This is a genomic window from Dictyobacter formicarum (assembly GCF_016587435.1).
Genome location: NZ_BNJJ01000002.1, coordinates 286,201 through 401,543, shown reverse-complemented (window position 1 = coordinate 401,543; position 115,343 = coordinate 286,201). Strand labels below are relative to the sequence as shown.

Sequence of the window (115,343 nt, the reverse complement as noted above, 5' to 3'; positions counted from 1 at the left end):
GGGCGCTGCTGCTCACCGAGGGCACCAAAGAGGTAGGCATGCAATTTGGATAAGGTAACCGCTCCTGTACCTGGATCAACCGCCGGACCACAAAGACCAAGGATCATTTGATGGATAAAAGGGCCCAACCCACGTGCACCGCCTTCAGGGACATTTTCGTTTCCACGACACGAGCACATAAACAATCGATCAGGCTGCGATTGTAGCATAGAAAGCACTGAATTGCCCAATAGCGGTTTGGAATCAAAGGGAGAAGTACGACGCATACTCCAGATCTGCCCCGTCTGGAAACAATCAAAAATACACAAAATTTGTGTGGCTTTGCTCCGGGTCAGAACATGCTGAGAAAAAGAATGAAGGCTCAAGCAGGTACTCGGGTCCTGGTAGCGTGAATTCGTCAGGGCCAGATATCCCTCGCCTGTACGTTCGTCAATAAAGGCGTGGCCAGCAAAATAAAGCAGGATTGAATCCCCTTCCTCTGCTTTATGAAGGCATATTTGTGTAATCAGAGATTCAATAAGTTCCCTGGTGGCATGTTGACCCTGTACGAGCTGCACATCCGGGGGCGACCATTTACCCCCTTTGTTATTAACCAACCATTGAGCAAGTGCCCGGGCATCATTTTCTGCGAATTGTAGTGGATGAAACGTACTATCTTGATACTGATTCACACCGACAATCAGCCCTATATGCCTTGGTGGCTCTTTCTCAGGTGGCGTTTTTGTCAACTCTCCAGAATACATTTTATTCCTTCCAGTAGTGTTGTTAAGGTTACATCGCAAGTATACACTATCAAGCGAAGGGATATTGAAAGAATGAGGACTTTTGTCTTTTTTATTCAGCACTATCTTACTATCAAGCATATCTACGGCCATTTCGTACATGTGTCAGCATTTTTGTTCAGTTATATAGTTGTATAAACGAATGGGACAAGGAAAATAATGTAGAGGCATTGTGGCTTTTGGTACAATTAATGAGATGGTAAATTCTTTTTGTAAGGAAACCAACGTGAAGAATGATGCCATTCGTATAAATTTGTATGCTCTTATTTAGAAGAATTCGTTTATACTATATAATAGAGAGTATCTAAGGGAGGTTAAAAACTTCTATATGCCGTATGTAATAGGGATTACTGGTAATATAGCCTGTGGAAAAACGTCTGTTGGGCAGATGTTGGTGCAATTGGGGGCTGAAAGGTATATTGATGCGGACTTGTTAGTACACCGTTTATATGAACGCGATCAACCTATTGCCATACGGGTAGCAGAATGTTTTGGGCCACAAGTGGTTGCTATAGATGGAAGCATAGATCGTAAAGCATTAGGTGCGATCGTATTCCATGATCCGGAGGCAATGAAACAACTAGAGAGCATCGTTCATCCGGAAGTGCATCAAGCGATACAAAAGGAACTGGAAAAAGTTAGCCCCCACGGAATTGCAGTTTTAGATGCAGTCAAATTGCTGGAAGGCGGCTCCAGCTCTTTTTGTCATGCTAAATGGCTTATCTTATGTCCTGAAGAGCAGCAAATGCAACGCCTTATGCAGAGAAACGCTATCAGTCTGGAGGAGGCTCAAGCACGTATTAAAGCTCAGCCAGATATTACCGCTAAACTGGCCATGGTCGATGAGATAATTCAAAATAGGGGTACTTCTGAAGCTACATACCAGCAAGTTGCAGCGGCATTTAAAAGATTCTGCTCGCAATTTTCCATTGCATAGTTTACAAGTGGAGAGTATAAGATGCATGGACCGTCAATTTTGCGTACATATGCCATAAGTATTTGTATGGTTTTCGTTATTACTATTGCCTGGTGTATTCGCACTGTTTATGTATCTCCGGCGAATAGTGCCGCTAACACTTTAAAACAAGCTACGCAGGTACAGGCCAGAAGCCAGCTATCTGAATCTACGCTACAGGCAGAGATGCATAACACTGGTAACTCCTCCACCTTGAATAGTTCCACAAAATCAGAGTTATTTCAATTGACAGGAGCACTGCGACCAGGCCAAAGCCAGCCAATACCAGATGCAAAAGATGTGCAAGATATACCTGTTTTTGATGTCTCATTTTATAATGAACGAGGCAATCTTATTTCCGGGTGGCTGGCAATCTCTTCTCCGCACGCACCGGTAATTATTTTAACGCATGGAACTCCGGGTGATCGCGTTGATATGGTGAAGAGAGCTGCCTTTCTTTTTAAACATGGATATACAGTGCTATTATTTGACTTCCAAAGTTATGGGAAAAGTCAGGGTGTGATGTCAACGTTAGGAATGGTTGAGTCTGGAGATATTTTAGCTGCTATTGCTTTTCTCCATTCCTATCCCGACACGCTTGATAGCAAGATAGGAGTACTAGGACTATCAATGGGTGCTACCGCAGCGGTCTTAGCGGCGGCGCGCAGTACTGATATCAGCGCGCTGATAGCCGAAAGCTGTCCTGTAGATGCTACCCGTGTGCCAGGCGACGTACCAAACGACCAGGTGCGAAATGCGGATCGTCAGCTTGTAGAAGAGGTTTACGGAGTTGATATTACCCTGGCGCGCCCAATTGATGTTGTTGACAAACTGAGCGGGCGCACAGCCATTTTCTTTATCAATGGAGATATTGACAGCCAGACGCCTCTAGGCGGTATGAATGCTCTATACAATGCGGCTGGTAACCCCAAGCAATCCTGGGTTGTCAACGGAGCCGGGCACGCACAATCTTTTTCTGTTGATCCGGTTGATTATGAAACGCGTGTAGATCAATTTTTTGACGCCTATCTGGGGTGATCAATTTCCGCTTGCCTGGCAGCAGCCAGGCACTAAAAAAGCACTTGTAGCTTGTCTACTGAAGCTGTGTCTCTGTGAACAAGTTACAAGTGCTTTTTTTTACATTTTCTGTGTGCAAATAGTATATAGAAGAGACGATAGCTTTGATTATCGATGCGTTCTGTCAATCCCAATAAAAAATATGTATTGACAGTTAAAAAGACAGTACGTATAATTCCCTCAATCTCTTTTCCTTGTTTAAGAGAGCGACGCTAGTTGTGCATCTGAAGCTTCTTATGACCTCTAAACTGGTAATGCTCGGCCTCAAGTAGGTTTGATAAAGGAGTTTACAAAAGTCGGTGAGATCAGAGTTTCAGGTGACGTATTTATTTTTGTAAGGTATGAACGTCCTTACTATTAGACATCAACCTGTGACCCCTTTTCTGCATTGTTTTTATTAGCTATCTATCTAAAGGTGGAAAGTGCTTCACTGTTGAGGTGAAACACTGGATGAAAGGCAGGCTGACTACATTATGCGACGACCTCCGTCTCGTATTTTAGCCTCTATGATAGGCTTCTCGCTCATTATCAGCATCCTTGCGGCGTGTGGTGCTGGCACCACACAAACAAATACTGGTAATGGCGGCACTACACAAACTATAACCATCAAAATTGGTTCTGAGCTTCCCACAACTTCGGGCGATGCTTCAACCGGTAAACCAGCGGAAGATGGTGTAGCACTGGCTATTAAAGAGGCCAATGACTCCAACCTCTTACCGGGTTACAAATTTGTACAGGTAGCCAAAGATGATGTCGGCGCCAACGGAACCCACGATCCGACCGTTGGACAGAAAAACGTGACCGACCTGATCGGCGATGCTCAAGTGGCTGGCATTGTTGGCCCAATCAATAGTAGCGTGGCCCTGGCTGAGATCCCAACCACAAACAAGGCCCCGATTGCTCTTATCAGTCCTTCAAATACCAATGACTGCCTGACCAAAGAGACTCCAGCATTTGAATGTGGTGGTGCAAATAGTAAAATTGCAGCGCTCCGTCCAACCGGGAAAGTAACCTATTTCCGCACAGCGACCATTGATCAGTATCAGGGTGCTGCACTGGCTGTGTATGGATATAAAAACAAGAATTACCGTACCGCCTATGTGATTGATGATACCGAAGCCTATGGCGTAGGTCTGGCAAAGAACTTTATTACCTACTGGCAGAAGTTGGGTGGTAAAGTTGTTGGTTCTGCCAGCATCAAACAGACAAACTCGTACGAAAATATTCTGACCGAGATTGCGGGTAAGAAGCCAGATGTTATCATGTTTGGTGGTAACGACTCAACAGGTGGTATTACTATTCGTCAGCAGATGAAGAGTGTCGCTGGTTTGTCTAATACTCCATTCCTGGCTGGTGATGGTTCTAAAACATCGGCCCTGGCTAAAGCCGTTAAGCCTCTGGGTGGCGGACCAGTTTTTGCATCCATCCCAGGCATTGATCCGAATCAGTCATCAACCTCAAAAGCCTTCTTTGATGCTTACACCAAGCAGTTTGGTGCAGATGCCATTGGTGCTTATAGCGCTGGTGGTTATGACTGTGCCAAACTTTTGTTGCAGGCCATTAAGACTGCTGTTCAAGATAAAAAGGCCGCAGCACCAAAGGATTCTAATGATGACAGTGGTGCATCGACCTTCCGTCAGGCAGTAATCGATGCTGTACAGAACATCCAATACGACGGAGTCACCGGTCACCATAGCTTCGACAAGAATGGCGACACCTCTAATCACTTCGTCTCACTGTACACCATTGGTGATTTGAATACAGGTGATGGCTGGAAATATCTGGAGCAGATTGATACCAGCACCTTGCAGTAACGAGGTAAAGCAATTCAAACTTTTCATCTTTTAAGATAAAAAGTTTGCAAGGTACCTGGGGAGGTATTAAGCGGATCCTTCTCCGGCTGATACTTCTCCAGGTTTTTCATTTCAATCCTCTCAATGTGTTCCTGATAATCTATCACTACTCGAAGATAAGGAGTAACCAGCCAATGGCTACTTTCTTAAACCTATTAATCGTAGGCCTGGCCACAGGCGCTATTTATGCACTGATTGCGCTGGGTTATACGATGGTTTACGGTATTATCGAACTGATTAACTTTGCTCATGGAGACATCTTCACGCTGGGGACATTTGTCACCATTGCTATCCTTAGTGCTCTAGGTGTGACCGCAGCCAACCCGCCTTCTGTAATGAACTGGGTCCTGGTTAGTGAATTGGCTCTTGCTTGTATTGGTTCATTTCTCTTCTGCGCTATATTAGGTGTACTCATTGAGCGCATCGCCTATCGTCCTTTGCGCAACGCACCGCGTCTGGCTCCCCTCATTTCTGCGATTGGCGTTTCCCTCGTTCTCCAGGATGTTGGTAAGCTCTGGTTTGGCAATACAGACGTATCTTTCGTCTCTTTGCCAATTGGTGTTGTTCATGCTGGTCCCATCGATATCGATGTAATCAACATCTTCGTGTTAATAGTTGCAATTGCGCTTATGATCGCTCTGCATCTGCTGGTTACGCGCACACGTATTGGGCGCGCGATGAGGGCTGTGGCCCAGGATCGCGACGCAGCGGCTCTGATGGGCGTGAACGTTAACCTGGTGATTGGCATCACTTTCTTCATTGGTGCCGGATTGGCTGGTGCCGCTGCATTCATTTACAGCCTCAAGTTTCCTAACACCTATTTCTACCTGGGTTTTGAGCAAGGTTTGATAGCTTTTACCGCCGCTGTACTGGGTGGCATCGGAAACTTGGTCGGTGCTATGTTTGGAGGGTTGCTGATCGGTTTAATTTATTCGCTGGTGACTCTGATTCCTCCAACTGTTTTGCCGCACGGTGGAAATGCCTGGAACAAGGCAGTAATCTTTGCCATCTTGATTTTGATCCTTGTTTTTCGTCCGTCTGGACTTTTTGGACAGAACACACCCGAGAAAGTGTAAGAGAGCACTTTACACAAAACTCAAAACAAATCAAGTGTAAAAGTGAGGTGATAAAACGTGGCTGTATCAGAAAGCCCCCGGAAGCTACTTCCAACGACCGAGACGCGCAAGCTCTTAATAAAATGGCTTGTAGCCTTGCTTGTGCCCATCTCTGTCTTCACCTTTGTCTGGTTGGGTGAACAAATTATCAACCAGATATGGCTAGGTATTCTCTATCCCCAGAACCCCTTGTATGACCATGACCTCTGGTCCCTGAGTCTGCAAGCTATTTTTATGCTGATCGTTTACCTATCAACAATCGTGTTAGCTGGATATCTGGTGGCCGCAGATAGCGGACGTCGTAGCACTATAGAAGTCTGGTGCGACGTCGTATTTGCTGCGGTTATTCCCCTGATTTTGCTGGCCAGCACAGCGAATTTACTGATCGGTTTAGGTCTTGGGGTTGTGATCTGGGGAATCTATCTCTTTGTCCGCAATCGTGTTCGCCTGGCTATGGGTTATACGCCGCCACCGCCATTGGAGAGCCTGCATGTGATTGATGAGCAAGGGAGAGCTGCGCTGGTCAGACTGGCTCAACAGGCTGGTTTCTGGTTCGCCACTATCTTTGCCGTCATTTCTTTGATTGCCGACCTGGTTTTTTACGCGTCAGGTCAATTGCCCGATTTACTGTTGATCTGGGTTGTTGCGCGCACTATCCTGCTGCCAGTAGTTGGCTATTTTCTTGGTCGCCTGGGTGGCGTTATTGCCTTACGTTACGTAATCAGACCAGACGCAGGTGTTGAAGAGAGTAAGAACGACCAGGCTGAAAAAGGACGCACGGGTTGGAGAAGTAATGCCCGTAAAGTAAGCCGGGAACAACAACTGCATAGTTTGTCTGCGAGCCGCGCTAAAGAGGAAGCAAAAGATGTTATCCCTAATGACAGGCCTCTACAGAGTAAAGGCGCGACCCGTATTTACCTGCTTATACTGATGGCATTTGTCGTGCTGTATCCTATTCTGGACCCGATTTTGTTTGGATCTGGCTCAAAGGGTCGGATCACCAGTTATGGAGATCTGGGCTTTTATGTGATCCTGGCTCTGGGACTGAATATTGTCGTTGGTTTTGCTGGTCTGCTCGACCTGGGTTATGTTGCCTTCTTCGTGATTGGCACCTATGCCTGGTCTATGGTAGGTTCATCCCAATTTTACAAATTGACCGGCATCATTGCTAATCCCAGCACCTTCTCCTGGTTTTTCTGGCCAATGATCATTATTGCGGCAGTGATTACAGCGCTGTGGGGGATCTTGCTAGGCGCACCAACGCTCCGCCTGCGTGGTGACTACCTGGCTATTGTGACCCTGGGCTTCGGTGAAATTATTCCCATTGTTTTTACGCAGATGGACAAATACACCAATGGCACTGATGGTATCGCTGGCGTTTATTCACCAGCCACCCCATGTATTGGATCATTCTGCATAAACTGGTCCAATAGCCCAACGCCATACTACTATCTCATCTTGATAATAATAGGAGCCTGCATCTTTGCCAATGTCAGATTGCGTGACTCCAAACTGGGACGAGCCTGGATCGCGATTCGTGAAGATGAGATAGCTGCATCCTCGTCAGGTATTAATCTGGTGAATACCAAATTGTTCGCCTTTGCAGCCGGTGCTTTCTTTGCCGGTATTGCTGGTGTGTATCACGCAGCCAAGTTGGGTACGGTTGCTCCTGGCGATTTTAACTCAACTGACTCTATTATCTATTTGGCAATGGTTGTTATCGGTGGCCTGGGTAGTATTCCGGGTGTACTGGTGGGAGCGGTCGTGGTTTATGCGATCAACCTGCTCATTCTCAACCAATTAGACACCTATGCGACAGACCCGAACAACATCCTGCACATCTTGCCCCAACTTTTGCCAAACTTCACCTTTGACAATATCCGTAACCTGTTGTTTGGCATCATTTTGGTTGCCATCATGATCTTCCGACCGGAAGGCTTGATTCCAAGTGCGAGACGCCAGCGTGAGCTTCGTCATACTAAGAATGAGGACGAAGAAGTAGAGGCTTCTGCCCTTGATCAACCACCTGGAACCCCCGAGTTCGAAGCAGAAATGCATGTAGAGTAGTAGCAACGAAGGAGAAAAAAGATGAGTTCTGAACAGGTAAAGCTGAATGGCCAGTCTGCTTCTGCTCTAGCTACAACTGACGCATTGCTAGAACTCAAAGCGGTCACCAAAACTTTTGGTGGACTGACAGCTGTGTCTGGAGTAGATTTGATTGTGAGGCCGCGTGAAATCGTCAGTATCATTGGCCCTAACGGAGCTGGTAAAACCACGGTCTTTAACCTGATTACAGGTATTTATCAGCCTACAACCGGTGAAATTATACTTGATGGCAAATCTATTGTTAGATTATCACCAGATAAGATTGTAGTACAGGGAATTACACGTACGTTTCAAAATATTCGCCTGTTCAACAACATGACGGTATTAGAAAACGTGTTAGTGGGCCAGCATACTCGACTTAAAGCAGGCATTTTGGGCTCGCTTTTCCGACCACGCCATGTAGTCGAAGAGGAGCAACGAGCCCGCGAGCGAGCTTTAGAATTGCTTGGCTTCTTTGGAACGGCGCTGGTGGCACGACAAGATGAGTATGTAATGAATCTCTCTTATGCTGATCGTCGGCGTGTAGAGATTGCGCGCGCCCTGGCGGCTGATCCCAAGCTGCTTTTGCTTGACGAGCCAACGGCAGGCATGAACGAAGCTGAAACGTTAGAGGCTGTGAAATATATTCGGCGCTTACGCGATGAGCTCGGTCTCACGATTCTCTTAATTGAGCATAAGCTAGCGGTAACTATGGGAATGTCCGATCATATTGCTGTGTTAGATTATGGGCAAAAGATTGCGGACGGATTACCTGCGGAGGTACGCAATGATAAGCGGGTAATCGAAGCATATCTGGGTCGACAATCGGAGACAGAAACCACGTCGGAACCAGAAGCATAAGGTGCAAAAAAACGATAAAGGGGTCTGCGATGTTACGACTCGTTGATGTCAATACATATTATGGTCCAAGCCATGTATTACAGAACATCTCGCTTGAAGTAGAAAAAGGTGAGATTGTCTGCCTGCTCGGTGCTAATGCGGCAGGTAAGACTACCACCATGAAAACAATTTTTGGTTTAGTCCGTTCTAGCAGCGGCTCGATTATCTTTGATGATCAGAACATTGAACGCAAATTGACCGGCGATATTGTCAAGTCGGGTCTGTCGCTGGTGCCAGAAGCGCGACGTATCTTTCCTCGCATGACGGTACGTGAAAACCTGGAAATGGGAGCTTTTACACGTGCCAACAAGAAAGAAATTGCTGAAGACATGGATCATGTCTGCCAGATCTTCCCGCGTTTGCAAGAGCGCTTGAAGCAGATTGCTGGCACCATGTCTGGGGGTGAACAGCAAATGCTCGCTATGGGACGTGCCATGATGTCTCGTCCTAAGATGATTTGTATGGATGAGCCGTCAATGGGACTCTCGCCAAAGCTGGTAGAGACAGTTTTTGATACTATTCTACGTATTCGATCTGAAGGCATGACCATTTTTCTGGTGGAGCAGAACGCATCAATGGCCTTAAGCCTGGCTGATCGTGGATATGTATTACAGACGGGGAAAATTGTCCTGAGTGATACGGCAAAAAACCTGCTTACCAATGACCTGGTACGCCAGGCATACCTGGGAGGCTAGCCCTGTAACAAAAGGAACGATGAAGTGTAGCATAAAGTCTTGCCACTTCATCGTTCCTCTTGTCTGATCGCTGATCTGTCTTAATGTTTATCCAACTGGCGATGCAGCTCCGAAATACGCTCGATAACTTCTGCTAGCGTGGTCACCCCTAGATCCTCCATATCTTCACGTAGTGACTCTAGAAGCTCTAGTTGTTCCATTGCATCATACTCATCTGGCTCATCAAAGTCATCAATTGGCTCCGGATGTTGACCAACCAGATGCAGCCTGGGTTCTTTTTTACTCACGTCTCATCATCCTCATAGTTTATCGTATACATTCGTTGTACAGGACTGTATCACGAAAGATCCTTCCTTACTGTACCTCATTGAGTAGATCGATCGCAACAGCCAGTGAGTCGCGTGACCACTCTGTCAGATCATCAGTACTGCGAGGTATATATTTAGCGAAGACGATCTGGCGAGCCAACTCATCTTCAGGGCCCGAAGAAAGGATACGAGCCTGTCCTATATATGTCAGGGAGCCAAGTTTGACCTGTACCGTCGGCTGCTGGCGTATATTTTTCACCCAATCTGCTTTGTCTCTACCTCCGGAGAGGAGATAGAGCGTTGAGCCTTTCAAAGCGAACCAGATCTCGATAGTATGAGGTTTGCCTGAACGACGACCAGTGGTCGTGAGATAGCAGTACTCCTCATGCGATAAGTGTTGTATTTCTATCGGCATAGAGTCCATCCTTTTTGTCGTTAGCGTTAAAATAACCCTATACAAAGATGAAACACATCGTAATGCTTCTAGTCTTATGATTTTTCATTTTTAAAAAGGCATAAAATATCTCTTTCATTCCCGCCTGCGGCAGGAGGGCCTCGCCGGCCCTCCTGCGCCTCCCTGCATTATACCTACTTTATTTGTTAAAAATCATAAGACTAGAAGCATTGCTCAAGATGAGTGTTTAGAATAGAAAAGATGTATTGGGATCTTGATAGGTCCATCCAGCCTGTGTGATGGTACCGCTAGCAATTTTCTTTGGTTCTCCCTGTGGCTTGCCAGCATCGTTTATCGCAATAGTATAGAGTGCCTTACTATCTAACGCTGAATGCTGTTGCCAGGCTGAGTGGTTATGGCTTACAAAGATAAAATGGCGACTATCCGCTGACCATAGATTATTGGGAATGGGCTGTAATAAACTATTAGTGGCGGGGACTTGTGATGGTGCCACTGTTTTTCCTGTTGTGCCACTCAATAATGGTGTTTGTTGCTTGCTTGATATATTGACAAGAGAAAGGGTTTGAGGACCATCTAACAGCAAGAACTTGCTATCTGGCGACCAGTAAGGAACCGCATTGGCCTCTGCTTTGATAGTAAAAGAAGTATTGTCTGTAACTTTGAGAAATGTTATATCTGTGCCCGTGCTATATAGTATATAGTTGCCATCCGGGGACCAGGAGAACTGTGTACAGGCGCAAGTAGCAATGGTGGTAGCAGGACCCTCCAATGTGTGCCAGACCAGTTTTACTGTGAGCTGAGAGGATGGTTTATCAGCATGGGTTGCTATCGTTTCAACTGCGTATAAGAAGCTTTGATTGCGATGGGCTGGCCGCCATAGAATGCGTTCAAGCGAAGCAGGTAAAGGGTGTCCAGCTAATGGACCAGTCAATTGAGTTTTCTGTGTATTAGCGATGGTCGTTGTGAAGACCCCATTGGCAGCATTGCCTATCAGTAAATAATTTTGCGTATCATAAGATATAGAAGGAATAGAAAAAGTATTAGTAAAAGGTTTAGCCGCAATACCACCTGGCTGATCATTTTGAGCGATCCACCATTGAGCATTAGCAGGGGTAGCTGAAAAATTCCTGGGCGTTTGCCGATAGATCAAACGGGTACCATTACTATTCCATTGAGGATTATTATAACTAAAGTCAGGGCTGGAAAACGCAATAGAAATAGGGGTTCCCCCGTCGACTCCAATGGTGTTCAATGTCCCGGGCAGATCTCTTATCAATGGAGCCTGTGGATATGGAGAGAGCGTTTCAGCGGCCGGTGATTTCGCAAAATCCGCATCTAGTGTACGGAATGTCAGTAATTGATGATTTGGTGACCACGCATAGCCGACCACTGGCGTCGATTGAGAAACCACCGAGAACGCATTAGCACCATCAGGATCACTTGTCCAGAGCTGGCCATCGCGTAGAAAAGCCACAACATCATTGCCTGTGTGACCGGGAGTGCAGGCTACAAGTAGCTGACACAGTATAAGGATCAAAAGTATAATAGAGTATTTTTTCATATGCTGAGTATAATATTTAAAAATATGCCTGGTCAAGAGACTGGACATAAAAGAATGTCTCCTTTTTTTTCTACATTTTGTGTGATATCCTCTCATCGGGAGATGTAAGAATGTAACAATATCTATCCTAAAATGGTAGAGAGAGATAAGCAGATGCCATGAAAAAAATTCAGCAAGTGCTTTTTTTAGGTGATACAGAGGAACACCATACTCAAAGGTTTGCTACCGATGCCTGTCTTGCTCTCCTTCTAACGCTGCTTGTTACTGGCATAATCTATATTGCGAGGCTTTATCCGGCTATTCCAAATATATCTTTCTTATATTTATTAATAGTACTGGGTCTGGCTACCATGCGCGGATTATATGCGGCCGTAATTGCGTCGTTAAGCGCTTTTTTCTCCTTTGACTTCTTCCTGGTGCCTCCACTCTTTACTTTTTCAATCCTTAAATATGAAGAATGGCTGGCGCTCTTTATATTTTTAGTTACTGCGATTATTACGGGCGAACTTGCATCCGCGTTGCGGCAGCGAGCCGAACAAGCACTGCAGAGCGAGAAAGAGACCCGCGCCCTCTATGAACTGGTCAATGCAACTACTAGCGAAGAGAACCTGGATCAGCAACTGGATATCGTGGCGCATGCGATTGTCGATAACTTTGTAACGGCTGGTGTGATTGACTGTGCTATTTTATTGCCAGATGAGCATGGAAAGCTGAGCTTACAGTCTGATGCTCTACAGGATATAGCACGAATGCAAATCACATCTGACGAAATCAGAACAGCAGAATCAGTAATGCTAGAAGGAAGAATCTTTGATTTCTATACTGATACGGATAAAGCGCTACCATTCCGCTTCAGGCGTGTAATTCAAGCAACGCATCCAAAGCATAACTATGTGCGCCTGGTGCCTATGCACCAGGGACAGAAAGTAGTAGGCGTTGCGCGTCTGCTGATGGCTGACGGTTTGCGTCGTTTTCCGATGGAACGAGCATTGATTGATGAAAAAAAAGACTTAAACCATCAGAATGCTTTTTTCTGGACCTTCATCGATCAGGCTACTGCCATGATTGAGCGAGCCAGGCTCCATCGCGAGGCATTACAGATCGAATTGCTCCGTCGCACAGATGCTTTGCGTTCCGCACTCCTTTCATCGGTCTCTCACGACCTGCGTACACCGCTCTCGTCTATCAAAGCGGCCGCTAGTAGTCTGCTGCAAGAAGATGTAGAATGGGATGAAGAAGCGAAAAAAAGTTTTGCGCAGGCAATTGAAAAAGAGACAGATCGGCTCAATCGACTAGTCGGCAATATATTGGATATGTCTCGTATTGAAGGAGGGGCCCTCAAAGCCGAAAAAGAGTGGTATCCTATTGGCGAGCTTATCCACGACGTAAGTGGACATATGCAAGGAGTATTGCAGGATAGAAACCTTATCATACATATTCCTGACGATTTGCCGCCGGTACAACTGGATTATTTGCAGATAGACCAGGTAATTACTAATTTGTTAGAAAATGCCGTACGCTATACACCTCCAGACTCTCCGCTAGAGATTACTGTAGAGTCTAACGATCACGAGATCATAGTAAGTGTTGCGGATCGTGGACCAGGCATTCCTCAATCCGATCTAGAACGTATTTTTGATAAATTTTATAGAGTTTCAGGAGCCAGGCGGAGAGCAACAAGTATTATGGGGACCGGCTTAGGGTTAGCGGTATGCAGAGGATTAATTGAGGCCCATGGTGGCCGTATCTGGGTAGAAAATCGGCCTGGCGGTGGTGCTATCTTCCGATTTACCTTGCCTCTTGAACATATAGAAGGACATATTCATGAGTAAAAGTGGTGCTCGTATTCTTATTGTTGACGATGAAATTGAAATTTTGCGTGCATTACAGCGCAGCCTGACGGCTCATGGCTACGAGGTATTTACCGCTGAAAGCGGCGAAGGGGCGCTGGAAGAGGTAGGACAGCACCGACCAGATCTCATGCTGTTGGACCTTGGGCTACCTGGCGTCAGCGGCCTGGAAGTCTGCCGACGTGTGCGCGAGCAATCAAATCTGCCAATCATTGTCTTATCTGTAAAAGACACCGAGCGCGACAAAGTACTGGCGCTTGATCTGGGAGCGGACGACTATGTTTCCAAGCCATTTGGCATAGATGAAGTGCTTGCGCGTGTCAGAGTCGCCCTGCGGCATACAGCCCAGATACAATCTGGAACTGAGCCCATCTTTACGGCCGGTCCACTCAGCGTAGACTTCGCGCAACGCAGCGTGCATGTTAATGGGAAGGAGGTCAAGCTCACACCTACAGAATATGACTTATTAAAAGCATTGATCAAAAACCGAGGAAAAATCATGACGCGCCAGATGTTGCTGGCCCAGGTATGGGGAACGGGATATGGGACCGAAGCTCATTATCTGCACGTCTATGTTGGCCAGTTGCGGCGCAAAATTGAGCCCGATCCCGCCCACCCCAGGTTTATTTTAACCGTATCAGGAGTTGGCTATCGCTTCAACACCGAAGATTAATCTGCATCCCCTACTGGCTGGCGCGCCTGTGCCCGCACCCTTTTTAATTGTTTTGAGCACCGAAAGTGCGAATCGTCAGGGGCTGTAGGCGCTACGCCCCCAGACAGATTTGCCAGTTTATCTCCTTAAGAGTTTTTACCACCGCTTAAGGAGATGGGCTACTTTACCTTCCGGTGTCAACTCGTAGCGAATACGATCCGGATTGATATCTTTAAATTGGCTGGCGTTTTCAATAGCAACCAGAGTATCTCGAGGATGGATTGACTGCCAGATCTGTGTAGCTAATTCAGGTTCCTCCTGGAGATATATATAAGTTCGGTTAGGAATTTTGGCCTTAATTGCTAAAGCCTCAGCCTTACTAAAGGTATCTTTAGCCTCCTGATCATCCAGGTAAGGATCAATGATTTCCATCATTCGTGGCGCGGCTGGACGTGGCCGCTTACCAGCCAGGTAAAGGAACAGGATCGGTGTTTCTGCGCTGGCATTATTAATAGCGGCACGGATCACTGCGCTATTGTGTGGATTGTGTGGAGTAAGGATGGCCAGAATGGTCTGCGGATATGTACCCTGGAGCCGTGTAACCACAACTGGCACAGGAACCTTGCCCTCTTTCTGATGGCGATTGTGATTATAGTAAGCAAGCCCCATTCCAAGTATCGTTACGCCGCCACCAAAGGCTGTGGCCAGTGGTTTGGTAACCAGATTTGTTCCCCAGGCCACTACTACCAGCACTGTCGTCAGGATACCTAAGCCAAAGTTAATCTTAAACCACAGTTTTGTGGCTTCATAGGTCTCACTAACCTGTCTGCCTAGTCCGCCTGATACATTGGCGTGCTCATCCCCAGTAGTTGCAGCGGGTTGGACATTCGACTTCATCAAATCATGGACTTCGACAGCCCTGTGTGTTTCTTTTTCTTGCGTACTGGCCTGCGCTATTGCTGCCTGTTTCAGTGCCTGAGCTTGCTTTAAATCCCGTGCGCGTACAACATCGAGACCCAGGCAGGTGAGCGAGAAGGCTCCCAACAGACCAAAGGCATACATATCACCAAGGAGATTAATGTTTCCCCACACCATCAGGAGCACAATGATCGGAATGCCTGTTGCCAGGGCAATCGAGAGGTGAGGAGTACCACGTAGTTTGTTACGCTTCAGTATAAATTCTGGCAGAAACTCCATACGCGAAAGGGCAATAAAGACGTGGTAAGCGCCAATGATCGCGGTATTACTGGCAAAGACAAGTAAGGCACTGGCACTGATAGCCACCTCTGTTTGCAGTACCGGGCCGCCCCATTTGCCTGCCAGTAGAGAAATAATTTGAGCCGACTGCGTCTCGTTCTGCGCTGCCGCAGGTAGCAATAACGTCGAAAGCATCGTTAGCAACGGACTGGTCAAACCAACTGTCAGGACGACCAGAGTCAAAGCTATACCGGCAACTTTCTTATGCGGTTTTTTCATAACCGGTGAGAGCTGTGAGATGCTCTCAAGGCCTGAGAAAGCAAGGAATGAACCGGCGAAACCAGCCAGAAGTGAAAAAGGCGTCAGATTATGGCTGGAAAACATTTTGGTGATCAAGTGGAAGAAATCGCCCAGTGAAAGATGGGTAAAGACTGTAACGAGAATGGCAATGTCGCTAGCGAATGCGATTACAGCTCCTACCAGGCTCACTTTAGCACTTTCACTGATACCCACCCAGTTCAAGATACCTAGCAGTATCAAAACGCCGATAGTAATAAAGAGTGGAGTTGGTGCACCGCCGATGGCAGGGAACACCACGCTAAAATAAAGAATGCCTGACAGGCTACTGATAGCAGCAGTAAGGAAGTAGTCTACCAGAATAAACATCCCGCCCAGGGCCCCGAACCAGGGATTAATGGCCTGAGCTGCCACCGTTACCACACCACCACCCTGTGGGAAGCGATGTGTAACTTCTGCATACTTCAAGGCGAGTAAGATAAAGACGGACATCGTCAGGAACACGAAGAAGCCGGCCAACCCCTGTACAGTCTGATAGAGAATGCCGGGGGTGTAATAGACAGAGGTTCCTATGTCCGCAAAGACAACTGCCCAGCAGAGAAGAGGGCCAAGCAAATTTTTGCCCGACGAATGTTCGTCCTCTTGATGTTGCACGATGGTTTGTGTGTTTTGAGTCACAGATTCCTGTGCCATACTATTTAATCGTCCTTTGAAAGGGGAAATTATTCATGTTCCTACAACGTGTGGACTACCCTTACCACACTTATGAATAGCCCTGTGACAATATACGTAGTCGAAACAATGTATGCTCCATAGTGTAGCACAGCAAGATAGGACAAGTAAAACCCTTTAAGGGTAAATTTTGACATAATTTTTAGTCTCTGGCTAGTTTTATTGACCTATTTTTAATAATTATGACTTTTTTTCTTATCTATTCTTTAGAAAGATGCATATCCATGCCCTGTTCGTGTTTTTATAGACTTCTACGCAATAAAATACTTTTTGGAATTTCCAGGCACTTATCTACCGATTAATCGAACTACTAGAAAGTAACCGATTGCCAGGTGGGCATTATAGATTGACACGTTGTACCGATACTACGAGAGACATCCAAGAGCAGGCTTATTCATCTGACAGTGTATGGTCGCGCTTGTATTGTGTTCCCGAGATATCTTGAGTGATTCTTGAGGATTGTTGTTTTTCTCTTTACCGCGCATTGAGAAAATACGAGGTATATTTGATCTCGTAGCAGGCGCGAGGAAGAATTGATGGCACCGCAATAGAAAGAGTTAGAGATATGGCAGGAGCACGAATTCTACTGGTCGAAGATGATGACGTCTTACGCAACGTGGTAGAGCGCAATCTGCTGGCACGCGGACACGAAGTAAGCAGTGCCACTGACGTTCAAAGTGCTCTTCATTACCTGCGTATTAAACCAATTGATCTTATATTGTTAGACATCAATTTACCAGATCAGACCGGATGGGACGTGTTGAGGGCCATTCAATGTGAAGATAGTTCCTTCGGCAAGGCCGATGACATGCTGCAGGGAAAATTGCCGGTAGTTGTACTTTCAGCTGTCAGAGTTAGTCCGCATCGTCTGGCAGAATTTCATCCTCTTGCCTACCTGCCGAAACCATTTCCCATGGAAGCCGTCTTGCGCCTGGCCGCTGAGGCTGCTGAACGGCGTGAACGCTGTGCCAGAGCGAAAGTTAATGAGGAGGGATTTCATGCTTGATATCCTAATCATTCTTATAAGTATCGTCTTTTTCCTATGTTGTATCGGCTTCACCGTCGGTTGTGAGCGTTTATAGGAGGTGAGCACAATGAACACACCGCTGGAGTACCTGCTGGTTGGTATTGTGACACTAGCCATTGCTGTATATCTGTTTATTGCCTTGCTGGCCCCTGAAAAGTTCTAAGAGATTGAATATTGAGGAAGAAAAGATGCTTATAACGCCCAATAGCGTCATACAAGTTCTTATCTACCTGGTGATTCTTTTATTAATTACCAAGCCGTTGGGTCTCTATATGACAAAGGTCTTTACGGGTGAGCGAACCTGGTTGGCTCCTGTTCTGGCTCCTGTGGAGCGCGTTTTTTATCGTCTCTCTGGTGTTAACGCTGAAGAAGAGCAGAAATGGACCGCTTATACCATTTCTATGCTGTTATTCAGTGTGGCTGGCATGCTGTTGCTCTATCTGTTCGAGCGCACCCAGCAGTGGGATGGCTCATTCTTTAATCCACAGGGATTTGGAGCAGTCGAGCCCCAGTTGGCCTTTAATACTGCCGCCAGCTTTACTACCAACACTAACTGGCAGGCCTATGTCGGTGAGCAGACTATGTCTTATCTCACCCAGATGGCGGGCCTGGCCTTTCATAACTTCGTATCGGCCGCCACAGGCATCGCCCTGGCCGTAGCCTTTGTACGTGGTTTAACCAGGCGTAGCGCGCAACACCTGGGAAATTTCTGGGTAGATATTACTCGCTGTATTCTATATATCCTGTTGCCAATCTCGATTATTGGCGCGCTGGTCCTGGTGTCGCAAGGAGTTGTGCAGAACTTTAATGCCTATACCCAGGTTGTAACTCTGGAAGGTGTCAAGCAGGTGATCGCGCAAGGGCCGGTAGCATCGCAAGAATTTATTAAAGAGTTCGGCACCAATGGTGGTGGCTTCTTTAACGCCAACTCAGCGCATCCCTTTGAAAATCCCAATGTTATTACCAATATGATAGAGATGCTGGCTATCTTTGCTATCCCAGCAGGTCTGACCTATCTCTTTGGTAAGATGGCTGGCAATACCAAACAGGGATGGGCGATCCTGGCAGCTATGACCATCCTCTTCTTAATCGGATTGTTCATTATTCTGCCAGCCGAGCAGTCTGGCAATCCACTTCTGACTCATGCCGGTGCCAACCAGGCGGTTACCGCTTACCAGGCCGGTGGCAACATGGAGGGTAAAGAGGTACGCTTTGGGATCACCCAGACAGCGTTGTTTACAACGATCACCACGGATGCCTCGTGCGGCGCCGTTAACGGCTTTATCGATAGCTTTACGCCCCTGGGTGGTATGATCCCGATGCTCAACATTGCATTAGGAGAAATCATTTTTGGTGGTGTCGGTTCTGGACTGTATGGCATGCTCATCTTCGCCGTCCTGGCCGTGTTCATAGCCGGTTTGATGGTTGGAAGAACGCCTGAGTACCTGGGCAAAAAGATCGAGCAAAAAGAGATGAAGATGGCTGCCCTGGCGATCCTGATCTTGCCGGCTTCTATCCTTGGTTTCACGGCGATCGCCACGGTCCTATCAGTAGGAACGAGCTCGATTTTAAATCCGGGTCCACATGGCTTATCAGAAATTCTGTATGCCTACACATCCGGTACAGGTAACAACGGCTCAGCATTTGCTGGCTTAAGCGCCAACACACCATTCTATAACTGGACGATTGGCTTTGCGACATTAATTGGACGTTTTGCCTTCGTCGTACCTGTAATGGCTCTGGCAGGTGCGATTGTGAAGAAAAAGGTAGTACCGGCCAATGCGGGCACATTCCCAACGACCGGACCCCTGTTTGTGATCCTGCTGGTCGGGGTCATTTTGATTGTAGGTGCTCTAACCTACTTCCCCGCATACGCGCTGGGTCCAGTAGTTGAACATTTACTAATGCTGGCAGGAAAGAGATTTTAAAGAGATGAGCACTGATTCACTAGAAGCAAAGCAATGGAAGACGCGCCGCAAAAGTGGCAGTTCCATCTTTAACGGGTCGATTATGCGCCGTGCTTTGGTGGGCTCGCTTAAAAAGCTTGATCCACGCTGGCAGCTCAAAAACCCGGTCATGTTTGTGGTTGAAGTAGGCAGCGTTATCACAACCATCGAATTTTTCCGTTTCCTGGTTGCTGGTCCTGCCAGCGAAACCTTTTTTGTGCTGGGTGTCACGATCTGGCTCTGGTTCACCGTCATTTTTGCCAATTTCGCTGAAGCTATGGCGGAAGGAAGAGGAAAAGCGCAGGCAGACACTCTGCGCAAAACCCGCATCACCACGATGGCGAAGCGCCTCAAACAGGGTAAGCGGCAGTCTGACTATCAAGAAGTTGCCGCGCCAGACCTGCGCAAGGGCGACTTTGTGTTGGTAGAAGCTGGTGACGTAATCCCGGGCGATGGAGATGTCATAGAAGGCGTTGCATCGGTTGATGAGTCAGCGATTACTGGCGAGTCTGCGCCAGTAATCCGTGAAAGTGGTGGCGACCGCAGCGCTGTCACCGGCGGCACCCGTGTCCTTTCAGACTGGATTGTTGTACAGATCAGCGCTAACCCTGGCGAAACCTTTCTGGACCGTATGATTGCCCTGGTTGAAGGTGCAGCGCGGCAAAAAACACCAAATGAAATTGCTCTGAACATCCTGCTCGCCAGCCTGACCATCATTTTCTTACTGGCTGTCGTAACATTGGAACCCTTTGCCATCTACTCACACAGTCCAGTATCGATCACCACGCTGGTGGCCTTGCTGGTTTGTTTGATCCCGACTACTATTGGTGGCCTGCTGTCCGCCATTGGTATTGCCGGTATGGATCGCATGGTACAGCGTAACGTATTGGCCATGAGCGGACGTGCAGTAGAGGCCGCCGGTGATGTAGATGTGCTATTGTTGGATAAGACCGGCACCATTACGTTAGGTAATCGCATGGCCAGTCGCTTCGTGCCTCTGAAAGGGGTAGAAGAGAAAGAACTGGCGCACGCAGCGCTACTTTCCAGCCTGGCGGACGAAACGCCTGAGGGACGCTCAATTGTCGCGCTGGCCAATGATCGTTATGGTCTGCACGAAGATGCGGACAACAATGCAACGTTTGTTCCTTTCTCAGCCCAGACCCGTATGAGTGGCGTCGATCTCAATGGTCATGTCGATGGATCGATCCACTCTGTGCGTAAAGGCGCGGCCGAGTCAGTCTTGCACTATGTCAAAGAACTGGGCGGTTCGGCAAACAGCGAACTGGAGCAACTGGTCAATTCAATTGCACGTGGTGGTAGTACTCCATTAGTCGTAGCGGAGTCCCAGAGCAACTGTTCAAATGGCGCGACGAAAAAAGACGCCAGGGTTCTGGGCGTTATCGAGCTGAAAGATATCGTCAAAGGCGGCATGCGTGAACGCTTTGACCAGCTGCGTCGCATGGGTATCCGCACTATTATGATCACTGGCGACAATCCACTGACGGCTTCCGCCATTGCGAAAGAAGCAGGTGTAGATGACTTCCTGGCGCAAGCCACGCCGGAAACCAAAATGCAGTTGATCAGAGAGCAGCAGGCCGGTGGACGGCTGATAGCCATGACTGGTGATGGCACTAATGACGCTCCCGCGCTGGCCCAGGCTGATGTCGGCGTAGCCATGAATACCGGTACCCAGGCAGCCAAAGAGGCCGCAAACATGGTTGATCTCGACTCGAATCCAACCAAGTTGATTGAAGTCGTTGAAGTGGGCAAGCAACTGCTCATGACTAGAGGTGCGCTAACCACTTTCAGTATTGCCAACGACGTAGCGAAATACTTTGCTATCATTCCGGCCATGTTTACGGTCGCATTTCCCGAGCTGGGAACCTTAAATATCATGCACCTGGCCACACCGCATAGTGCCATTTTATCAGCCGTCATTTTCAATGCCTTGATCATCATCGCATTGGTACCATTAGCACTGCGCGGTGTAACCTATCGTCCACTGGGAGCAGGTCCACTCTTGCGGCGCAACTTGTTGATTTATGGGCTGGGCGGACTAATCGTTCCATTTGTGGGTATTAAACTTATTGACCTCCTGCTAGTGTTATTGCATCTAGCCTAGCAAGGGTTGGGGAAGCAAAATGAAGACTATCAAAAAAAATATCCGGCCGGCGATTGTTTTAACGCTACTATTCACAGTCGTAACAGGTTTTCTGTATCCGGGGATTGTCACAGGTTTATCCCAATTGATCTTTCCCTATCAGGCCAATGGAAGTATCCACACGACCTCAGATGGTAAGCAAATTGGCTCCGACATTATTGGACAATATTGGACATCGGCCCGTTACTTTCACGGCCGACCATCGGCAACTCTCTCGGAGACAGACTCAACCAAGAGCGTCCCATATAACGCTCAGAACTCCTCGGCTTCCAACCTGGGGCCGACCAACAACACATTGATCAAGAACGTTCAGCAGAACGTCCAGGCGCTACAGAAGGAAAATCCTGGTACGCCTGTACCCGTTGACCTGGTCACATCTTCTGGATCGGGCCTGGATCCAGACATCTCGGTGGCGGGAGCCCTCTTCCAGATACCCCGTATCGCCAGGGAGCGCGGCCTGAGCCAGGATGTCGTGAAAACGCTGGTTATGAACCATGTGCAAGGTCGTTTCTTAGGCATCCTGGGTGAGGAACACATTAATGTATTGGATCTCAATCTGGCACTTGACGCCTTGAAAAAATAAGGAAGCAGCACAGACCGCGGCACTATACCTATGGCTGCCGCGGCTTTGTGGTATGGTAAATAGGGGGCTGAAAAGGATACCAGAGCTATTTATAATGGGGAAATGGGCAGGTAAATATGAGTACACAACCTCCAGACAAACGCCTACAAGATGATGGTCGTCCAGATCCAGAAGCTCTATTGGAGCGCTATCACTTACGCGATAGCGATACCAGTCATCAGGTCATTGATTTGGCGCTGGCTGAGCAAGGAGGCAAGCGCCGCGGGCGTTTACGTGTCTATCTTGGTTCCGCCGCGGGTGTAGGAAAAACATATGCTATGCTCAACGAAGGGCGTCGCCGCAAAGAGCGCGGATCCGATGTGGTGATTGGGTATGTTGAAACACATAAACGTGTCCAGACCCAGGCGCAGATAGGAGACCTTGAGATTGTCCCTTGCCAGACCATTGAATATAGAGGGGTGTTACTCAAAGAGATGGATACCGCAGCAATCATTGCGCGTCATCCACAGATTGCTTTGATAGATGAGATGGCTCATACCAACGTTGCAGGTTCCAGGCACCACAAACGTTATCAAGACGTGATGGATATTCTCGATGCTGGTATTGATGTCGTAACAACACTCAATGTGCAACATTTAGAGAGTTTAAATGACCTGGTGACCAGCATCACAGGTATTCGCGTGCGTGAAACGCTGCCTGACCGTATCCTGGACCAGGCTGACGAAGTTGAATTGATTGATATTGCTCCCTATGCCTTGCGCCAGCGCATGAAGCACGGCAATATTTATCCGGCGGAGCGTATTGAGCCAGCGCTAAACAACTTCTTCCGCGAAGGAAACCTGACCGCACTGCGCGAGTTAGCCCTGCGTTTGACGGCTAACAAAGCAGAATCACAACTGCAAAAGTACATGACCGAGCACGATATCAAAACGCAATGGTCAACTACTGAGCGCGTGCTGGTTGGTTTTGATCACCGGCCACAGAGCAGGGTTATTATTCGCGACGCCTGGCGGCTGGCCCATGGACTGCATGCAGACCTGATTGCCGTGTCGATCCAATTGACCGGCTATCCGGCATTTATACGTAAAGTTATCGCATGCTTTAAATATGGTAGCGATATGCAAAAGCGATACGCGGAAATGCAAAAGAAAGTGGACGAGCATGCCTTGCTGGCAGAGGATCTGGGAGCCGAAGTTATCAGGCGTACCAGCACCGATATCGCAGGTACGATTGCGGACCTGGTGAAGCAGAGGCATGTCACCCAGATTGTGCTGGGGCAACCCGCGCATAGCTCTTGGGAAGTTCTGCTTTATGGATCTGTTACAAATCGTATTTTGCGCCTTACTTCTGATGCTGATATCCACCTTGTTCCTTTAAAACAGAGAACCGGGCACGACGAATAAGGATGGGAATGGAGGGTGGGGTATAGACTGTTCTTTGTTATTGAACAAATACAATTGATGATTTGTATTTTTGAAACTGTGATATAGCGAAACCAAAAGTTGCTAGAGTGGGAGACGTTCTCGATGAGACGCTTGTTGCTTCCTTTTACGCATGGTATTGATGGTACCGCTTTGGAGTATGCGTTTGTATTTGCGCGCCAGGTACAGTCGACCCTGGTGGTAGGTTCGTGGCTTACGCGCCCTACGGCTGGAAAATCGGGTCGTCTATTATTGGGTCATATAGAGCAATCGCAAGATTTTCTGGCCCTGACAGGCTACAAAGCGCAGCGTTTTCAGGTACCAGTCGAGCCGATAGAACTCTATAGCATTGATATTGCTAAAAGTATGCGGGCCCTGGCCAGTGAAATGGGCTGCGATGCAATTTTATTATTTATGCGCTACGGAAAAATACTGTTGATTAGCAAAGAAGAAATGCAGCAATTACTACACGACAGTCATATTCCTGTACTTATTATCAGATTGCCGGATAGATATCCAACCTGGCAGAAATTGAAAGACTGGTCTATTTTCTGCTTATTGCGCATACACAAATCGGCAAAAAAGAAGCCGGTGCTGATACCACAGACTTAATCACCCATCTGATATTGGCATGAATTCTTGAGCAATTCTGTAGCAACATAGCTGTACCGTAAGTGAAATATTGAGAGATTTGGTGCTTTTCTTTAGGGTTTATTGAGATCCTATGCCATATAATGCATCAGTTATGTAAAGTTGAGCACACCTCCAGGAGCTCTGTGGAAAAATACCCTTTTTATCCTCAGTCGCCGCTGGATTGGTTAACTAAATTCTCGATGCTGTGGCACTATAGGAGAGCACAAGCGATGGATCAAAAGGAAACGTGGATCCTCAATACTACCGACAAGAATGTACAAGATATGCTGGAGGCTGGAGGTTTCATCGATGAAGATGATCCTGCTCGTATTGCTCGCACAGAAATTATTAAAGGAAAGTATCCCAGTCACGAACGAATTCGGACAGTTCGGCCCAGTAAAAGGGCCCTGGAACGGGTAAGTCCGGGACTACTTAAAGCCACCGATGAAATGCTGGCTCCGCCCCAGGGTGGAAGCCGCATCTTTTATTATATTAAGAGAACATTGATCGGCGCGCCACTGGCCAACTCGCAGGCAGAACATGAACGGCTGACCAAAGTCAAAGCGCTGGCGGTCTTATCATCAGACGCTATCTCCTCAGTCGCCTATGCAACAGAGGCCTGTATGGGGGTTCTCATCTTCGCAGGATTAACCTCGTTACACCTGATTCTTCCCATCAGTATTGCAATCATCATCCTGTTAGCGATTGTTGCGTTATCATATAGCCAGACCATTCCTGCTTATCCCAACGGTGGTGGTTCCTACATTGTGGCTAAAGACAATCTGGGAGTGCAGGCGGGCCTGATCGCAGCCGCCTCGCTACTGATCGATTATGTCTTAACTGTCTCGGTAAGCGTGGCCTCAGGTGTGCAAAATCTAGCCTCGATTCCTTTTTTCCATTTTTTTAATGCACCCCATCTGGAAGCGCTGGTGGATGTGGCGCTGGTTGTTTTAATCACAGTCGTAAACCTACGTGGTGTACGTGAATCAGGCTCAATTTTTGCCATTCCTACCTACTTTTTTGTCTTCAGCGCCGCCTTTATGATCATCGTGGGTATTTTTGATGCTTTTGTTATCCATCACCAGCCGCCGATTGCTACGTTCCATACAGTAAATAATCAGGCCGTCAAAGTAACTGAATCCATTTCGCTATTCCTTGTGCTAAGAGCATTTGCCTCAGGTTGTTCGGCCATGACAGGTGTAGAAGCCATCTCCAATGGCGTGCCAGCCTTTAAAAAACCAGAAGCCAAAAATGCCAGAATTACATTGATGTGGATGGCAATTATTCTCGGTTTCTTATTCGGCGGCATTACCCTTCTTACCCTCACCAATGGCATCGCACCGGACCCCAGTGGCAACCAGACCGTGATCGCGCAACTTGCTTCACATATCTTCAGTGGACCGTTGGCATTCATGTTTCCCGTCTTCCAGCTAGGTATCTTGCTTATCCTGACGCTAGCGGCCAATACCAGCTATGCGGATTTCCCGCGCCTGGCATCCCTGCTGGCGCGTGACAACTTCTTGCCCCACCAGTTTGCTTTCCGTGGAGATCGGCTGGCCTTCTCAATTGGCATTGTCTGCCTGGCGATTATGGCCAGCACCTTGTTGCTGGTATTTGATGGCAGCGTCGACCATCTGATCGATCTCTATGCTGTAGGCGTATTCATGTCCTTCACGCTCTCTCAGAGTGGTATGGTATTGCACTGGTGGAGGCTGCGAGCTCAGCAAAAGAGCTGGATGCGCAGCGCTATGATCAACGGAGCAGGTGCTGTGACGACAGCCCTGGTGGCCCTGGTGATTGCTTATACCAAATTCTTATCAGGCGCCTGGATTGTTGTCGTGTTAATCCCCTTACTGGTCTTGATGTTTATGGGCATTCATGCTCACTATAAGCGGGTTGAGCAAGAGCGCACCACTAATATTCCAGCCAGGCCGGCTGATATCAAGCACCTATTCATCGTACCGATTGCTGGCATGGACCGAGTTTCCATCCAGAGCCTCTCCTATGCCCGTTCGATCTCCGACAACGTAATCGCGGTCCATGTTGCTATTGATGCTGAAGACGAGCACCGTGTACGTGAAGCCTGGAAACAATGGCGACCCAACATCGGAGCCAGCGAAAAGACCGAACTGGTAGTCATCGAATCGCCATATCGTTCGCTGACACGGCCCTTACTGGCGTATATTGACACCGTTCACGAACTCTATTCAGACTATACCCTGACCGTATTGTTGCCAGAGTTTATTGTGACCCACCTATGGGAGCACATTTTGCATAACCAGACGGCCCTGACCCTTAAGGCCGCCCTGCTCTTCCGTCCGGGTATCGTCGTCACCAGCGTACCACAACACTTGCCCACGCGCATGGCAAAAACTATCTAGCGCAGAGGATAACAACAAGCTCAGTCGCAAAAACCGCAAGGATAAACCATCAAAAAGCGTAGAAGGGCAGCCGTAGCAGACGCTTACTCATGGTTTACCCTTGCGTTTTCTCAATGCAGGCTGTAGAATCAAGTATGGTTCCACATGTTTTTTGGTCCCGTAGGAACATGCCGGATCGGTTACTCGCCCTCAATCCAAGACATGTATCACACGAGCCAACCCCCAAGAAAGGTAGCATAAAACTGAATGACTATCACTACTCGACCGCGCACTATTGGTGAATTGCGTGATAGTGGATATAAGGTACTTTCCGTTAAAGCAGAAATGCGGAAAAATCTTATCCAGAAGATTCGTGACGGAGAAGAGCTATTCCCAGGGATCATTGGCTACGAGGACACCGTGATTCCTCAGATAGAGAATGCTATCCTCTCAGGGCAAGATATTATCTTCCTTGGTGAACGAGGACAGGCCAAGACCCGTATCGCACGGAGTCTGGTCAACTTATTAGATGAATATATTCCGATTATTGCTGGCAGTGAAATCAATGATGATCCATTTGCACCGATAAGTAAAGCTGGCCGTGATAAAATTGCAGAATTTGGGGATCGAACTGAAATCGAGTGGATATCGAGAGATCGTCGTTATGGCGAAAAGCTAGCGACTCCCGATATTACCATCTCTGACCTCGTGGGCGAGGTTGATCCAGTCCGCGTGGCTGAAGGCCGGTACCTCTCGGATGAGCTAACTATCCATTACGGCATGATCCCACGTACGAATCGTGGCATTTTTTGTATTAACGAGCTACCAGACCTGGCTGAGCGTATTCAGGTTGGTTTGCTCAATATTATGGAAGAGCGCGACGTTCAGATTCGTGGATATAAGATTCGCCTGCCACTGGACGTGTATGTGGTTGCCAGTGCGAACCCAGAAGATTATACCAATCGTGGTCGTATTATTACACCACTGAAAGACCGTGTGGGCTCAGAAATTCGTACTCACTATCCTTACACCATTGATCATGAAATTACGATCATGGAGGAGGAGAGCAGTCGTTTCCTCACCGATGGCTTAGATGTGGCTGTTCCGCAATTTATGAAAGAAGTGATCGCGGAAATCACCCACCTGGCCCGGCGCAGCAACGACATCAGCCAGCGTTCTGGCGTCAGTGTACGTGTCACCGTCTCCAACTACGAAAATGTGCTCAGTAATGCTAGCCGCCGAGCGCTACGTTTAAAGGAGCGGCAGGTTGTACCACGCGTCAGCGACTTAGAGGCCATTATGGCTTCCACCTGTGGAAAAATCGAACTCGATGCTGTTGGTGATGTTAAAGAAGAGCGTGTAGTTCAAAAATTGATTAATAGCGCTATTCTAAGCGTGTTTGGCGAGTACTTCGAGCAACGTGAGTTTGAGCAGTTAGTAGCAGGTTTTGAGCGTGGACTCAATGTCCAGGTAGGGGATGACATGCCTTCAATGGAATATGTCAACCAGCTCTCAAAAGTCGGCGGCTTGAGTAAAGCAATCGACAAACTGCATGGCCGGGGTAATCCAGCCTTAATTGCATCTAGCATTGAATTTATCCTCGAAGGGCTCCATCTGAACCGACGTCTTAATAAGGATGAAGTAGGTGGTAAAACGCGCTATCGACGCTAGAGGATGCGAGCATGTTTAACCGATTTTACCGAAATCGTTATGGTTATACCCGTTGGGATGGAACGCAAAAGATAGAAGGCATTGATGCGGATGATATACTCAACGCACTTGCCGATGATTATATGGAGGATGGCAACCTGCAGCAGGCGCTAAAGCGTCTGATGCAGGAAGGCATCAAGGGACAGGACGGCCAGCGTGCCATGGGCTTACGTGAGATGATGGAGCGCATGCGCAATACGCGTAGAGAGCAACTCAATCGTTACAACATGGCATCGGGTGTAATGGATGATCTGCGAGAAAAGTTGGAAGAGATCAAAAAGCTTGAACGAGACGGCATTCAACAGCGCCTGAACGGTCAGAAGCCAGAGTCCCACTCAAATCCTTCTGAGCAGAGTGGTAAGCCAGGCGAGCAGGGGCAGCAATCTCAGAGGGAAGAGCAAAGACAGCAAGGGCAAGCGGGTCAACAATCTCAGGTGGGAAGTCAGGGTCAGCAGAGCCAGGGCCAGACCGGCCAACAAAGCCAATCAGACCAGAGTGGCACAGAGGGAGATGGACTGACTCCTGAACAGAAGCAGCGCATGTTGGAAATGATTGCGAAGCGTAAGCAAGATTTTCTCGATGGGCTGCCCAAAGATATTCCTGGCCAGATTAAAGGCTTATCTGACTATGACTTTATGGATGAGCAGGCACGCGAAAAATTCAATGAATTGTTGCAAAGCTTGCAGCAGCAAATGATGCAGCAATTTTTCCAGGGCATGCAACAATCATTGCAGAATATGTCGCCGGAAGATATCTCCAACCTGCGTGAAATGATCCGCGACCTTAATAAGATGCTGCGCGAGCGACAGCAGGGTCTCGAACCTGACTTCGACGCATTTATGCAGAAGCACGGCCAGTATTTTCCAGGAGTCAACTCGCTGGACGACCTGATCGAGCAGATGCAGCAGCAATCTGCAGCTATGCAGGGTATTATGGACAATCTCTCACCGGAACAACGTCAGGAATTACAGGACCTGATGGAACAACTGATGGGAGACGATCGTATTCGCGTAGACCTGATGGAACTGGTGCAGAATCTAGAGGCAGTGGCTCCTTCAGATCAGATGCGTACACGTTTTCCCTTCCGTGGCGACGAATCGCTGCCATTGAACGAAGCTATGCGTGTCATGGGCCGCATGCAACAAATGGATGGGCTGGAAGAACAATTCCAGGAAGCCCGGCGATTAGAAAACATGGAAGCCATCGATAGCCAGAAAGTGAAAGACTTATTGGGCGATGAAGAGTACCAATCAGTCGAGCAGCTAAAAGCGTTGATGAAGACCCTGGAAGAAGCTGGCTACATCCAGAAAAAAGGCAATCGCTGGGAGTTAACGTCCCGTGGCATTCGCAAAATTGGACAGAAAGCGCTGCAGGATATCTTTAACAAGATGAAGCGAGATGGTTTTGGCCGGCATGTCAGCCCCTTCCGTGGCGTAGGTGGTGAGCGTACCGACGAAAGCAAGGCCTATCAATTTGGAGATCCATTCCTGCTGGATCTGGAAAAGACATTGATGAATGCTGTTCACCGGCGCGGTACCGGTACTCCCGTCAACCTGGCCAAGGAAGATTTCGAGGTCTATCGCACCGAATTTACGACTCAATCATCGACAGTATTAATGATCGATATGAGTCTAAGTATGATCTATAACGGTTGCCAGCAAGCTGCCAAGAAAGTAGCAGTTGCCCTGGAAAGCCTGATTCGTTCGCAGTTTCCGCGTGACAACCTGTATATTGTCGGCTTCTCCTACATGGCCCGGGAATACAAGCCCAACGAGCTATTGGAACTCAGCCGTTATGATAACGAGCGCGGCACCAATATGGCTCATGGTCTGATGCTGGCTCGTCAACTGCTTGCTAAACAACGAGGGACCAATAAGCAGATCATTATGATTACCGATGGCGGGCCGACCGTCTGGCACGAGGAAGAATATGGCTGGCAATTCGCCTACCCAAGTCCTTTTGCTGAGCAGCAGACCCTGCTAGAGGTACAGCGTTGCACGCGTGAGAACATTACCATTAACACATTCATGCTCTATGACGATCATTGGATGGTAGCGTTCGTCAACCAGCTGGCTCAGATTAACCATGGCCGTACTTTTTATGCGGACAAAGACAACCTGGGAGAATATCTCCTGGTTGATTACCTGAATAGTAAGCGGAAGTTAGTATCGTAAAATGTCTGAAGATCTCTTATCCGTATTCCAAGCAGGATTAGAGCAACTGGGTCTTCCTCAACAACTTGAGGAGGCCTTTTTGCTCTATCGCCAGGAGCTACTGGATTGGAATACGCGGTTTAATTTGACAGCAATCAAAGATCCAGGGGAAGTGTTGATAAAACACTTCCTCGATTCATTATCTTTGCTGCAAGCATACGATCAACAAAAGGATATACGTCTACTCGATATTGGTACAGGGCCCGGATTTCCCGGCCTGCCATTAAAAATCGTGCGACCCGAGTGGAGAGTCACCTTGATTGAAGCTACGGGCAAGAAGATCACGTTCTTGCAGCATATAGTTGACATTTTGCAGTTAAAGAACGTGAAGATCATCCATGGAAGAGCTGAGGATATCGCCCATCAGCGCAACTATCGTGGGGCCTTTGACCTGGTGACTGCGCGGGCTGTCTCCTCATTATCAGCCTTACTTGAATGTAGCGCGCCTTTTTGTCGCGTAGGGGGAGCTATTGTTCTGCCAAAGAAAGGGGAGATGGGAGAGGAACTGGCACAGGGGAAGCAAGCTGCCAGCCTGCTTGGGACACGCCTGACAGCCGACGTTCCAGTAACGCTGAAAGGGCTGGACGATGGCCGGCGACTGTTATGCTGGGAACAGTACAAGGTCTGTCCCCTACAATATCCTCGTTCCTGGGCCGTACTCACCAGGAATCCCCTGGCATAAACTTATCAATACATTACAGAAGGGGATACACGAAGCTATGCGTGTATCCCCTTCTGTAATGTATGAACCAGCTTATTTAATAGCATTTCTCGGATAATGATTATCATAAGTTGGCTCGGCCAACACATCCTGAATCTGAAGCGTTTTTCCGCGCTGTGGGCTCAACGAAACCATAACGATCGGTGTTTCCAGAACCTCTTCCAGGCGTTTCAAATAATTCTTTGCAGCAGCAGGCAGTTCATCATAAGTGCTGATGCCACTGGTACTGCTTTGCCAGCCTTCAATCTCCTCATAGATAGGTTCACAGGCGGCCAGATCATTTGGAGCGGCAGGAAGGTTATGGATCGTTTGTCCACGCAGATTATAGGCGGTACAAATTTTGATTGTAGGTAGCGTATCCAGCACATCCAGTTTCGTGATGACAGCAGCATCCAGTCCATTAATTTGCGCGATAAAGCGTCCCGCCACGCCATCAAACCAACCGCAGCGACGTTCGCGGCCATTATGAATCTTGTATTCATGGCCACGCTCACGTAGTATATCAGCTGTAGCAGCATCAAAGATTTCAGTAGGCATTGGGCCGCTACCGATGCGTGTCGTATAGGCCTTATAGATGCCGACGACGCGATCGATGCAGCGCGGAGGAAGTCCAGCTCCCACGGCCGCATTGGCTGCCATCGTAGAGGAAGATGTTACATACGGATAGGTGCCAAAATCTATATCCAGCAGTGCCCCTTGCGCACCTTCTAACAGAATAGTCTTATGTTCCGAGAGTGCATCCAACAACATTTTTTGTGTATCAGCGACATGTGAATATAATTGCTGACCATATTTAAAATACTCGCCATGAATTTCTTCTAACGAAAGAGCGGGTTGTCCATAAATCTGGGTGATCATACGATTCTTTTGTTGAAGAATCATCGACAATTTGGCGCGAAATGCATCAACATCGAGTAGCTCTGCCATTCTGATCCCTGTGCGCGCATGTTTATCCACATAGGCAGGAGCGATACCACGAGGAGTGCCTTCTAATTTTTCTCCTATGCGCGACTCTTCCTCCAGACGATCCAGCACAAAATGATATGGCATAACGACATGCGCCCGCTCACTAATATAGAGCCGTGAAACATCGATGCCCTGTGCCTGTAGTAATTCTAACTCATCAAGGAGAGCTTTAGGATCGACAACAACTCCATTGCCAATGATGCAAGTAGTATTGGGGAAAAGAATACCCGAAGGAACGAGATGAAAGGAAAACTCGCCCCCATCATGTACCACACGATGGCCAGCATTGTTGCCACCTTGATAACGCACCACATAATCGGCGCGCATAGATAGCTCATCAACAACCTTGCCTTTTCCCTCATCTCCCCACTGTGCACCAATAACTGCTACTACCGCCATGATCGTATATCCTCTCAGCTTTCTAGGTTCGTCTACCCATGCCTGATGGAGAACCCTTATCCCATTACAACAAATTTGCTTTGCTGCTGTCAATATTCAGGGTTGCAAAATGTAGTTAAGCAACAACTGATCAGTAATCTGCTCAATTGGTGCTTTGTCATCGGTAAAGACTATTCCTCCGTCTGTGCGACCACGTGTAGCCACGGGCAGAACTTCACTAGCAAGTTGTCCCAGCGTTGTATCGACCGGGAACTGAGAAAGATTCGTACGGAACGTTTCAAGCGAGGTTGGTTGCATGGTGGCCATAATTTCAGTATTAATGGTACCCGGCACATTGAAAACATAGACATTTGGAAAAACCGTACTCAACGTATTGACAAAGGCCTGCACCAGACGATAGTCATGCGCAGTATGGCCAGTATTAAGGGCGACCACACCTGTGGGTGAAAGATGGTCACGAACCTGCGTAAAAAACTCACGAGTTGTAAATTGAAAAGGAATATAGGGTTGCTGGAACGCATCAATGGCCACTACATCGTAGGTATGATGGGACGAAGCCAGAAATGTTCGTCCATCCTGAGTATACACATGAAGGTTGGGTTCATTCATATTGAAATAGCGTCGTCCAACGTCAACAATCGCGGGATCGATTTCAGCCCCATCAATTTGAACCTGCGGATAGACCTGAGAAAACTGACGCGCCACCGTGCCTCCAGCCAGCCCGATAATACCAACACGCTTCAATTGATCAGGTTTAAAGCCCTGATTAAAATAAGGAGCGGCTAAAAAGTAGTCCCAGTACCAACCAGTAAGTTGTGCCGTACTATCTGGATTATAAACCGAGTGAATCGCCTGCCCCTCATTCAGAATGAGTTGGCGTGTACCATCGGACTCTTTCGTCACCTGGATGTAGTTATAAAAAGACTCCTGCTCGTAAATCAAATGGGGAATCTCTTTCAATGGACCCAATTGCACCATCTGGACCGCAATCAGCAGTACAGCCACTGCTGGTAAAGGTAATAACGAGGTAACGCGACGCCAGCGAGGGAAAATACCCCATAGAGAGGCCGCGAATAGAACAACTCCAAAGATAAGAAGTGTGCGCCGTACGCCAACGGTAGGAATCAGCCAGAGCACTGGTAAAAAAGCTCCCAGAATGCTACCAACTGTAGAAATGGCATAGAGCGAGCCACTGATACGGCCACTCTTTTTCACATCACGTGTAATCAGTCGAATTGCAAATGGTGAAACGAGTCCAAGCAGAATAACTGGAATAGCAAACAGCAACATCGTGCCAACCAGCGAACCAAGAAAAATGCCGACGGAGACTTGTTCGAGCCCAGTGACAGACCAGGTAAGAATGCTTTGACATACGAAGGGAATAATTATGATGGAAAGAGCGGCTGCCGCAGTAATCACACACAACACATGTGTATGAGGATAGCGATCAGCAACGCGCCCTCCCAAAAAGTAACCCACCATCAGGTAAAGCAGAATCAGACCGATGAGATTGCCCCAAATAAAAAGCGAGGTACCAAAATAGGCCCCCAGGAGACGTGATGCGCACATCTCAAGAGCTAAACTTGTCATGCCACTTACGAACACCAGTCCGCTCAGAAAGTATTTCAACTTTTCCTCCGATTATGGTGTCCCGGTTTGTGTAAATTGGAACTTACCAATCATGATATTGTAATACGCAGTACTTACTTGTGCAAATTGAGCATCCGGTGCCTGAAATTCCAACACAAATGTTTTCCCTTGATGAACAGTCACACAGATAATAACATGTTCCTTTGTTTGATTATCGTTCATATAGGCAATAGCCGCAGTTGACCAGGTTTCGCCTCCAATGGTTGCCGCCTGACCAGTAGGTGGCTGAGGAGCCTCATAGCCAGGTTTACTGGCATACATAGTTTGAATTTCAGCGGCCAATAGCTGATCTGCAGCCGCCGTTGGATTATCCAAGCGCTTGAAAGCAGCAATTTGATCAGGTTGTTGTGGATTGACAAATTGAGCGCCAGTAACATTGGGAAGGGCGCTAGCCTGCCAGCCCACCGGAAACTGATCTATAAAGCCATCTGGAGCACACTGGCTACCGCACCATGTAAAGCCAGCCTCTGGTACTGTTGTTGGAACAGATAGTGGCGTAGCTGTTGCCCCTCCTGCCGGGGATACCGGAGCAGTGGTAGAGGTAGGTACTGCTAATGTAGTTTTATGCGTTGGAAGGGACTTCTGTGTTGCTCTTTGCCGATTATTCTGGCTGGTCACATAAATTGTAGAAAGGCCAACAGCACCTATAACGACCAGCACCAGACAAATACATGCAATAAGAATTGCTGAATGCGAAGGTCCTCTGCGCGATTTTGGTGCAGAGAACTGACTGCTGGAGGGAGCTACATAGCTTGAATGTTGAAATGATTCATAAATGGGTGTTTGTGGATAGGGGCCGCGTGGATTAGAAAGTCCCTGGCTATTTCTGGAAGGGAGGATGATAGCTTCAGTTGCCTCGTGATGGAAACTACTGGGAACACTATTTGCCGCATAAGCTGGATCAAACGCTGGCGTTGCTGGAAGCGCCGGAACTGGTCCAGCAAAATTTCCCTGTGTTGGCATACTGAACTGGGGAGGTCGGGATTGGGAAGAAGGATAGATTACGTGAGCATGCTGTAATGACTGATCATTTTTTGACGACGAGGAATACATATTAGACGTCGTTGGATTGTTCAGAGGACCGAATAGGGTTCCACAACGTTCACAGACCTTCCCAGTGGATTGTAACTCATTCCCACAGCCTGGACATTTCATTTTTTTCTATCGTGCAGATACCCCTGCCTTGAGGCATAGGGAGGAAGCACGCCTCCTTCTGTGTGCTCTTTCGTGTCGTATCCCGCGCGGGAGGCCGGCTTTGATGGGAACTGCCAACTTCCACCGCTTGTGCAGATGATGTGTGCTGTGGAGATAGTCCATCTCGTGCACACTCTTCGGATCCTGATTATAACGTATTTATGAAGGTGTGGCTAGACTTATAACCAATTCGCTAACAATTACAGCATGCTTTAAAAAGCCTTTGGAAAGGCCGTTTGAGCGCGGCTCGTTGCGTCGCCAGAGCTCTTCCGTTGGAATTGCTCAATTTCCAGGAAAGATGATAGCTTCCCAGGCGGCTACGCTCATCCAAATGAATGGCATCGCGTTTTTAACATTCTGCTTAATGCATTAAGACGTTTGAATGGCGATAGGAATAATGTTTAGTCCGTTATTCTCAAAATGGTGATAGGCAATCAGGGATGTGGGAGAGACCTCTCCATTCATTGCATGGAGCGAGGCCTCATCAAAAGGACCTTTAATAATGATCCATGCCCATGGGATATGTTGGTCCTGATTAACACGTTGCATATTCTCGCAATCTGTAGCGCTGGCCATGGGGAAGCCAGTTGGATGGCTATGATAGACACCAATAATTTGATCCGGATAGAGAAGTTCCGTCTGAAGCAGTTCATCTGGAGCGAACTCAAAGTACACAGGTGAAGCCGCTGTATTCTGCAACGGATAGGTTCGATCGACATGCCAATTGCCATCCGCATCGATCTCACCTAAAAGCACCCCACATGCTTCTATATTGGGGCGCTGTGAAATATCCTCGAAAAGAGTAGAAAGCGTTTCTTTTTTTAGCGCCAGGTACAGAGAGGAATATTTATCCATATACGCTCCTTAAACGTGGTAGCGGATACTCTAAATATAGAGATAATAGATGCTTTTCTTTTGCAGTTACTATAGCATGGCTGGCAAGAAAGCACTGCAGTACATAGCGCTAGATATATTGAATTAATATATAAAAGGGATAAGGACAGCTGATGATGCGTAATCAAGCTGGCTTATCCCTACCATTTTAGTGCATTATAACACCAGAGATAAAATCATAACACCAGAGATAAAATCGCGCTCTAGTGTGAAGTTTTCCCCTGGCCCCAGAACTGTTCTACCGGCACGTTTTTGAGATCAGCAATATGCTCAACGACAATGTCGGGAACATAATTGTCCGGGAAAGCTTCTTTTGCATACTTCCCCTGTTTTACAAAGACCGTGGTAATGTGGTCTTTCATAACTTGCTGAACATCAAACAAAATTTTGGGTTTATCATCAATGATAACATAGTGATCGCCGGGGTAGCGCTGTTTAATCTCCTCAATGTGCTCCTGTTTATGCACAAAGAGCAGGACACGACCATTGACCGCCTCGGCCAGAGCACTATTAAAAATTTTGTCGGCCTGATAATCGAGGTCTCCATCAGAGACGATCACGACGGTGCCGATACTATTTAAATACTGTAAAGTTTCAAAGACCTCAGGAAATAAAGCCTTTTGAAAAGGAAAATTCTCAAACATGGAAGCCACATGCTGGAAAGTTTGCCCATCTAACTCAGCTTGAGAAGAACGTTCACGGAAACGCTGCAGTGTCAAAGGAATATCTACGACACCACGTTCTTTTCGTACCTCTTCATAGAGGTTCCAATAGCGCTCCGTCAAGGATGGTCCCAGTTCCACCAGCAGAACTTGATTCTGCTCTTCTTTAATGCTATCGTTATCAAGCAAAGTATTATCGACATCAATCCAGAACACAAGTGTTGACATGAATTCTCTCTCTTATCTATGGTAAATAAGCATAAATCGATTGGAACGTAGATATATACAGAAACCAGATATCATTCATAGCTTCTGTATGTCTGTATACGTTTAATGATACGTTCCTTTTTTTTATTTTGTTTCGATTTTCGTAGATATATCAGAAATTAGTTTGTTTAACAATTGGGTATTGGTGGAAGAACTATGCTGATATATTGAGAGAGTTGTATACTACAGGATGGTCTGCCAGCGTGCGTGATCAGGTGATAAAGTGATGTTCAAGAGGAGCAAAAATGAAAGTTATTTTTAAAAGCAAAGATTTCGCCAGCGTTGAAGGTTCAGGTTTTGGCTTTAATAATCGGCGGCCAATGGCCAATGCATGGCAATATCAGGGCAGGGTACAGCACCGCCAATGGAATGGCACATATGAATGCGAATGGGAACAGAGTGAGAACAAGGCCAGGCAGCCAGAGCTACTGTGGGTGGTACGTGGAGACTCACGGCTCTTTGGCCTGGCAGCTGGCCTCAAATCCAAGGGATTTACCGTCGATGTCGAACCATAACTGCTTTAACCTTTTCCTCGTCCTTCCTCATGGGCTTCGCGGAAGGTCAGGCAGGCCACCATCTTGCTAGAGCAACATAATGGCTATGTCCACCTGCAAATCCACGACAACGGCAAGGGCTTCAATCCTGATCAACTCTTTCCAGGACATCTCGGAGTCCTCTCCATGCAAGAACGCGTCAAAAAATGGCTGGCATCCTCCACATCGACAGCCATCACCAGCAAGGCACCACCATTGACGTACGCTTACCCTCAGTACAAAAGGCAGACACACAACTATAATCCCAGCCGTTGATGTTTCTGCTTTGTTTGTCAGATAAAGCGACCTGGCTTACATCCATTAGCTATGTACTCCATGAGCGCTGGCTACACATAACGTCAGCTCAGCCTGTCTACACGGCCTTTCAGTTAACTGAGTAGCAGGGCGCGAGCGAGATTTTGAATGCCGTGGTGGATCTCTTGCTGGTTGTAGGCGGCATAGCCGAGGAGGAGGGCGTTGAGAGGAGGATATTGGATGTAGTATTTTGAGATAGGGGTGACGGCGACCCCATAATAAGCAGCCTGTTGGGCGACGGTCGTATCCTGAAGATCTTTGGGCAGGTGGGCGAGCAGGTTCATGCCAGCGGAGGCGGCTTTGATGGATATTCGGCCTTCAAGCTCTTTGTGGGCGACTTCAAGCAGGATGGCCTGGCGTTCCTCATAAAGGGAGCGCATGCGACGCAGATGGCGGGCAAAATGTTCTTGAGCCATGAAGTCAGTCAGCACCATCTGATCGAGCATATGGGCGTGGCGGTCGGCGGCGGCGCGGGCGGCCCTGAAGGCATCAATGAGTTCGGGTGGGGATACCAGATAGCCGAGGCGCAGGGCAGGGAAGAGGACTTTGCTGAATGTGCCGATATAGATAACGCGGCCTGCCTGGTCAAGCCCCTGTAAGGAGGCCAGGGGATGTCCAGCATAGCGATATTCACTATCATAATCGTCTTCGAGAATCCAGCTTGTGGTCTGAGATGCCCAGCGCAATAAGGCCAGGCGACGCGACAGACTCATCACCGTCCCAACAGGGAACTGGTGCGAAGGTGTCACATAGGCCATGCGTGCCCGAGGACTCCTGGCGATCCCCTGTGTCACATCCAGTCCCTCGTCATCAATTGGGACCGGTATCAATTGTGCCCCACCGCTCACTAAGGCTCCTCGTGCTCCCATGTAGCATGGATCTTCAATCCACACCTCATCTCCTGTATCAATCAAGAGCTGTACAGCCAGATGCAGAGCCTGTTGTGAGCCAGCCATAATAATGATCTGTTCTTCAGTACAGTGAACCCCACGAGCCACCTGTAGATATCTGGCAATCTCTTGCCGCAATGGACGATAGCCAGCAGGATCGCTATAGCCAAAGTCGGCGGGCTGGATATTCTTCCATCTTCTGGTCGCTAGCTGTGACCAGAGCTTAAAAGGAAACTCATGCAAAGCCGGTATCCCAGGGCGAAATGCCTGGTGTTGTACCACTTGATCCCATTTCTGAAATGGTGCCACCGCCGAAGTAGCAATCATCTTGCCACGCTCAGAAAGTGGATCAGGGGGTGGAAGTATTTCATTTGTCTTTTTGCCGCGTGTTTGCTTGTCTGGTAGGCGTAGCAACTCATCTGGCAGTACCTGTTCAACATAGGTGCCGCTACCCACCTTGCCATAGATATAGCCCTCGGACAACAATTGATCAAAAGCCTGGATAACCGTAGCTCGCGAAATACCTAGTGTTTGTGCCAGTGTACGTGTCGAGGGCAACTTAACACCCCCTGGTAACGTACCTGCCAATATCGCCTGCCGCATTGTCTCATATAGCTGCCGATACAACGCAACTCCGGACTCTGGATCTAGCATCGGCGAAAGCAGTGAAGCCTTCAGTACATTATTATCCATCAATCTGCGTTCAGCCCTTCTATGCGTCTGAAGTGGTATGGCTATTATAAAAGAAAATGGTTCTGTTCACAAGTCCATTTTTGTTTTATCATTGCCTCACCTATGAATGCAGGTTTCAGCATTGTTAAAGCAAGGGATTCTAGCAGGAGAAGGAGTAAGTATCACATGGATTTTGCGCTTGATAAGCAGATTGTTTCCCAGGCCGCTGCTATTCGCTCATTAGTGGCACGTATTAGCTCGCCCACGTTGGATAGCGAGCGACCATTTATTTTTTCGGGTATTGGTACTTCTTTGCATGCCTGCCGCGTGGCCGCTTATTGGTTGTATGAACTCAGTGCAGGGCGCATACGTGCCAGTGTACTCAACGCCCATGAACTGGCTCTTTCCGCGCCAATCTCAAGCCAGGATCAAGTTATCGTAGTCAGTCATCGCGGCACAAAACGTTTTCCCCGAGAGGCCCTCACGCGCGCACGCCAGGCAGGAGCTCTAACCATCGCCATTACCGGCTTAGATGCACCTGTTCAAGATGCTGACTTCACTATCCAAACATGTCCTGGTGAATTGTCGGGAACACATACAGTTTCATATACAACCGCATTGACCGCATTGGCGCACCTGGTTGCCAGCGTCACAGGAGAAGCGGGACGTCATTTTCTATCAGCTATCCATAGTGTCCCCGACGCTATCGAGAGTACGCTAGCGCAGCCTGCCCCTCGTGCTATTGCAGAGAATCTGGTAAATCGAGAGCCGATCCTATTAGCAGGTATGGGCATAGATGCTATTACAGCAGTCGAGGCAGCCCTTAAGATTAAAGAAGGAACCTATCAATGGGCTGAAGGTATAGAGACAGAAAACGCCTTGCATGGACCGCCAGCGGCCATACGTGCAGGTATGGGAGCCGTGGTTATCACTCCTACCTGGGAAGATGGAGGGCGCACCCAGGTTTTACTAACGAGCCTGAAAGATCTAGGGGCAAAGGTCTATACCTGTGGAAGCGGACAAGAAGATTTGAGCTTTACCGCTGTTGAACGCCTGGCACGACCGCTGGTAGCTATTATCCCCCTACAGCGTTTGACCGCCGAAATCGCCAGGATCAAACACAGCAATCCAGACGAGATCCATCGTGATGTGGAACCCTGGAATATAGTAATGGGCAATATCATACTATAGTATCGAAGTGATGTCTCACATCAGTTAGGAGTTGAATATGTCAAACTCAGAGAATATATATGAATTGCCAAAAAATCTTCCTGTGCCGGTTGATGATGGAGCATGTAATCACCTTACTGGGCTCCAACTTCCTTCGGTATCTTTACAGTCAACTGTCGGTTCTCTAGTCGAGCTTGCATCATTGCCAGGGAGAACAGTACTCTATTGTTATCCTCGCACCGGACGGCCAGATCAGGACTTGCCAGATAACTGGGATCTAATCCCGGGAGCAAGAGGATGTACTCCACAATCATGTGCCTTTCGCGACCACTATCAAGAGCTTCAGCAGGCCAGGGCTACGCAGGTGTTTGGAATAAGCACCCAGGCCAGCTCCTATCAGCAAGAAGCTGTACAACGCCTTCATCTGCCCTTTGCCTTGTTAAGTGATGCCGCATTGGCTTTCACAAACGCATTATCCTTACCAACGTTCGAAATTGCGGGTATGACCCTGATGAAACGTCTGACACTCATTAGCGATCATGGGCGTATCGTAAAAGTCTTCTATCCAGTATTTCCTCCTGACAAAAATGCCACGGAGGTTCTTTCATGGCTCTCAGAACATCCTCTGGATGACTGATTTCAATGAATAGCGCCAGCAGCTTGTGCTACCTTACAACAACCAGTTGTTGTAAGGTAGTTTTTAATGGGTGAAAAGAGCATATGGGATACCTTGAATATGTAGAATATGGAGAGGGCCGCTTGCGTAATAATTTCCGAGAATATTGAGAATTGTAATGGCGAAGAAGGTGATCAGGGTGAGGATCACAACCAGTTGATCAATGCGGCGAAAGCGCAACTCTGTCAACCAACTACGTTTACCACTGCCGAAGCAGCGTAACTCCATGGCATTGATAATATCTTCCGCCCCCACAATAGAGCCAATCACCAGAGGCACTATCAAGGGAGCAAGCCGAGCAATTTTACCAAATACGCCGCCGCGAAGCTTATCGATTTCAAAGCCGCGGGCCCGCTGAGCATCCATTGTCGTACTGAAATCGCGCCCAACGGTCGGCAAAAAACGAAAGGTTAGATCGACCGCATAGGAAATATTATCAGGCACACCAAGCCCTTTAATAGCGCGCGCAATGTGGCTGGGATTGGTTGTATATGGGAGGGAGATAGCCAGAAATGCGATGCCGAAGTTACGCATAGCCTGCGTCGCGAGAAACGTGAGATTTTCGATGCTAATAGGCAAAGCAGTGATGCCAATAAACGGTGAAGAGGATGTAAAGCCTATAAATGGCAACTGATAGAATACGTGGGGAGTTACAACATCAGTACCACGAATGATAACGCCTCCCGAGACAAAAAAATTGGAGAGGACAATCATAATATTCAGCGCGATAACAAAATACCAGGTTCGCCTGGTTTCCGACCACTTCAAGTAAGTTTGCCGATAGTACAGCATAGCTCCAATCAAAGCAGCGAGTATAACCCAGAAATTAGATGTTTGAGCAACAGCAAAGCTGAATGCGAAGAGTAAAAGCAACTTTGCCCGCGCATCCAGGCGATGGACAGGTGAGTCACGCTGAATATAAGGAAAATTGATCAGCATACTAGAATCCCTCAGAGTGCCTCGCGGCCTAGGGAACGCAGGCGTCCCCACGTTTTTTTCAGTGTTGGTGCAACAGGTGCGCATCCGCGCACCTGTTGCACCAACACTGAAATGACTCCTGAGCACCGCAGGTGCGAAAGCTCAGGAAGGCTGCAGGCGATGATCTTGCGAATCAGACACTTTCTCAATTGCGATAGCAAAAGGCGCGAAAGAGGCACACAGATAACTCTGCATGGCTCTTTCGCACGCTTTGTGTTGGGAGCTTATCTTATGAGCGTCCGCTCCTGCGTACCGCAGCATTATAGGCCACGAGTAGAATGGGAAGCAAAATCAAACCATTAACCAGATCTGTCAATCCGGCTGGCAGAAAGTTGACGGTTGTAGCTGCCTGGACCGTCATTTTAGATACCCAGATATCTGTATAAGAAGCAAAAGCAATACCAATGATAACCCCCACAGCGCTAAAAATTTCGGCGATCACAATGTTGCGCGTCTTATAGTAGCGACCCAGCGTATAAATAATAGCCAGACCGGCAATGAAGCCAATCAGGCCATTACCGAGATCCCAATTCCAATAGACACCGCCACCAGAGATCCAATCCGCTACCAGATTGCCGACGCCACCCGCGAAAAGGCCAACCCATGGCCCAAAGAGGACTGCGAATAAAAGTGGAATGACAATAGCTGGACGCAACGAGACGTTACCTCCGCCGATTTGTAGCGCATTGGTAAGCAAGCTCAAGCCAGCATATAGAGCTGCCCCCAGGGCAGCATAGACAATACGGCTAACGCTTAATTTCCAGGGATTGTTCTGGGCAGATGTTTGTGTCTGTTCGGTAACCGCCATGGATGTTCATCCTTTCTGCATATCTGTTAAATAAAAAATCCGAGATGAAGAAAAAATCAACAAAGAGTCCTGGCCGTGAAATATTAAGTTTTAATCTTTGACGCCTTGCCTGGAAGCTATATAGCTCAACAACGACGTAGGACGTAGATTACAGCGTTCCAACAGTTCAGGGTTATTAAGTACCTGTAGTGGTGGCCCATCTGCTACAATATTGCCCTCCTGCAAAAGAATGACACGCTGCGTAAAGCGCAAGGCGAGATCCAGATCATGGGTAATAAATAAGAGAGCATCCAGAGAGGGCAACTGACGCATATATTCCATAAAGGCGATATACGCTTTATAGTCCTGACCGGCTGTTGGTTCATCAAGCAATAAAATTTTACCCTGCATTGCCAGAACCGAGGCGATCGCCACACGTTTTTGTTGTCCAAAACTCAAGGCAAAAGGAGACCGCTCCTCAAACTCTTCAATGTTAAGGGCCGTCATCGCTGTTTGCACTGCTTTATCCATACGCTCAGGCTCGAAGCGCAAATTTTCGGGGCCAAAGCGAACTTCCTTACGGACACTTGGGGCAAAGAGCATCGAACCAGGACTCTGGAAGACATACCCAATTTGTGAAGTAAGTTGAGCGACACTCAGTTTGCGCGTCTCTTCGCCGTAAAGCAGTACTCGCCCCTTTGTGGGTCGGAGTAGTCCTAGTGCTTGTTTCACAAGTGTTGTTTTGCCAGAACCGTTTGGTCCGAGCAATGCGATCGTCTCTCCTGGATGTACTTCAAAAGAAACGCCATGTAAAATTTCCGGCGAAAAGGTACTATAGCGATAATACACCTGTTCAAACTGCAAAATAGGTTGATCTGTTATGGTCTTTTTTTGAGTAACAATGGGCCGAATCAAAAGCTCTTGAGCTTTATCTGGCTGATGTAATGTACGCAAGGTTGCGTCAATAGGTAGCTTGACCTGTTGAGGATCAGCAACCTGTAAAAATGCATTCGTGGGGCCAAAGAAAACCTGGCGACCGTGCTGCATTAATAACACCTTATCAGGCTGCAAGCGCAGCGCCTCTTCTACTCGATGCTCGACAATAATAATAGTATGACCCTTGGCGCGCAAATCCAGAACAAGGCGTTCTAGCTCATCAACTACACGTGAATCCAGATTAGCAAAAGGTTCATCAAATAAGAAAACAGATGGTCGCATTACCAGGATACCCGCGGCGGCCACCTGCTGTCGTTGTCCGCCAGACAATGCAAATGTAGCCCGCCCCAGAACATGCTCCAGGTGGAGTTGCTCTAATACCGCATGGATACGCTGGCGCATCTCTTTCCGTGGAGTAGCTAGATTCTCCATTCCAAAGGCAATCTCTTGTTCAACCGTGCTCCCAATAATCTGTTTGTCTGGATCTTGCAACATCGTGCCTACATAGCGTGCCAGTTCAGATAACTTCAGTTTGCTTGTGTTGTGGGCTAGAACTTGAATAGTACCAGTTAATATACCTTTATAGCTATGGGGGATAAGTCCATTCAAGCATTTAAGCAGTGTGCTTTTCCCACAGCCACTGGGGCCGGCAATCAGCAAAAGTTCGCCAGCAGGCAACTCGAAAGAAATATCTCGTAATGCTGGGGGAATCTCGTTAGAGATGGATGAAGTAGATGATTCTTCATCCTCATAGCGATAACGGAAATTCAGTCCATGTACCACAATGGCAGGAGATATGGTTGAATTCAGAGTATAATCCTGTTGCTTACCCATTGTAATTCGATCCTGCTTCTCCCGATTCTATGATGATGTGCCACAAACCAGCCTGTTATCTTTTATTGCTAGCAGGTTACTTTTAATAGTACAGGATAAAACGGCTTACTGTCAATTTTGACTGTGGTGATCAAATAAGTAATATTACCTGATTATGCGCATTAATTTATATTAAATATGCCAGATTCGTTAATGCAAAACAGTTGTGGGATCTAACTCTTGAAGTGAACACTAGGACTAAAAGCCAGCATCCAATGTATATAAAGCACATTATGGATGTTCAGGTGATGTACGCCAGGGCCATTTAATTTCTGTAAGCAATGTTCCTCCTAGAATTAGCAGGCAACCAGTAAATGAGCGTAAACTGAGTGTTGTGCCATGCCAGAGGTAGTCGACCAGGGCCGCAAATACGGGTTCGGTCGCAAAGATCAGGGCCACTCTGGCAGGCGTTGTATATTTTTGAATGTGTGTCTGGGCCAGATAAGCCAGCGCAGTCGCAAAAACAGAGGTCACGACCAGTGCTATAATCACGGCCGGCTGTAACAGGATCGCGCGTTGAAAAACTGATTGCCAGGGTTCAAAGATAAACACAGCGACTGCGCTAAGTACTGCTACAGTAGAGAGTTGAATGAACGCCAAAGAGTGGGCAGAAGCAAGTCCTGAAAACTTACCAGTATAAACAACCTGCAAGCCAAAGGCGATCGCACACAGAAACGCCAGCACATCTCCAGGATTAATAGTACTTATATCGATAAATGCCAATAAATAAAGTCCAAAGGTGGCCACTCCGACTCCGGCCAGAGTCAGGACTGCCGGACGTGACCTTAAAATCAGCCATGCCAGCAACGGAACCAACGCCACTGACAGCCCAGTTAGAAAGCCTGATTTGCCAGACGTTGTATAGAGCAGGCTAAAAGTTTGCAAGACATAGCCAAGGAAGAGGAAAAATCCCAGCAAGCCTCCACTTATCAAGGTACGCGAACGTGAAAGCGCCGCAGGTGACATTGAGTTTTGAGTTTTCCTGGCGAGGAATGGAAGAAGGAACAAGGCAGCCCAGCCAAAGCGTATAGCCACAAACAAAAATGGAGGTATCGTTGCGATCGCATCCTGTACCAACACAAATGTCAATCCCCAGATTGCAGCAATGAGCAGCAGGGTGCCATCAGAAAGCCATCTTGTTTTTTGCATCATGTATGATTCCCTCATGTCCGGTAGGAATTATAGCTATAAGTATAGAAGCGTCAATAAACATACAGTCACTTATCATAGAAGAAATGATCTCACCTGACAAGCAACATTTTATTCTTATAGTCATAGGAGCGCTGCGACATTAAGACGAAGGAGCGCCCATGTGCTATACTATGAGCTAGATTATATGCTCATATAGATTAGACCTGATGAGTAGATACGATATTTCTCAGGCATAGAGATATAGGGCGTCCTTGGCATTGGAGCCTGTCGAAGGACCGCACTGGACCAGGGCGTCTGGTTTGTGCGGTTCGTTTTTTGCTCATCAGGAATTCACCTCAAAGAGGCAAAGATACGTGAAAGAAACAACAGAACCTGCGATGGGAGAGATGCATTATTTCCCAACAGTACTCGACGCGATCGGGAATACCCCACTCGTACGTCTCAATCGGATTGCCAGCGATGTTCCACCGCTTGTACTTGTCAAAATGGAAATGATGAATCCGGGCGGTAGTGTAAAGGATCGCATTGGTCCAAATTTGATTGAGTACTGCGAAAAACAAGGTTTATTACGACCTGGTGGTACTATCGTTGAGCCAACAAGTGGTAATACGGGGCATGGCCTGGCAATTGCAGCCGCAATTAAAGGCTACCACTGTATTTTTGTAATGACGGACAAAGCAAGTGAGGAGAAACGTAGCCTGCTACGTGCTTACGGGGCCGAGGTGGTGATCTGTCCAAGTAGTGCAACCCACGACTCACCTGATTACTACAAAAACGTCGCACACCGACTCGCCGAAGAGATACCAGGCGCCTGTTGTCCGGATCAATACTCGAACCCAGCCAATCCAGCCACGCACTATGCTTCAACTGGACCAGAGATCTGGCGTGATACAGCGGGCCGTGTCACTGCATTTGTAGCAGGTATTGGCACAGGTGGAACTATTTCGGGTACGGGTCGCTATTTGAAAGAAGTCAATCCGCAGATCAAAATTATCGGCGCAGACCCTCCCGGATCGGTCTATTCTGGCGACACGCCGAAGCCATATAAAGTGGAAGGCATCGGAATGGACATGTTCCCCCGCAACTACGATTCTTCCCTGGTAGACGAAGTGATCCGCGTTGACGACCGTACATCTTTCCACTGGGCGCAACGACTTGCCCGTGAGGAAGGTATTCTAACCGGCGGCTCAGCCGGCACGGCCCTGGCCGCTGGCCTGACCTATGCCAAAAGGTTGACCGAGAATGATGTTGTGGTCATCCTGTTGCCCGATACAGGTCGAGGCTATCTAAGCAAACAATTTAACGAAACCTGGATGCGCGAAAACGATCTGCTGGTGCAGGCCGAGAGTGACCAGCCGACTCTATATGACGTTCTAACGTACCGCCGCACGCATTCACGCAGTATGCCATTGGTCGTCAGTGTACACCCCGACGACTCTGTTGCAGATGCCGTCGAGCTTTTGCGCCGTTATGGCATCAGCCAGACACCCGTTATCAAAGATGGCCGCATGATTGGTAGCCTGACTGAAGACCTGCTCCTGCGCAGATTAGCCAGTGGAGAGCCACTGAATACCTGTGCGGTTGGTGAGATTCAAGGCAATGCCTTCCCCACCCTTGAAGCGAACACACCAACCAAAGATGCTTATCCGGTTTTCAGTGATTGCACATCGGCGGTAGCCGTTATGCATGGAGATGTGCTTGAAGGTATTGTAACCAAGAGCGACCTGCTTGAATTCTGGGCGCACCAGACCCACGCCTAATAAAGACTAAAGTCCAATAAAAACACAGCGGGCAAGAGGTGACTACTTTTCAGTCACCTCTTGCCCGCTGTGTTTTTATCACACTGAGATCCATAGGGTTCGCGCCTTCGGCTCCTGACGCTACGCGCCTTCGGCGCTCAAAGGGTTTTTATTCGTTGGTGCAGTATGAGCGCTTTGCGCTCATACTGCACCAACGAATAAAAAGGGCTCGGGTGTGTATGTACCCGCCTGTACGGGGGGCACCTGGTTTCCCATGGTGATGGACTTCAGAATTCTGAGAGATGATAAATATACAAGAAGAATGATACAATATTATGTCCTACAACGAAATAGTCTGGAAAAGAAGGGGCTAGAGCAGAAAGAATTCTGAAGCCATGAAAAGATATATGTTTCATGACAGTATATTGTGGAATTGTTTTGGTCTGAGCAAGCGTAGAAGGAATGCCAGATGCAAGTAGAAGCTCCGGTATATGTCATGGGCGACATCCATGGACACCTGCCTGCCTTGCATAGAATCTTGCAGGAAGCGCATCTGATCAATAAGGATCATCATTGGACGGGCGGCGAAGCGTCCTTATGGTTTATGGGGGATCTGGTTGACCGAGGACCAGACAGCATCGGCGTATTAGACTTTGTGATTCAATTACAGCAAGAAGCGCAGGAAATGAGCGGCCATGTTGATTGCCTGCTTGGGAATCACGAACTGTTGCTGCTGGCTGCCTATTACTTTGGCTGGCGTTCAACAGAATTGAGCAACAGCTTTATTACGAAATGGCGTCACAATGGAGGAAAGAAATCCGACCTGATAGGGCTCACACAGGTCCATCTCACATGGCTCACAGATCGTCCAGCTATGGCCCTGGTCGGAAATATCCTGCTGATTCATGCAGACGCAACCTTCTATACACGTTATGGCCATTCAATTGCAGAAGTCAACGAAACCTTCAAAAAATTAATGAAAAGCAGCAATACCCTGGCCTGGGAAGAACTGATTGAAGCATTTGCTATGCGCGAAGTTTTCAGCTATCCTCACACAGGGAAAGAATTTGCCGAGCGTTTCTTATCGATTTTCGGGGGAAAGCAGATTATACACGGACATACCCCTATCCAGATGATGTCGGGCGGCCCAGCCAGGAATGTGACGCAACCTTTTGTGTATGCCAACGGGCAATGTGTTAATGTGGATGGCGGTATATATATGGGTGGGAGTGGTTTTATCTACCAGTTAACCAATTTTTAGAGAAAAAGGTAATTGCAACATAAATTGATCCTTTACTGTATTGACAAATAACAAATAATTGATTACTATGAAATGAAGATGTTAATACTTCAATAAGAAAGGAAGGGTAATTATGCGGCCAGATCATTTTAGCTATCAAAGCAGCACATACCAACTGCCGTGTAACGCGCGTAATGCCCGGGCAGCACGATAGTGATGCGAAAGCCTTATGAAGTATTCGAACATACCGCAGATATTGGCATACACGCCTTTGGTAAAACCATCGAAGAACTTTTTTGTCACGCCGCACAGGGGATGGAAAGTTTGATGGTCGCACCAGAACAAATACGTGTTATGACCAGTCGCCAGATCAGCGTTGAAGGGCACGACCCCATCTCGCTTCTCATCGCCTGGCTCAACGAACTGATTTTTTTATTCGATACTGAATATCTCCTCTTTCGCCACTTCGAAATAGAAGCCATCACAGAAACACAAGTGATAGGCCGAGCTGATGGAGAGCCCTATGATCGTCAGCGCCACGATTTGAGCAGCGCAATCAAAGCCGTGACTTGGCATGAAGCCTCCATCATCCGCACCAACGACGGATACCAGGCCCGAGTCATCTTTGATTTATAGGTTCAAAGAGTTTCTTTCATTTCTTCCCTATGGCTGCATCGGGCTTTTATGCATGTCGCGCATTTTTATCGACACACTATGCGTTGTGAAAGGCATGTGATGACCTTATGCCATTTTAGTGGAGCAACGCTGTGCCTGAAATTATAGGGATTTTGATGTTCCTATGCATAAAAAAAGCTCTTGAGATTCCTAATCAACTTATGCTGCAGAATATTAGAGAGAGGTGCGCCTATGAGCACACTTATTGTGCCAGTTGCTGTAATTGAAAAGATAACCCCGCATAGTAATGCTGACGCATTAGAACTGGCTTACGACCACTGGTTGAACGGACCAATCCTAAAATTGGCCGGGTTGTTCTAAAATATGTAAGCGATACCTACCTGTTTGGCGAAAAGACCGACTACACAGATCAGTAAAGCGGACAAACACAGCTGCGGTGGTACGTTGCCCTCACCTTCAGGCATCTTAAAGCAGGATGCTACCGCACTGTTTCTATAGTAAAGAGGAAAACGAATGGGCGAGAAAATTCCATTGGAGCGTATTGATGATAACCGCTGGCGCATCCCCAGGCGTTATAGTGAAGCAATGAATGTATCAGGGATAGTCTATGCGGACAACGAACTGATAGAAATGATTCTTAACGACAACGCCCTGCAGCAGGTCGCCAATGTGGCAACGCTCCCAGGAATAGTTGGGCATTCTCTGGGTATGCCCGACATCCACTGGGGTTATGGATTCCCTGTCGGTGGGGTAGCAGCCACCGATGCCGAGAGCGGCGTCGTCTCTCCAGGTGGTATCGGCTTCGATATCAACTGTGGGGTGCGCCTGCTGGCCACCGACCTGCTACGTGATCAAATTAAAGGTAGCGTTGACCGACTTGCCGATGAACTTTATCGCAATCTGCCATCGGGAGTAGGTGGAGACGGCATGCGCCTGCTAAATGAAGCAGAAATGCGCAAAGTAATGACGCATGGTGCGAGGTGGGCAATAGAAGAAGGGTATGGTGTTGCAGCTGATCTCGAAGTCACTGAAGAGAATGGTTGCCTGCATGGTGCCAGGCCCGAAGCGGTTAGTCGCCAGGCAATCTTGCGTGGTATGAAGCAGCTAGGCAGTTTGGGTTCAGGGAACCATTTCTGTGAAGTGCAGGTCGTGGATCATATCTATGATGAAAAAGCTGCTACAGCACTCGGACTTGCTCAGAAGGGCCAGATTGTAGTGACCATACACTGTGGTTCACGAGGATTCGGACATCAAATTGCGGAAGACTATATCAAGCTGGCGGAGTCAAAGCAGCAGAAATATGGTTTTCATCTGGTCGATCGGCAACTGGCATGCCTGCCCCTGCAATCTGAGGAGGGTCAGGCCTATCTGGGAGCTATGGCCTGTGGAGCCAACTTTGCCTGGGCCAATCGTCAACTGCTCATGCATGGTGTACGCCAGGCCTTCGCCAGTGTCTTTGGCCGCAAAGCGCGCACCAAAGATATGCCGCTGGTTTATGACGTCTGCCATAACATTGCCAAGATGGAGGAGTACGAGATCGATGGTGAAATGAAGAGAGTTTGCGTGCATCGCAAAGGTGCCACACGCGCCTTTCCGGCAGGACATCCAGCGGTGCCAGAAAAGTACCGAGCAGTGGGCCAACCGGTCCTCATCCCTGGCGATATGGGGCGCTATTCATTTATGTTGGTTGGCGCACCCGGTTCGATGGAGCAGAGCTTTGGCTCCTGCTGCCATGGCGCAGGCCGCCGCTTGAGCCGTACAGCCGCAAAGAAGGCGGTGGGGAGTAAACAGTTGATCGAAATGCTGGAGAAGAAAGGTGTCACCGTGCGGGTGCACAGCAAGAACCTGCTGGCTGAAGAGGCCCCACAGGCCTATAAGGACGCACAGCAAGTCGTCAATGTTGTGCACAACGCTGGCCTCGCCAGCCTCGTCGTACGTTTGAAGCCAATCATCGTCGTGAAAGGGTAGAAAACTAGATGGCGATGGATTAGAGGTAAGACAAAAATCCATCGCCGGGTATGTACTACTTTGACACGATGAAAGACATTGCTCTCTCTGACTTTGATGGTTAATAAACTTGTTTGTCATCTGCACAGCATCTTTGTCAATAAATGCTTGAGCGTGCAGATCTCATGGTGCTTCTGTGCAATGAGACATTGCTGCACAGAAGCACAGAAGTTGCAGAAGATACACAAAATCATGGACAGAATCAAAATGCCAATTATGCTGGACGACGAGCAAAACTAATGGCACGCCCTTGCAGATGATCAAAGTACACTGCCAGAATGATTAGTAAGCCGATAGCAATTTGTAGGTAGAATGGATCGATAGCAAGCAGGTTACCTCCATTTGCTAGCATACCCATAATAAGGGCACCTATTACGGCTCCACTCACCCGGCCTTTCGCGCCTGAGAGGCTCGCTCCACCGATGACAGCACCGGCAATAGCCTGCAATTCATATCCAGTTCCGGCAGTTGGAATACCTGCCCCAAGACGTGAGCTCATAAGAACGCCAGCCAATCCAGCCAGTAAACCACTAATACAATACACCACAATAAGCACAGTATTTACTGGCACACCGGAAAGGCGTGCAGATTCAGCATTAGAACCAACAGCATAAACATAGCGCCCGAAAACCGTTCGTTCAAGTACGAATGCGGATACGAGGGCAGCCAGGAGGAGAATCCAGAATAGACTGGGTAAACCAAGGAAAAAGCCATTCGCAATAGCATTGAAGCGATCAGGAAGGGGAGCAACGGTTTTGGCTCCAGTTAAGAGGAGCACCAGTCCTCGTGCAACGCCAAGCATACCCAGGGTAGCGATAAATGGAGGAAGTTTCAGACGTGCTACGAGCAAACCATTGATCAAGCCCGCAACCAATCCGACAGCTAATCCTGCCAGGATAGCCAGCGGAATGGGTACTTTAGCAACGAGAAGGAGTGCTGTCACACCTCCGCTTAAACCAAGAACAGAACCCACTGACAGATCAATACCACCAGTCAGGATAACAAATAGCTGACCAATTGAAAGAATCGCGAATACTGCTACTTGTCGAACCAGGTTATCGAGATTGGTAAGGGTGAGAAACGTGCTTGTTGTCAGAATAAGCGCCGCAATGAAGATCAGCAGGACCAGGATGCCACCGCTTTCCCTTCCCAGACTGATGGGGGTTCGCTGTTCTGCCGCCTGTGGCTGTTGCTTTGTCGTTATAGGTTGTTGCGAGGCGGGAGGAATACCAGGAGCTGCCATAAATTGTCTCCTTTCTGCTATGCACTTGTAGAAGTGGGAGCGCTACTTGCCAGGTGTAACACTGCTTCCTCTGTCGCGTTTTCTATCAGTATTTCTCCAGTTACTCCAAAGTCATGTAGAACTACAGCCCGATCGCAGATTCCGAGCAATTCGGGCAAATACGACGAGACTACAACAATTCCCAGGCCTTGTGAGGCCAGACCACCAATAATTTGATAGATATCTGCCTTGGCTCCAACATCAACGCCCTTCGTTGGCTCGTCCAGTAGCAGGACCTTCACCCTGGTTGCCAGCCAGCGACTGAACAATATCTTCTGTTGATTTCCACCAGAGAGCGATGAGACGGTCTGCTCACTTGAGTGGTATCGTAAGCGTAAGCGAGGCACCAGTTGTTGAAACAAGGAAACCTCTTTTTTGCGTGAGATGACGCCAAGCTTAGAAACAGCCGCCAGATTCGCGATGGTTACATTTTCTCTGAGTGAGAGGTCCGCCAGGATGCCTAACACTTTACGATCTTCAGTAAGCAAGCCAAGTCCGGCGTTCACTGCCTGAGCAGGAGACCCTGGGCGAAGGAGAGTTCCATCAACGTACACCTTTCCAGCGTCAATAGGATCAGCACCAAAAATCGCGCGTACTGTTTCAGTACGACCCGCACCTACCAGCCCTCCCAATCCAACAATCTCTCCGGCATGAACATCAAAACTAATAGGATAAGGGCTATCCTGTAAACGGAGACCCTGAACCGATAATAACGTTTTCCCAAATTGCTTATGCTCTCTTTGTGGGTAAAGCGCCTCGATCTGGCGTCCTACCATTGAGCTAATCAATGTATCATGCGTAAATTGGCTTGTGGAGCCTGCCGTAATGAATTGTCCGTCACGCAATACAGTGATACGATCACCAATTTCAAAGATCTCTTCAAGGCGATGCGTTACGTAGAGAATGGCAACCCCTTCCTCGGTCTTGATGTAGTGAATGAGTCGCAAAAGGTGCTGTGCATCCTCATCGGAAAGCGCTGTTGTTGGCTCGTCAAAAATGACGATACGTGCATTGGCACCCAGCACTTTGGCAATCTCTACCATCTGACGCGTAGCAAGGGGGAGATTGGAGATGTATGCAGCAGGATCAACCCTGTTTAATCCAACACGCTCAAGCATACTGACCGCACGTGCACGCAGCTCCTTTCTGTTAACGATCCCATTGAAAGTCGGTAGGTGTCCCATCAGCAGATTTTCCTCAACGGAAACTTCGGGCAGTAAACTCAATTCTTGATAGACAACACCAACTCCAAGTTCCCTGGCCTGGGCAGGTGTTGGCGAACCAATATTCTGCCCATCAATGAGGTATTCACCACTATCACGCGAGATAGCCCCTGTCATGATTTTAATCAGTGTCGATTTGCCCGCCCCATTTTCTCCTGCCAGACAAAGAACCTCTCCTCGATGCATGTCAAGAGAAACATCTTTGAGCACTTGAACGGGTCCAAAGGACTTAGAAACATGTTGTAGTTGCACAAGCGGTGATGACGTTGCTATGGCCATATTCCTATTTCCCCTTCGTGGCAGGAGGCTTCAACAACTTTTGAACCTCAGGAGTATTCATATTGCTCAAATCTACCAGGACTGCTCCCGGATCCAAACTGGGTGGAGCATACCTTCCTTGAGCGCTCATAGCAGCAGTGACAACCCCATGATACCCAAAGTAATAAGGGTTTTGAACCACAATAGCCTTCAATGCGCCATTTTTAACTGCATCTATCTCTTGAGGATCAGAATCAAAGCCAACCGCTACGATACGATCCTTGGCTTTATTCTCCTGGAGGGACTGCGCGACACCATTAGCAGAAACGTTGTTATCAGCAAAGATTCCAACGAGGCGAGAATTGACGGAAAGCACATCGTTTGTCTGGGAGAGCGCTGTCGCTGTATCATTGTTATTATAACGATGAGCAGTAACTTTCAGATCCGGGAAACGCGCTTTCAATTGATTCTGGAACCCATTATCGCGATCAGTAAGTGATTGAACACCCGCGACTGACGACTCGATGAGTATTTCACCAGAGTTTATACCTTTCTTCTGGAGAAGTTCACCAAGTCTATCTGCAGCCTGAGTACCCGCTTTCACATTATCGGTGCCGATAAAACCATCGCTAGGAACAGTTGCTCGTGTATCAACTGTAATAACTTTAATATTCTTGCTGCGCGCCCGCGAAATTGCTCCGTTAAGCGCATATGAAGAGGACGGAGCAAGCACGATGGCATCAACATTACGCGAAATCGAGTTTTCAATCAAGCGTGCCTGATCAGAGACATCAGCTTCGGAAGTAGCCCCGAAGAGGCCAACCTGAAGCCCCCAATCCTTTCCTGCTGTCTGAGAACCTGCTAGCATAGCCTGCCAGAACTGGGAGTCGGTCGCCTTAACAATAACGTCTACATGCTTGCTAGAAGCGGGAGCATTCGCAGCACTCGCTTGTAATGTAGTCGAAACGAACAGACGAGAGATCAAAATACCGATGATGAAGGCCACCAGAGAAATAGCAGCCACGGTAGAAAGTGTAAAGGGGGTCTTAAAAAACCTGGACATACATTGCTCCTTTGCTGTAGTCAAGACTATCTGTATTCACTCTATGTTTGCCAAATCACAGCTACATACAAGGAGAATCGTTATGAAAAATAATCCCTACGAAGAGCAGTGCGCGCAACGAGTAGTGCAGATAAACAGGCAACCCTCGCTGCTGCTCTGATCACATGATACACATTACCCCTGGTCGCCCAATTGTATTGAAGCCATCACACTGCGAACTTCATGCATGTAAGGGAACGATGAGATGCCACCATATCGGGTACAGCTAAGCCCCGCTACGTGATTCGCAAGTGTGCCTAGATTACGGATATCACGCTCTGAAAGCGTGAGCAGTTCAGCCGGTGTGCTCATACCTTGCTGAACAAGCTGGTACAAAATCGTACCCATAAACGCATCACCTGCTCCTGTGGTATCTACCGGACGAACCAGCATCGCAGGTACCTCTATCTGGTGTTTATGGGTGAGCAACAAAGCACCACGAGGACCACGTGTGATGATGACAAAGCGAGGCCCTTTCTCCAGGAGCGCATCTCCTAATCTCTTCAGTTCGCTTGGCTCTAATGTATCTGTTGCAAAATGCTCTTTCTCCTCTATGAGAAATTCAGCCTCTTCTATACTCAGTTTGAGGATATCGACCTGCTCAACAACTTTTGTCATAATGTTGTGTATCGTGGAGGGAGAATCCCAAAGTGCTGGACGAATGTTGGCATCAAATGACACGATAGACCCAGCCTGATGTGTATGCTCAATTGCAGCAAGAGTTGCTGATCGTCCTGGCTCGGTAGAAAGTAAGACACCACCCACATGACAAACTGCGACATCGTTCCAGGCATCCCAATTGAGATCCTCCACACGTAACTGACTATCGGCAGTCTGCTCACGAAAGAAGGTGAAATGTCTTTGCCCATCAGGATGTAAAGTCACCAGTGCTACAGTCGTGAGCGTGGTTCTGGCTAAATGAGTATAGCGGACATCAACATTATTATCGATGAGTGCCTGCATCAATAGTTGGCCGAACTGATCTTCAGAAAACGCCCCTATAAATCTCACAGATCCACCCAGACGTGCAATAGCGACTGCGACATTAGCTGTTGCGCCTCCGGCATGAGGAGCATAACAAGCCTCACCCAGTCGTACTTGTTTTATTGGGATGAGATCGATGAGAAGTTCACCCAAACTAAGAATATGTTTCATAGCTGCACCGCATCAACTGAGAGCGCTATATTCATGGGTATGTTCTACGTGAATTAGTCTAGCTAGTAATCACACGTTCTTGCTTGCTAAGAAGCTTCATTTTGTACAACCGTTGTCATCTGGAGTCTCTGTAAGGTATGCAACAACCTACTCTATCCTTTGGTAAAGTGGGGGACATAGTGGTGCTATCTATGATTTATTCTGGTCATCCGATGGTCGTTATCTAACCTCAGTATCCGATGACAAGACCGCTATAGTCTGGAAGGTTGATGGCTCTGCGTAAGGAGAAGATTGATGCTGGTGTTTAGCCGCCCAGGGGTAAGAATTTTTTTGATTTAGGATACGGTCAGCTATGTCGTCTGTCACCAAATGTTTGCGCAGGTTGTTGCTTCCGTACGCGGAGCCATCCGGACCGATAACTTAAGGCATAGAGCCCGAAAGCGCAGAGCAACCAGATGACCAAAGCCAGAAAGAGTGCCAGCATACCTGGTAGCACCTGAAGGGTCAGGCTAAGTACGATCGCAGTTATAACAAAGGCCAGAGCGCCAATGATTGCTCCCTTTGCATCCTCTTCAGCTTTGTGTTTCCCATCCTCTCGATTGATAATGGTCAGGCTTGCTAGTAGAATGGCTGGAAAGGCCATAAATATGCCCCCGATGCGACCATTTGTTAGCAGTGCAATAAGCGCAGCAATGACAGAGATGGCACCACCAAAGAAGAAGCGCAGAATATAGTCTTTTATCTTAATTTGCTTTAGCTGTGAAAGGTCCAGTTGCCATAATTTCATTGCTCATGCATACCTTTCTATAGAGGGCATTTTGATCTACCGATGTATGTCGCGAAGAATGTTGGTAGTAGTTACCTACCATTTTAGCGATACGCTCAACAACACAAAAGCGCACAGCGAACCCAGGCACCAGATAAACAATGAGAGGAGCGATCCTCGCAACGCCTTATAGCGCCGTATGGCCGGAGTCGCCACAATGCAATACAGGACCATACCGATGGCACCAGCAATGGCTCCTTCTGCGGATAATGTTGCCTTATCTGCCCCCTGCATAATAAGGGTGATTGCCAACCCTGCTAGCAGGACTGAAGGAACAGACGAAAAGATACCAGCAAACTGTTTCGGCATGCAGATTTGAGAGATCAAAGCAAACACACAGACAAGCAGCCCTCCGGCAATAAATTTCGCGAGATATTCAAGAAGCATGGGTGGTCCTCCTATCCAAAAGGATTATCGTGTGGAACACGACGAGTCCTATCTCAAAGCCGTGCTTTTTTCCTGATCAAAGTTTTTATTCTATTCTTTATGGATAGGCACGGTAACCACAGAAAAAAGTATCGCAAAGTGCAGACTTCTGTGATACTTCTAGTACGAAGCGAGTAATTGAGCGGATGCAGCGAGAATAGAAGCCGATCCAATTGCGTCCATTCTCGTTGCATACTAAAAGCATTTGAAAGATAAAATATTATTTTGCTTCGTTATGCTTGTTTTTCTCCTGCCATTCAAGCTGATTATAGTTGTGCGTAGCCTGAGGATCGTCCGCTGATTTGCGACCAGCATCAATCCAGACGTAACGCAAGATGAGGCCGCCAACAAGGATGAGCAGAGAGGCGAGGATATTGACCTCGCGTGGTGTGGATTTGCGCCCTATTTTCCATCCCAACCGCAGCAGCAACGGTGTGTGATGAGTCCAGAACCGACGGTGCCACCGAGCAAGAGCATGCCATTACGCTGGCTAAAAAGAGGTTTGCCAAGCGAGCCAAGTGTGGGAGCCAGTGCGGAGATGAGGCCCAGTTCTGTCGTAGCAGCGATGATTTCGGCGTTTTCTAAGCGTTGCAGTGCATTTCTATGCTGTTTACTTCGACCTAGCGAAAGGATAAATGAGATCGCAGCCAGAGCAGTGGAGAGTCCAGAGGTGAAGAAGAAAGGACTTTGCCGTCCTTCACATAAACCAGTTGACCGCATCCGACTGCGCAGTAAGGACAGACGCTGCGAAAGACCTGCGCATCCTGGATACGCAGCTCCAGATGTTTGCTGCGCTCACTGAGAGGGTTAGGTACCATCCCTATGTGCGATCCCAGTATGCCACTGATATCAACATTGTCTCTGAGTTGGACCTGTGCATCTTTATCGGCAGATATCCGTTGAGCAAGTTTGCCAAATAATGTCGCGAAGACAGCCATTACGAGATTCCTTTCATACCAATTGATAGTTACTACTGCCCACTACTACTTAGCATAAATCTATCACGGGGGCTGTTGAGTGAGGGTTTCAGGGGTCTCCTAATTACCAGACTTATGACCCAGGGAACACAGATAAATTTGGTTGCTGTCTCCTTGAGAAAAAAGCTATAGAAAACAGGCAGGGTTAAGGTTAGAGGATAAAGTGAAATAGGCTACTGTAGAAAGCCTATTCATACAGGCAATGAGATACACCTTTAAAAGACAAATCGTTCTTTTTTATCTAATGTTGAGTATCCGTTTTTTTTGTGTATTCGTATACCATAGAGCGGTTACATGTGAAACCGACATGATCGTTTGACAAACGTTACGTATGTCATAGAAGGAGGAATCATATGGCATCTGAACACGAAAAAAGAAGCGCTGCTGGACATAAAGGTGGAGAGGCTGTAAGTCATGAACAGCATCAAAAAGCTGGACACGCTGCCCATGGAAGTGGGAACGCCCACGAGTTTAACAGCCGCGAAGCTCATGAAGCTGGAAGTAAAGGTGGGCATGCTGCTCATGAAAGTGAGAACGCCCACGAATTTAACAGCCGCGAAGCTCGCGAGGCTGGAAGTAAAGGTGGGCACTCCACACATCATAAATAGTATATAACCAAGCTATGACGTTTGTGGCGCATGGAGCGAGACAATATCTCCTCCATGCGCTCTTTATTATATTGCAGAATCTATGATCACATACGGCAGCGTCCCATGTGTCTCAGTGTGATGGTTTTCCATACTGTTGTGTGAGCTGGGCTAAGACATTTACAGGCAAAGATTGATTTTGTGGCACGAGAATATGGATATATTCGTATCAATGCTAGTGAACAGTTTATAAAACAAGCCATCGATAATAATTAGATGTTTTTTTGAACTGGTGGAAATGTAAGAGTATTTGTGTTGAGCCAGCTGGATAACTACCTCTATTGTCGCCGAATATACTATGTCGCCGGGTTGTGTCGCAGGTGGCTACTAAATAGGGAGAATGAAGAAGATCATGTGGTCATTTTTGCGCACCCATAGCGTCTCCTCGCTTTTAATTTCTCTTTGGCTCTATGAGCATTCACTTTTCCTGGCTTATTTACTGTTGTTTATAGGTTCCTTTATTGGTCATGCTCTGGTAGGTCTCCAGTCCTATAACTCAACTGAGCTAGAACATGCTCAACCTGCGGTTTCGCTGACAAGCTATGTGAGCAGCCCTCTCTTCTGGCTTCAATCGGTGCGTAACTGGCAGGCAGGTTTTCTCTCCACTGGATTGTTGGCTGCTTTCTCCATCTTCTTTCGTGAACGCGGCTCTCCAGTTTCGAAGGGTTTGGAGCAGTCGAACGAAGAGACTGGTGAAGAGGGAAAAGAGTAGATTCGTATACCACAAATGAGGAAGTTTTGAAGCTTTCTTGAGTTTTTCTGAATAGTTTATATGATTATTTTCTGTATAATGCTCAGGATACAGATTGACTAATGTAAGATTGCGTATTTCGCATCTCAAGTAGATAAATAGAATCGGTATTTAGTGAGGAATAATTAGTTATGTCATATGATCCAAATTTTCCATTCAATAATGGAGTGCCGCAGAATAATCCCGAGCCAGATGATGATCACCGCACAGTGCCCATGCAGACAAACTTTGAAGCACCACCTGCAGGGTTTCCACCCTCTGACTATGATACGCCCACAATTGCTTACGGACAGCCAGTGCTACCTGCTGTCCCCCCGTCTCAAGGTGTTGTTCAGCCAGGAACGGGCTTTAAAGGGAATATGCCACCTGCTACGACTGGGGGATCCAGGAAACGACCGAATAACAAAACATTACTGATTGGAGGCATAAGTGTCCTCGTCTTGCTACTCCTTGTGATTGGCGTTTTGTTCATCTTACCGAATCTGACAGCAAGTGCTTCTAATCAGGCTACCGATCCTACATCGGTTGCTGTTACAACTCCTGATGCTAATGCTACCAGGCCAGCTAACAAAAATATCTATGCACCCTACCTGGCACGTTATCGAAGCACTATTCGAAGTCAGATTGCTCAGGGTTTGCACATGCCCGTCGATCAGCTTGTGTCTCGGCTAAAGGGAGGAGATACATTAAGCAGTATCGCCTCCGCTCAGGGAATCTCCAGCAGCCAGTTGCAAACAATCGTTAAAACTGCTTTTCAGCAAGGATTTCAGCCGGCGATTGACAGCAGTAATCTGACTCAAAAGCAAGTAAGTACTTTAATTAATCGAATGTTAAAGCAGCCTCAAACCCTTGATCGTTATCTGAATGTACAAGGCAGAAACAGCGCCAGACCTAAAGGAAGTGCAACCCCTACGGCTTAAAAAAGCAGAAGGGTCGGTTGCCCTTCTGCTTTTTGTTTTTTGATCTAGAGCAATGCTTAAAAGACGCGGAAATATGCTTCGAAAAAGCGTTCAGGATGAACATCCAGAGCAACTTCATGTCGTGGAGAGGTCTGGTTGGCCGTCCAATATGTTTTTCCTGCTAATTCTTTGTTATCCAGTTCTACCTCTACAGTACCTGGCGTAAAGGCACAGATGGAGGAATCAAAGATCGTCGTGGCAGCCAGAGGATCGTGAAAAGTAACCTGATCGCGCTCTTTAAACCAGACATTGGCAAAATCCAAGACCGGCCGCAAGAGCGGCGTGACACATTTCTCACGAAACTGATCAGCATTCATCGTTACCCGGGTAGTGACATCCAGACCGAGCGAACGATGACGGCGCACTGGTGCCTGATAGACGATATGTGTTGCATGTGGATCGTTAAGCGCGTTCCATTCGCGCTCAGGATGTCCTGCCACTTTATCGGTAAACACACCACACATCAAGACTAACTCTTTTAAGAGTCCAGGAATTTCAGGATCAACACTGAAAAGTAAGCCCAGATTTGTCAGGGGACCAATACCTAACAGGACCACCTCGCCAGGATGAGAGCGGATAGTCTGGCGCAAAAATTCAATTGCCTCACCCTGGGGAAATACCGTATCGTGTTCCCATTTATCCAATGCTGCCGCCTGGGGAGCCTTTGGCTGCTGAGCTTTGATTAACAATGGATTTTCTACGCCTGGCAAGATGGGAATATTTTTGCTCGCGATTTTACATAACGCACTGGCCATCATGGCACGTTTATTCGCCTCACCCGAAACCGTTGTTATACCCAGCAAATCGCATTCTGGCTGGGCGAGCAAATAGGCAAGGCAGATTGCGTCATCGATGTCGCTACCGATATCTGTATCTAATATAACTTTTGTTGACATAAATCCTCCTCAATGAAAAGGTAACATGTTACTGTATAGCTCTTCTTTTATACAGTTATGTCGTTATGCATAATTATAGCTACTTTACTGACCATCAACAATTAGTAAATAGCTTATATACAACGAGATAGTATTATTACCACTTCTTGCAACTTAAAAAAGAAGCATCTTTATAAGAACGAAAAAAGCTTTATACGCTTGCCGGATAAAGGATGAAAGGATGAATACTATTCTGGATCAGGTGAATAACATTGATGATGAAGAGCTTGCCCTGCAACTCTTAGATTCGCTGCAGAGTATTGACACTTCGGCAGAAATTTCGTCTTATGTGACATGTGGTGGAAAGATGTACTATGAGTGGTGGATTGCAAACCAGCATGGTATAAATGCAACAATTGTTGAGGCGGTACAGAGCATGTTTTTGGGTAAACTGCAAAGTATTCTATGTTAGCCTCCCTTTCAATGAAAGCTTTCAAGCACACAATAAATTACAATTGAGGATTTGAAATAGATACTGATGGTCCAACACCCATGACGGTTGGACCATCAGAAAGTATGCGACATTGATATCGCTATGGCAAGATCAGATGGAGATCACCAAACTCATGCCAGAGATAACCTTGTTGAAGCGCTGCTTGATAGGTCAACTGCAGATGATGCCGATTAGCAAGTGTTTCTAGCATAGCAAGATGGGTTGCCTGTGGTTCATGAAAACCTGTAAGCAAAGCATTTATGCTACGTATGCCACGTTCCGGCGTGACAATAGTACGCGTCCAGCCTTCCCCCGGATGCGTGATGCCATCGGCCGTGGTAACGGTCTCCAGGGCACGCACAACGGTCGTGCCCACAGCAATCAAGCGTCTGCCCTCATGTCGGGCAACATTTATCAGCCCGGCTGTCGTAGCAGGGACTCGATAAAACTCCTCATAGGGGAGCTCATGGCTCTCCAGACTGGCGACTCCAGTATGCAGCAGCAACGGCACGATTTGTATACCCCTGGCGATCAAGCTGGTCAACAAAGTTGGCGTAAAGGCCCGTCCAGCTGATGGCATTTCTGAACTACCGACTTCATTCGCATAAGTAGTTTGATAGTAAGCGATAGGCCACTCATCCCTGACATAGCTATAGCGAATGGGGCTTCCATAATTATTGAGATAGTCCTCTAGCGTTGTTGTAGCGGGAAGCTTCAGCGTAGCGATCCACAGACGAGGGGATTGCTGACTGTTGCTATCAGAGTTGCGATAGTGCTGATCATGAGGCGTATGCAATGTTATAGTTGCATCATTTTGCAGGTATAGGGTTTCGCCCGGCTTGATATGGAAGAAAGGTCGTGTGGTTTTCCCTTCATATTGACGAATTTCAACGACCCACAGGTCAGCTGGAAGTCGAGTGGAGAGATGCACTACTAAAGGGGTACCATCAACGCGTCTGGCTTGTAGAGCTGCCCGCATCGTAGCACTGGTATTGATGATCACCACATCGCCGGCTTGTAAAAAGTCGCCAATATGTTGGAACCGGGTATGAACAATGTGATCATTTGAACGATAGGACACCATGAGTCGAACCGCATCACGTGTAAGTCCACGCGCCTCAGGAGGCATTGTGGCTTCTAATTCAGGTGGCAGAATAAAATCCATCGCCTGTATCGCGGCAACAGGCGAGTCGTCAGAGTAGAATGGGTCAGCGTTGACATACATCATAATTATTGGTTCCTTGCTGGTAGTGCGCGGGCGAGATAGCGTCCGCTGGGGTAGCGCTGAGCAATGAGTTGTAGAATACCAGGGACGCTTTCTTCAGGCAGTAGACGGTCACTAATATCTTCTCCTGGAAACGCCGCCTGATGCATGTCGGTTCTCATATCGCCCGGGTCGACCCAATAAACGGATAGGTCTGATCGCTCAACTGCCAGGATTGCGGAGAGATGTTCCAGCGCTGCTTTACTGGAGCCATAGCCACCCCAACCTGCATACACCTCCTGTCCGGCATCACTGGTGATATTAATGATGCAAGCGTTGGATTTAAGTTGTGGTTCAAGGGTCTGGATCAGCGCCAGAGGAGCAATTACGTTGGTACGATAGACTTGTTCAAGGATGTCTAGTGGAAAAGAGAGCAAATCAGGTTGCGGACTGGGCCCAAGCATGCTGGCATTATTGATCAGCACATCGATGCCGCCCAGCGTTTGCGCTGCCTCCAGCAACTCCTGGCGGTGAAAGGCATCTCCTACATCGCCAGAACGCGTTTGTACATGAGTAAGCGTCTGTAATTCTGCTCTGACAGCCTCAAGCGGCGCGGGATGGCGGGCATCCAGCAGTAAGTTCCAGCCCTGTCGTGCGAGCTCGCGTGCCAGTGCACGGCCAAGTCCACGTGATGCTCCTGTAATCAGTGCTGTATGTGATAGTGTCTCAGTCATATCCTGTACTTCCTTTCGTGGTGAGAGAAGTGGTGATTGTTGTTCTCTGCTCATACTTTAGGCGATGGGGGCGGATATGACATCGAACGAGAGGACAGTGTTTAACTGTCCTTTTGGGCATGGCCTTGTTTTATATCCTATCGATTTTTATGAAAACAGGGAAATCATCCAATAGAATCACCTGATCGGAGGAGTTCGTCGTATGACTAAATTGATACACTTTTAGCAGGCACCTTATTTCTAGCGTAAAAAGGAAGCAGAATATGAGCGATGAGGTCTCTCAAATGGGCTCAATGCGTGGCATTACTGTATCCCGTGAGTATGGTAGTGGAGGTGGGGAGATTGCGCGTATGTTGGCTGACCATCTGGGATGGACGTTGATGGATGCGCAGATCATTCAACTGGTAGCGCAGAAGCTAGGTATCAGTAGGGCTATTGCCCAGTCACATGATGAGCAGGTAGAAGGATTTGCGCAACGTCTGTTTGAATCGACACAATATTTTATGCCGCCGGTTGCCCTGAGCGAAGTTATCGGGCCCTCAATTAATGACCTGGCCTATGGCCATGCACTGGGCCAGGTTTTGCGAGCCGCTGTTGATATGGGTCATGTTGTTATTGTCGGTCGTGCCGCGCAAGTAGTCCTGGCTACCGATAGAAGTGTGCTCCATGTCCGGATTGTCGCTCCACTGGCGCAGCGTATTGTTTATGTCATGCGGCGTGAAAGCTTAGATGCAAAAGCAGCGGCAGAACGAATCAAGCAGAAAGAACATCAGATGCATCAGAGCATCAAAGAGCAGTATGGGCGGGATAATAATGATGCTCATCTTTATGACATTATTATCAACACTGGCGTGTTAGATTTGCATGCTGCCGTAGAGCTAGTTTGCCTGGCTCTGGCCAGAAAAGCCCAGAAGCTCATGATACCAGCAGATCAACTGGGGCCAGCCTCTGGCTTGAAGCCCTATCCGAGTCGTCCCGATGAAATTCACTGACCTTCTTCAACCTGACAATGAGAAAAGTATGTTGCTCTAAAAATTCTTGTCCCCTGGTTTTGGGCGATGGCTTGGCACTTTGATCAGTGAGGATAGCTTAGTATGCCTCACCGATCAAAGAGTGGGAGTATAGGTGTTGCTTGGCATGAAGCCAGGTCATAACGAAGGTACCTGATGTACAGGATGTTCGGCTATAGAAGTGGCAGCGTTTTCTGTAGAGAACGAAGGCAATTGGAATGCTGAGGCCAGCAATTCAAAGGCTTTACTACGATTTTTGTGCCCATACACCATAGCTGAAATCATCAACTCATCGGCACCTGTTTGCTGTACCAGATTAAGCAGTTGCTCGCGCACCACTTCAGGACGACCAACTATTTGTTTACGCCGCGTCTCACTTACCACTGCCTGTTCTGCCATCGTATAGTGATAGGTCCGAGCCTCTTCTGGAGATGGCAGAGGACCTGCATGGCCTGTGCGCAACCGTAACCATGCCAGCGCCATAGCCGCTGCTAACTCTTGTGCTTGCTCATCGGTTTCAGCGCAGATAACACCAGTTGTCAAAATGACCCTGGAAGTCTGCATCTGTTTAGACGGAACGAACTGATCGCGATACATCTGAATCGCTGGGAGTGCAAACTCAGGATTGATATGATGAGCAAAAGCAAATCCTACCCCCAGAGCCGCTGCTGCTTGCGCACTAAAATCGCTAGAACCTAATAGCCAGATAGGGGGCAGAGAAATGTTAGTTGGAATTGCTTTCACTGACTTAAAGGGATGCCCGGCTGGGAACGTTTCATCTGCGTTTGAGAAGGCCAGCAGTTCGGCTAATTGTTCTGGAAAGTCGTCGGCATTCAATGTCTCGCGGGAGCGGCGTAAGGCCAGAGCAGTTCTGGGATCGGTCCCCGGGGCGCGTCCAATGCCCAGATCAATGCGTCCCGGATGCAATGCTTCTAATACCTGAAAATTTTCCGCAACCTTTAATGGAGAATGATTGGGTAGCATAACGCCCCCCGAACCAACGCGGATGCGACTGGTTGCCTGGGCGACATGACCAATCATAATTTCTGGCGCTGGACTGGCTGTCATACTGGTATTATGATGTTCAGCCAACCAATAACGTGTATAGCCCAGTTGATCAGCCAGGCGGGCTAGCTCAATTGTATTATGTAATGCCTCTGCGCTGGTTGAACCTGAGTCAACCGGCGAGAGATCGAGAATAGAAAGAGGAAGTGACATAGTAATTTCCTTTTAGTAGAGTAACCCAAAAATTAAGTATACAAATCTTTTCTTGTTTATATAACACTGAATATGGCAGAAATTATCCCTGACCAACGGACAGGATCTGTCGCTCTTGTGCACTCTTCGGTTGTGATCAATATTAACAGGCTCTGTAGCCCGATAGGGGGATTTCTTGACAAGAAAAGTGCTTTTCTATATACTTAATATAGTTGATCGATTTAGTCGACAATAGAAAGATTGATAAATGGAGAAAAGTTATGGGAGGAAGTGGGATGTCGTCTCCATTGAAATTAATGTGCATTTTAGCGCATCCAGATGACGAATCATTAGCCCTTGGAGGTACACTGGCGAAATATGCCTCAGAGGGAGTTGATACTTCCCTGGTGGTTGCAACCCGAGGTGAGCGAGGCTGGTTTAGTGATTGGAGCAGTTATCCTGGAGAAAAGGCGCTTGGAGAGATACGAGAGCAAGAATTGCGTCGAGCCTGCCAGGCTCTAGGGGTTAAACATCTGGACTTCTTAAATTATATAGACGGAGATCTCGACCAAGTAGAGGAAAGCGAAGCCATCTACAAAATCGTTTCCTTGTTGAGGCAGGTACGTCCTCAGGTTGTCGTTACCTTTGGTCCAGAGGGTCTTTACGGACATCCAGACCATATTGCTATCTCACAGTTAACAACATCTGCAGTGATGTGTGCAGCTTCTCCCAATTATCCCTATGCTAAAGAAGCAGGAACACACAGCGTCTCAAAACTCTATTATCGCGTATCACCTGAGGCATGGTTCAGCCAATACATGCCCATTTTTGGTAATCTCATCATGACTATCGACGGCCAGGAGAGGCGAGCTACTTCCTGGGTTAATTGGTCCATCACAACCAGAGTAGACGCCACACAGTACTGGAAACTTGTCTGGCAAGCCATACAATGTCATCAAACCCAGATACCTGCCAAGGCCATCCTGCACAATATATCAGAGCAAGAGCATCAACAATTATGGGGTCTGCAGGAATACTACAGGGTCTTCAGTCTGGTAAATGGGGGGCGTAAAGAGGAGCACGATCTTTTCGAAGGACTGCATTTTTCCTCTCAGGATAGCAAGGAGAAGTCTTTTAGTTTGATTATTTCTCCACTTCAACAAGTTTATTAATGTAGTTTATTGTTATAATCTTCAAACTGATTGTGAGCTCCATCTCCCTCTGAAAAATAATGCCAGGGGGGATGGAGCTCATGTTTTGTGCGGCCAATATTGAATAGTATGTTTCTACGCTAATATTGCATGCGTTGAAAGCAATTGAATATGTACCTATAATTGCTACTGCAGGGAGACTTTGCGTAAGTGCAATAGATTGTTCTGTGTGCTATTTTATATCTATATATCACTGCTATAAGTACAAAATATGAAGCTGAAACGACTCCTAATACTTTATCCGTAACTAAATCAGGAGAATGTGTAGATGACAGATATTACGAATCAGCCTGCAGCAATTGAACGTGTATCCAGTGGAATTGAAGGGTTTGACCAGATTTTACATGGTGGTTTGATAAGGGGAGAGACATATCTTCTTATGGGACCGCCGGGAGCTGGTAAAACTATTTTCGGCAATCAACTCTGTTTTCATCATATTGCCACTGGTGGACGTGCGATATATTTGACCTTATTAGCGGAGATGCATAGTCGAATGTTGGCCCATATGCAATCCTTCGATTTTTTCTCTACAGATCCGCTTGCTGACAAACTTACCTATCTCAGTGGCTATGCTACTCTAGAGCAACAGGGTCTGGATGCATTGACAAAACTCATCCGAAAGGAAGTCCGCAAGCAACGAGCCACTATTTTAGTTATAGACGGAGTGTTGACCATCGAGCAAAATGCATCCTCTTTGCGAGACCGCAAAGAATTTTTGCATGCTTTAAGTGTAATCACAGAAACCGTTGGTTGTACGACGCTTTTATTAGCACAATATAACAAAGAGATCTATGATCAGCCAGAGCACACCATGGTTGATGGCCTTTTTCATCTCTCCTCTCATCTTCATGATTCGCGATCGCTTCGAGAAATACAGGTACACAAATTTCGTGGCAGTAGTTTTCATGAAGGTCGCCACTCATATATTATTGGCAGCCAGGGAATAGAAATTTATCCACGCACAGAAGCGCTTCTGAAGACCAGGCAAATTTCACTGCCATCTTCACTTATGTCGGTTCAGCCAACAAAAAGGATGGCTTTTGATTTGCCCCGTTTCGACGAAATGATCGACGGAGGTCTTCCAACGGGATCAATGACCGCGGTACTTGGCGTGCCCGGCACTGGAAAAACGCTGCTGGGCCTACATTTTTTATGTGCCGGTGTCGGGCAACGAGAAAACGGTCTTTACTTCGGCTTTCATGAATCCCCGGCCCAGTTAAGACGGCGTATGACAGATTTAGGATTGTGCACTGATGACAAAGTGGTAAACCAGCACCTTGAATTTCTGTCGCAATCACCGACTGAAGACATCATTGATGTTTTAGGCGAGCAAATTCTCGCGGTTGTTCATGAAAAGAAAGTCAAAAGGCTTTTTATTGATGGATTATCAGGTTTTCAAAACGCCGTCGTATCGCAGGAGCGCCTGGATCTTTTCTTGACCTCCTTATTTACCACGCTCCGGAATCTGGACGTCACGACCATCTGGGCCATCGAACTGGCGGACCTGCTTAATCCAACTATTGTTATGCCTGCATCGATCAGTAAAATGGCCGCGCTGGTCGAAAATATTGTGCTTTTACGGCACGTAGAGCTTTACTCGCAGTTATACCGACTTATTTCTATTATGAAAATGAGGCAAAGCAAATATGATCCATCAGTGCGCGAATTTCGCATAAGTAATAGTGGTTTAGAAGTTGCTCCTACTTTTACCAGTGCTGAGGCCATTTTATCGGGCATTGCGCATTCCAGTGAGAGTACTGGCAAGCAGGCACCAATGGATAATTCTCTAATTCTACGGAAGGAGCAACGATGAGCACTATTCTAGTTGTCGATGATGAAGTATCAATTATCGAAGTGTTGCAAGATGTGCTTGCGGATGAAGGATATAAGGTCATGACTGCTAGCAATGGACAAGAAGGGCTAGCCTGTTTAGAAGAAATACGCCCTGATCTCGTATTATGCGATGTGATGATGCCAGTGCTAGATGGTAGAGAATTATGCCGAAGGATGGCTGCTAATCCACACTATCACTCGATTCCACTTATCTTTATGACGGCAGTACATAAAGCATTTAGCCAGATCGACTGTAACTACGTTGCTGTGATCGCCAAGCCTTTTGATATAAACGAATTACTGGATATGGTGGCTAGATTTATTTAAGCTGGTTACTCGTTCTAACGAGCATAAAATACCCCTCCCGGATAACCGGGAGGGGTATTTTATGCTCAGCATGACATAGAACTGGATCTACCTATGTTTTTGTGTATATAGATCACCACGATTTTTAGCATAACCTACAGAAGTGAAAATGCCTCATCAATAGAATGGTTTGATACACTCGATGTTTTGGTGTCATAGATATGAATTTGCTCAGGATTTTGTGGGTTAAGAGAAATGGTTAGTCCTTTTAGAGTGAAGCAGATAAAGAAGAATGAATAAGCATGCATGAAAGACAGAAATCAGGAAAGACGCCTCTGTTCTCTCTGGAGATCTATATCAGGAAGAAAAGGTCTCCAGAGAGAACAAAGGAAGCTAGACTCAAGCTTCGTGCAGGGATCGGTTAAGGCCGCTCAACACAGCTTTAATCGAAGCGATTTCGATATTGGAATCCATGGCAGCGCCAAAAAAGGTACCAGATGCTGTTTGCAGTTGAATGTATGTGACAGCCTGGGTTTCAGCTCCCTGACCAATAGCATGTTCAGTATAGGTAAGCAATTTAAAGGAAGCCAGATTTTGATCATTCAAGGCACGCACAAACGCATCAATTGGACCGTTGCCCTGGGCGCGAATTTCCTTTGCGACACCATTAACTTCGACACAGGCCACACACTCTATCGCCTTTGACCCATCATTATGTACCACGGCCCGACTTTCAAACGCCTGCAAGGCAAAAGGTATGGTACGTATCAAATACTCATTTTCGAAGGCAGCAAAAAGTTCGGTCGAGAGAATTTCAGAGCCCCGCATATCAGCCAGGCGCTTAATAACCTTACCAAACTCAATATGCATAGCCTTTGGTAATTGCAGGCCAAACTCACTTTCCATCAAATAGGCAACCCCACCTTTACCGGATTGAGAATTGATACGAATAATCGCTTCGTAGGAGCGGCCAATATCTTTGGGATCTATGGGTAAGTAAGGAACATCCCACAGGTCACTGGATGAAGTTTCCTGTGCATTCATGCCCTTATTAATGGCATCCTGATGAGAACCTGAGAAAGCGGTAAAGACCAGTTCACCTGCGTATGGTTGGCGTATAGGTACAGGCAGGCGGGTACATTTCTCATATACTTGCTGAATCGCCTGAATATCGCTGAAATCGAGGCCAGGATCTACCCCCTGCGTATACATATTAAGTGCCAGCGTCACAATATCAACGTTCCCGGTACGTTCACCATTGCCAAAGAGCGTACCTTCAACACGTTCAGCACCTGCAAGAAGACCAAGCTCACTGGAAGCTACACCAGTACCACGATCATTATGGGTATGCAAACTAATTATAGCCGTCTCGCGATTGCGTAAGTGGCGACAGAACCACTCAATCTGATCGGCATGGATATTGGGTGTTGAAACTTCTACCGTAGTAGGAAGGTTCAAAATGATTTTCTTTTCCGGCGTTGGTTGCCACACATCCACTACAGCCTCACAGATCTCAAGGGCAAAATCAATCTCAGTCAGCGAGAAACTTTCAGGAGAATATTCCAGAACGATATCAGTTTCTGGGAGAGTGGCAGCCAATTCTTTCACCAAACGGACACCACGCACAGCGATCGCCACAATATCTGGCTTATCCAGACCAAAAACGATACGCCGCTGCTGGGCCGAAGTAGAATTATAGATATGTAAGATCGCTTTTTTGGCACCGCGGAGAGATTCAAATGTACGATAGATCAAATCCTCTTTTGCCTGTACCAATACCTGAATAGTTACATCATCAGGGATACGATTTTCCTCTATTAAGCGGCGCATAAAATCGTATTCCGTCTGTGAAGCGGAAGGAAAGCCCACCTCAATTTCCTTAAAACCGATTTTAACCAGGAGATCGAACATCTCCAGCTTCTCTTCCACACTCATCGGGATCGGTAGAGCTTGATTCCCATCACGCAAATCTACGCTACACCAGGTAGGTGCAGTCGTAATCATCTTAGACGGCCACTGCCGATCTGGCAGGTCGATAGGAGCAAAAGGACGATATTTTGTCACAATCCCTTTTTGCATGTTAACACGTGTTCGAGTACTCATTTGTATTGGCGTCTCCTTACTACACATTTATAAAGAGAGGGGGTCATAAGATCTATGGCTAACAAGCGAGTGTTGTTTTACCAGTGCTTTAGTGTATGTGCTATCATACCATATGCTTCCTAGAACTGTCGAAGGCCGAGCGATAATTAAAAACAAAAAAGAGAAAATCCCTCACTTTTCTACCTCACTTATTCATAGCTGATCCACGAAGGGCAATATCCTTGCAATGCAAATATAGGCTTATAAAGTGCTGTTAACATAATGTGCAAATAAACGTAATAGCGGTAATGGTTGTGTAGGATAGCAAATATTGTTATACTGAGTTTATTGTTTTGCATGTAAAAATATAAATAAGTATAGAGTTAGCAATGGGATGTGAGGTTGGTTTGTGAAAGTACTAGTAACTGGAGCCACAGGTTTTTTAGGCAAGCGTTTAGTGGAACTATTAGTGGAACGTGGTGATGAAGTACGAGCGCTGGCGCTACCGCAAGAAGACATCTCCAATATGGAGCAGAAGCAAAGGATTGAAATCGTAGAGGGGGATATAACTGATCCAGCAACTGTAGCAAGAGCGACAAAAGGAGTGCAACGCATCTATCACCTGGCAGCCAGGACTGGTCCCTGGGGAGCAGCAGAAGAAGTGTATCGCTCCATCAATGTCGCTGGCCTGGCAAACATCCTCCATGCGAGTCACACTCATAATATCGAACGACTCATTCATGTCAGCTCAACAACTGTTTACGGTCACCACCTGCAAGGTCTCATTACAGAAGAACACTGCTATCGAGCCGAAGACAATCCTTATAGCCGCAGCAAAATTGCTGGAGAGCGCCTGCTCGCGGACCTTAGCAAAGACTTACAGGTACCAGTAGTAACGATACGCCCGGGATGGATTTACGGCCCTGGTGATAGTGCCAGTTTTGGACGATTGGTAGCTCAGATAGAAACAAGGCGAGCCTTTCTATTTGGTTCGGGCCAGAATATCGTCCCTATTGTCTATGTTGATGACGTTGCCCAGAGCCTTATTCTTGCTGGAGACGCAGGAAAACATGCTATTGGTCAGAGCTATACTATTGTGAATGATCAGCGTGTTACCCAATTTGAATATCTCAACACAATCGCCCAGGCGTTGCAGGTTCCATCCATCAGTCAGAAAGTTCCGTTGACCCTGTTAATGATCCTGGGCCGAAGTTCCGAAAAACTCTGGAAACTGGCCGGTAGACAAACCACCAGCCCACCCCCTATAACCACCTACGGTATTACCCTATTGGGATGCGACCAACGCTTCTCCATTGAAAAAGCCCGACGAGAGCTTGGATATCAACCAGCATTTGATGTGCAACGAGGCGTGGCAGCAGGAATGCAGTGGTATCTCGCTAGCAAATACAAACATGTCTATAGGCTGAGCAAGCGAACTAGATGAACCATCGATATACCGGAGCCAAAAATCACCCCTGTTGCCTGCTCTACTTCATGTATCTGCAGCCTGTATACAATTTGATGTGTGCTAGATGTTGTATCCTATACACGTAGCAAGTAGTGGTACTGAAAATGATTTGTAAAGCAGAAGAAAAGGAGAAAGTATTTATGTGCTATGACGACAACGCCCGCCCGCCGTTACCACCAATTGAGGGTGGTAGCGCCCATGGTGAAGATATAGTATTGACCGCTGCTGATGGCAATCGTTTTGCCGCCTATAGTGCTTATCCTGACAAGTCGCTGGGTGCTCAGGTCATTATCTATCCAGATGTACGTGGATTACATCAATTTTATAAAGAGCTAGCACTGCGTTTTGCAGAAACGGGTATTCGGGCAGTCGCGATAGACTATTTCGGACGCACTGCTGGTCTCACCTCGCGTGACGACTCATTTGACTTCTGGCCACATGTTCAACAACTGCATCTTGCATCATTTTTCTCTGATGTAAAAGCAGCACAGGACCATCTACACAGCAGTCAGGGAAGCAACTTACCTACATTCCCAGTAGGATTTTGCCTGGGCGGCACGCTAGCATTACTTAGTGGTACCCAGGATTTTGGATTTGCAGGCTTAATCGGTTTCTATGCAGGCATGAGTCGTAACATTGACGGAGAAGGAACAGCACTTGACCGTGCCGAGGAAATCAAATATCCAGTACTTGGCCTTTTTGGTGGAGCCGATCAAGGAATACCCACCGACCAGGTGCAGACTCTGGAGCAGAAGCTAGAAGGTGCTGGAATAGAGCACGAAATAGTTACGTATCCAGGTGCCCCCCACAGCTTCTTTGATCGCCGTGCTACCGATTTCGCAGAAGCCTCAATAGACGCGTGGAATCGAGTGCTGCGTTTTATCTCTGCCCACACAAGCCGATAACTACTGCTTGTTTTGCAGACATCATCGCTATACTTAATGGCATAATGGTGTGCTCTTCTGCTAAAAAGATGAAGAGCGCACCATCATTAGATATATACTTCTGCATCAATACGCACCATCCACGCGAAGCAAGACAACAACCTCAAGCTATAGGGCATTATTTTTCCATAGGCGGCGGTAAAGGAACTGATACCGATGGCGGTGCTATTGTAGGATTTACTGGTGCAATAATCTGTTCTTCTCGTGTGCGAAACCAATTAAAAAGATATGCCAGCGTCAGGATTGTAAGCAAAACGTTGCGGATGGCAGCTACCTCAAAGAATCCCACCGGCATATGGATATGTGCGGAATCCAAAATTTGTGAGTAAAAAACCACATAGATCAATGTCGTCAAAAGGGAAACCGAGCCCCAAAGGATGGTCCAGGGCTTATTAAAAGCACCAGCATAAGCTAAAAGAGGAATAAGCCAGATCAAATATTGAGGGCTAAAAACTTTGCCTGTAGTAATAAATGCCAGCGTAAGAGCAATGACTGTCTGGGGCAGCGTTATACGCAACTGCCACTGCAGCCAGAAAATGTAGGCGACACTTAGCGCAAACACCAGGGTCAAGAGCGGTGAAACAAGCCCATTGAGCGAAGTATACATATTGATCGAACCAAAATCATAGACGATGCGCCAGTGCAGGCCACCCAGATGAGCCAACCATAAAAAGCTTCCCCCCATGGACTCAACCTGAATCGGACGTTGCAAGAAATATGAGAATTGACTGATAACGGCATTATGAACATCTAGCAGCGCAAAAAAGCCAGTAACAGCAACCAGAAGCGCAAAGAAAAGCAGACAATTGAGCCATCGCCAGCGCACGCATCCCATCAAAGTGCGATAGAGTTGGGACGGTAAACTGCTCAGTGCACTATTTTTTTGTACATAGAAACGTTCATTACTTTGTTGTTCAGCAATAAAAAAAGCAGGAAAGAGCAGGATTGGATAGATTTTTAGCAGTACCGCAATCGCTAATATTACATAGGCAATACGCCAACGTTTCTGTTGAGCCATAATCAGGCTGAGCAATGTACAGACAGCCGGCAACAAATCGTAGCGCATAGGGGCTAGCGCACAGGCGCCGATAACCAGGAAAATAAGAAAAGCGATTGCCCCTCCCTGAGGTCCATAGCGCAGCAAAAGCCAATAGACAAATAAAATAATAAGTGACATAAAAAAGGCAAAAGCCACCTGATAATAGGCCAGGGGAACAAGGAGAGGGAGAGAAAATGGCAGCAATGTAAGCGGGGGGTATTCACGTGGCAGCATATGAAATGCCGACTGGGTGCCAGATAGATTCAGAAAAGAACATTGTATTGACGGAAGCAGGTGGGTTGCGTTACTGCCGAGCCAGAACGTAAGGGCATAGCACTGGTAGCGAGCAGGATCGGTCTCCGGCCAAAAACTTTGTGCAGCTGCGCCAATAAACATTAGCAAAGTGATAACAAGGATAGGAATAGCACCTACCAGACCTCCACGACCAGATAACTTCTGCTGTATGTTTACATAAAAAAGTTCGGCTTTATCATCTATCTCATGCATAGTTTTTTTGTGTAACAAAAGTCCGTAAACCCTCTCTTTACGTAGATTTGACAGTATTTGGTGGCAATGCTACAATCGCGAGCAGCGTGTTCAAGAATATTATCTTTCATCGTAACTATAACTACAAGACGCATAGTTGGCCCTGTTTGAAACAGGGATATTTTTAGTGGAAGGATTTTCTTATGGACAGTAGAAACCGTACCGAAACGAAAACCCTGAAAGTGGGGGATAAGGCACCGGATTTTACATTGAAGACCGCAAAAAATGAGCAATGGCACCTCAAGGATTTCCGCGGCAAGAAAAACGTCGTCCTGGCCTTTGTTCCGTTTGCATTCAGTAGTGTTTGTTCCGCGCAACTGCCCTCATACGAGGCTGAGCTTGAGCGTTTTCATGACTTTGATACTGAAGTAGTGAGCATCAGCATGGATAGTACTTATGCACTCAATGCCTGGTCACAATCCATGCATACAACATTTCCACATCTATCAGATTTCTATCCTCAGGGTTCGGTGGTTGATCTGTATGGCGTGCGTCATGCGGCAGGCATGCCTGAGCGTGCCCTCTTCGTTATTGATAAAGAAGGCGTCATCCGCTATATTGAAGTACAGCACGCGCCTGGAGAAATGCCTGATAACGAAGATCTCTTTGAAGCTTTACGCAGACTGTAAACTCAAAAACACATGCGAGCAACAAACAACCAGGCCGGGCGGCAAATATTTGCAGTTCGGCCTGGTTGTTTGTTGCTCGCAGAGAAATTTAATGTGTAATGGTCCAGACAGCCTGAGTATGTAGAGAAGGAGGAGGCTCGGGATGGTGTGTGTCAGCTGGATCGACATAAACAGGTAGCACCACGCTGAAAACGCTCCCTTGTCCAAGCACTGTTTGTACCTCAATATGTCCACCATGGCGCTCCACAATTTTGCGAGCAATAAACAGGCCAAGTCCAAGGCCCGCGCGATTACCTGACTGAATCTCAACTCCCGGCACACGATAGAACTGCTCAAAGATATGAGGAAGATACTCCTCTGCTATACCAGCGCCCATATCCTGAACCGAAACAATGACTTCATAGCCACTCTGCTGGAGTGTAATAGTGATAGGTGTACCTTTCTTAGAAAATTTGCGCGCATTGGAGAATAAATTAATAAGGACCTGTGAAAAACGATCCTTATCAACTTCCACCTCAATAGGATCGCCCAATAATTCGCAATTGAGTGAAAGTACGGCGCGTGTAGTATAAGCATCAAGCAATTGACGACACAAATCTACCAGATTATAGCGCTGGCGATGCAAAACAAACAGATTTGTCTCCATTAACGAGGTATCAAGCAGATCCTGGACTAGCACCTCTGTACGTGTAATAGAACGCTCCATATCAACCAGGCCCTGATGCACTGCTGTTGTCGCATCCCCTCGTTCTAATTGATGGAGCATCAACTGAGTCATGCCTTTCAAATTGGAAAGCGGAGATTTCAATTCTTGAGAAACGATATCAAGGAATTTATCCTTAGTAGCGTTGGCGGTAACCAGTTCTCTGGTGCGTTTTTCCACCAGGCGTTCGAGCGATTTAGCATGAAGGGATAATGCCAACTGCTGTTCAGTAACCTTACGTCGCAATTGCCGTGTCTGGATAGCACGCTGCAACGCATTAACAAAGGCATCGCGATCAATAGGCTTTAGAATATAATCATAAGCACCGCCTCTGATCGCTTTAATAGCCAGACCATGATCACCATGGCCCGTAATCAGCAGCACCGGAGTATCGGGGCGCAGCTCGCGAATATGTGATAGCAGCTCAATGCCATCCATTCCTGGCATCTTTATATCACTAATAACCGCATCAAAATCATACTCTTTAATGCGCTCAAGTGCATGTTGAGCTGAATCTGTTGTCTCCACCTGAACATTTTTCATACGCAGATCTACGACCTGGGGAAGAGCCTGTAACAGAGCCGCATCATCGTCTACAATAAGGATTGGCGAGTTGTTGATTTCTTCATCCATAATGTCTAGACCTATTTCTACCTGTTTTTTATATAATACGAAGGACGAGGTTAAATTGTTTCGTCAAATGTTTTTTCCTGAGAAATGTGTTTGGAAGGGGCAATGCATTCAACGAAGACATTGGAATTTGCAAGCCAAAGCCGTCATACAAAGCCAGATGCTGTAAGCTCTGGATGGATTGGCGATACCAATACCTGTTAGCTTAGCTCTCCTGGAGGTAGATAGGTTGCCAATCGCTGCTGTCATACTCAGGATACGCAATATCCCAGATATGACCAGGTTCCTCACGGGCCTCCCAGCGCTTTAACGCATCCAATAGCACCTGTTGTTGGAGATTAATCTGGTGGGGGCCACCCAGGCTATGACCAAGTTTAAAGTGCCGGGGAGCAATAGCCCGTGGAGGTCCGGCCTGTCTAGATTGCTCAGGTGCAACTGTAATAAGAACCGTTGGAATGCCAACCATTTCCACCTCGCGTGCGATAGCGCAAACCACACGATGGCATAGAGGACAGCCAGCAGTCAAGATTACGCCATCTGTTTTCGAGCGCAGAATCACTTTTGCCATTTCCGGGGCTGTTTTTTCATATAGCTCTCGGAAATTTTGTGTAAAGCCCATGAAGCCCAGATGTTTATCGCTGACTCCGCCAATGATACCTTGCGCTGCCAGATCGCGTAATCGATCGAGAGGAAAGACGCAATTGATATCTTGATCCGCATCATGATGATCATAATGGCTATGGGTAATTATCAACTGATTACTCTTGCTTTCGCCAGGGATGAGACGCCAGCTATTGTCACCATCAACGTTATAAGGTTCTTGTTCACGTAAATGGACGCCCGCGGTACTGATAAGCGCAAAAACAGTATCTTTTAACTCTCGATTGCGAGGAGTATAGGGAATACAGCGTTTTGACATTGGCATTATATCTGGTCCCTCCTTTTAAGTCAGCGATCCTGGCAAATATATATCGTGACAAGATGACACATGATCAAAGAGCCATGAGCTGACTGGTGAGTGGTTCTATCGTATAGAGATCTGTGCTATCACGTAGCGTACCATGAGAATGTCTTATTGACTATAATAATGGCACAAATAGAAGTATTGTGCCTGAAAACGTACTTCTGGTAACTAAAGACCAGGGTACTCTTTTCTCTATCAAGGGGGGAGTATGCAACTAGCAAGTTAAGCTCCTGGGAGCATGAACGTGGTAGGAGCGGAAATGAGCATTGTTGCTGTTTGGATAGGAGCGGAAATGAGTATTGTTGTTCAGGTGGCGATGGTGGTAATGTCGGATAAAGGTCTGACGATACACTTTCTTATTGCGCCTGGGCTTATTGAGGTCATTGAAAGTGTAGCGCCTGGACTTATTGAGGTCATTGAAAGCGTAGTGTCGCCTCTGCAACGGCGCATGAGATGACAATGGTTTGTTTGCATGGGACAGCGTAACTGGCTGGAATGCTTCACTCTGAACCAATGCCGTCAGTAGCCGAAAGGCGACCGGAGAACCCAGTCCTGTAGCTGGATCCCAACCTTGTTTGGCGTTATATCCAGGAAAGGTTACCGTTGATTTCAGGACTTGGACAGTCAACGAATTGCTACCAGTTAGAATATCGTGAAAGATTTCTGAATATAAAGAATTTTTACTAAGTGAGTAAAGCGAAGGATTCAAAAATCCTAACCTTCTGCCAGCCAATTGATTGCCTAATGCAGCTAAGGCGGCCCATTGCGGTGTCCCAGCGCTTGTGCCACCAATGGGAATAAAAGATGGGCCCGTTTTAAGGGTAAAGATAATGGGCACCCCAGTTGTGGGATCTCCAACGTAAGCCACATCAGGTACGCCACGGGTACGGCTAGCGCCAACAAAACCATCCTGATAAGAGGGGCGTAGAAAGCGCCGGCTAAAGCCACCCCCGGTCGAGCCAAGCCTGTTACTCCAGACCTCTTCATGTTGATATATACCCGAAGGTAATAAAGATAAATTCGTCCCTCCCACGCTGGTTACTAACGGATCACTGGCAGGATATTGCACACCAGGGCCGAACGCAATAATCTTAGACAAATCATCACTAAATATAGGCTCCAGCGGTCCACGATCTCCGGAAGAAGCAAAAACCGAGATGCCTCTGGCACGTGCAGTCTCAAACAGCGCATGTTCTTTGCGCAGCGAACTTATAGCAATAGCAGTTTCCGGAAAGCCATAACTTTGAGTGATCACATCACCCAGATTATGCTGAATAGCAAACCGAGTTGTTATATAAAGATCTTCAAAGCCAGCCGATTTGCTCAAAACAAGATTGATTGCCGCCTCTGGTGCGATAGCGTGGGCCCACTCCACATCTAAATTAATCTCCTGTGCAGCGAGTGATTGTTTGGGGTTCTTGCTATCGAAAGGGGTCAATCCTAAAGGAGCAAAAATAGAGAGATGAGGGTCTGGCAACCCAAATAGCTGATCAAAAATGTGCAAATCGGTGTATAGATTAGGGTTATGGAAAAAGCCGATAATGGCAATTGTCTGCCCCTTGCCCGTAATGCCAGCCTCGAGCAGAGGTTGAATATGATAAGCTTGACGAATTTGTTGTGGTGTATAACAACGAGGTGGTGTGAGACGGACTAAGCAGGCGAACTGTTTTTGATTCACCAGAACGGCCTCTTTATCTAGAGGGATATCGTGAGTGATTGGTTGTGCGTCCAGCCACCGGGTCGTGACAGGATCAGTGACAGGATCAATAGAAGCAGAAGCAGAAAACCGCACAGTAAAAAGGGGAACAAAAGCAAGCACAAAGTTCAGAACAACGAGTACAACAACGATGAGTACATGTTTCATAGGATGTCACTCCTCCCACCTTAACATCATCCGGAAGAAGGCTCGTTGCGGCAGCGCAAAGAATGTGCTGGAGGTGAAACACAATAAGTGTGTTAGCAACCCCAATTAATTCAATGATATAATGATTTTTCTTATCAGGAGTATAGAGTGAAACATGGGAGAAAGCATCGACTGAAGGGTTGATTTAAAAATATAGTTTCAGGATGTAAACCTTCACTTGCAGAGTAACTATAGCAACGACTCACCGTTATATATAGCAGAATTACACAGGAAGGGAAAGCAATGTATATTGTTGAAGCAGGTCGCCCACGTCCTTTAGGAGCCACACCAGATGCTAACGGAATAAATTTCTCGATATTTTCGGAACATGCCACGAATATCGAACTATTACTATTTGAGAAAAGCAACGACACTATTCCTATTCAAACTATTCTGCTAGATCAATTAAAAAACCGCACATTTCATTTCTGGCATGTCTATGTAAGAGAATTGAAAGCGGGCGCACATTATGCCTATCGCATCTTTGGAGCAGCACAAACAGAAATTACCGGTGATCGTTTTAACTTCAACAAAGTCTTGATAGATCCATATTGCCGGGGTATTACCACCGACTTATGGCAGCGAGGTGATGCCATTGGTGAGGCCGACAATGTTGAAACCTCTTTAAGAAGTACCGTGGTAGATATCTCCAACTACGACTGGGAAGGGGATCAATGTCTAAACAAACCAATGAGTGAGACTATTATTTATGAGATGCACGTTGGTGGTTTTACTCGTTCACCTTCATCACACAGCGCTCATCCTGGATCATTTGCCGCTCTAATAGAAAAAATTCCATACCTGCAAGAGCTGGGTATTACTGCGGTAGAATTGATGCCTGTCTTTGCATTTGATCCAACCAGCGTGAGCCGTACCAATCCCCTTACGGGAGAGCGGCTCAGCAACTATTGGGGCTATGATCCAATTTGCCATTTTGCTCCACACCCTGGCTATTGCATTGATGCGGAAGGCCTAAATCATATCAATGAATTTCGAGACATGGTCAAAGCCTTACACAAAGCTGGCATCGAAGTCATCCTAGACGTTGTTTTTAACCATACTGGTGAAGGGGACGAGAACGAGCCGACCATCAGTTTCAAAGGCATAGATAATCGTATCTACTATTTTCTAGATCCTCATGACAAGCGAACCTATCTCAACTACTCAGGATGTGGAAACACCTTTAATTGCAACCATCCTATCGTAGCCAAACTAATCACCGAATGCCTGGTTTTCTGGGTTAAAGAAATGCATGTAGATGGTTTTCGTTTTGATGAAGGTTCTATTTTGAGTCGAGGAGTCGACGGCAAGCCAATGGAATATGCACCAGTTCTCTGGACAATTGAGCTATCGGACATTTTAGCTGACACCAAAATCATTGCTGAACCATGGGATGCAGCAGGACTTTACCAGGTCGGAAATTTCCCTGGCTATCGGTGGGCGGTCTGGAATGGACAATATCGAGATACCATTCGTAGCTTTGTCAAAGGGGATAGTGGAATTGTCGGGGCCGTAGCATCACGCATAGCTGGCAGCCAGGATATCTTTAGCGAACCCGGACAGAGACCAATTAATGGTATTAACTTCGTCACCTGCCATGATGGTTTTACGCTCAACGACCTGGTGTCCTATAATGACAAGCACAACGAAATGAATGGAGAGAACAATAGAGATGGCCTCAATTATAACAGCAGCTGGAATCATGGTGTAGAGGGAGAGACGCAGAACGCAGACATACAACAACTACGAAGCAGGCAAATAAAAAACTTTTTGACCATCCTTCTTATTTCTCAGGGAGTACCTATGCTGCTAGCTGGAGACGAAGTACGTCGCACACAGCAAGGGAATAATAACGCCTATTGCCAGGACAACGAAATCACCTGGTTTAACTGGGAATTGCTCGAAGAGAACGCTGAGTTGCTTCAGTTCTTCAAGCGCATGATTGCATTCCGCAAACAGTACTCCAGTGTCAGAAGAGAGCGTTTTTTCAGCGGCATCACAGACAGGCATGGTAAAAAAGACATTGAATGGCATGGTTGTCAACTAGGGAATCCTGGCTGGGATGATCCAGCCTCACGTGTACTGGCTTTTACTATCTGGGCAGGTGAAGAAACACATGACATCCATGTCATGATGAATATGGATTTTGCCAGGCTTGAATTTGAAATCCCACTAGCAGGCAAAGAGAAAGCCTGGAAAAGAGTCATCGACACAGCCCTGGCAAGTCCTAATGATATTGTGCAACAAGAACAAGCCCCATACACTATAGAGAACAAATATGGACTTGAACCTCACAGTATTGTCGTGTTGGTGAGTGCCAAACGCCCATCCACCTACCAGGACCGATAAGCTTTCCCGCGCCACTTGACTTTTTACATCTCTCGAGCTATATTCCTTGCAGGCAATTTTATGACTAAATCAGGTGATTTAGTCATAAAATTGAAATAGTTACAGCAGCTAAAGCGTTACCTGGTCGTAGCTCTTCATGTACACCTTTTGGACCGCCTGCGCTAGTTCTCGAAAAGACCATGGCTTCCTATAGCCTAGAATTGATTAATGTCACCAGAGATATACGATCGCTTTAGAAATATAAGCGCTATAAAAATAGATCTCTTTAGGGAGAAAGAGAGGAGTAGGAGAGATGAGTGTTGAACAGACTCTGCCCTTTGTTGTGGCTCTAGACGCAGCGTCAGCGACCCTGGAGCAGGTGGGAGGAAAAGGGGCGTCCCTGGCACGCATGGCAGCAGCTGGCTTGCCCATACCACATGGATTTCACATCACGACCAATGCTTATCGGCGTTTTGTTGAAGTGAATAAGTTACAAGAAAAAATTCTAGCAGTAACCAGCATAAAAGCAGAGGATGTATCAGCACTCGAAGCCGCCGCCCAGCAAATCGGCCAGCTATTCGAGCAAGGCCATATGCCTGAAGAGATTGCCACCGCGATTCAATTAGCATATATAGAGCTAGGTGGAGACGAATTGTCCGTAGCCGTACGCTCATCGGCCACGGCCGAAGATTTACCTGGAATGTCATTTGCAGGTCAGCAAGAAACGTATCTTAACATCTACGGACAAGCGAGCGTACTGGACGCGGTCAAACGTTGCTGGGCCTCGCTGTGGACGGCGCGAGCCATAAGCTATCGCGCACGCTATAATATTTCCTCACAGGATGTGAGCCTGGCTGTCGTAGTTCAGGAACTAGTTGCAGCTACAGCCGCAGGAGTACTTTTCACCGTAGATCCGTTAAGCGGAGAGCATAACCAAATGATGATCAATGCTACCTGGGGATTAGGAGAGGCGTTGGTGGGAGGTCTGGTCACGCCCGACACCATAATAGTGGAAAAGGCAAGCGGCAGGATTAGCAAGCAGGAAGTGGCCGAGAAAAGGCTAATGACAGTGCGTACTCCTCAAGGCACGCATGAAGTACCTGTCCCACAAGATAAGCGCACGGTCCCCGTACTTACATTCAAGCAAGCGATGGAATTGGCGCATATTGGTATAGAGATAGAGAAATTATACGATCAAGCAATGGACATCGAGTGGGCATTCAAGGATGGGCATTTCTTTATTGTGCAAGCCCGCCCAATTACGACCTTAAGCAGTAAAAATGTAGAGTTTGAAACGTGGAATGACAGTCTGACCAGCAATTGCTTATGGACGAATGCGAACCTGGGTGAAGCTGTACCCGATGTCATGACACCCTGTACCTGGTCATTAATCCAGATTTTTATGTCCGAAGCAACATCACCAATGTTTGCAAAAGGAATTAAAGAGTATATGCCAATAGGTAATATTGGTGGACGTTTTTACATGAACCAGAGCCTGACCACAACCATATCTAGCATATTCGGAGCAGGCAAAAAGCGTCTCATGACCGTAGTGGAAGAAGTTTTTGGGCATATTCCTGATGATATGGAGATCCCTCTCCTACCAGCCTCTCGTTGGAAACTGCTCAAAGCCATAATGGTGATCGCCATACAACTCCAGAGGCGTCTGCGAACCAATCAAAAGAAGCTAGCCGAATTTCTGGTCGAAGCACCAAAGCACAGCGAAGAATTACGGACTCGACTGCAGAACGCGTCTAGCGCAGCAGAGCTGGTCGATATCTGGCAGCGAGACCTGGAGCCTTTTTTTCGCGAGTGTAGCAGCATGTTAGAAGCAGCAGCCAGGCAAGATGGAAATGCTATGATCTGGATCAGCAGTGATCTGCGCCGCTTAATCGGTAATGCTGACGCTAACATATTACTATCCGGGCTGGGTATAGAGACCAACCAGCTGGCAAGCCTGGATCTATTATTGGGATTGAGTCGGTTGGATCGCGGCGAGATCGATCGTGCTACTTTTGTACGATTGTACGGCCACCGCTGTCCGAACGAATTTGAAGTCTCGCTTCCACGTCCGGCAGAAGATGCAGCCTGGATTGATCAACAACTGCGCAGCCTGCACGAAGCACCAGTGAATGTAGATGCACTGCTGGCGCGCCAGAAAGACTTACGGGCGGCCGCATGGGAGCGATTTCAGCAGCGCTATCCACGGAAAGCCGCAAGCATACAAAAACGCCTGAGCAAAGCGGCGCGTATATTTCGCGACCGCGAAACGGCTCGATCTGAAGTTGTGCGGGCCTTCTGGGCGCTGCGCACATTTGTTGTCCGGGCAGGAGAGCTTACCGGTCTGGATGATGGACTATTCTTTCTAACGATTGATGAGATTATCAAATTTCTTAGAGGCAACAAATCAGTTTTAGAACATATCCCAACACGGAAAGCCACCTATGAGCGTTACCGCAAACTACCACCATACCCGGCACTCATTTGTGGGCATTTCGATCCAGTGCAATGGGCGTCAGATCCTCAGCGTCGTAGCGACGTCTTTGATGCACGCCATGATATCCATATTCCTACAGGAGCTGTGATTACCGGTTTTCCAGGCGCTGAAGGTATCATTGAAGGAACGGTACGGGTGATTGCCAACGCTGACGAAGGCAACCGGCTGCAACCAGGAGAGATCATGGTCACTATTGTAACTAATGTAGGCTGGACACCCCTCTTTCCGCGCGCAGCAGCTATTGTGACCGACGTCGGAGCACCACTATCCCATGCTGCTATCGTGGCGCGTGAACTAGGGATACCAGCTGTTGTCGGCTGTGGCAACGCAACAATGCGTCTGCACACAGGAGATCGAGTGCGAGTCAATGGCACCCAGGGCACTGTAGAGATACTCAGTACAGAGCATTCATCTTCAATTGAATAGTTGTTTTGAACCAGGAAACGAAGGGTGTATTAACATCTCATCTCAATACGCCCTTCATTGTCCGGATTTTTCATCTTTCATTAATGTATTATCACCTGATCTCTCTATGCACTAAAGGAAAATTATGAGGGCTCTCACGGGTTTGATAACTGTTGCAGTATATAAGCATTCAGCAAAAAATGCACTATTGCCAGCTAACAGAATACTACCTCCTGGTTGTTACAAATTCCCTAGTTGGAGGAGCTGTATCCCTACTCTTATTTTCATAGCAGGTGCTTTTTGATGAGAGATTGAAGCAATGGAGCGAATAGACGATTCCCTTCAGAAAATTATTACCATTATGTGTATCGCCGCTTAGTAATTTATTTCTGATTTATAGATATACATGTATTTTTTATCGAAAAAGAAAGTAAAAGTAACTCACCAAAAAGTAATAAAAATTACGGATTGTAAGATATATTTGTCTTATGGAATAGGTTGAATGTAAAATAGAGTCAGCGGTTGATGTGATAAATACAGTCCCAAGGAAGGGAGCATTATTTATCTAGAACTCACGGGGATAGAACTCCGAGAGGGCCTATTGAATTGGTCTTATTCAGGAGCCTTGTGCTAACCAAATCATATTTTAATATGTGTTGATTTGTAAAATGTAAGTACGGTTTACACGCAGAAAGCAGGTTCTCTAATGTCTTTCTCTTCTCGATCAAATGAAGTTCCGCCACCACCTTTGGAAAAAATTGGTGATCTGGTCTACTCGCCTGGGACTGATCTGCCGTTTGGAAAACGTATACGCATTGGTTTATCCGAGCAAACTATTTATGAGAGTGCAGTGGAGCATGGTTATCGAACAGGTATTCGTGCCCATTTTACATTTATTGAAGATCATGAATGCCCGAATCCCGTACCTCTAGATGACAAACAATTTACAATGATTATTGAGCATCTGGTACCAACTAACCTGAACGCTTTTGAGCAAGGACTCTGGCGTTCGCATTTCATCGCTGGATGGATGGGAGTATATCTGGGATTGGTTACCGATGAGGACGACATGGATCCAGATATAGATCGATAAGTAGGCACACCCTCTCTATCATTAGAGGAAGCGCAAACGGTTTCTGCCTCAAAGTGGTGTTGAAAACCAGAAATATCAAAAGGCTGAGCCCCTTTAAAGGTTCTTTAGAAGAGCACGACCGGCAAAACAGAGAGTTATTGGTCGTGCTCTTTTTTGCTTGAACAATAGGGCAAATGCCCCTATTGTTCAAGCAAGATATTCACCTATACTGGTCTTAGAGAAACTGCGTTTAAGTAGTATCTTTAAAAGAAAGAGCTGGAAGGCGGAAACATACCATGTCTCACCAGAAAATATCGGGACCCTCTGACAATGATTCTCTTAATGCGCCTCCAAACAAGGAAGACAGGCATAAAGGTGATAAGTCGCTTAAGAAAAGGCATAAAAGCATAAGGATACTGTTAAGTATCCTCTTGGTCGTGGGTGTTTGTTTTTCTGTATTTCCCTGGGGACGATCAATAATACGATCTCTCTTTATTCTCCCTGCGCTTATTTCCGCCACGCAACCCGGAATACTGATCAGCAACGGTGAATCCATCAAGCATACGCAAATGACCATTGCCTCGCAGAGCGGCCCTGTGTACCTGGATATATTTATGCCGACAGGTTCGGGTCCTGTAATCAAAAGTGCACGCGGTGGAGTACTGATTGTTCCAGGAGTAGGAGACAACCGACAAGTGCCGCAGTTAATCAATCTATCGGAAGCGTTCGCCCGCACAGGACTGATAGTAATGGACATGACGACTCCAACCTTGATGGACTACGATATTTCCGTACAAGATACTGATGCGACAGTGCAAGCATTCAAAAAACTGGAGAGTCTGCCAGGAATGGTAGGCAGGCATAGTGGTATGATTGCTTTTAGTGGTGGGGTACCGCTTACCTGTTTTGCCGCCGCAGATCCCCGTATCAAAGACGATGTTGCTTATGTAGCTGCCTTTGGAGGATACTTTGATACAAGGACCCTCTTAGAAACCTTTGGAAGCAGAAGTATGATGATAGATGGCAAGGCCGAAGCCTGGCATCCCATTAACGTTCCGATACAAGTTCTCACAAACATGACGACAAAGAAATTTTCCTATGACGAACAAACCACACTCAGAACTGCGCTAGCCAGCAATGCTCAGCCACTGACTGGTGTACAGCTACAAACATTATCGCCGGGAGCGCAAGCAGTCTACCATTTACTCAAAGGGGATGAACCGCAACAAGTTGCAAATAATATGAAGCTTCTCCCGCCAGATATACAACAGTTGCTGGCAGACCTCTCCCCAAAACGGGTGATCAAAGATATTCGCGCGCCAATTTTTTTGCTACATGATCGCAATGATGGCTCGCTGCCCGTCACAGAAACACGAGAATTTGACGCAGCGTTAACCCGATTGCAGCATAAGCATGAATACGTAGAATTCCACATCTTTGATCATGTCGAAGTACGTTCTGGCCTGAACCTGGGGCAACTAGCAGGTGATGGCTTTCACCTGTTTAGCATACTGGATAATTTGCTCTATGCAGGCTCATAGCCAGAAAAGGAGAGAATTCATGTCATTAGCATCGGTATCTCTGTGGCTCATTATCGGTTTATGTATTGGAATGCTAGCTATCGCAGCGCATCTGCAGCCAAAAGAATGGTCAAAATGGTACTGGCCAGGCATGCTGATAACAGGAGGGTGCGCAGGTTGGTTAGGAGGTTGGCTAGGAATCTGGTTATTTGGTCATCTCTTTGCTCCAATCACGGCGCTCTGGATTGCAATCGCTGGTGTCATCCTTATGCCGCGCTGCATCATCGTATTATGGCAAAACAGACCGACAAAAGTCACGGTTGTATAGAAACCCTGATCAGCATGATTAAGAGGAAAAAGCTCTAGTAGCGTTCACTCATTTCTTCATTTCTGTTACAATGGTACGAGACTGAGAGAAACGAGGGAATGAGCTTATGCGGCCCGATGGCCGTTCTTCAATGCGTGAAAGCATATTAGCTGCTGCTGTCCACCTTTTTGCCCAGTATGGATACCACGCAGCACCATTGAGAGATATCGCTCGTATTGCGGGGATACAAGCTGCGAGTATCTATCATCACTATCCCAACAAACAGGCTCTCCTGATTGAAATAATGGAAACCTATATGCTACGTTTGAATGTAAGCCTGGAACATGTACTAAAAGAGTTTGATGATCCGCTCCAGCGCCTACATGAGGCAATTGCCAATCATATTCGCATGCATACAACGTACAAAGAGGAATTCTTTATTATCGACACAGAGATGAGAGCCTTAGAAGAAGAGCATAAAGCACATATCATCTCATTACGAGATAAATATGAAGCTCTCCTGCAGGAACTATTACAAGATGGTATGGAAAGAGGAGTTTTCCGCCAGAGTGATGTAAAGATCGCCTCATATGCCATAATTGCTATGTGCACAGAAGTCGCGACCTGGTTTCGTCCGAATGGAAGATTAAGTGTGCAGCAAGTAATTACAAGCTATCGCCAATTTATCGTAGAAGGGTTACTATTAACGCCAGGAGTCACGCATATGCCTGACGAGACGGCCCATTTGCTCTAGCATCATTCCTCTCAATGAGAATGCAAGTAGCCATAAAGGTATGAAATCATCCATAGTAGCATACCAGATTTCTGCTTTGAACGTAGATAGTGGAAGGGGGAGATCATTCAATATTGAGCTAATGAAAATAATTCAGGCTATTCCATAAGTGATAGCAGTGATGTAATGAGCAAAAAGTAAGCATAGCAGCAGAAACGTATAGCTATCAGTTACGTTTTTACTATAGATATTGAAACAAGGGAGCAACTCACTGTTATGGGAAGTGAAAAGAAGCGCCAGAAAAGATATATAAGACTTTTCGTCTGGGTTGCTTTACTGCTACTTATACTTATAAGCGGCAGTGTTATTTTTGCTGCAAAAATCAAAGGAAGTGAAGGTGATATTTCCCAGGTAGTGCCAACAGCTACTGCCACCAAAGGAGCAACGACGCCCACGGTTACGCCTGCAGTCACCCCCACCACGACTATTACAGCCACGCCAACCCCAACCACATTATTCCACGAAGATTTTTTAGACAATCGCAACGGATGGGCCGTATCCAGTAGCACAGGATATATACGTTCTATGGCTGACAACAAGCTCACCTTATCTGTGGCGGAACACAAAATCTTAATCGAAAATGTTCCAACTACAGCGCCTTTGAGTAATTTCACCCTCGACATGAGTTATATTTTTGAACAAGCAGACAAGAACGATAAAGTAGGGCTCTATCTAAGAGGAGACAGCAATCTCGATCACGACTATCGTATCGATATTTCTGGGAACAATACCATTACCATCAACAAAGAGTATTTAGATGACAACAAATTGCCACAAAGCACAGTGCTGAGCAGCATTACCAGAATCCCATCTATTAAAAAGATCGGGCAAGAAAACAGGCTTGAGGTATCAATGAATGGCCCTCAAATGATATTGAAAGTAAATGGCGTAGAGATTCAGAAGCTAGAAGATTTTGATTACACAAAAGGGCAAATCGCCTTATTTGTAGATAATGGCTGGTCATCAGATGAAGCAACAGCATCTTTCATCAGCATGGACGTTGAGTCTATTGTAGATCCTCTACCAGGCATGACGCCCACTGCAACTCCAGCGAACGGCAGTCCCACTCCATAAACCCAGGCCGGACCATTTGATCCCCTTACTGTCTTACAAGTTTTTGATGGATATTGTATGCAGCGATGCCTCTATCCATGCCATAGCCATAAAGGAGAAGGAGAAATATGAATACTCAAGGCACCCATACAGAACAAATCGCAGCCTTTCCCAAGTGCTTTATGGATGAACTTTGTGTGAGCAGAAGCCTGACATTATTTCAGTGGATAGAGATGGCCGCGAGCTTAGGTGTAGACGGATTAGAGCTATATCCCGGCTTCTTCACATCATTTGAACGTCCTTATTTAACGGATATACGCTCAGCGTTACAAAGGCATCAATTAGCTATGCCCATGCTCTGTGCTTCTCCGGATTTTACCCAACCAGATCAGGCTCTGCGCAAGGCCGAAATTGAGAAATGCAAGCGCATGATAGAACTGGTAGATTTTTTTGCAGCATCCGCGCCGCGAACTTGCCGCGTGCTATCCGGACAAAGAAGGCCAGACATCTCTGAGGAGCAAGGTATAGAAATGGTGGTAGATAGTATCCAGCAACTTCTGCCTTATGCGCAAGCACATGGTGTCATACTGGCCATAGAGAATCACTACAAAGATAACTACTGGACATATCCAGAATTCGCCCAGCATCTACCCCTATTCTCGCGAATTGTCCATGCCATAGACTCACCCTGGTTTGGTGTTAACTATGATCCATCCAATGCCATGCTGGCAGGAGAAGATCCCTTACTCGTGCTTGATGCAGTGAAAGAGCGTGTTGTCAGTATGCATGCCAGTGATCGGCGTCTCCAGCCCGGATATACGCTAGAAGATCTCCGAGCTGAAGAGGAAGGTCCTGGTTATGCCAGCATACTGTGTCATGGCGAAATAGGTACTGGCCTCAATGATTTTCCCAGCATTTTCCAGACCTTAAAAGCGGTCGGTTTTCATGGTTGGATTTCGATCGAAGACGGTGTCAATGGGCTAGACGAATTGCAACGTTCAGTTCATTTTTTGCGTCAAATACTTGCTACCTTTAACTGAAGAGCAGCGTACTGATCAGGCCATTGTTTGCTGATCGTGTCATTGATTGAATTGAGCAGACTGGAAAAAACGCGCAACATAGCGACCAACGATATCGGTTTCCAGATTAAGCAACATCCCTTCAACGGCCTGCCCCAGATTAGTATGTTCGCGTGTGTAGGGGATGAGGGAAATCGAAAAGCGATCGGCCCAGACATCTACTACAGTTAGACTGACACCATTTAAGGCAACGAAGCCTTTGGGAATAATATAAGAGCGCAGGTCGTGCGGTAAGGCAATCACCACATCCAGACCGATACCATCTTCTCGTGTTGACAGGATAGGCGCACACGCCTCTACATGTCCCTGAACCATATGACCGCCCATACGGCCATTAGCTAACAGAGAACGCTCCAGATTCAGGTGATCGCCTGGATGCAAACTGGCCAAACGTGTACGGCGTATGGTTTCCGGCATAGTATCCACACGAAACCAATCTGTTCCCAGTTCTGTAACTGTCAGACAAATACCATCGACAGCAATGCTATCTTTTTCCGCCACATCCTGCAATATATGCCTGGCTGAGATGAGTAAGCCTGTTTCTATGCATTGTTGAAGTATGCCCTGTTCTTCAACGATTCCCGTAAACATAATTGTCCTCCTGATCAAAACAACACAATTTAGCGTTTTTGCCGTAACAGACGAGCCGTGCAGGCAACATCCACCGCTGCTTGCGCAAATTCTCTGCCTCTTGGGATGCGTTGTTCAGCCTGTTGCTGATTTTCTACACAAAGCACGCCCAGAATAATCGGAACGCCTGTATCAAGGGCGACACGTTGGATACCCTGTGCCGCAGCATCTTCAACGACCACATCATGACGTGTTTCTCCTTTCATCACACAGCCAATACAGATTAATGCATCGTATGCTGCATGCGTTAGCATCGCCTGAGCAATGGTCGGCAGTTCATATGAACCGGGAACATACACAACATGGATCGCCTCTGTTGCTACCCCTAGATTTAATAACTCTTGCCGACTCAATGCCAGCACAGCTCCCGTAACAGACCAGTTATAGCGAGCAACAACGAGACCGATCGTAAGGCCTGCACCGTTCAATGGCGTAGTAGATTCAGCGGCATAAAATTGATCCTGTGTCATAGTTCACACTCTTTCCAGGCAGATGAAAAATCAGCAGTTTGTGGATTGACCAGCATATGTCCCAGGCGCTGGTATTTTGTGTGTAGATAACGAATATTATCGGCCGTCGGTTGTATCTCAAGGGGAACGCGTTCAACCTTAACGCCAGCGGATGCAAGAGCCTGTATTTTTCTAGGGCTATTAGTCATCAAACGAGCGTGAGTAATATGGAGATCCTGTAAAATCTCAACGGCTGTAGTATAGTCGCGAGCATCAACGGGATAGCCCAATTTTTCATTAGCTTCGAGCGTATCATAGCCCTGATCTTGCAAGGCATACGCCTGCAGTTTGGCTGAGAGACCGATACCCCGGCCCTCGTGAGGAAGGTAGAGAAGAACACCACGCCCTTCGACCGCAATAGCATGCAATGCAGCCTGTAATTGCGCCTGACAATCACAGCGCTGTGAGCCAAAGATATCTCCAGTGGCGCAGGCCGAATGAAGGCGTACCAATGGAGGAATTCCCTGGTCGCTTGCGAGCTCGCCGAGTACCAGAGCAACATATTGCTGACCCGAAGTTATTTCACGATAAGCCAGCGTTTTAAACTGTGCTTCTGGCAGGGGCAACTGCGTCTGAGCAATCAGGCTGGCGCGATGATCGCGACGAAAACGCGCAATAGCATCAACAGAGATGATACCGATGCCCCAATCACGTGCCATATCACGTAGCACTGCTCCTCGTGCTGCATTGCCAGTGTGATCCAGAACCTCGCAGATGACAGCGCCAGGAGTCAGACCTGCAATGCGCATCAAATCAACTGCTGCCTCCGTATGTCCTCGGCGTTCGAGCGTGCCACCAGCACGAGCACGCAGTGGAAATACATGTCCTGGCCTGGCGAGATCTTCTGGCCGGGTAGTAAGATCGACCAGCGTGCGAATAGTCTGAGCACGATCATGGGCAGAAATGCCTGTTGTCGTAGAGGCATAAGCATCGACAGACATAGCAAAAGCAGTATCCTGCAAGGGTTTCCCTTCGTTAACGATCAGTGGCAGGCGCAATGCATCCAGGAGCTCTCCAGCCATTGCCACACAAATGAGCCCGCAAGCAGAATGCATAAAGAAATTTATCGCCTCTGTAGTGGCAAATTGGGCTGCCAGGCAAAGATCCGCTTCATTCTCACGGTCTTCATCATCGCAGATCAACAGCATTTTGCCTGTTTGAACTGCATGTACCGCATCAGCTATTGACAGATAAGAAGGTGAAAATTGTTGTTGAGTTTCCATATAAACGCTCCAGTCTTACTGATGTCTACTCATCAGGATATAAGGCAAAAAACAAAACAATCAAATATACTTAACGTCACCTCTAATCAAGACATCATCCCCAAATTGCTGGATAGAGCTATTGCACAATTCCCATGCTTCTGACATCGTACCTTTGCCAGAGCCACCCACCGGAGAAGGTGCAGAAGATCCTCCAATAATTTTAGGCGCAATAAAAGCCATAACATGATCGACGCAGCGGCACTCAAAGGCACTTCCAAGGATATGAGAACCTCCTTCCATCAGCACATGCATATAGCCTTGCTGTGCCAGCAACTCTAAGGCAGCCGCAATATCAATGTGATGATGATCGTCCACAGCGACCGGGCAAACGCGTACCCCACGACGTTTCAATGCCTGGATATAGGTGGGAGAGCACGTTTCGCCAACAATAATCCAGGTCCCTGCAGCCAGAGCGGGTTGCAAAAGAGCCAGATGGTCTGGAAGTTGTCCATGTGTAGCCAGGATAACGCGCAAAGGGCCTGAGCGACGAGTGCGCTGCATTTGTACCGATATGTCAGAAGAGAGGCGTGCCGTTAGCTGTGGATTATCTATAGAAGCTGTGCGGGCGCCAATAAGAATAGCATCGACCCGATCGCGCAGATCATGGACCAGGGCACGAGATTGAGGCCCGCTGATCCAGCGAGCGTCACCTGTGTGGGTAGCCAGTTTGCCATCAAGTGTCATCGCCCATTTCGCTGTCACATAGGGACGTTGTTGAGTAATGAACGTTGCAAATGGACGCACGAGTAGAGCAGCAGCCTCCGAATCCAAGCAATGTACAGCGATATCCATAGCGCGTAGCTGTTGTAGTCCTCGGCCAGCGACCAATGGATTAGGATCGAGAGTTCCTACAACCAGGCGTTGAATACCAGCGGCAATGATGGCATCAGTGCAAGGAGGTGTATGGATAGTAACGCAGCATGGTTCGAGCGTGACATAGAGAGTTGCGCCACGTGTAGCCGGACCAGCTGCAGTCAGAGCCTCTATCTCTGCGTGAGGTCCAAATGGTGGAGCAGTAGCGCCCTGACCAACAATTTCCCCATCGCGCACGACAACAGCCCCCACTGGAGGGCGTGGGCTAGTGCGACCTTCAACGCGAGACGCCAAATCTAAAGCTAATTGCATTGTCTCTGAATCATCCACCGTAGATAGTCCTTTTTCTGCAGCAAAACACACAACCACATCAGCGAGGGAATAGATGAGTACAGAGACAGGAGAAGGGGCATCAACAATAGCATCTGTTCAGTAAAAACATCGAATATAATGATCGTGAAGGTCAGCAGTGAACTGCCTATAGAGCCGCCGCATCTCTATAATGACACGCCGACCAACATCTGGAAGAAAAGGCATCTTCCAAACGGAATAGAACCAACACAATCGAAAGGTATCTTGTCAGATGGCAGGCACCAGCAAGTTACCATATCGAAGCACAAACAGACACTATGTTACATGAGACAATAACAACACAGGTAATTAGTTGTTACTGATGTCTTCTCCCATCCGGACTATACCGTCGGCCCTGGAACTTCCCCAGGTCCACCAATGTATGGAATCAAATCCTCATACAGTAGGTCGCGGGCTATACCGCCGATCGGGAATTGAAAATGCATAAAGGCATTTTCTCACCCTGCCCCGAAGACTCTGATGTATTTTATATGTTCAGAGAATAATGAAAAAACAGAGGTTTGTCAACTCTTATGCAGCCGGTCAAAGCAAATAAACGTCTGGTCACGCATGCCGGTGTGAGTGGCAGAGTTCTCGAAAAAAACAACATACAGCGATTTATCACTAAGGACAAGAATATTTCTATAGCGTATATGCATATGAAATGTGCTGGAAGCAGCAATACCAGGTATGTTACACTATAAAAAGGTCAGCTTTCAACAACTATTAATTGTAATAATGTGTCATGGAATATGCAGTATAAAGGAGATTCATTTGTGTTTCGTTTAGATAATAAAATAGCACTAATCACTGGCGCTGGATCTGGCATTGGGCGAGAAATCGCCTTACTCTATGCCAAACAGGGAGCGCATATTATCATTGCAGATATTCAACTGGAAGCAGCGCGCACCGTTACCGGTGAAATTGAAGCACTGGATGGACATGCGCAGGCCGTAGAGTTAAACGTCGCAGACGAAGCTCAGGTCCAGGCTATATTTACCCAGGTAGTGCAGGAACACGGACGGCTTGATATTTTAGTAAACAATGCCGGTGTAAGCCATGTAGGCAATATTCTAGAGACCAGCCTGAACGACTGGGAGCGCGTCATGGGCGTTAATGCCAAAGGAGTATTTCTCTGTGCCCGTGAGGGAGTCAAGCACATGGTCGCGCAACAACCGCAAGGAGGCGTAATCGTAAACATCGCCTCTGTAGCGGGCATGATTGCTGTCGACCGCCGCCTACCCTACGGTGCCAGCAAAGGGGCCGTCATCAGCATCACACGCTCCATCGCCATGGATTTTATCCAACAAAACATCCGTGCCAACGCCATCTGTCCAGGAACAGTGCATACGCCATTTGTTGAAGGTTTCCTCGCCAAGAATTTTCCTGAGACAAAAGATGAAGAACGTAACAAATTGCATGCGCGTCAGCCAATAGGACGTATGGGAAAACCAGAAGAAATCGCCAGCGCAGCGCTTTATCTAGCTTCAGAAGAAGCAGCCTTTATTACAGGATCTACACTAGTCATCGATGGTGGATGGACTGCAAAATAGCTGTCTGAGCAAGTGTATACTCCTGGCTTCCAATAGCAGAAGAAGCGCGAGCCAGGAGTGATTTTATCAGACGCTTTATGTATGCACGCGCTGAATATATGCATCTAAGAATCACAGAGGATATTATGCAACACCAAAAAGTGCGCACCGTTCTGGTCGGATGTGGAGGAATGAGTGGAGCCTGGCTAGAAGCTGTTCGCCAACTGCCTGAAGTTGAAATTGTAGGCCTGATAGATATTTTGGAAGAAGCGGCGAGAAAGAAAGCCACAGATTTCCAACTGCCAAACGCCATAATTGCCAGGGACCTGGCCAGTGTTTTTGAGCAGACAGAGGTAGATGCCGTCTTCAACTGCACCATTCCTGAAGCTCATTATGAAGTTACCATGACTGCACTGAAGCATGGATGCCATGTATTAAGCGAGAAACCGCTGGCCGACTCAATGGAGCATGCAAAAGAAATGCTGGCAGCAGCCCAGCAATCCGGGAAAATCTTTTCAGTAATCCAGAACCGGCGTTATGAGCCAGCAATTCGCCAGATCAAGCATTTTCTGGAACAGAAAACCATTGGCGGAATCACAACCGTGAACAGTGATTTCTATATCGGTGCTCATTTTGGAGGATTCCGAGACCATATGAAGCACGTATTACTCCTGGATATGGCCATTCACACCTTTGATGCAGCGCGCCTTCTAATCGGAGCTGATCCAGTATCAGTTTACTGTAAAGAATGGAATCCCAGAGGTTCCTGGTATGATCAGGACGCATCAGCTATTGCCATTTTTGAAATGGTAGACGGTACCATCTATACCTATCGTGGAAGCTGGTGTGCCGAAGGATTACCTACAACCTGGGAATGTGACTGGCGCGTGATTGGTGAAAAAGGCACACTAATCTGGGATGGAGGAAAGAAGCAGCAGGCTCAGATCGTTAAGGAGACGGGCAGCTTTATTTCAGTCTATCAGGATATAGAAATACCTGCATATGAGGCAGACAATATCGGAGGACATGCAGGTTTAATTCGTGAGTTCTTTGAATGTATTCAAAATGGCACCCAGCCTGAAACGCAAGCTGCAGACAATATTAAAAGCCTGGCTATGGTATTTGGAGCCATCGAAAGTGCTGAAACAGGGCAAGCAGTCAGAATCAGCTGGTAATCGAATTGCCTGCGCATCCGCAAAACGAGTAATTGAAGCAAAAATGGAAAAGCTTTATATTTTGTATAAGCACCTAAAAGATGGAAGATGGAAAGAAGGAAGCGAACCAAGCAGATGGTTCGCTTCCTTCCTGTTTTACTAGAAGCAATGTCAGGAGGCCTGCATGCACTGACGCGCAAACAGACGCACTGATTCCAGATTGGTCGCTGCATCAACAAAGTGAATCAACAGCTCCTGGATGCCAGCTTCCTCATATTCAGCCAGGCGCTGACGAATCTGCGCAGGTGTGCCGATTAAGCTTGACTTGCGTAATTCTACGAGATTATCGCGCTCACCCTGTGTTAATTTTGCGATTGCTTCACTTTCGGTCTCAGCAATAGCACACACATCGACAATAGCGGTACGGCGAATACTATTGAAATCACGACCCAGAGCATCGCAGTGATTTTTAAGAACCGCCAGCTTATGCTTGATATTAGGAATATCACCACCAACATTGCAAGCATCAGCATACTGAGCAACGAGTTTCAAGGTCACCTTCTCACCGCTACCACCGATAAGCAAGGGAATATGCGGTTTCTGAACGCCTTTAGGCTGATTGATCGCTCCTCGGGCCTGATAATACTTGCCCTCGAACGTAGCCTCTTCCTGAGTCCACATCGCCAGAATCACCTGGAGAGCGTCACGCAAGTGGCGTAAGCGCTCAGGAGCGTCGGGATACTCATAGCCATAAGCTCGATACTCATGCTCATACCAGCCTGCACCGATGCCGAAATCAAGGCGACCATGGCTTAGCACATCGACCGTACTGGCCATTTTTGCCAGCAAAGCTGGATTGCGATAGCTATTACAAGTTACAATTTGGCCAATACGAACGCGTTTCGTATCGCGCGCTAGAGCAGCAGTGCTGGTCCAGCATTCGAAAGTTACTTCCTGGGTTGGAGTAGGCACTGTATGGAAGTGGTCATAGAGCCAGATTGAATGATATCCCAGAGCCTCGGCCTCCTGAGCCACGCGGGTCATAGCCTCATATGCCTCGACGGGATCGGGGATCCCAACAAGATCCATACGCCATCCCTGGGGAACAATAACTCCATAATCCATGATAAAATAAGCTCCTTTGTTAGCCCGGAAAATAAGGTCATCAAGACCCGTTACTCTATCAGCCTACGATATTTATGCAAGAAAGTGCAAATCTGCACGACGCTCTGCTAGAAGCATTCCTTCTTTTAAGCGTAATTGAGTCTCAGATTAGATGACCTGACAAAACCGCACATATGCTTCCTCCCACTGAGAAACCTCGAGTGGCTCATAGGTTTGAATAGGAAAGGACCGTCGAACAAGGGAGCGAGCCTGTTGAAGATTTTCCAGATGTCCAAGGGAGATATACTGAACAAGCAAATTGCCAATAGCCGTTGCTTCCACCGGGCCAGCCCAGACCTTACGGCCAAGTGCATTGGCTGTATATTGGCATAGAATCGTATTTTGAGAACCGCCACCGACCACATGTAATCCCGAAAAGCGCTTTTGCACCAGATTTTCAATCATCTCCAGCACATAGCGATAGCGCAGAGCCAGGCTCTCAATGATACAGCGAAATATCTCACCCTCTGTCTGTGGCACTGGTTGCCCTGTTTGCTGACAATATGCTTGTATCTGATGAGGCATATGGGCAGGGCTCATAAACATAGGATGGTCTGGATTGATAAAAGAACGGAATGGAGGTGCTCCAGCGGTCAGTTTTTTCTCTTCCTCAAAGGTAAACTGCTGGCCCTCATTTTTCCAAATACGCCGACATTCCTGCAAGAGCCAGAGCCCGGTAACATTTTTAAGCAGACGAATTGTTTGATTGACGCCTCCTTCATTGGTAACATTCGCCTGCAGGGCCTGAGCACTAAGGATCGGTGAAGAGATTTCTGTTCCTAACAACGACCACGTACCACTGCTGAGGTAAGCAAAATCGGGGCTGGCAGCAGGAACTGCCACGACAGCGGAAGCCGTATCGTGTTCAGCTACGGCAACAACTTGCAGGGAAGGCAGGCCAACCTCCGAACTAATAGCCGGGAGCAATGTTCCAGCCAGCGTACCGGGACTGACAGGAGATTGAAACAACCTGGTGGGGATATCCAACTTCTGCAAGAGAGACGTATCCCAATTTTGGGTAGTTGGATCACACAATTGAGTCGTAGAGGCAATTGTCCACTCGCTCAAGCGTTTCCCTGTCAAAAAGTAGCGCAGGAGCTCAGGTATTAAGAGCAAAGAATCAGCCTGGGCAAGGAAAGAGGAAGCGGAACGTTGCAAGGCCACCAACTGATAAATAGTATTGAAAGAAATGAATTGAATACCTGTGCGCTGAAAAATCTCAGCCTGTGGAACCTGTTGAAAGACCTGTTCCATTACACCATTGGTATGTCCATCGCGATAATGATAAGGATTACCAAGGAGTTCGCCTTGAGTATTTAACAGGCCGAAGTCAACGCCCCACGTATCGATGCCAATGCTCTGAGCATCGGCATGACCCTTCAAACGCGTCTGAATCAATCCTTGTTTGATTTCATGAAGCAAGCGCAGGATATCCCAGTGCATGTGCTGCAGCACATGCACTGGCTCGTTGGGAAAACGATGGGTATCAACGATAGTTAGTTTGTCTGCATCAAACTGACCAACGACTGCTCGTCCGCTGCTCGCTCCTAAATCGAAAGCGAGAGCTTTTACCAACTTGCACCACCTTTACCGCGAGCAAGAATACGCTGACCATAATCGCTCTGTAAATAAGCGCGCATTGGATCAACTGGTACGCCCATTTCTTCACGAACAGCGCGCAGGAGAGGAGTAACATCAAACTCAAACGCTTCACGGACAGCATTCTCAGCGGCCAGAACATCTTGCCGTTCCTGGGCTCGTTTCACGGCAGAGAAATCAATTAAGAGTGCTTTGGCGAACTGCGTTTGAACGTTCAGAATCGAGCGGATCATAGCCGGAATTTTAGGTTCAATGCAGTGGCTCTGATCGATCATATAGGCGATATTAGCAGCCGTCTGATGGACCCCCGCATCGGTAGCCTGGGAAGCATCCAGAATTTGATAGAAGATCAAGAAAAGTTCATAAGGATTGGTTGAGCCCACAATTAAATCATCGTCGGCATATTTACGGCTATTAAAATGGAAGCCACCTAGTTTTTGCTCGTCGAGGAGATAAGCCACAATCTGTTCTACATTTGTTCCCTGGGCATGATGGCCAGTATCAACCAGCACTTGAGCCTGATTGCCCAACTTCAAAGCCATGTTATAAGCCATACCCCAGTCGCCAAGATCAGTATGGTAAAAAGCAGGCTCAAAAAATTTATATTCAATGAGCAAACGCATATGGGGATCCAGCGCCTGATAGATCTCTTGTAAAGAACTCAAGAGACGATGTTTACGCTCACGAATATTATCTTGTCCGGGATAATTAGTACCATCAGCAAGCCAGAGACTAATCAAAGAAGAGCCAGTTGCGCGGGCAATATCGACGCACTCAAGTGTATGATTCACAGCCTGACGGCGAATAGTTTCATTCGAATTACAAAGGCTACCAAAAATATACACATCTTCCTGAAAAAGGTTAGGATTAATCGCTCCAAGGGTGAGTCCCAGGGAATCAGCATGACGACGAAGTTGGTCATAATCCTCAACTTTATCCCAGGGGATATGCAAAGCAACCGAAGGACATGCCCCTGTCACGCGATGGACCTGAGCGGCATCTTCCAGTTTTTCAAACGGATTGCGAGGGACGCCAACCTGCTGAAAGACCTTAAAGCGCGTTCCCGAGTCTCCATAGCCCCAGGAAGGGGTTTCAATCTTCAATGCCTTAATCTGCTGTTTCACCTGCTCAAGATCGATGCCACGATCTGCCTGTTGCTGCTCAAAAAATGTGTATGCCGAAATCCCCATTGACCGCTACTCCTTCCCTGTACTAGCGATAACAGACACTAAGCAATCCAGACCTCAATGCCCTGATTGCGTACTTGCTCAACCATGTCGGTCGGAGCCTTCGCATCGGTAATAATCAGCTTAAGCCGTTCAAGAGGGCAAAACGTAGCAAAGGCCAGATGCCCCCACTTGCTATGATCAACAATAGCAATAACCTCTTTCGCGGCCTCGACAATAGCGCGTTTCAGTTCAACCTCTTCCCCATTTACATCAGTTAGACCTTCAGTGGGAGAAAAGCCACGGGCGCCCACAAACGCCTTACTGATATGAACCTGTTGTAAAACAGATTTTCCCCAGGTTCCAATGAGCGAGAACGACTCATGACGTAGCATACCACCGGGTATGAGAACGGAGATACCAGGAGTATTGATAAGTTCCATCCCGATGCGCAAGCCATTGGTAACGACCGTCAATTCTCGCTTCGCTTTTAAATACTGGGTCATAGCAAGGGCTGTCGTGCTGGCATCTAGCGCAATGGTCTCACCATCGAGCACATAACTAGCTGCGGTGGCGCCAATACGCTCCTTCTCATTGTGCTGAAGCTTCTCGCGAGTATCGAAGCCCATTTCCAGCGAATGGCTGGTAGCCAGAACGGCCCCTCCATGAGTACGTACCGCAACGTGGTGAGCTTCAAGCCAGGCCAGATCCTTGCGAATTGTCACTTCAGAAACAGCAAAAAGCTGGCTTAAAGCAGGAACAGTTACACGTTGCTGTTCACCTAAAATATGCGCGATTTGCTGTCTTCTTTCATTCGTAAAAAGGGACGAACCAGCGGTCAGCATGGCAGGTGCGTACGCCTTTTCCTTTTCTATATCCATGTATTGCTTTTCTCTCTGCTTTCAAATGGTTTCGGTATGTTTCATTTACTTGTAACATATTCTATTGGATTTGTCAATACTTCTTTTTTCGTAACTGCAGATGCTATTATTATGTATAAGACCACAAAGGGAGGAGGAATGAAAGACACATGACAAAATCAGAACTGTTTACCCATTTTCGGCAGAGACTAACTGCAGTTGGTGGAGAATGTTACTGGCTAGAAAACCTTGCACAAGCCGCTGATATCATTATAGCGCATAAAGCTTTTGAAGAAAAAGAGCGCCAGATAGTTGTCCCACCTGATTTTACAGAAAGGCTTCCATGGGAAGGTATACTAGCGCCATTACAAGAAAATGGTTTTACCATTCGAAAGGCTCGAACTCCTTCAGAGGTAGCTGATGCGCCTGCAGGCCTCTCAAATGCAGAACTTGCTATTGCTGAGACTGGTTCCATCATGCTAGCGGAAAACACGCTGGAAGCAAGGGTTGTCAGCATGCTAACACTCACCCATTTTGTGCTTATACATGCGCAAGATCTTTTTCCCATGCTGGATGATGCTGGAGTACGTCTGCAGCAACTCACAAAAGCGGGACCTGAGCAAAAACGGTACATCTCGCTTGTCACCGGACCAAGTCGAACCGCAGATATCGAACGCACACTAACAATTGGTGTGCAAGGGCCTAAAGCTGTTTGTGTTCTTTTCATAGAAAACTGAAAGGTGAACATATGAGTTCCCAGGATGCAACACCACAAGATGAGAAAATGCGTAAAAGTCAGACTGGTGCCGCCCAGGAAGTATTAACACACGCAACTCCATTGCAGCAAATACTCACAGAAGAAACAGCCAACCCAACCAACGAACACCAACCATTTGAAATGCGCCTGCACGAATCACTTGAGGATCAAAATTTGCAGCGAGCGCTTGAACGCTTTGCTCCCTCGTGGCGCGCCTCACGGCAGGATGTCTTCGCAATAGAGGAGTCTGACTACGGCGAAGACTATTCCTTTACAAAACTACGTCAAACTCTGCGCGAAGCCAAAGACCACGCGATCGAGCATCAGCCAGAGCTCATTGCTCAATTTATCAAGAACGCTGAAGCCGCCGGAGCAATCGTCTATAGAGCCAGCACAGCAGCAGAAGCTAACGCTTATATTTATAATGTATGCCTGCGCCATAAAGCAGATATAGTTGTCAAATCGAAAACTATGGTCAGCGAAGAGATAGAACTGAACCATTATTTAGAAGAAAAAGGAATCAAACCAATTGAAACCGATTTAGGAGAATGGGTAGCACAATTAAATCACGAGCGCCCCTCACACATGGTCTTACCAATTATTCATAAAACGCGCCAACAAGTCGGTACAATTCTCTCGACCGCCACTGGCCGAGAAATCTCCCGTGAAGACGTTGCTGAACAGGTTGCCGTCATTCGATCCGAGCACCGAAAATCATTCCTCACAGCCAAAATAGGTATCAGTGGTGCGAACGCACTGATTGCGGAAAGTGGCACCGTCATGATGATGACGAATGAAGGCAATGGTCGGCTTGTTACTTCTCTGCCACCGGTACATATAGTACTAGCAGGATACGACAAACTGATTAGCAGCTATGCAGAAGCTATGACGCAACTGAGATTACTGGCGAGAAGTGCTACCGGGCAACATATTACCAGCTACAATACCTTTATTACCGGCCCTGCTACGCCTGAAAAAGAGATGCACATTGTACTGGTTGATAATGGGCGCAGCCAAATGAGAGAAGACCCCCGTTTTAAAGAAGCACTACGCTGTATCCGTTGCGCAGCCTGCGCCAACATCTGTCCGCCGTATCAGCAGGTTGGAGGCCACTCATTCGGACATATTTATAGTGGAGCGATCGGTCTAGTCGTCACACCTTTTCATCACGGCATTGAAGCAGGATCCGGGCCCCAGAGTCTCTGTGTTAGCTGCAATGCCTGTGAAACTGTATGTCCGGTAGAGATTCCACTACCCAGCTTAATTCTGGACGTACGCCATCGAACTGTCGAAGCCAAAGGTCTGCCCTGGATCAAGAAAGTTATCTTTAGCATCATGGCCAAACCCAAGCTATTTGACCTGACATTGCGATTACTCAGTATTGGTCAATTGCCCATCACATGGGGAGGCAAATACATACGAGCAAAGCGATTTGGACCATTAAAGAAGTTGCCGCTCATCAAAAATCTGGCAGAAATGGCCAGTTGGAGAAGTTTGCCCGCAATTGCCACCAAGCCACTGAGAGACCGTATTAAGAAGCCAGCAGTGACCAAAAATCCACAAGAGCAAGATTTAAATTTAACCGTTTGCTACTTCGCAGGCTGCATGACAGATCGTCTCTATCCAGAAATGGGAGAAGCTGTTATCAAAGTATTAGAAGCGGTTGGCATACATGTCGAATTTCCAACCGACCAGAGTTGTTGTGGCCTGATAGCTCTCAATTCTGGAGATCGCAACAATGGCGTAGAAATGGCCAGGCAAACCATTGTCATGCTAGAACAGGCACTGCAAAAGAAGCAGGCGGATTACATTTTGAGCGCTTCAACCAGCTGTGTGGTTACCATCGTTCAGGATTACATTCGCTTATTCGAGGATATGAAGGATCAAGAGTGGTTAAAGCGAACGCAGCGGCTGGCAGAGAAGATTATAGATTTCACCAGTTTTATGGATCGAGTCATCTTACCAAGTGGAACTTTAGCTGCCCGCCTGCTGGAGAGTCAGAACAAAGAAATGGTTACATACCATGACTCCTGCCAATCCTGCAACTGCCTGGGATTGCGTCCAGAAGCGCGTCGTACCATCCAGAGTATACCAGGACTAGAATTAAAAGAAATGCCGAATTCTGACGTTTGTTGTGGGTTTGGTGGATCAACATCTCTTGAACATCCAGAAGTAGCCAGTCGCCTGCTAAAGAATAAGCTTCAGAATGCTCAGAGCACAGGAGCAAGCATCCTGATAGCTGATAATCCTGGTTGTTTAATGCATTTGCGTGGTGGTATTGACGCTACTAGCCAATCGATGCGTGTCCTTCATCTTGCTCAATTAATTGCTGAACGTTTGCAAGCAAATAAAAAATGACCATTGCTGCGAGAAATTGTTGAGCTAATAGCAACAAAATAACTGCGATGCATCCTTTGTTGTATGGATGGGTTTCGTTTTTTAGCAATGAAGCGCAATTCGTAAGATCAGTTTATTGACAAACTATTATTTGCTGTGATACATTTCCACTGTTGGGATATATTGTCCGGATTACCAGGAGCAAAGTAGCTTTTTGGTAGTGTTTTCGTAACTTCTTCAATCGGTTCGTATTTACATTATACATATTAAGGACCAGTTTCGCAGAATAGCTGTACATATGTGATGCTGATTATACGAAGAAGGCACTGCTACCAGTGAGTTACAGAAGCTTTTATAGAGTGTGTATTTGTAACTCATGGATACAGGGCATGTGAAACGCGTATAGAAGTAGCTATTCAGTGCAGCGTAATGGACCCTAAGACATTGTCGTCCGAAGGCAACGTTCGATACATGCGAGAATAGAATTTTTGCAGTACTGATTGTACTTTATGATAGTGTTAACCAGTGAAGTAAATTTCTGTACGATATTCTGGAAGCTGTATCGAAAATCTCCATATTTTTATACGAAATCATGGCTTTAATAAAGGCTAGCTGTGCTCCTTAATACTTGTACTGATAGAAATACGACCTACAAGGGAGTTGTGAAAGCGTTCATTAGAAATTCACCATTAGACGTGCTCTTCTTAGACAAAAAAAGTACGGGTGATTTTTATGGAGAAAGGTTTCAAGATGAAACTCTCAAGGGGTCAACGCAGCAAATGGAGCCTCATAGCAGGCATCCTCTTATTTACTCTCCTATTATCAGCTTGTGGTAGCGCTAATAACGGTAACACAAGTTCTTCGACGCCCACAGCAAACAGTGGGCCTGACGGGAAAGGCTGTAAAAAGATTGGTGTATCTTTCCCAGAGACCAACACCTCATACCGTTGGGACAACCAGGACAAGCCACTGCTCATCAATGCTTTGAAGAGCTCCTTGTCCATTACCGACAGCGACATTCTTTACAACAATGCGAATGGAAGTGCCGCAACCCAGCAGACACAGGCAGAATCAATGTTAACGCAGGGGGCATGTATTCTGGTTGTTGCTCCTGCTGACAGCAAAGTAGCATCAGCCATCGTAGACAAAGCAAAAGCGAAACACGTTCCAGTCGTTTCTTACGATCGCTTGATCGCCAACAAAGATGTTACCGCCTATGTCTCCTTCCAGGGCCAGGATGTCGGTAAGTTGCAGGGCGACTACATTGCCAAGCACTACCAGCAGTATGTCAAGAATAATGGTACCAACAACACCGTGATCATCAATGGTGCACAGACCGACAACAACGCCATTCTCTTCAAACAGGGCTTGCATACTTCTCTGGATCCTCTCTTCCAGAATAACACCCTGAAAAACGTTTACGAGCAGTTCACCGACTGGACTGGTCCTGTAGCTCAGAAAGACATGCAAGCTGCCCTTTCCCGTACCGGAAACAAGGTAGCCATTGCTTACGTCGCTAACGACAACATGGCCGATTCGGTTATTGCCGCACTCAAAACGGTCCACCTGGATAAAAAAGTGTTGGTAACCGGTCAGGATGCTGCCCAGGTCGCCATCACCAACATCTTGAATGGTGAGCAGGCGATGACCGTCTACAAACCTTACAGCAAAGAGGCCCAGGACGCTGCCAAGGTTGTAGCTGCTATCAGCAAAGGTGATGATGTCAAGACCATTGCTACCGACACATCTACCGAGCCAACCTCTGGTGCGTCAGTTCCCTCCATTCTGGAAGCTCCTATCGCAGTGGACATCACCAACGTCAAAGACACCATCATTAAAGACAACTTCTACACCAAAGATCAAGTGTGTAAAGGTGTTCCAGCTGGTGCTGGTGGCGTCTGCTAAATAGTGACTGTAGTTTGACCAGGGTGGCGACAGATTATATTTAGCTCAGAAGCGTGTAAAAAATAAGCGAGGTGGGCAAAAATATGATCTGTTACACCTTACACTGCAGAACACAGATCTTGGACCTATATAAGCCCTGGTGCCGTGTTCAAAGACGTGTACCAGGGCTTATATATTTCCTGTAGCAAGAATCCAAAAGATCGTGCTTCCTTGTAGAGGTAGCAATACTGTAGCCAGTAATCTTTTCTTGCTAAAAAAATTGTCCCCTTTTCTTTTATTCAACAGAGAGGTTTATATGGCTGAGAATGAACAACTGCCAGAAAGCCAGAGCGAAAAATTAGCAAACAGACAAGCAGAGCCTCTACTGCGCATGGTTGGCATTGGAAAGACCTTTGGCGCCGTCAGAGCACTATCCGGTGTAGACTTTGAAGCATATGCAGGAGAAGTAGTCGCGCTTGTGGGAGATAATGGAGCCGGAAAATCGACCCTTGTCAAAACAATTTCAGGAGTTGGACCAGCAGACGAAGGTGAATGTTTTTTTGAAGGGCAACCCGTCGTCATCAACAGTCCTCAGGCAGCAACCCGCCTTGGTATAGAGACTGTCTACCAGGATCTTGCCCTCTGTGACAACCTGGACGTCACCTCAAATCTTTTTCTAGGACATGAGATTCGCACACCATACAGAACGCTCAACTCCACTGAAATGGAAAAGCGCGCTCTGTCTGTATTGAAAACCCTGGATGTAAAGATTCCCTCTGCGCGGGCGCTCGTCGCCTCATTATCAGGCGGACAACGCCAGTCCATTGCAGTAGCCAAAACTATTTTGCGCCAGGCAAAAGTCGTCATGCTAGACGAACCAACGGCGGCCCTGGGCGTTGCACAGACGCGCCAGGTACTCAACCTTATCAAACGCCTGAAGGATCAAGGCCTGGCTGTCGTTGTGATTTCGCACAACATGGTCGACGTCTTTGAGGTTGCTGATCGTGTGATTGTCATGCGTTTAGGTAAGCGCGTCGCAACCTTTGATGCCAAGAACGCCACATCTGGACAGGTTGTAGCCGCCATGACCGGTGCGGATTATAGCGCTGTAAATGGAGAAAAGGCCAGTGCCGTGGGAGGAAATGAGTAATGAGTGATATTATAGAAAAACATGGAGCAGATGCCAGCACAGAACAGACGCAGGTAGCGGCAAGTACTGTAGAAGTTCCCAGTTATCAACCCCGGCAGACATTTGGCCAGATGTTGAGGAACGACCTGGGTTTTCTACCGGTTCTTTTAACCTTAATTTTGATCATCGCCTTCTTTCAGATTCTGAACCCTATCTTTTTACAAGGTGAAAACTTCACCAATATTCTCTTGCAGAGTGCCTCGCTAGGTATTTATAGCTCAGGTATCGTGCTGGTTCTCTTGTTGGGCGAAATTGACCTATCGGTGGCTGCGGTTGGCACACTCTGTGCTGTAGTCATGGCAGTTCTGACCGAGCGCCATGGCTGGTCGGCTGGTCCCGCGATCATAGTAGCCCTATTGATAGGCGCCGCTGCTGGCCTGCTCAACGGTATCTTCGTAGCGGTGTTACGTATTCCTTCATTTATCGTCACTCTGGCCTTCTTTATCGTGTACTCTGGCCTTTTGCTGTTCCTTCTGGGCTCCCAGACCACTCAGAGCGTCGGTGACCCCTTCATTCTCTCCCTGGCGGGCACTCCTGTCAGCTACTTTACAGATGTCCTTGGTATAGGACTACCTACTCTGGCGGTCTTGTTGTACGTTGCCAGCCTGGTTTATGACTACTTTAACCGTAAAAAAGCTGGTCTGCGTACAATGTCGCTGACGCGGCTCATCATTCAATCGGTTGTTGCAGTTGCCATTGTTGAAGTTGTAGTAGTCCTGCTTGAGAATTATCAGGGCGTCCCTTACTCGATGGGTGTCCTCTTCGGGCTTATTCTCCTGTTATGGCTCATTTTAACCAAGACCTCATTTGGTCGCCATATCTATGCAGTGGGTGGCAATGCGGAGGCTTCGCGTCGTGCGGGTATCAATGTGGTGGGTATTCGTATTGCGGTCTTTGTGCTGTGTTCAACGATCGCAGCCGTTGCCGCTATTGTCGACACATCGAGGCAAAATGCGGTAGCCAGCGCCATTCCCTCCATGTTGCAGCTTGATATCATCGCGGCTGCCGTTATCGGTGGTGTCAGCCTGTTTGGAGGTCGTGGTTCCATCTGGGCTGTAGTACTGGGCATGTTTATCGTTCAATGTCTGGATAACGGCTTGTCACTGCTGAACCAAACAACAGATGTACAGCAAATGGTCGAAGGACTGGTATTGATTCTAGCGGTTACCTCTGATGCTTTAATCCGCCGTGCTCAGACTCGTAGTCGCAGCGGTAAATAAATCCCATCATCCAATCAATCAATAGTCCCTACCTTGATACAGAACATTAGAAAATCAGAAATCAAGGTAGGGACTATTCACAATATGGATAGAAGAATGTCTATTAGTATCTCACCAAAGAAGAAAATAAACTCTTCTTTGAATGAGGTTTTCCATACATCCCCATTGCGCTCCTGGCAAAAGAGGTCATGGCATCCTTACCACTGACTAAAAAGATGCAAAGCGCTCTGTATCAAGCTCCACAACGTCCAACAGGGGCTTGAAGGTCACACAGCACACGAGGTGACTTTGATGCCACTTCGGTAAAGCTGGCTGTATGGTCGTGTGCCAGTGTCAGACTAACTGGAGAACCAACATGGCCGACCGTACTTGTTAAGACAGTTCCATACGCAACATCACCCTGAACATGTGTAAATTGAAGCTCCATCCTAATACCAGAAATAATATTATTATCCTTGATCACATCACAAGGTGGGGCAGCGCTTGTATTACACCAGCTATAGGCGCGAGCTGTGTAGGTAGCATATCCGTTAGACTGAATAACCAATGCTGCGCCATGACTGTACCATGTGCCAGTAAAAGCTTGCAACTGAGCACCAGGACTTGAAGTCATATAAGCTGTACGAGGAATTGCCCTTGTATGGATTGCTGACACCTCTGAGCGGCTACCAGTAAAAAAGAGCAAAATGAATAAGACCGTAGCGCTGAGCGCGATGAGGTGTAGAGGAATGAAATGATACTTCATAAGCTGTGCCTGTACTTATAAATGATGAGGACACCTGACAAGAGCTGTGGTAAAAAAGAACACCTTACAGGAACGTTAACCCTCTTACAGATAGTATACTCTCAAAGATTGCATTTCTCCAAACGAACCAGCGCAAAATACATGTTATAATAAAGCGTGGTTGTGCTTATCTACGCGATTAAGGATTAAATGCACGAATGCAAAGGGGCAATAGAAAGTATGACGCGCTATAACGCAGAAACACCTGGAGTATGGGGAGAGCTCAAAGAGGACGGGGTAACCCCATGTAAAAGCGAGTATGTAGCCTTAAAAGACGGCTGCCAGCTATTCATTAGATCCTGGTTCCAACAAAATGCTGATGTGCTCTTAATTTTACATGGTTTAGGTGGACATGGAGGTTGGTATGTTGACATGGCCAACGAATTATTTATCCGTGGTCTGACTGTTTATACCGTGGATCATCGAGGATTCGGAAAATCGCATGGCCAGCCAGGCCACATAGATATTTATCAACAATATGTCCAGGATATAGCAGAGATCATCACGGAAATTCGCAGGCGGCATCCTGCTGTCGGAATATATATTCTAGGTCATAGTATGGGAGGAATCTTTGCCACCTATGTCGCAGCCAATTACGGGCACCTCCTCAATGGCGTTATCTTCCTGAATCCATGGATCCAGGATAGCAGCCAATTGCCTTTACGAACAACCCTACCTATCCTGCTTGGAGGCCTCTTTAAATCTCGTCGCCGCTGGCGTGTGGGAGGTGGTCATGAAGGTATGACCACAAACAGTGAAGCTGCACGCATGTTAGAAGAAGATCCCTACTGGGTACGGGAACTTACAGCTACGTTTCTCGTACAAATACTGCGCATGCGCTTAGGAACATTAAAGAAAGCCAGAAACGTAACCATACCAGCATTAGTGTTACAAGCGCAAGGAGACAAAGTAGTTATTGTAGAAGCTACCCATACCTTCTACGAAGCTTTAAAAAGCAAAGATAAAGAATGGAAAACCTACCCCGATTGGTACCACGATACTGAATTCGAAGCTGATAGAGCATTGCTAGACGACAATATTGTAAGATGGATGGAAGCACATCGATATAAAGGCACGATGTGACCCAATCCGTGTCCATGGCAGGCCTATCTCATTAATTATTATGAATAAAGCCTGTTATTGGATGAAATAATATAGTTCAGATGTATTTATCAAGGGGTAGAGTTTTATGACACAAGCGTATAAATGGTGGCAGACCGGAGTTGTGTATCAAGTATATCCTCGTAGTTTTATGGACAGCAATGGAGATGGTATAGGAGATCTGGCTGGCATCACTCAACGGCTAGATTACCTGGAGTGGCTTGGGATAGATGCAGTATGGTTATCACCCATTTATCCATCACCAATGGCTGATTTTGGTTATGACATTGCTAACTATACCGATATCGAGCCAATATTTGGGACGCTCAAGGATTTTGATGTACTCCTGCACGAGGCCCATCAACGTAACATGAAACTCATTTTAGATTTTGTACCCAATCATACATCTGATGAGCATCCCTGGTTTGTAGAATCACGTTCAAGCCGGGAAAGCAGCAAACGAGACTGGTATATCTGGCGTGATCCATCCCCTGATGGAAGTCCTCCTAATAACTGGACAAGCTTTTTTGGTGGTTCGGCATGGCAACTTGACGAAAACAGTGGACAATATTATCTACATATGTTCGATGTAAAGCAGCCAGACCTCAACTGGAGAAATCCAGAAGTAAGAGAAGCAATGGATAATGTCTTGCGTTTCTGGTTGGATCGAGGGGTAGATGGTTTTCGGGTAGACGTCATATGGATGATGATCAAAGATGCTCAATTTCAAGACAATCCAAACCGACCTGAATGGAAACCGGGTGATCCGCCTTATGCGAGACAGGAAGGTCGCTATACCGAGAATCAGCCCGAGGTACATGAGGTCATTAAAGAAATGCGATCTCTTGTGGATAGCTACGAAGATCGCGTCTTTATTGGTGAGATTTATCTGCCCGTCCCACTTTTAATGAGTTACTATGGGGAATCTTTAGATGAAGTACATCTACCATTTAATTTCCAATTCTTAGAACTCTCAACCTGGAGCGCCAGCACTATTCGTACCTGTGTAGACACCTACGAAAAAGCATTGCCAGAAGGAGCGTGGCCGAACTGGGTATTAGGTAACCATGACCGACCCCGTATTGCCAGCCGTATTGGAAAAGAGCAAGCGCGCATCGCGCACATGTTGCTCCTCACATTACGAGGAACACCAACATGTTACTACGGAGACGAACTGGGCATGCAAGACGCTATTGTACCGCCAGAAATGATGCATGATCCACAAGGAAAAGATAACCCTATTCATAGTCGTGATCCACAGCGCTCTCCAATGCAATGGAATAACCAACCTGGAGCAGGTTTCACCAGGACCAACATCGCCAGTTGGTTGCCAGTGTCTGAAAATTATCAGCATATAAATGTGCAGACTGAGCAAAATGACCGGTATTCCCAACTTACATTTGTAAAAACATTGCTGTCACTACGGCGCTCTATTCCAGCACTCACAATAGGCAGCTACACATCATTGGACGGAGTACCCGATGAATGTTTTGTATATATACGTGAGCAAGAAGGGAAGCGTTATTTAGTGGCATTAAACTGTTCTAATAAGGAGCAAAATTTATCCCTGGCTCATGCTAAGCAAGGAAGCATTTTATTATCAACATTATTAGACCGTAACGATCAAATCGAACTAAACAATTTTGTGTTACGAGCAAACGAAGGTTGTCTCATTGAGATCAACGACTAAATAATTTCTTTCCAGTCGCGCTGTAGTTATATTTACAGCGCGACTGTTCTTGTGAAAAATACTCGTTTTAGCCAGACCAAAGGTTGTCAGAAATATAAAAATCTACAGAAAGATTCTCGTGTTGCACTTTCAATCGTAGATCCCCAGAATCCTTATCGCTATTTAGAAGTGCGCGGTCGTATGATACGTATAGAAGAAGATGAAGATGTGCGTTTTATCAACCCGATGGCAAAAAAATATATGGGTGTGTGGACGCTTATCCTGATCACCGTCCTGGTGATGAGCGCGTGGTAATGGTCGTAGTCCCGAAGCATACTACAAAAATGTAGCCCACTCAAAAAAGGAAGAGGTTGCTTTATAAAGCAACCTCTTCCTTTTTTGAGTGGAAAATGACTTCTATCTAGTCAGTCCAGACCCAATCGCGCACCTCTGGCATATCTTCCAGATGCTGGCGAACGTAGGAATGGTGTTTTTCAAGCATTGCATTACATTGTTCTATGAGTGGAGGAGTAAGGTTTTGTACCCGAGGTGTACGTTTCATCGCTTCCAGGCAAAGGTGATAACGACTCATGCCATTTAGTACCACCATATCGAAAGGTGTCGTTGTAGTGCCCTCTTCCACAAAGCCACGAACATGGAAGCGTGGCGTATTTGGTCGGCCATGGATAAGTTGATGAATAGCACGCTGATAGCCATGGAAAGCAAAGACAACGGGTTTATTTTCAGTGAAATGCTCAATAAAAGTAGTATTGCTTATACCATGAGGATGGAAGTAAGATGGATAAAGCGACATCAAATCTACCACATTGACTACCCGGACCTTCATTTCTGGAAGATGGTGACGCAGCCAATGAGCGGCAGCGATTGTCTCCAGGGTAGGAACATCGCCGGCGCAGGCGAGGACTACATCTGGTTCTAGCTTATCATTATTGCTGGCCCAATTCCAGGTTGACAGACCACGATTACAATGATCGACCGCTTCATGCATGTTCAAGTATTGCAAATGTAATTGTTTATCAATT

97 protein-coding genes, 2 pseudogenes and 1 riboswitch (2 of these 100 only partly in view) are annotated in these 115,343 nt (G+C 47.1%); of the genes and pseudogenes, 58 read left to right on the top strand and 41 right to left on the bottom strand.

What is annotated here, in order from left to right; genetic code table 11:
• A protein-coding gene (locus tag JMI88_RS04275; RefSeq protein WP_201360494.1) for a tetratricopeptide repeat protein crosses the window boundary here: on the bottom strand, window positions 1-743 show its start. 1,099 nt of this gene lie to the left of the window's left edge; the window shows 743 of its 1,842 coding nt (coding positions 1-743); it begins with the start codon at window positions 741-743; its stop codon lies off the left edge, out of view.
• Between the two features lie 367 nt (window positions 744-1,110).
• On the opposite strand from JMI88_RS04275, the gene coaE reads away from it, so the two are divergent.
• The 7 genes from coaE (at window position 1,111) to JMI88_RS04240 (ending at window position 9,462) form a co-directional block, all read left to right on the top strand.
• Entirely contained in the window at window positions 1,111-1,719 is a 609-nt protein-coding gene (gene coaE / locus JMI88_RS04270) for a dephospho-CoA kinase (protein WP_201360493.1), read from the top strand.
• A 21-nt stretch (window positions 1,720-1,740) separates the two neighbouring features.
• Window positions 1,741-2,775 carry an alpha/beta hydrolase gene (locus tag JMI88_RS04265; RefSeq protein ID WP_201360492.1) on the top strand — a complete coding sequence of 345 codons (1,035 nt, stop codon included), beginning with the start codon at window positions 1,741-1,743 and terminating at the stop codon, window positions 2,773-2,775.
• Window positions 2,776-3,287: 512 nt separating this feature from the next.
• Window positions 3,288-4,628, top strand: coding sequence for a branched-chain amino acid ABC transporter substrate-binding protein (locus tag JMI88_RS04260; protein ID WP_201360491.1), 1,341 nt, complete (start codon window positions 3,288-3,290; stop codon window positions 4,626-4,628).
• 173 nt (window positions 4,629-4,801) lie between these two features.
• Complete coding sequence (locus JMI88_RS04255) at window positions 4,802-5,743, top strand: branched-chain amino acid ABC transporter permease (protein WP_201360490.1); 942 nt, start codon at window positions 4,802-4,804, stop codon at window positions 5,741-5,743.
• A gap of 57 nt (window positions 5,744-5,800) precedes the next feature.
• A complete protein-coding gene (locus JMI88_RS04250; RefSeq protein WP_201360489.1) occupies window positions 5,801-7,849 on the top strand; it encodes a branched-chain amino acid ABC transporter permease in 2,049 nt (682 codons plus the stop codon).
• Window positions 7,850-7,870: 21 nt separating this feature from the next.
• Window positions 7,871-8,728: an ABC transporter ATP-binding protein gene (locus JMI88_RS04245; RefSeq protein ID WP_201360488.1), complete on the top strand. Its 858-nt coding sequence runs from the start codon at window positions 7,871-7,873 to the stop codon at window positions 8,726-8,728.
• A gap of 29 nt (window positions 8,729-8,757) precedes the next feature.
• Window positions 8,758-9,462, top strand: a complete 705-nt coding sequence (locus JMI88_RS04240; RefSeq protein WP_201360487.1) for an ABC transporter ATP-binding protein — start codon at window positions 8,758-8,760, stop codon at window positions 9,460-9,462.
• Window positions 9,463-9,542: 80 nt separating this feature from the next.
• On the opposite strand, the gene JMI88_RS04235 is transcribed toward JMI88_RS04240, so the two are convergent.
• The 3 genes from JMI88_RS04235 to JMI88_RS04225 form a co-directional block, all read right to left on the bottom strand.
• Window positions 9,543-9,749 carry a hypothetical protein gene (locus JMI88_RS04235; RefSeq protein WP_201360486.1) on the bottom strand — a complete coding sequence of 69 codons (207 nt, stop codon included), beginning with the start codon at window positions 9,747-9,749 and terminating at the stop codon, window positions 9,543-9,545.
• Between the two features lie 67 nt (window positions 9,750-9,816).
• Window positions 9,817-10,185 carry a nitroreductase family deazaflavin-dependent oxidoreductase gene (locus JMI88_RS04230; RefSeq protein WP_201360485.1) on the bottom strand — a complete coding sequence of 123 codons (369 nt, stop codon included), beginning with the start codon at window positions 10,183-10,185 and terminating at the stop codon, window positions 9,817-9,819.
• Between the two features lie 226 nt (window positions 10,186-10,411).
• Entirely contained in the window at window positions 10,412-11,794 is a 1,383-nt protein-coding gene (locus JMI88_RS04225; protein ID WP_201360484.1) for a TolB family protein, read from the bottom strand.
• Window positions 11,795-11,904: 110 nt separating this feature from the next.
• Here JMI88_RS04225 and JMI88_RS04220 point away from each other — a divergent pair, with 110 nt between their 5' ends.
• Together JMI88_RS04220 and JMI88_RS04215 are read left to right on the top strand one after the other, a co-directional pair.
• On the top strand, window positions 11,905-13,578 hold the full coding sequence (locus JMI88_RS04220; RefSeq protein WP_201360483.1) for an ATP-binding protein: 1,674 nt from the start codon (window positions 11,905-11,907) through the stop codon (window positions 13,576-13,578).
• Window positions 13,571-14,269 (top strand): response regulator, encoded by a 699-nt coding sequence (locus JMI88_RS04215; protein ID WP_201360482.1) that lies wholly within the window; start codon window positions 13,571-13,573, stop codon window positions 14,267-14,269. Before JMI88_RS04220 ends, JMI88_RS04215 begins: the two co-directional genes overlap by 8 nt.
• A 135-nt stretch (window positions 14,270-14,404) precedes the next feature.
• Here JMI88_RS04215 and JMI88_RS04210 read toward each other — a convergent pair whose 3' ends face one another.
• A complete protein-coding gene (locus tag JMI88_RS04210; RefSeq protein WP_201360481.1) occupies window positions 14,405-16,435 on the bottom strand; it encodes an APC family permease in 2,031 nt (676 codons plus the stop codon).
• A gap of 604 nt (window positions 16,436-17,039) precedes the next feature.
• Between JMI88_RS04210 and JMI88_RS04205 the strand changes: the two genes are divergently transcribed.
• The 11 genes from JMI88_RS04205 to rsmG all read left to right on the top strand — a co-directional run bounded on the left by JMI88_RS04205 (window position 17,040) and on the right by rsmG (window position 31,210).
• On the top strand, window positions 17,040-17,480 hold the full coding sequence (locus JMI88_RS04205) for a response regulator (protein WP_201360480.1): 441 nt from the start codon (window positions 17,040-17,042) through the stop codon (window positions 17,478-17,480).
• An 88-nt stretch (window positions 17,481-17,568) separates the two neighbouring features.
• Window positions 17,569-17,664: a potassium-transporting ATPase subunit F gene (locus tag JMI88_RS04200; protein ID WP_201360479.1), complete on the top strand. Its 96-nt coding sequence runs from the start codon at window positions 17,569-17,571 to the stop codon at window positions 17,662-17,664.
• 25 nt (window positions 17,665-17,689) lie between these two features.
• Complete coding sequence (kdpA, locus tag JMI88_RS04195; protein WP_201360478.1) at window positions 17,690-19,429, top strand: potassium-transporting ATPase subunit KdpA; 1,740 nt, start codon at window positions 17,690-17,692, stop codon at window positions 19,427-19,429.
• A 4-nt stretch (window positions 19,430-19,433) separates the two neighbouring features.
• Window positions 19,434-21,569 carry a potassium-transporting ATPase subunit KdpB gene (gene kdpB, locus JMI88_RS04190; RefSeq protein WP_201360477.1) on the top strand — a complete coding sequence of 712 codons (2,136 nt, stop codon included), beginning with the start codon at window positions 19,434-19,436 and terminating at the stop codon, window positions 21,567-21,569.
• Window positions 21,570-21,597: 28 nt separating this feature from the next.
• Window positions 21,598-22,191 (top strand): potassium-transporting ATPase subunit KdpC, encoded by a 594-nt coding sequence (gene kdpC, locus JMI88_RS04185; RefSeq protein ID WP_373323761.1) that lies wholly within the window; start codon window positions 21,598-21,600, stop codon window positions 22,189-22,191.
• Between the two features lie 116 nt (window positions 22,192-22,307).
• Window positions 22,308-23,594 (top strand): universal stress protein, encoded by a 1,287-nt coding sequence (locus JMI88_RS04180; RefSeq protein ID WP_201360475.1) that lies wholly within the window; start codon window positions 22,308-22,310, stop codon window positions 23,592-23,594.
• 123 nt (window positions 23,595-23,717) lie between these two features.
• Window positions 23,718-24,224 carry a putative universal stress family protein gene (locus tag JMI88_RS04175; protein ID WP_201360474.1) on the top strand — a complete coding sequence of 169 codons (507 nt, stop codon included), beginning with the start codon at window positions 23,718-23,720 and terminating at the stop codon, window positions 24,222-24,224.
• A gap of 251 nt (window positions 24,225-24,475) precedes the next feature.
• Window positions 24,476-26,626, top strand: coding sequence for an APC family permease (locus JMI88_RS04170; RefSeq protein ID WP_236022810.1), 2,151 nt, complete (start codon window positions 24,476-24,478; stop codon window positions 26,624-26,626).
• A 246-nt stretch (window positions 26,627-26,872) separates the two neighbouring features.
• Window positions 26,873-28,276 (top strand): sigma 54-interacting transcriptional regulator, encoded by a 1,404-nt coding sequence (locus tag JMI88_RS04165; protein ID WP_201360473.1) that lies wholly within the window; start codon window positions 26,873-26,875, stop codon window positions 28,274-28,276.
• Window positions 28,277-28,287: 11 nt separating this feature from the next.
• Window positions 28,288-30,489 carry a vWA domain-containing protein gene (locus JMI88_RS04160; RefSeq protein WP_201360472.1) on the top strand — a complete coding sequence of 734 codons (2,202 nt, stop codon included), beginning with the start codon at window positions 28,288-28,290 and terminating at the stop codon, window positions 30,487-30,489.
• A 1-nt stretch (window position 30,490) separates the two neighbouring features.
• Entirely contained in the window at window positions 30,491-31,210 is a 720-nt protein-coding gene (gene rsmG, locus JMI88_RS04155) for a 16S rRNA (guanine(527)-N(7))-methyltransferase RsmG (RefSeq protein WP_201360471.1), read from the top strand.
• Between the two features lie 72 nt (window positions 31,211-31,282).
• Here rsmG and JMI88_RS04150 read toward each other — a convergent pair whose 3' ends face one another.
• The 5 genes from JMI88_RS04150 to JMI88_RS04130 form a co-directional block, all read right to left on the bottom strand.
• Window positions 31,283-32,614, bottom strand: coding sequence for an adenylosuccinate synthase (locus tag JMI88_RS04150; protein WP_201360470.1), 1,332 nt, complete (start codon window positions 32,612-32,614; stop codon window positions 31,283-31,285).
• Between the two features lie 96 nt (window positions 32,615-32,710).
• Window positions 32,711-34,204 (bottom strand): spermidine synthase, encoded by a 1,494-nt coding sequence (locus tag JMI88_RS04145; RefSeq protein WP_201360469.1) that lies wholly within the window; start codon window positions 34,202-34,204, stop codon window positions 32,711-32,713.
• A 51-nt stretch (window positions 34,205-34,255) separates the two neighbouring features.
• The gene (locus JMI88_RS04140; RefSeq protein ID WP_201360468.1) at window positions 34,256-35,317 is read right to left on the bottom strand and encodes a hypothetical protein; all 1,062 of its coding nucleotides are present in this window, start codon (window positions 35,315-35,317) and stop codon (window positions 34,256-34,258) included.
• A 510-nt stretch (window positions 35,318-35,827) separates the two neighbouring features.
• Window positions 35,828-36,313, bottom strand: coding sequence for a M67 family metallopeptidase (locus JMI88_RS04135; RefSeq protein WP_201360467.1), 486 nt, complete (start codon window positions 36,311-36,313; stop codon window positions 35,828-35,830).
• Between the two features lie 242 nt (window positions 36,314-36,555).
• Window positions 36,556-37,242 carry an HAD family hydrolase gene (locus tag JMI88_RS04130; protein WP_201360466.1) on the bottom strand — a complete coding sequence of 229 codons (687 nt, stop codon included), beginning with the start codon at window positions 37,240-37,242 and terminating at the stop codon, window positions 36,556-36,558.
• Window positions 37,243-37,526: 284 nt separating this feature from the next.
• Here JMI88_RS04130 and JMI88_RS04125 point away from each other — a divergent pair, with 284 nt between their 5' ends.
• Both JMI88_RS04125 and JMI88_RS04120 read left to right on the top strand, forming a co-directional pair.
• A complete protein-coding gene (locus JMI88_RS04125; RefSeq protein ID WP_201360465.1) occupies window positions 37,527-37,796 on the top strand; it encodes a hypothetical protein in 270 nt (89 codons plus the stop codon).
• Window positions 37,797-37,859: 63 nt separating this feature from the next.
• Window positions 37,860-38,090, top strand: a complete 231-nt coding sequence (locus tag JMI88_RS04120) for a hypothetical protein (RefSeq protein ID WP_201360464.1) — start codon at window positions 37,860-37,862, stop codon at window positions 38,088-38,090.
• Between the two features lie 113 nt (window positions 38,091-38,203).
• Here JMI88_RS04120 and pdxR read toward each other — a convergent pair whose 3' ends face one another.
• Window positions 38,204-39,712 (bottom strand): MocR-like pyridoxine biosynthesis transcription factor PdxR, encoded by a 1,509-nt coding sequence (gene pdxR / locus JMI88_RS04115; RefSeq protein ID WP_201360463.1) that lies wholly within the window; start codon window positions 39,710-39,712, stop codon window positions 38,204-38,206.
• A 165-nt stretch (window positions 39,713-39,877) separates the two neighbouring features.
• On the opposite strand from pdxR, the gene JMI88_RS04110 reads away from it, so the two are divergent.
• Window positions 39,878-40,882, top strand: coding sequence for an SIS domain-containing protein (locus JMI88_RS04110; protein ID WP_201360462.1), 1,005 nt, complete (start codon window positions 39,878-39,880; stop codon window positions 40,880-40,882).
• Window positions 40,883-40,919: 37 nt separating this feature from the next.
• A complete protein-coding gene (locus JMI88_RS04105) occupies window positions 40,920-41,498 on the top strand; it encodes a peroxiredoxin (protein ID WP_201360461.1) in 579 nt (192 codons plus the stop codon).
• A gap of 63 nt (window positions 41,499-41,561) precedes the next feature.
• Here JMI88_RS04105 and JMI88_RS04100 read toward each other — a convergent pair whose 3' ends face one another.
• The 4 genes from JMI88_RS04100 to JMI88_RS04085 form a co-directional block, all read right to left on the bottom strand.
• A complete protein-coding gene (locus JMI88_RS04100) occupies window positions 41,562-42,476 on the bottom strand; it encodes an energy-coupling factor transporter transmembrane component T family protein (protein WP_201360460.1) in 915 nt (304 codons plus the stop codon).
• Window positions 42,477-42,744: 268 nt separating this feature from the next.
• Window positions 42,745-43,323: an ECF transporter S component gene (locus JMI88_RS04095; protein WP_201360459.1), complete on the bottom strand. Its 579-nt coding sequence runs from the start codon at window positions 43,321-43,323 to the stop codon at window positions 42,745-42,747.
• A gap of 90 nt (window positions 43,324-43,413) precedes the next feature.
• Window positions 43,414-45,072: an ABC transporter ATP-binding protein gene (locus tag JMI88_RS04090; RefSeq protein ID WP_201360458.1), complete on the bottom strand. Its 1,659-nt coding sequence runs from the start codon at window positions 45,070-45,072 to the stop codon at window positions 43,414-43,416.
• Between the two features lie 270 nt (window positions 45,073-45,342).
• On the bottom strand, window positions 45,343-46,263 hold the full coding sequence (locus JMI88_RS04085) for a DMT family transporter (protein ID WP_201360457.1): 921 nt from the start codon (window positions 46,261-46,263) through the stop codon (window positions 45,343-45,345).
• Window positions 46,264-46,649: 386 nt separating this feature from the next.
• Between JMI88_RS04085 and JMI88_RS04080 the strand changes: the two genes are divergently transcribed.
• The 4 genes from JMI88_RS04080 to JMI88_RS04065 all read left to right on the top strand — a co-directional run bounded on the left by JMI88_RS04080 (window position 46,650) and on the right by JMI88_RS04065 (window position 51,846).
• The gene (locus JMI88_RS04080) at window positions 46,650-48,023 is read left to right on the top strand and encodes a cystathionine beta-synthase (protein ID WP_201360674.1); all 1,374 of its coding nucleotides are present in this window, start codon (window positions 46,650-46,652) and stop codon (window positions 48,021-48,023) included.
• A gap of 448 nt (window positions 48,024-48,471) precedes the next feature.
• Window positions 48,472-49,263, top strand: coding sequence for a metallophosphoesterase (locus tag JMI88_RS04075; RefSeq protein WP_201360456.1), 792 nt, complete (start codon window positions 48,472-48,474; stop codon window positions 49,261-49,263).
• A gap of 195 nt (window positions 49,264-49,458) precedes the next feature.
• The gene (locus JMI88_RS04070; RefSeq protein WP_201360455.1) at window positions 49,459-49,878 is read left to right on the top strand and encodes an archease; all 420 of its coding nucleotides are present in this window, start codon (window positions 49,459-49,461) and stop codon (window positions 49,876-49,878) included.
• A 513-nt stretch (window positions 49,879-50,391) separates the two neighbouring features.
• A complete protein-coding gene (locus JMI88_RS04065; protein ID WP_201360454.1) occupies window positions 50,392-51,846 on the top strand; it encodes an RtcB family protein in 1,455 nt (484 codons plus the stop codon).
• 253 nt (window positions 51,847-52,099) lie between these two features.
• Here the strand turns inward: JMI88_RS04065 and JMI88_RS04060 are convergent, their stop codons facing one another.
• The 4 genes from JMI88_RS04060 to JMI88_RS04045 form a co-directional block, all read right to left on the bottom strand.
• On the bottom strand, window positions 52,100-53,128 hold the full coding sequence (locus tag JMI88_RS04060; RefSeq protein ID WP_201360453.1) for an ABC transporter permease: 1,029 nt from the start codon (window positions 53,126-53,128) through the stop codon (window positions 52,100-52,102).
• Between the two features lie 17 nt (window positions 53,129-53,145).
• Window positions 53,146-54,669, bottom strand: a complete 1,524-nt coding sequence (locus tag JMI88_RS04055; RefSeq protein WP_201360452.1) for a sugar ABC transporter ATP-binding protein — start codon at window positions 54,667-54,669, stop codon at window positions 53,146-53,148.
• A gap of 4 nt (window positions 54,670-54,673) precedes the next feature.
• Complete coding sequence (locus JMI88_RS04050; protein ID WP_201360451.1) at window positions 54,674-55,711, bottom strand: ABC transporter substrate-binding protein; 1,038 nt, start codon at window positions 55,709-55,711, stop codon at window positions 54,674-54,676.
• 174 nt (window positions 55,712-55,885) lie between these two features.
• Window positions 55,886-56,905, bottom strand: a complete 1,020-nt coding sequence (locus JMI88_RS04045) for a carbohydrate kinase family protein (RefSeq protein WP_201360450.1) — start codon at window positions 56,903-56,905, stop codon at window positions 55,886-55,888.
• Window positions 56,906-57,089: 184 nt separating this feature from the next.
• Between JMI88_RS04045 and JMI88_RS40565 the strand changes: the two are divergent.
• Window positions 57,090-57,188, top strand: a pseudogene (locus JMI88_RS40565) (WD40 repeat domain-containing protein); the annotation flags it as partial.
• Window positions 57,189-57,251: 63 nt separating this feature from the next.
• On the opposite strand, the gene JMI88_RS04040 reads toward JMI88_RS40565, so the two are convergent.
• Window positions 57,252-57,692 (bottom strand): DUF3147 family protein, encoded by a 441-nt coding sequence (locus JMI88_RS04040; RefSeq protein ID WP_201360449.1) that lies wholly within the window; start codon window positions 57,690-57,692, stop codon window positions 57,252-57,254.
• A gap of 75 nt (window positions 57,693-57,767) precedes the next feature.
• Entirely contained in the window at window positions 57,768-58,118 is a 351-nt protein-coding gene (locus JMI88_RS04035) for a DUF3147 family protein (protein WP_201360448.1), read from the bottom strand.
• 423 nt (window positions 58,119-58,541) lie between these two features.
• Between JMI88_RS04035 and JMI88_RS04030 the strand changes: the two genes are divergently transcribed.
• A complete protein-coding gene (locus tag JMI88_RS04030) occupies window positions 58,542-58,742 on the top strand; it encodes a hypothetical protein (RefSeq protein WP_201360447.1) in 201 nt (66 codons plus the stop codon).
• Between the two features lie 68 nt (window positions 58,743-58,810).
• Here JMI88_RS04030 and JMI88_RS04025 read toward each other — a convergent pair.
• Window positions 58,811-58,975 (bottom strand): annotated as a pseudogene (locus tag JMI88_RS04025) (hypothetical protein); the annotation flags it as partial.
• A 512-nt stretch (window positions 58,976-59,487) separates the two neighbouring features.
• Here JMI88_RS04025 and JMI88_RS04020 point away from each other — a divergent pair.
• The 3 genes from JMI88_RS04020 to JMI88_RS04010 all read left to right on the top strand — a co-directional run bounded on the left by JMI88_RS04020 (window position 59,488) and on the right by JMI88_RS04010 (window position 61,452).
• Window positions 59,488-59,742: a KGG domain-containing protein gene (locus JMI88_RS04020; RefSeq protein ID WP_201360446.1), complete on the top strand. Its 255-nt coding sequence runs from the start codon at window positions 59,488-59,490 to the stop codon at window positions 59,740-59,742.
• Window positions 59,743-60,133: 391 nt separating this feature from the next.
• Window positions 60,134-60,493, top strand: coding sequence for a DUF6766 family protein (locus tag JMI88_RS04015; protein WP_201360445.1), 360 nt, complete (start codon window positions 60,134-60,136; stop codon window positions 60,491-60,493).
• 170 nt (window positions 60,494-60,663) lie between these two features.
• On the top strand, window positions 60,664-61,452 hold the full coding sequence (locus JMI88_RS04010; RefSeq protein WP_201360444.1) for a LysM peptidoglycan-binding domain-containing protein: 789 nt from the start codon (window positions 60,664-60,666) through the stop codon (window positions 61,450-61,452).
• Between the two features lie 56 nt (window positions 61,453-61,508).
• Here the strand turns inward: JMI88_RS04010 and JMI88_RS04005 are convergent, their stop codons facing one another.
• On the bottom strand, window positions 61,509-62,387 hold the full coding sequence (locus JMI88_RS04005; RefSeq protein WP_201360443.1) for a nucleoside hydrolase: 879 nt from the start codon (window positions 62,385-62,387) through the stop codon (window positions 61,509-61,511).
• 220 nt (window positions 62,388-62,607) lie between these two features.
• Between JMI88_RS04005 and JMI88_RS04000 the strand changes: the two genes are divergently transcribed.
• Window positions 62,608-62,838, top strand: a complete 231-nt coding sequence (locus JMI88_RS04000) for a hypothetical protein (protein WP_201360442.1) — start codon at window positions 62,608-62,610, stop codon at window positions 62,836-62,838.
• 121 nt (window positions 62,839-62,959) lie between these two features.
• On the opposite strand, the gene JMI88_RS03995 is transcribed toward JMI88_RS04000, so the two are convergent.
• Complete coding sequence (locus JMI88_RS03995) at window positions 62,960-64,087, bottom strand: S-adenosylmethionine:tRNA ribosyltransferase-isomerase (protein ID WP_236022808.1); 1,128 nt, start codon at window positions 64,085-64,087, stop codon at window positions 62,960-62,962.
• A gap of 2 nt (window positions 64,088-64,089) precedes the next feature.
• Window positions 64,090-64,797, bottom strand: a complete 708-nt coding sequence (locus tag JMI88_RS03990; protein WP_201360441.1) for an SDR family NAD(P)-dependent oxidoreductase — start codon at window positions 64,795-64,797, stop codon at window positions 64,090-64,092.
• 263 nt (window positions 64,798-65,060) lie between these two features.
• Between JMI88_RS03990 and JMI88_RS03985 the strand changes: the two genes are divergently transcribed.
• A complete protein-coding gene (locus JMI88_RS03985) occupies window positions 65,061-65,789 on the top strand; it encodes a cytidylate kinase-like family protein (protein WP_201360440.1) in 729 nt (242 codons plus the stop codon).
• Window positions 65,790-65,945: 156 nt separating this feature from the next.
• On the opposite strand, the gene JMI88_RS03980 is transcribed toward JMI88_RS03985, so the two are convergent.
• Window positions 65,946-67,025 carry an LLM class flavin-dependent oxidoreductase gene (locus JMI88_RS03980; protein WP_201360439.1) on the bottom strand — a complete coding sequence of 360 codons (1,080 nt, stop codon included), beginning with the start codon at window positions 67,023-67,025 and terminating at the stop codon, window positions 65,946-65,948.
• A 275-nt stretch (window positions 67,026-67,300) separates the two neighbouring features.
• Here JMI88_RS03980 and JMI88_RS03975 point away from each other — a divergent pair, with 275 nt between their 5' ends.
• The 3 genes from JMI88_RS03975 (at window position 67,301) to JMI88_RS03965 (ending at window position 70,375) form a co-directional block, all read left to right on the top strand.
• Window positions 67,301-68,176 (top strand): PIG-L deacetylase family protein, encoded by an 876-nt coding sequence (locus JMI88_RS03975; protein ID WP_201360438.1) that lies wholly within the window; start codon window positions 67,301-67,303, stop codon window positions 68,174-68,176.
• Between the two features lie 307 nt (window positions 68,177-68,483).
• Window positions 68,484-70,028: a DUF7125 family protein gene (locus JMI88_RS03970; RefSeq protein WP_201360437.1), complete on the top strand. Its 1,545-nt coding sequence runs from the start codon at window positions 68,484-68,486 to the stop codon at window positions 70,026-70,028.
• Window positions 70,025-70,375: a response regulator gene (locus JMI88_RS03965; RefSeq protein WP_201360436.1), complete on the top strand. Its 351-nt coding sequence runs from the start codon at window positions 70,025-70,027 to the stop codon at window positions 70,373-70,375. The genes JMI88_RS03970 and JMI88_RS03965 overlap by 4 nt, the downstream gene beginning before the upstream one ends.
• 378 nt (window positions 70,376-70,753) lie before the next feature.
• Here the strand turns inward: JMI88_RS03965 and leuA are convergent, their stop codons facing one another.
• Window positions 70,754-72,433 (bottom strand): 2-isopropylmalate synthase, encoded by a 1,680-nt coding sequence (gene leuA, locus JMI88_RS03960; RefSeq protein ID WP_373323760.1) that lies wholly within the window; start codon window positions 72,431-72,433, stop codon window positions 70,754-70,756.
• A 412-nt stretch (window positions 72,434-72,845) separates the two neighbouring features.
• Between leuA and JMI88_RS03955 the strand changes: the two genes are divergently transcribed.
• A complete protein-coding gene (locus tag JMI88_RS03955) occupies window positions 72,846-73,880 on the top strand; it encodes an NAD-dependent epimerase/dehydratase family protein (RefSeq protein WP_201360434.1) in 1,035 nt (344 codons plus the stop codon).
• Window positions 73,881-74,044: 164 nt separating this feature from the next.
• The gene (locus JMI88_RS03950; RefSeq protein WP_201360433.1) at window positions 74,045-74,809 is read left to right on the top strand and encodes a dienelactone hydrolase family protein; all 765 of its coding nucleotides are present in this window, start codon (window positions 74,045-74,047) and stop codon (window positions 74,807-74,809) included.
• Between the two features lie 157 nt (window positions 74,810-74,966).
• Here the strand turns inward: JMI88_RS03950 and JMI88_RS03945 are convergent, their stop codons facing one another.
• On the bottom strand, window positions 74,967-76,412 hold the full coding sequence (locus JMI88_RS03945) for a glycosyltransferase family protein (RefSeq protein WP_201360432.1): 1,446 nt from the start codon (window positions 76,410-76,412) through the stop codon (window positions 74,967-74,969).
• A gap of 164 nt (window positions 76,413-76,576) precedes the next feature.
• On the opposite strand from JMI88_RS03945, the gene JMI88_RS03940 reads away from it, so the two are divergent.
• Window positions 76,577-77,062, top strand: coding sequence for a peroxiredoxin (locus tag JMI88_RS03940; RefSeq protein ID WP_201360431.1), 486 nt, complete (start codon window positions 76,577-76,579; stop codon window positions 77,060-77,062).
• 88 nt (window positions 77,063-77,150) lie between these two features.
• Here JMI88_RS03940 and JMI88_RS03935 read toward each other — a convergent pair whose 3' ends face one another.
• From JMI88_RS03935 to JMI88_RS03925, 3 genes are all read right to left on the bottom strand, one after another.
• Window positions 77,151-78,398, bottom strand: a complete 1,248-nt coding sequence (locus tag JMI88_RS03935) for an ATP-binding response regulator (protein ID WP_201360430.1) — start codon at window positions 78,396-78,398, stop codon at window positions 77,151-77,153.
• 202 nt (window positions 78,399-78,600) lie between these two features.
• Window positions 78,601-79,320, bottom strand: coding sequence for a glycine/sarcosine/betaine reductase selenoprotein B family protein (locus tag JMI88_RS03930; protein WP_201360429.1), 720 nt, complete (start codon window positions 79,318-79,320; stop codon window positions 78,601-78,603).
• A 253-nt stretch (window positions 79,321-79,573) separates the two neighbouring features.
• Window positions 79,574-81,223, bottom strand: a complete 1,650-nt coding sequence (locus JMI88_RS03925; RefSeq protein ID WP_201360428.1) for a S53 family peptidase — start codon at window positions 81,221-81,223, stop codon at window positions 79,574-79,576.
• Between the two features lie 282 nt (window positions 81,224-81,505).
• On the opposite strand from JMI88_RS03925, the gene glgX reads away from it, so the two are divergent.
• The 8 genes from glgX (at window position 81,506) to JMI88_RS03885 (ending at window position 92,277) form a co-directional block, all read left to right on the top strand.
• On the top strand, window positions 81,506-83,611 hold the full coding sequence (gene glgX, locus JMI88_RS03920; protein WP_201360427.1) for a glycogen debranching protein GlgX: 2,106 nt from the start codon (window positions 81,506-81,508) through the stop codon (window positions 83,609-83,611).
• A gap of 292 nt (window positions 83,612-83,903) precedes the next feature.
• A complete protein-coding gene (locus tag JMI88_RS03915) occupies window positions 83,904-86,513 on the top strand; it encodes a PEP/pyruvate-binding domain-containing protein (protein ID WP_201360426.1) in 2,610 nt (869 codons plus the stop codon).
• 685 nt (window positions 86,514-87,198) lie between these two features.
• Window positions 87,199-87,585: a hypothetical protein gene (locus JMI88_RS03910; protein ID WP_201360425.1), complete on the top strand. Its 387-nt coding sequence runs from the start codon at window positions 87,199-87,201 to the stop codon at window positions 87,583-87,585.
• 548 nt (window positions 87,586-88,133) lie between these two features.
• Window positions 88,134-89,105 carry an alpha/beta hydrolase family protein gene (locus tag JMI88_RS03905; protein WP_201360424.1) on the top strand — a complete coding sequence of 324 codons (972 nt, stop codon included), beginning with the start codon at window positions 88,134-88,136 and terminating at the stop codon, window positions 89,103-89,105.
• 19 nt (window positions 89,106-89,124) lie between these two features.
• Window positions 89,125-89,412 (top strand): hypothetical protein, encoded by a 288-nt coding sequence (locus JMI88_RS03900; RefSeq protein WP_201360423.1) that lies wholly within the window; start codon window positions 89,125-89,127, stop codon window positions 89,410-89,412.
• 106 nt (window positions 89,413-89,518) lie between these two features.
• Window positions 89,519-90,145 (top strand): TetR/AcrR family transcriptional regulator, encoded by a 627-nt coding sequence (locus JMI88_RS03895; protein ID WP_201360422.1) that lies wholly within the window; start codon window positions 89,519-89,521, stop codon window positions 90,143-90,145.
• Window positions 90,146-90,400: 255 nt separating this feature from the next.
• Window positions 90,401-91,258, top strand: coding sequence for a LamG domain-containing protein (locus JMI88_RS03890; protein WP_201360421.1), 858 nt, complete (start codon window positions 90,401-90,403; stop codon window positions 91,256-91,258).
• Window positions 91,259-91,365: 107 nt separating this feature from the next.
• Entirely contained in the window at window positions 91,366-92,277 is a 912-nt protein-coding gene (locus tag JMI88_RS03885; RefSeq protein ID WP_201360420.1) for a sugar phosphate isomerase/epimerase family protein, read from the top strand.
• 39 nt (window positions 92,278-92,316) lie between these two features.
• Here JMI88_RS03885 and JMI88_RS03880 read toward each other — a convergent pair whose 3' ends face one another.
• The 4 genes from JMI88_RS03880 to ribD are packed head-to-tail and all read right to left on the bottom strand — an operon-like array spanning window position 92,317 to window position 95,863.
• Window positions 92,317-92,907: a riboflavin synthase gene (locus tag JMI88_RS03880; protein WP_201360419.1), complete on the bottom strand. Its 591-nt coding sequence runs from the start codon at window positions 92,905-92,907 to the stop codon at window positions 92,317-92,319.
• Window positions 92,908-92,936: 29 nt separating this feature from the next.
• A complete protein-coding gene (ribH, locus tag JMI88_RS03875; RefSeq protein WP_201360418.1) occupies window positions 92,937-93,416 on the bottom strand; it encodes a 6,7-dimethyl-8-ribityllumazine synthase in 480 nt (159 codons plus the stop codon).
• Complete coding sequence (gene ribA / locus JMI88_RS03870; RefSeq protein WP_201360417.1) at window positions 93,413-94,678, bottom strand: GTP cyclohydrolase II; 1,266 nt, start codon at window positions 94,676-94,678, stop codon at window positions 93,413-93,415. The genes ribH and ribA overlap by 4 nt, the downstream gene beginning before the upstream one ends.
• A gap of 60 nt (window positions 94,679-94,738) precedes the next feature.
• Window positions 94,739-95,863, bottom strand: a complete 1,125-nt coding sequence (gene ribD, locus JMI88_RS03865) for a bifunctional diaminohydroxyphosphoribosylaminopyrimidine deaminase/5-amino-6-(5-phosphoribosylamino)uracil reductase RibD (protein WP_201360416.1) — start codon at window positions 95,861-95,863, stop codon at window positions 94,739-94,741.
• 341 nt (window positions 95,864-96,204) lie between these two features.
• Window positions 96,205-96,364: riboswitch (FMN riboswitch) on the bottom strand.
• A 296-nt stretch (window positions 96,365-96,660) separates the two neighbouring features.
• On the opposite strand from ribD, the gene JMI88_RS03860 reads away from it, so the two are divergent.
• Together JMI88_RS03860 and JMI88_RS03855 are read left to right on the top strand one after the other, a co-directional pair.
• Complete coding sequence (locus JMI88_RS03860; RefSeq protein ID WP_201360415.1) at window positions 96,661-97,437, top strand: SDR family NAD(P)-dependent oxidoreductase; 777 nt, start codon at window positions 96,661-96,663, stop codon at window positions 97,435-97,437.
• A 125-nt stretch (window positions 97,438-97,562) separates the two neighbouring features.
• Window positions 97,563-98,591 (top strand): Gfo/Idh/MocA family protein, encoded by a 1,029-nt coding sequence (locus JMI88_RS03855; RefSeq protein WP_201360414.1) that lies wholly within the window; start codon window positions 97,563-97,565, stop codon window positions 98,589-98,591.
• Window positions 98,592-98,741: 150 nt separating this feature from the next.
• On the opposite strand, the gene JMI88_RS03850 is transcribed toward JMI88_RS03855, so the two are convergent.
• The 4 genes from JMI88_RS03850 to JMI88_RS03835 form a co-directional block, all read right to left on the bottom strand.
• Complete coding sequence (locus JMI88_RS03850) at window positions 98,742-99,695, bottom strand: LLM class F420-dependent oxidoreductase (protein ID WP_201360413.1); 954 nt, start codon at window positions 99,693-99,695, stop codon at window positions 98,742-98,744.
• 147 nt (window positions 99,696-99,842) lie between these two features.
• Window positions 99,843-101,309 carry a rhamnulokinase gene (locus tag JMI88_RS03845; protein WP_201360412.1) on the bottom strand — a complete coding sequence of 489 codons (1,467 nt, stop codon included), beginning with the start codon at window positions 101,307-101,309 and terminating at the stop codon, window positions 99,843-99,845.
• Window positions 101,303-102,523 carry an L-rhamnose isomerase gene (gene rhaI, locus JMI88_RS03840; RefSeq protein ID WP_201360411.1) on the bottom strand — a complete coding sequence of 407 codons (1,221 nt, stop codon included), beginning with the start codon at window positions 102,521-102,523 and terminating at the stop codon, window positions 101,303-101,305. The genes JMI88_RS03845 and rhaI overlap by 7 nt, the downstream gene beginning before the upstream one ends.
• 38 nt (window positions 102,524-102,561) lie before the next feature.
• The gene (locus JMI88_RS03835; RefSeq protein ID WP_201360410.1) at window positions 102,562-103,380 is read right to left on the bottom strand and encodes a DeoR/GlpR family DNA-binding transcription regulator; all 819 of its coding nucleotides are present in this window, start codon (window positions 103,378-103,380) and stop codon (window positions 102,562-102,564) included.
• Window positions 103,381-103,529: 149 nt separating this feature from the next.
• Here JMI88_RS03835 and JMI88_RS03830 point away from each other — a divergent pair, with 149 nt between their 5' ends.
• The 5 genes from JMI88_RS03830 to JMI88_RS03810 all read left to right on the top strand — a co-directional run bounded on the left by JMI88_RS03830 (window position 103,530) and on the right by JMI88_RS03810 (window position 110,746).
• Window positions 103,530-104,096 carry a LutC/YkgG family protein gene (locus JMI88_RS03830; RefSeq protein ID WP_201360409.1) on the top strand — a complete coding sequence of 189 codons (567 nt, stop codon included), beginning with the start codon at window positions 103,530-103,532 and terminating at the stop codon, window positions 104,094-104,096.
• An 11-nt stretch (window positions 104,097-104,107) separates the two neighbouring features.
• On the top strand, window positions 104,108-106,474 hold the full coding sequence (gene ldhH / locus JMI88_RS03825) for an L-lactate dehydrogenase (quinone) large subunit LdhH (RefSeq protein ID WP_201360408.1): 2,367 nt from the start codon (window positions 104,108-104,110) through the stop codon (window positions 106,472-106,474).
• A 729-nt stretch (window positions 106,475-107,203) separates the two neighbouring features.
• Window positions 107,204-108,358, top strand: coding sequence for a sugar ABC transporter substrate-binding protein (locus tag JMI88_RS03820; protein WP_201360407.1), 1,155 nt, complete (start codon window positions 107,204-107,206; stop codon window positions 108,356-108,358).
• Window positions 108,359-108,653: 295 nt separating this feature from the next.
• Complete coding sequence (locus tag JMI88_RS03815; protein ID WP_201360406.1) at window positions 108,654-109,487, top strand: ATP-binding cassette domain-containing protein; 834 nt, start codon at window positions 108,654-108,656, stop codon at window positions 109,485-109,487.
• Window positions 109,487-110,746, top strand: coding sequence for a sugar ABC transporter permease (locus tag JMI88_RS03810; RefSeq protein WP_201360405.1), 1,260 nt, complete (start codon window positions 109,487-109,489; stop codon window positions 110,744-110,746). The genes JMI88_RS03815 and JMI88_RS03810 overlap by 1 nt, the downstream gene beginning before the upstream one ends.
• 232 nt (window positions 110,747-110,978) lie before the next feature.
• On the opposite strand, the gene JMI88_RS03805 is transcribed toward JMI88_RS03810, so the two are convergent.
• Window positions 110,979-111,491 (bottom strand): hypothetical protein, encoded by a 513-nt coding sequence (locus JMI88_RS03805; RefSeq protein ID WP_201360404.1) that lies wholly within the window; start codon window positions 111,489-111,491, stop codon window positions 110,979-110,981.
• Window positions 111,492-111,710: 219 nt separating this feature from the next.
• On the opposite strand from JMI88_RS03805, the gene JMI88_RS03800 reads away from it, so the two are divergent.
• Window positions 111,711-112,613: an alpha/beta fold hydrolase gene (locus JMI88_RS03800; protein WP_201360403.1), complete on the top strand. Its 903-nt coding sequence runs from the start codon at window positions 111,711-111,713 to the stop codon at window positions 112,611-112,613.
• A gap of 106 nt (window positions 112,614-112,719) precedes the next feature.
• Window positions 112,720-114,321 (top strand): alpha-amylase family glycosyl hydrolase, encoded by a 1,602-nt coding sequence (locus tag JMI88_RS03795; protein ID WP_201360402.1) that lies wholly within the window; start codon window positions 112,720-112,722, stop codon window positions 114,319-114,321.
• Between the two features lie 400 nt (window positions 114,322-114,721).
• Here the strand turns inward: JMI88_RS03795 and JMI88_RS03785 are convergent, their stop codons facing one another.
• A protein-coding gene (locus JMI88_RS03785; protein ID WP_201360401.1) for a phosphoketolase family protein crosses the window boundary here: on the bottom strand, window positions 114,722-115,343 show its final stretch. The gene runs 1,769 nt beyond the window's last position; only the last 622 of its 2,391 coding nucleotides appear in the window; its start codon lies beyond the right edge, outside the window; the stop codon is at window positions 114,722-114,724.

Excerpts from the sequence above, each read along its gene's own strand:
- coaE (WP_201360493.1), top strand. The coding sequence starts at position 1,111 with ATGCCGTATGTAATAGGGATTACTGGTAATATAGCCTGTGGAAAAACG.
- JMI88_RS04265 (WP_201360492.1), top strand. The coding sequence starts at position 1,741 with ATGCATGGACCGTCAATTTTGCGTACATATGCCATAAGTATTTGTATG.
- JMI88_RS04260 (WP_201360491.1), top strand. The coding sequence starts at position 3,288 with ATGCGACGACCTCCGTCTCGTATTTTAGCCTCTATGATAGGCTTCTCG.
- JMI88_RS04255 (WP_201360490.1), top strand. The coding sequence starts at position 4,802 with ATGGCTACTTTCTTAAACCTATTAATCGTAGGCCTGGCCACAGGCGCT.
- JMI88_RS04245 (WP_201360488.1), top strand. The coding sequence starts at position 7,871 with ATGAGTTCTGAACAGGTAAAGCTGAATGGCCAGTCTGCTTCTGCTCTA.
- JMI88_RS04240 (WP_201360487.1), top strand. The coding sequence starts at position 8,758 with ATGTTACGACTCGTTGATGTCAATACATATTATGGTCCAAGCCATGTA.
- JMI88_RS04230 (WP_201360485.1), bottom strand. The coding sequence starts at position 10,185 with ATGCCGATAGAAATACAACACTTATCGCATGAGGAGTACTGCTATCTC.
- JMI88_RS04225 (WP_201360484.1), bottom strand. The coding sequence starts at position 11,794 with ATGTCCAGTCTCTTGACCAGGCATATTTTTAAATATTATACTCAGCAT.
- JMI88_RS04220 (WP_201360483.1), top strand. The coding sequence starts at position 11,905 with ATGAAAAAAATTCAGCAAGTGCTTTTTTTAGGTGATACAGAGGAACAC.
- JMI88_RS04215 (WP_201360482.1), top strand. The coding sequence starts at position 13,571 with ATGAGTAAAAGTGGTGCTCGTATTCTTATTGTTGACGATGAAATTGAA.
- JMI88_RS04210 (WP_201360481.1), bottom strand. The coding sequence starts at position 16,435 with ATGGCACAGGAATCTGTGACTCAAAACACACAAACCATCGTGCAACAT.
- JMI88_RS04205 (WP_201360480.1), top strand. The coding sequence starts at position 17,040 with ATGGCAGGAGCACGAATTCTACTGGTCGAAGATGATGACGTCTTACGC.
- JMI88_RS04200 (WP_201360479.1), top strand. The coding sequence starts at position 17,569 with ATGAACACACCGCTGGAGTACCTGCTGGTTGGTATTGTGACACTAGCC.
- kdpA (WP_201360478.1), top strand. The coding sequence starts at position 17,690 with ATGCTTATAACGCCCAATAGCGTCATACAAGTTCTTATCTACCTGGTG.
- kdpB (WP_201360477.1), top strand. The coding sequence starts at position 19,434 with ATGAGCACTGATTCACTAGAAGCAAAGCAATGGAAGACGCGCCGCAAA.
- JMI88_RS04180 (WP_201360475.1), top strand. The coding sequence starts at position 22,308 with ATGAGTACACAACCTCCAGACAAACGCCTACAAGATGATGGTCGTCCA.
- JMI88_RS04175 (WP_201360474.1), top strand. The coding sequence starts at position 23,718 with ATGAGACGCTTGTTGCTTCCTTTTACGCATGGTATTGATGGTACCGCT.
- JMI88_RS04170 (WP_236022810.1), top strand. The coding sequence starts at position 24,476 with ATGGATCAAAAGGAAACGTGGATCCTCAATACTACCGACAAGAATGTA.
- JMI88_RS04165 (WP_201360473.1), top strand. The coding sequence starts at position 26,873 with ATGACTATCACTACTCGACCGCGCACTATTGGTGAATTGCGTGATAGT.
- JMI88_RS04160 (WP_201360472.1), top strand. The coding sequence starts at position 28,288 with ATGTTTAACCGATTTTACCGAAATCGTTATGGTTATACCCGTTGGGAT.
- rsmG (WP_201360471.1), top strand. The coding sequence starts at position 30,491 with ATGTCTGAAGATCTCTTATCCGTATTCCAAGCAGGATTAGAGCAACTG.
- JMI88_RS04150 (WP_201360470.1), bottom strand. The coding sequence starts at position 32,614 with ATGGCGGTAGTAGCAGTTATTGGTGCACAGTGGGGAGATGAGGGAAAA.
- JMI88_RS04145 (WP_201360469.1), bottom strand. The coding sequence starts at position 34,204 with ATGACAAGTTTAGCTCTTGAGATGTGCGCATCACGTCTCCTGGGGGCC.
- JMI88_RS04140 (WP_201360468.1), bottom strand. The coding sequence starts at position 35,317 with ATGTATTCCTCGTCGTCAAAAAATGATCAGTCATTACAGCATGCTCAC.
- JMI88_RS04135 (WP_201360467.1), bottom strand. The coding sequence starts at position 36,313 with ATGGATAAATATTCCTCTCTGTACCTGGCGCTAAAAAAAGAAACGCTT.
- JMI88_RS04130 (WP_201360466.1), bottom strand. The coding sequence starts at position 37,242 with ATGTCAACACTTGTGTTCTGGATTGATGTCGATAATACTTTGCTTGAT.
- JMI88_RS04125 (WP_201360465.1), top strand. The coding sequence starts at position 37,527 with ATGAAAGTTATTTTTAAAAGCAAAGATTTCGCCAGCGTTGAAGGTTCA.
- pdxR (WP_201360463.1), bottom strand. The coding sequence starts at position 39,712 with ATGGATAATAATGTACTGAAGGCTTCACTGCTTTCGCCGATGCTAGAT.
- JMI88_RS04110 (WP_201360462.1), top strand. The coding sequence starts at position 39,878 with ATGGATTTTGCGCTTGATAAGCAGATTGTTTCCCAGGCCGCTGCTATT.
- JMI88_RS04105 (WP_201360461.1), top strand. The coding sequence starts at position 40,920 with ATGTCAAACTCAGAGAATATATATGAATTGCCAAAAAATCTTCCTGTG.
- JMI88_RS04100 (WP_201360460.1), bottom strand. The coding sequence starts at position 42,476 with ATGCTGATCAATTTTCCTTATATTCAGCGTGACTCACCTGTCCATCGC.
- JMI88_RS04095 (WP_201360459.1), bottom strand. The coding sequence starts at position 43,323 with ATGGCGGTTACCGAACAGACACAAACATCTGCCCAGAACAATCCCTGG.
- JMI88_RS04090 (WP_201360458.1), bottom strand. The coding sequence starts at position 45,072 with ATGGGTAAGCAACAGGATTATACTCTGAATTCAACCATATCTCCTGCC.
- JMI88_RS04085 (WP_201360457.1), bottom strand. The coding sequence starts at position 46,263 with ATGATGCAAAAAACAAGATGGCTTTCTGATGGCACCCTGCTGCTCATT.
- JMI88_RS04080 (WP_201360674.1), top strand. The coding sequence starts at position 46,650 with ATGCATTATTTCCCAACAGTACTCGACGCGATCGGGAATACCCCACTC.
- JMI88_RS04075 (WP_201360456.1), top strand. The coding sequence starts at position 48,472 with ATGCAAGTAGAAGCTCCGGTATATGTCATGGGCGACATCCATGGACAC.
- JMI88_RS04070 (WP_201360455.1), top strand. The coding sequence starts at position 49,459 with ATGCGAAAGCCTTATGAAGTATTCGAACATACCGCAGATATTGGCATA.
- JMI88_RS04065 (WP_201360454.1), top strand. The coding sequence starts at position 50,392 with ATGGGCGAGAAAATTCCATTGGAGCGTATTGATGATAACCGCTGGCGC.
- JMI88_RS04060 (WP_201360453.1), bottom strand. The coding sequence starts at position 53,128 with ATGGCAGCTCCTGGTATTCCTCCCGCCTCGCAACAACCTATAACGACA.
- JMI88_RS04055 (WP_201360452.1), bottom strand. The coding sequence starts at position 54,669 with ATGGCCATAGCAACGTCATCACCGCTTGTGCAACTACAACATGTTTCT.
- JMI88_RS04050 (WP_201360451.1), bottom strand. The coding sequence starts at position 55,711 with ATGTCCAGGTTTTTTAAGACCCCCTTTACACTTTCTACCGTGGCTGCT.
- JMI88_RS04045 (WP_201360450.1), bottom strand. The coding sequence starts at position 56,905 with ATGAAACATATTCTTAGTTTGGGTGAACTTCTCATCGATCTCATCCCA.
- JMI88_RS04040 (WP_201360449.1), bottom strand. The coding sequence starts at position 57,692 with ATGAAATTATGGCAACTGGACCTTTCACAGCTAAAGCAAATTAAGATA.
- JMI88_RS04035 (WP_201360448.1), bottom strand. The coding sequence starts at position 58,118 with ATGCTTCTTGAATATCTCGCGAAATTTATTGCCGGAGGGCTGCTTGTC.
- JMI88_RS04020 (WP_201360446.1), top strand. The coding sequence starts at position 59,488 with ATGGCATCTGAACACGAAAAAAGAAGCGCTGCTGGACATAAAGGTGGA.
- JMI88_RS04015 (WP_201360445.1), top strand. The coding sequence starts at position 60,134 with ATGTGGTCATTTTTGCGCACCCATAGCGTCTCCTCGCTTTTAATTTCT.
- JMI88_RS04010 (WP_201360444.1), top strand. The coding sequence starts at position 60,664 with ATGTCATATGATCCAAATTTTCCATTCAATAATGGAGTGCCGCAGAAT.
- JMI88_RS04005 (WP_201360443.1), bottom strand. The coding sequence starts at position 62,387 with ATGTCAACAAAAGTTATATTAGATACAGATATCGGTAGCGACATCGAT.
- JMI88_RS04000 (WP_201360442.1), top strand. The coding sequence starts at position 62,608 with ATGAATACTATTCTGGATCAGGTGAATAACATTGATGATGAAGAGCTT.
- JMI88_RS03995 (WP_236022808.1), bottom strand. The coding sequence starts at position 64,087 with ATGATGTATGTCAACGCTGACCCATTCTACTCTGACGACTCGCCTGTT.
- JMI88_RS03990 (WP_201360441.1), bottom strand. The coding sequence starts at position 64,797 with ATGACTGAGACACTATCACATACAGCACTGATTACAGGAGCATCACGT.
- JMI88_RS03985 (WP_201360440.1), top strand. The coding sequence starts at position 65,061 with ATGAGCGATGAGGTCTCTCAAATGGGCTCAATGCGTGGCATTACTGTA.
- JMI88_RS03980 (WP_201360439.1), bottom strand. The coding sequence starts at position 67,025 with ATGTCACTTCCTCTTTCTATTCTCGATCTCTCGCCGGTTGACTCAGGT.
- JMI88_RS03975 (WP_201360438.1), top strand. The coding sequence starts at position 67,301 with ATGTCGTCTCCATTGAAATTAATGTGCATTTTAGCGCATCCAGATGAC.
- JMI88_RS03970 (WP_201360437.1), top strand. The coding sequence starts at position 68,484 with ATGACAGATATTACGAATCAGCCTGCAGCAATTGAACGTGTATCCAGT.
- JMI88_RS03965 (WP_201360436.1), top strand. The coding sequence starts at position 70,025 with ATGAGCACTATTCTAGTTGTCGATGATGAAGTATCAATTATCGAAGTG.
- leuA (WP_373323760.1), bottom strand. The coding sequence starts at position 72,433 with ATGCAAAAAGGGATTGTGACAAAATATCGTCCTTTTGCTCCTATCGAC.
- JMI88_RS03950 (WP_201360433.1), top strand. The coding sequence starts at position 74,045 with ATGTGCTATGACGACAACGCCCGCCCGCCGTTACCACCAATTGAGGGT.
- JMI88_RS03940 (WP_201360431.1), top strand. The coding sequence starts at position 76,577 with ATGGACAGTAGAAACCGTACCGAAACGAAAACCCTGAAAGTGGGGGAT.
- JMI88_RS03935 (WP_201360430.1), bottom strand. The coding sequence starts at position 78,398 with ATGGATGAAGAAATCAACAACTCGCCAATCCTTATTGTAGACGATGAT.
- JMI88_RS03930 (WP_201360429.1), bottom strand. The coding sequence starts at position 79,320 with ATGCCAATGTCAAAACGCTGTATTCCCTATACTCCTCGCAATCGAGAG.
- JMI88_RS03925 (WP_201360428.1), bottom strand. The coding sequence starts at position 81,223 with ATGAAACATGTACTCATCGTTGTTGTACTCGTTGTTCTGAACTTTGTG.
- glgX (WP_201360427.1), top strand. The coding sequence starts at position 81,506 with ATGTATATTGTTGAAGCAGGTCGCCCACGTCCTTTAGGAGCCACACCA.
- JMI88_RS03915 (WP_201360426.1), top strand. The coding sequence starts at position 83,904 with ATGAGTGTTGAACAGACTCTGCCCTTTGTTGTGGCTCTAGACGCAGCG.
- JMI88_RS03910 (WP_201360425.1), top strand. The coding sequence starts at position 87,199 with ATGTCTTTCTCTTCTCGATCAAATGAAGTTCCGCCACCACCTTTGGAA.
- JMI88_RS03905 (WP_201360424.1), top strand. The coding sequence starts at position 88,134 with ATGACCATTGCCTCGCAGAGCGGCCCTGTGTACCTGGATATATTTATG.
- JMI88_RS03900 (WP_201360423.1), top strand. The coding sequence starts at position 89,125 with ATGTCATTAGCATCGGTATCTCTGTGGCTCATTATCGGTTTATGTATT.
- JMI88_RS03895 (WP_201360422.1), top strand. The coding sequence starts at position 89,519 with ATGCGGCCCGATGGCCGTTCTTCAATGCGTGAAAGCATATTAGCTGCT.
- JMI88_RS03890 (WP_201360421.1), top strand. The coding sequence starts at position 90,401 with ATGGGAAGTGAAAAGAAGCGCCAGAAAAGATATATAAGACTTTTCGTC.
- JMI88_RS03885 (WP_201360420.1), top strand. The coding sequence starts at position 91,366 with ATGAATACTCAAGGCACCCATACAGAACAAATCGCAGCCTTTCCCAAG.
- JMI88_RS03880 (WP_201360419.1), bottom strand. The coding sequence starts at position 92,907 with ATGTTTACGGGAATCGTTGAAGAACAGGGCATACTTCAACAATGCATA.
- ribH (WP_201360418.1), bottom strand. The coding sequence starts at position 93,416 with ATGACACAGGATCAATTTTATGCCGCTGAATCTACTACGCCATTGAAC.
- ribA (WP_201360417.1), bottom strand. The coding sequence starts at position 94,678 with ATGGAAACTCAACAACAATTTTCACCTTCTTATCTGTCAATAGCTGAT.
- JMI88_RS03855 (WP_201360414.1), top strand. The coding sequence starts at position 97,563 with ATGCAACACCAAAAAGTGCGCACCGTTCTGGTCGGATGTGGAGGAATG.
- JMI88_RS03850 (WP_201360413.1), bottom strand. The coding sequence starts at position 99,695 with ATGGATTATGGAGTTATTGTTCCCCAGGGATGGCGTATGGATCTTGTT.
- rhaI (WP_201360411.1), bottom strand. The coding sequence starts at position 102,523 with ATGGGGATTTCGGCATACACATTTTTTGAGCAGCAACAGGCAGATCGT.
- JMI88_RS03835 (WP_201360410.1), bottom strand. The coding sequence starts at position 103,380 with ATGGATATAGAAAAGGAAAAGGCGTACGCACCTGCCATGCTGACCGCT.
- JMI88_RS03830 (WP_201360409.1), top strand. The coding sequence starts at position 103,530 with ATGACAAAATCAGAACTGTTTACCCATTTTCGGCAGAGACTAACTGCA.
- ldhH (WP_201360408.1), top strand. The coding sequence starts at position 104,108 with ATGAGTTCCCAGGATGCAACACCACAAGATGAGAAAATGCGTAAAAGT.
- JMI88_RS03820 (WP_201360407.1), top strand. The coding sequence starts at position 107,204 with ATGAAACTCTCAAGGGGTCAACGCAGCAAATGGAGCCTCATAGCAGGC.
- JMI88_RS03815 (WP_201360406.1), top strand. The coding sequence starts at position 108,654 with ATGGCTGAGAATGAACAACTGCCAGAAAGCCAGAGCGAAAAATTAGCA.
- JMI88_RS03810 (WP_201360405.1), top strand. The coding sequence starts at position 109,487 with ATGAGTGATATTATAGAAAAACATGGAGCAGATGCCAGCACAGAACAG.
- JMI88_RS03805 (WP_201360404.1), bottom strand. The coding sequence starts at position 111,491 with ATGAAGTATCATTTCATTCCTCTACACCTCATCGCGCTCAGCGCTACG.
- JMI88_RS03800 (WP_201360403.1), top strand. The coding sequence starts at position 111,711 with ATGACGCGCTATAACGCAGAAACACCTGGAGTATGGGGAGAGCTCAAA.
- JMI88_RS03795 (WP_201360402.1), top strand. The coding sequence starts at position 112,720 with ATGACACAAGCGTATAAATGGTGGCAGACCGGAGTTGTGTATCAAGTA.